The following is a 114,605-nucleotide window of genomic DNA, read 5'->3' on the forward strand; positions in this document are numbered from 1 at the left end:
GTGTGGTGGTGGTTGCGTCGGGGTGTTTGGTGGGGGTCGATGTGGGGTGGGGGGATGAACCAGGGGACGCCGGTTTCCATGTCGATCCGCCACTGTTCCTTGTGGATGAGGTGGTGGTGGTGGCTGCAGAGCAGGGTGCCGTTCTCTGTTGAGGTGGTGCCGCCGTGGGACCAGTAGGTGATGTGGTGTGCTTCGCACCAGGGTGCGGGCATGGTGCAGTCGGGGAACGCGCAGCCGCCGTCGCGGGCGGTGATGGCTTTGCGGATGTGGGGTGGGAAGATCCGGGTGGTGCGGCCGACGCCCAGGACACGGGAGTCGCTGCCGAGCAGGACGGGGATGATCTCGGCGTCGCAGGCGATTTTGCGGATGGTGTTCGTGTGCATCGGGCCCGTGAACGTCGCAGTCCCCGTCCCTGTACCGGTCCCTGTAATCCCTGGGCCTGTCCCTGTAATGGTGCCGGGCTGGGTCGGGCCCGTGAACGTGCCGGTGCCGGTGCCGGTGCCAGTCCCTGGGCCGGTGCCGGTGCTGTGCTGGTTGTGGTGGTTTTGGAGTCGGTTGAAGAGGTCGCGTTCGTCGATGGTGACGGTGAGTTGGGGTGGGAGGCCGCCGTTGGAGGGTAGTTTCCCTGTGCGCATGGCGAGGCTGCAGGCGCCGGTGAGGCCGTTGAGGAGTTTCTGTGGCCGGGTGCGCCGGTCCAGGTCCGGGCCGGCGGGGACCGTCTGATCAGCCCCGGCTCCGGCCGGGCCGGCAGTTCCGGCGGCGGCATCGGTTCTGGTGGTGGTGAGGCGTGGGTTGGTGGCGACGTTCATGGTGGTGGTGAGGATTTCGTATTGTTCGTCGGTGGCGAAGATTTCGAGGTGGTGSAGTCCGTGGCGGCGTCGGCGGCGCAGGAACACGCCTTGGAGTTGGCGGAGGRTTTCTTCGGAAGGTTCGGGGCCGTCGTGGTCGATGAGGTCGGTCCAGCGTTTGGCCATTTTGGTGACGAAGTCCGGGTCGGTTTCGATCGCGGTGGTGGTCAGGGCGTGTTCCATCCGGGTCAGGGTGTCCTCGTCGGTGAGGTTCCGGACTTTGTCCAGGGCGGTGCTGATGATTGTCGCGGACCGGGAGGGCACCAGCGCCGAACCAACCGCGTGTGCCAGTATGTCGCGGCGGGCCGGGATCTCCTGCCCGGCGATCCCTGTCTGGGGGAGGACCTCGGGTGCGAGGGCGAGCCTGCGTTTGGCTTCTCCGATGCCGATCCTCAACCGTGCCCGCAAGAACTCGGCCGCGTTCCGGTACCCGTCATCCAGAACACTGGCCTTGGCCGCGGAACCCCAACTAGCTGATCCTGTTTCCGCCACGGAATCATCGCCACCCACAGAAGGGGCGGGGCGTGCTTCACCATCGGGCGCCGGAGCAATGGCAGTTCCCGTCCTATTCAGCGAAGCTGCCGCGGCGTCGGTTCCCGGCACCGGGTCCGTCCAGCCCGTCCGCCATTCTGGCGCTGCCGCCGAGGACCCCGGACCGGCCTGTAGTGCTTCGGTCCGTGTCCGTTCCACCGCGCGGGCAGCAACAACTTGGAGGTACTCCAGTACCCGTGAGACGTCCTCGACCTTGCCGGCAAAGTCAGCCGCGTCTTCGAACCCAAACAGGGAAGCCTCGCCGGGAGCGGACAGACGCGCAGTGTCCAGAAGTGCCGCGCTGTGGGTAAGAAGCGCCGTCAGGTCCCGCCCGCCAGCCGCCGTGGGGTCAGGACGCTGGGTGTCGGAACGTTGGTCTGGCTGAGCTGGCTTGGGGCCATGGACGGTCCGGGGATCCCGCCGTGGCTCAGGGATCGATCCTGTACTTTGTGCCGGAACGTCCGCCGGGGCCGGGCCGTTGAGCGATGAAGCCCGGGCGGACTTGGACTTGCCGTTGAGCAGCCCAGCGCCGTGAAATGGGATGGTGATGGTGATGGGCGCCGTCGAATCCTTGAACCCGGCCCTCAGCAAGTCCGGCATGCTCAAGAAGCGTCGTGACCGGACGGCGGACAGGGCAGCGACAGCAGGGGACCATTCCCCTTTCGGTGCTGTCAACTGCCCTTGATCTTCCATAAAAACATCATGTCAGGGGGGTCTGACATTTTTAGGCGGCCAGCTACCGGGTGATCTGCTCCCGCAAAATATCCGCGTGCCCGCAGTGCTGGGCGAGTTCGCGGAGCATGTGCAGGTACACCCAGCGGAGGGGGAGCGGGCCGCGGCGGTTCCCGAACACAAGGTCGTCGAGCCCCAAGTGGGCCGCCGCCTGCCTGGATGCGGAGCAAGCCTCTCGGTGAGCCGCCTGGATGCTGGCAACGGTGTCGTCATCGTCCAGGATGAACGACTCGTCCGGGCTCGCGGGGATGCCGATCTCGGCCCGGGTCCTGCGCGAGATCGCTCCGTCGAACCACACCTTTTCGACGAAGGTGGCGTGTTTCACCAGGCCCAAGAGCGTGGTGCGCGAGGCGACCAGCCGCCGTCGTGCTTGTTCTTCGGTAAGCCCATCGAGGCATTCGTTGAGGGCCCTGCGGTGCTCGTCCAGAAACGTGTCGAACTGGGTCCGGGCGTCCTGGTTGATGACGTCCTCAGCGAAGGTGTGGGGGAGGGCGCTCATCCGAAAACCACCGTGCCGTCGTCGTTGATTCCCCAGCCGGGGTTGTGCGCGATCTCCCAGACGATGCCGTTCGGGTCCTTGACGTGGCCGTGGAAGATGCCGCCAAACGCGCCTGCCTGCGCGGGCTTCAAGACGGTGGCGCCCGCCGCCACCAAGGCATCGATGGTGCTGGCGACTTCCTCGGGGCTGCCGACGTTGTGTGAGAGCGTCACGCCGCTGACTCCTGCCGTCGGAGCAGTGGCGCCGAGGTCCTGGTCGAACTTGTCGGCGTCGAACAGGCCGAGCATCAGCCCTGGCGCGACCTGGAAGAACAGGATCTCGCCGGGAACGTCCATGGTCGGATCCCAGCCGAGCCCGTCCTTATAGAAGGCGCGCGCGGCGTCGAGATCCTTGGTGGCGAACGTGAGGAAGTGCAGTCGCTGGTCCATAGGGGAAGCCTAGCGGGAGGGTGCGACGGCGGCACTCGCCTGGGGCGGTTGGTGCAACAGCGTTGGCAGAGCCGCCAACAATGAGGGTGTGGCCAAACCAGTGCAGCCCTCGTCCCGCAGCACGGAGTCATGCCGTCGAAGCCACTGACCATCACGAACTAGCCAATCCGGCCAGTCCTGTTGAGCCCCGGTCCAAGCCGGTGGGAGGATGGAGCAGTGGAACCCCTCTTCGACTTCCTTGGCAGTTACTGGTGGCTCATTTTCCCTATCGGCGGGATGGCTGGTGGCTGGGCGAGGTCGTGGTCGAAAGCCAGCGAGGAACGGCACCGCCGCAAGGTGGAATTGCTGAAGTTGAAGAACCAGTTGGCGGTGCACGAGGAAGCCAACCAGGCCGAGGTAGTCTCGCTGATTGACGCGCATGATTCGGTGAACCACAGATGGCTTGATTACGAGCTCGACGTCGGCAACCTCATTGATTTCCCCCTCATGACCGACGTGCGCGAGCCGCTCACGGTCGCGTTCCTGCGCGCCAAGAAAGAGGCCGACGGCCTACGGCCCGCCACCCCTGAAGAGATCTCGACGCCGGCCCGGCTGGCTGAGTACCGTGCAGCAGTCCACAGCTACGAACTCGCTTTCGATGTCGCCGAGCGGGAGGCCCGACGCATCAAGGACGGCAACTTCAGTGGCCCCGAACGCCAACGACTTGCGACGGCGAGAACGCTCCTGCGCATCGCGGAGGACACTGCCGCTACCCCCGCCGAACGACAAACTGCGTACAAGCGTGCCCGCAAGGAACTCGACGGTCTGATCGTCCTGCCGGAGGCAACCGTAGCCGCCCTCGAAAGCAAGATCATCAGCATGTTGGATTCCCGTAAGGATCCGGACCCGGACACGGACGTGCGGTTCGCTTGACGCCACGCAGAAGGCTCGCCGTCATTACAGGTGCCGGCCGCGGTCTGGGGAAGTCGCTGGTGGAGGAATTCTCCGACGCCGGTTGGGCGGTAGTCGCGATCACCCGGACACCCACCGCGTCGGCTGACCGGCGGCATGTCATCGCAGTCACCCACGACGTTCGAGAAGAGCCATCGGCCGAGTTGCTGTCAGCCATCGGAGGCAGATCCGTTGACGTACTCGTCAACAATGCTGCTCAAGGAGCTCAGCACGCCGAACTCGGTGACATTGCAGCGGAAGGCGTTATCAACGCCGTCGACGTCAATGTCGCGGGCCCTTTGCGCTTGGTTCAGGCCGTCCTGCCTCATCTTCTGACCGCGCCGGACCCCGTGATCATCAACGTTACGTCCCGGCTGGGCTCGGTGTCGGCGCAGGCCCGGGGGAGCTACTCGGATCTATCCACGAGCTACGCCTACAAAATCTCCAAGGCTGCGCAGAACATGTTGACCATTTCCCTCGCTCAAGACCTTGCGGGTCGGGTACGGTGCTGGGCGGTTCACCCGGGGAAGTTGGCCACGGAGATGGGGCAGGCCGACGCCAACAAGGATCCACGAGTTGCGGCCGGAGAGCTGAGGGAACTGGTTGATTCCGGCGACCGCATGTCGCCGCGTTTCGTCTCCCTCGGAGCCGCCGACCTCGCCTGGTAGAGGCCCAAACTCCGTGGCTTCCTGACCCTCTTTGAACTCGGTTTGGCCGATATGCAACCGAAATAGGGTGCATCACGGCCATGCCGGATCCAAAGTGGGTGGTGACGCTACACCTGACGGCACACCAGACGGCGCACCTGTTAGCCCATCTCCACGCCCATCACTGTTCGCACCACAGATCCGCCCAGATCATCCTCGAGGTGCCGCATCCCAAGCCGTTCAGCCACTCGGCGTGATGCCGCATTGTCCGGGTGGATGATGGCCACGAGCCGACTGACTCCCACCACGTCACGCGCGAATTCCAGGCACGCCAGCGCTGCTTCCGTGGCATACCCGTTGCCCTGGAGCTTACGACGCACGTGGTAGCCGGCCTCCAGCTCTGACCTCCCGTTGACGGCTTGCCACGTCAACCCGCAGTCGCCGACGAACCCGCCGTCGTGCGTTTCAACGATCCATAACCCGTACCCGTAGCGGGCATAGTTCGCTTGGTTCCATTCGATCCAGGCAGCCGCTTCATCATGGGATTTGGGAGCCGGGTAGTAGGTCATAACCACGGGATCACCCAGCAACAAGCTCATCGCATCGAGATCAGCCATCGACATCTCGCGGAAACGCAGCCGGGCTGTCGGGTGGGGGAGCATATCCGAAGCCTACYCGCCGTCGGGCTGCGCCTTCCCCACCCACTTTCAAGTCGGCGGCCCCATAAAACAACCACTATTGCTTGCATGAGTGCGCTTTGGAATTCAAAGTGGGTGGTGACGGTACAGGCCTGCAGAAGAGGCTGCCCTGTCAGGCCGAAGGCCGTACCTCCACCGGCGTCAGCATCTCCCGTTCGAACCCCACCACGCGGCGCGGCCCGTGCAGGATCAGTTCATGCGTGTGGGCATCAGCGGTGCTGGACGTCGAGACGTGCAGCTTCACCAAACCCGGCGTCACCACGCGCTGAAGGTCCAGCCCTGTGAACGAGGTCCGGTCGGCGTGTACCACAAAATCCACGACGGCGGACGCGCCGGCTTCCAGCTCGACGCGCGCGTAGCCGATCAACTCGCGGAGGGGACGGACCACTTCACCCACCGGATCTGAGAGATACAGCTGCACAACCTCTGCGCCACTACGCGGACCAGTGTTCGTGACCGTGCAGCTGACGGTGACCGAATCCGACGTCGACATGGTGGGTGCACTGCATTCGTGCCCGGACAACTCGAACGTTGTGTAGGAGAGGCCATGCCCGAAACCGAACAGCGGAGACGGGTCAAGAGCGCTGACTCCGCTGGGGCCGGCGAGCTTGGAATGCAGGTACGTGCCGGGCTGGCCGCCGGGGGATCTTGGCACCGAGACGGGCAATTTCCCGGAAGGATTAACGACGCCGGTGAGCACGTCCCACAGCGCCTCGGCTCCTTCTTCGCCTGGGAAGAAGCCCTGGACGATCGCGTCGGCGCGCTCCACGAAGTCGCCCAGCGCGTAGGGTCGCCCGCTGAGAACAACCACCACGGCACGAGTTCCGGAAGCAGCGCACTCGGCGAGAATGCGGTCCAGCATCTGGTGCTGGTCGCCGGGAAGACGGAGGTCGGCGGCGTCGTTTCCTTCGCCCGAAGTGCCCCGGCCGAACAGCCCCGCATTGTCGCCAACCACCACCACGCACGCGTCCACGGAGGACGCCACCCGGCAGGCTTCCGCGATCTGCTTCTCGGTGGCGGCCTCGCAGTTTCCAGTGACCGACGTAGCCACTGACAAGAACCGTCCAGAAGCAACGCCGGCCACGGAGGGAACCGAAATGCCCATCGGCACGTCCGGATGTGAGGCGCCAACATGCGCATCAAAGGAGTAGCAGCCCAGCATTGCGAAGGGATCGTCGGCCAAGGGCCCCACAACACCCAGCGAACCCGTCGGACTGAGCGGCAGCGCCGGAGACCCGCCGAGCTCCCGGTTGCTGAGGAGCACCAGGGACTGAGCCGCCAACTGCCGTGCCAGCGAGCGGTTCGGAGCGGGATCCAGCTCGATCCGATGAGATGGAGCCTCGGAAAGCACGGCCGGGACAGGGGAGAAGTCCGGCGACAACAAGCCAACCTCCGCCTTCTGCGTCAGGACCCGGCGCAGCGCTTCGTCCACCACGGATTCGTCCAACGCACCCTCGCGGATGCGCCGAAGCAGCGGCTCACCGAAGCAATTCACGGTAGGCAATTCCACATCAACGCCCGCGGAAAGCGCCAGCACAGCGGCGTCACCGGAATCTGCGGCCACGCCATGGGTAACGTCCAGGAACGCGACGCCGAAGTAGTCAGCCACCACGGTCCCCGTGAAACCCCATTCCTCACGAAGCAGCCCCGTCAGAAGGGCGCGGTTCGCGGCGGCCGGTACGCCGTCGACGTCGGTATAAGCGTGCATCACCGAGCGGGGACCGCCGTGGCGGATCGCCATTTCAAACGGCGGCAGCATGACGTCGGCGAGTTCGCGGGGGCCCATGGAGACGGGCGCGTGGTTGCGGCCGGCTTGGGAGGCTGAGTAGCCCACGAAGTGTTTAAGGGTGGCGACGATGCCGGCCGATTCCAGGCCTTGCACGTACGCGGTGGCTACCGTGCCCACCAGATACGGGTCTTCGCCGATGGTCTCTTCCACACGGCCCCAGCGCAGATCACGCACCACGTCCAACACGGGAGCCAGGCCCTGATGGATGCCCAAGGACCGCATGCTCGCGCCGATCCGGGCTGCCATCTCCCGCACCAGCGGCGGGTTAAAGGTGGCACCCCAGGCGAGCGGAACGGGGAAGGCCGTTGCCTTCCACGCGGCCAGGCCGGCCAAGCATTCCTCGTGAACCTGCGCCGGAATGCCGAAGCGGGACGCGGCCATGATCTGCTCCTGGGCCGCGGCCAGTCGGCGGGCGCCCTCGGCCGGTTCAACGGGAACTGTGCCGTACATGCGCGTGATTTGGCCGAGCCCATTGGCGATGATGTCGTCCCAGGAGCGGGTGTCTCCGGCCATCTGGCTTTGCAGCGGAGCCACGGAATCGCCGTCGGTGGAGGCATTGACCCACACTCCCACCAGTTGTGCGAGCTTCTCCTCCAGTGTCATTTCGCGGATGAGGTGCTCCACGACGTCCGACGCCGGAACGCGGGCAAGTGATTGCTGATCGGCGGCGCCGGTGCTCACAGGCTTCTCCTTGGATTCTGCAGATGATTTTTAGAAACTATCAGAAATATCCAATTACTTTCCATAGTGTGAAACCCTTGACTTGATCTGTGGGGTCTTCATAACGTTGAGCACTGAAGCGGAAGTAGCGAGGCCAAAGGCCATACCGGCCCTGCTCGTAAATAAGAAACTTTCGGAAATGAATCCAAGCCAATCGGAGAACCATGCACACGTACAGAGTGGCCATCGTCGGCACTGGCGGGATCGCGGCAGTCCACGCGTCCAACCTGGCCCGCACCGACAACCGGGCGGAGTTGGTGGCCGCGTGTGACGTGGATGAGGCCCGCCTGAACGCCTTTGCCGATGAACACGGGATAGCCGGCCGCTACCAGAACCTCACCGAGCTCCTGGCAGAGTCCAAACCGGACATCGTGCACCTCTGCACGCCGCCCATGATGCACATCGACCAAGCCATTGAGTGCCTCGAATCCGGCGCCCATGTCCTGTCCGAGAAGCCGCCGGCGCTCAGCCTGGCCGACTTCGACCGTCTCAACGACGCGCAGGTACAGGGCGGTGCCCAGTTCTCGTGCGTCTTCCAACACCGCTTCGGTGACGCCTCGGCCGCGGCCCGGGCCCTGATCGGCGGCAGCGATTTTGGCCGTCCGCTGGTGGCCCGCTGCGACACCCTCTGGTACCGGCCCGACGAGTACTTCGATCTCCCGTGGCGCGGAACCTGGAAGGCCGAGGGCGGCGGACCCACCATGGGGCACGGCATCCACCAGTTCGATCTTCTCCTTCACCTGCTCGGCCCGTGGGAAGAGGTCACCGCCATCGCATCACGACAAGCCCGCGCTACCTCCACCGAAGACTTCTCCGCTGCCTTGGTCACCTTCGAGAACGGCGCCGCCGCCACCGTCATCAACTCGCTGCTCTCACCGCGCGAAACCTCGGACATCCGCGTCGACTGCGAATACGCCACCATCGAACTCAGCCACCTCTACGGCTACGGCACCAAGGATTGGACCATCACCGCGGCACCCGGACATGAAGACGCCGTGTCTGCTGCATGGAGCGCAAAGACGTTGGAGCGGGGCAGCGGACACTCCGCCCAGTTCCTCGCGATGTATGACGCGCTCGACGCCGGATTGCCGCTCCCAGCGGACGCGGACTCTGCGCGGCAAACTCTGGAGTTCGCTGCCGCGATTTACGCTTCGGCCTTTACCGGCCAACCCGTGCGACGCGGGGACATCGTCCCCGGCCACGCCTTCTATGAGGGCATGGACGGCGAGGGGCGCGGCACCCGCGTCCTGGCCTCCACCGCCCGCGCCTGAATCCCACACCCGAACCGGAGATCCCACATGACCGCCACAACCCAGACCGACACAGCCCTGACCGACACAGCCCAGGCTGAGACCGTTTGCTACACAGACGACGGCCGCTCCCTGACTTTCACCGTCGGAGCCCAGGACATCGCCACCTACACGTACCGCCCCACGGATGACCAGTACGAAAGCCCCCGCCCCTTCTTCCACCCGCTCACCACGCTGGAGGGGGATGAGGTCACCATTTCCAGGCCGTGGGATCACGTGTGGCACAAGGGTCTTTCGTGGGCGCTGCCGAACGTGGGCGAGCACAATTTCTGGGGCGGAGCCACTTACACCCGCGAGACCGGCTACTCGAACCTGGACAACAACGGGGCCATGAACCACGAAGCCTTCACCAGCATCGAAGACGACGGCACCTCCATCACGGCAGTGGAGTCCCTGCTCTGGACTGCCCAGCCCGCCGTGCCCGGGCAGGCCGGCGAACCCCTCATCAAGGAGCAGCGCCGTTTCGCCATCCAACTGCTCCCCATCGGAAACGCCTGGGCCCTCCTCTTCGAAACCACCATGGAGAACGTCTCCGGGGCCGAGATTGGCATCGGCAGCCCCACCACCGAGGGTCGCGACAACGCAGGCTACGGCGGACTCTTCTGGCGCGGACCGCGGTCCTTCACCGGCGGCGGGTTCCGCTCCGAAGCAGGGGTCGGCGCCGACGAATTCATGGGCACCCGCTCACCGTGGATCGCCTTCACCGGCCAGCACGATGTCACCTGCCGGAAGTCCGGCATCCTGTTCGTCGAGGACCAGTCCAACCCGGGTGCATCCAACCAGTGGTTCGCCCGCTCGTCCATGTTCGCCTGCCTCGGCTCTGCACCGTTCTTCAGCGAAGTAGTCCCGCTCAAGGAGGGCGCGCCGCTGACGTACCGCTACGCCGTCGTGATTGCTGACGGGGCGCTGGAAGAGCAAAACGCCGCTTCGCTTGCCGACGCTGCCAAAGCTGCACTGGATGCCTGGGCCTGAGATGTGCACATCGTTCCCGGGGGCCACAGCAGTCTCCGAGGTCAGTATTTACGATTGGCCCGGACTGGATGGCGCGGCCGGCGGCTCCCCGCATCTGCATACTGCGTCCACAGAGGCGTATGTGGTGCAGCAGGGTCTCGGCCGGCTGGAGACCCTGGATTCCCGCGGTTTCACCTCCACGCCGCTGGCGCCCGGGACGGTGGTCTGGTTTACGCCGGGCACGGTGCACCGCGCCATCAACGACTCCGGGGACCTCAGGGTGCTGGTGGTCATGCAGAACGCCGGGTTGCCGGAGAATGGCGACGCCGTGATGACCTTCCCGCCCAGGCACTTGGTGGATCAGGACACTTACGCACGCGCCGCCGCACTGCCGTCAAAGAACGCCGACGGCGGTGACGCGGCTGCGGAGGCGGCCGCGCGCCGTCGTCGTGACCTGGCTTTGGAGGGTTATCTGGAGCTGAAAGCGGCAGTCCAAGAATCCGGGGCCGCTGCGCTCGCCGACTTTCACGCTGCCGCCGCGCGATTGGTCAACGGGAAAACCGAGACGTGGCGCGGGTACCTCACCGACGGCGCAGAGCGGCAGGCGGGCCTGACTGGACAACAGTTGCTGTCTCTCGAGTCCATGGAAAGTTTCTACATGCAGGACGCGAGGACTACGATGGGCGAACGGAAAACCCGCAGGATCTACGGCATGTGCGGCCGGATCCAAGCGTGGGAACTTTCCGAAACTGTCATCGCCGGGACGTGATTCCCGGCCGGGAAGGTGGGGACCATGGTAACCAAGCAGGACTCGGGTCGGGCGACGATCAGCGAGATCGCCCGGGAGGCCGGCGTGTCCGTGCCCACGGTTTCCAAGGTCCTCAACGGCCATGCCCACGTCGCGGCGGCCACCCGCGCAAGGGTTGAAGAGATCATCGCCAAGCGCGACTACGCCCGCCGCCCCGCCAAGCGCGGCAAGAAGGCCGGGCTCATCGACCTAGTGTTCCCGGGCATGGGCTCGGAATGGGCGTGCGAGATCATCGAGGGCGTGGAGCGCGTCGCCCAGGAAGCCGGGTACGGCACTGTGGTCAGCAGCCTGTCGCTGGACGGATCGAGGATCCGCCCGTGGCTGGCGAACCTTGCGGAGCGAAAGTCCGACGGCGTACTGCTCGCCGTGTACGAACTGGACTCGAAGCAGATCCAGCGCATCAAGTCGCTCGGCATTCCGGTGATCCTGATCGACCCCGTGGGGCAGCCGGGACCGGATCTCATGACCGTGGGAGCGGCCAACTGGGACGGAGCGTTCTCGGCCACCGAACATTTGCTGAAGCTTGGCCACACAAGGATCGGCATGATCGGCGGCCGTGAGGATCTGCAGTGCAGCAGTGCCCGCGAAGACGGGTACCTGGCGGCGTTGCGTCGCGGCGGCGTGGACGTTGATCCGTCATTGATGGTGCCGGGCGATTTCTCCACCGAGTCCGGGGCCCGGGGCACCGAAGCTTTGCTGGCCCTGGCAGATAAGCCCACTGCGATCTTCACCGGCAACGACGCCCAGGCTCTGGGCGCCTACCGGGCCGCGCGCTCGGCCGGCCTGCGGATTCCGGAGGACCTCTCCATCATCGGCTTCGACGACATCCCCGCCGCAGAATGGATCGAACCCGGCCTCACCACCATCCGCCAGCCCGTAGTGCAGATGGCAGAAACGGCCATGCGCGCGCTGCTCCGCCACCTGGAGGGTGATGAAGAGTTGCCGCAGCGGATCGAGTTGGGAACGGAACTGGTGGTGAGGGGCTCGACGGCTGCGCCGGCGGCTTAGCTCCGGCCCATGCTCGTGGACGGATCCGTGCCACCTTCGGAGGGGTCTGCGCGGAGGTCGTCGGGATCATTCTCCGGCAGTCCTGCCGGGCCGGAGACGTCGCCTTCGGCTTTCGGGGTGTTCCCGTTCTCCTGCTGAGCTCCGGCGTCGTCACGCTGGTCCCTGCGGTCCCATCCGCCGTCGGGTGCTCCGTCCGCGCGATGGCGGCCCGGTGCGCCGTTCTCGCCGGGCACATCCGAGTCCATGGCGTTGGATCCTTCGCTGATGGAGGAGTGGACCTGGATGTCGTCGTCCTTTTGCCCGGGCTCGGGGACGTGGCCGTTGTCCACAGGATCGGAGGTGCCGGCCAGATCTTCCATGGCATTTTCGGTGGCCTTGCGGATGCTGTCTTCTACGCCCATCAGATGACTCCTTTGCATTAAAGGCCTGGTGTGCCAGGCCGGCTCGCATAGTAAGCCTACTTACTTCTTTGGTGATCCGAAAGCCTTGCCGGGGTTGACAAAAGAGCTACTCCCGGGTTGCGTAGCTGCAGGTCAAGACCTTACGCGCCGCACTTTGTACCGTTGATCGTTGGGCGATAAGGTATTGCCAGACCGTTTTGCAGAGGGCGGCCCTTTTCGCTCCTTTGCTGTCTGCTGGGGACGCATTTCAGTCAGTAGGAACGTGCATGGTCAACCCCCGCCCTGAGCAGGAAGCTCTCCAGAATGGGTACTTTTTGGATCTAGTCCTGGGCAGCGAAGATGTCGAAGCTTTTCTCGCCGATCTTGCGGCCTTCTCGGCCCGGAGTCTCTCGCATCCTGGCTCCACCGTCTTCTGTGGCATCACCGTTCTGCGCCGCAAGAAGTCAGCCACCGCGGCCAGCAGTGATGACCGGGCCCGGGTGATGGACGAACTCCAGAATGACTTTGAAGGTCCCTGCCTCACGGCCATGGATAAACTGACCGCCGTCCTGGTGACGGACCTCCTGAGTGAACACCGCTGGCCGGAATATGTCCAAGCTGCATCACACCAAGGCTTGCGCTCCATCCTCAGCGTCCCGCTCCTGGTGGAAGGCGACACCCGGGCGGCCTTGAATCTCTATTCGGAACGCAGCAACGCGTTCAGCGAGGTCGACGTGGAGCGGGCCGAGGTGTTCGCCGCGCACGCCGCTAAGTCGTTGCGGCTCGCGTTGAAGATTGCCCAACTCAGCGATGCCAGGAACGACCTCGCCGCGGCCATGGAGTCGCGCACCGTGATCGACCTTGCGGTCGGCGCGATCATGGCGCAGAACAGTTGTAGCCAGGAAGAGGCCTTCACTATCCTGCGCACCGCCTCCAGTAACCGCAACATCAAGCTGCGGCACCTGGCGAAGTCGATCATCGCTGCGGTTTCGTCCGGGAAGATCACCACGCACTTCGATAACTAGGGCTGCCGCCGCAGCGCACCGTCCCACACCAGCTTCACGGCGTTCCGCACGCGCTCCCGGGTTTCAGCGATGGACGCGGCATCGGAACCTGCGGGACGCACCACGAATTGGTAGTAGTACAGCCCGTTGATGAGGTCGATCATCGCCTCCACATCCACGTCCGGCGAGAGCTCGCCGGACGTGATGCCGTGACGGATCTCCGCAGCGATGGGTTCACGCCGCCTGGACACGTGCCGGTTCCAGGACAACGCTCGTAGTTCATCGTTCTCCAAACCCATGGCCACGCGCTTCTTCACCAGCGCGCCCACGCGGCCTTCGACGTCGATCGCGGCTTCTTCGTACGAGGCGAGGATCGTCTCCAGCGCGGTGTCCCTGCGCCGGAAGCCGATGCTGGACCGGACACTGTCCAGGGCTGCGGCGATCAGTTCTTCGCGGCTGCTCCACCGCCGGTACAGGGCGGCCCGGCTCACGCCTGAACGCTCCGTAATCGCAGAGATGGTCACCTCACGCGTATCGCGTTCGAGCAACAGCTCTACTGTGGAGGACAGGACGGAGGACTCCAATGCGGTGTCGCGCGGCCTGCCGGGCCGGCGATCGGCAACGGCAACGGAGTCAGGCATCGGCAATCACCAAACGCTCACGCAGCTGCGCAATGGTGGCGTCCGACAACCCGGCACGCCGCACAGGCTCCAGCACACTCCCGTGCCGCTCGATCAGCAGCGCCTGCATCGTCTCCATGGACTCCACGTGGGCGCCCATCATGGCTCCCATGCCCTTGATCGCTTCCTCGTCCAGGACCCGGTCCGGCATGAGCCCGCCCATGATCGCCCGGAGTCGGGGGAACAGCTGCGGCAGGCGGGTGGCCGTCACGGCGTAGTCGGCGGAGATGGTTTCCGGGGTAGCGCCCAAAGCTGAAAGTACGACGGCGGCGAACACTCCCGTACGATCCTTGCCGGCCGCGCAATGGAAGACGGTGGCGCCGTCGGCCATGGCTACCAGCGTCACGCCGAGGGCGAGCTGCCGGGCCTGGGTTTCGAGCAGGTTGGCGTACCAGGCACCAACGTGTGCAGGAGTAGTGGCAGCCGTCATCATGTCGTGGCTGATGGTCTCCGGCGATGAAACCGATGCCGTCAACGCAAGGTGGTGATAGCTCACGCCCGGTACGGTCAACGGGCCCCGCCCGGTAAAGAGTGCCTCCTCCGGTGAGCGAAGATCGATCACCGACGTGACGCCGTCGTCGATCATTTGCTGGGCGAAAGCCGCCGGCATCACCGAGACATCATCGCTGCGCAGCAGCACGCCGGGACGGGTGGTGCCGCCGGAAACGGGCAGGCCGCCAAGATCGCGCAGGTTGACGGGGGAGAGATCCAAAGTTTCCACAAGAGTGTCCTAGCTGAGCTTGGCGCGGATGAAGGCGCTGACCCGGTCGATGATGGTGACCAGCACGACGATGCTGATGATGATGGCGCAGAGGTGTCCGTAATCGTACATGCGCATTGCGGTAGTAAGCTCCAAGCCGATGCCGCCGGCGCCCACCAAACCGAGGATCGTGGCGCCTCGGACGTTGCCTTCGAAGAGGAGCAACGTGTAGCTGACCAGCAGCGGTGCGGCCTGGGGCAGGACGGCGTAGCTGATGATCTGGCGCTTGTTGGCGCCCACGGCGGTCAGGGCTTCCACCGGCCCGGGTTGCACGGATTCCATGGCTTCGGCGTAGACCTTGCCGATCGAGCCCACCGAGCCCAGCACGATCGCGAGGATGCCGGCGAACGGGCCCAACCCAACAGCCGAGACGAACATGAGCGCGAAGATGAGCTCCGGAACGGATCTCAGCACGTTCAGCACAGCCCGGCAGGAGGTGTAGACCCAGCGCGGGGCGATGTTGCTGGCCGCACCGAAGCTCAACAACAGCGAGGCAAGCGCGCCGAGAACCGTGCCCACCAAGGCCATCTGTAAGGTCTCGACGAGCAGCTTGATGATGATGCCGAACTTGTCGAACGTCGGCGGGAAGAGGCGGCCCAGGAAGTTGCCCATATTGGGGATGCCACTGAGGAGTTTGTCGGGGTTGAACCCGGCGCCCATACCGGCCCAGACCAGCACGACGGCGACGATCACCCAGAGCGCAGCGCCGCGTGGCGTGGGGAGGCCGAAGGGGCGGGAAAGCCGGAGACGGTCAGCTTCGGGGAGGCTGGTGTTGATGGTTTTGTCTGCAGGGGCTTCAGTTTTCGAGGAGCTCAGTGTCTGTTCCATAAATCTGGTGCACCTCCTTCTCGGTGATGGTGGTGGCGGGGCCGGCGAAGACGAGTTCACCGGAGTGCAGCCCCAGGACGCGGTCGGCATAACGGCGGGCCAGGCCCACAACGTGCAGGCTCACAACGACGGGGATCTGTTCCTCGCGGGCGATGTCGCGGAGCAGCCCGAGGATGGTGCCAGCGAGCCGCGGGTCCAGCGACGCGACCGGTTCATCGGCCAGGATCAGGCGCGGCTTTTGCATCAAGGCGCGGGCAATCGCGACGCGCTGTTGCTCACCGCCGCTCAGGCTCCGGCACGGCTGCTTGGCCTTATGCGCCAGGCCCACGCGGTCCAGCAGTTCCAGCGCCATGGTCCGCTGCGTCCTGCTGAACGTGCCCAGCATGTTCAACGGCCCGGCCGAGTGGAGCCCGCCGGTCAGCACGTTGGTGAGGGCGGTCAGACGCGGCACCAGGTTGAAGTGCTGGAAGACATATCCGACGTCGGATCGCAGCTCCCGCAGGCCGGTCGCGTTCTGATGGGCTACTGGGCGGCCGGCTACGTCCAGCGCGTCAGCTGTGAAGGGTGCGATCCCGGTGAGGGTCTTCATGAGCGTCGACTTGCCTGAGCCGGAGTGGCCCAGCAGCGCTACGACTTCGCCGGGGTAGACGTCCAGGTCGATCCCGGCCAAGGCAACTTGCTCCCCGTATTGGACCCGCAAGCGACGCGCGCGGACGGTGGGCGTCCCGGCAGGGGCGAGCGCCGCCGTCGTGCTTTCCGTTGGTGACAAGAGGCTCATCGGAGGTCCTGGAGATCCACGCCGATGGACTCGGCTACGTCCACCAGCGGTGCGTAAGTGCTGAACTCGGGGTCCAAAGTGGGTTCGCCGGTGATGCCGAAGGTCTTCGACACCTTCTGGTTGCCGGTCATGAGCGCGGGGAGCTTGGCCTTGAGGGCTTCGCGGGCTTCGTCGTCCAATCCTTTGCGGACCACGATGGAGATGCCCACCGGAATGGGGTCCGATTTGGCGATGATGCCGATCTCGTCTTCCTTGATGACGCCCTTCTGCACGAACGTCGGGTACAGCTGGCGGGCGGTGCAGGCGACGTCTACGTTGCCGTTGGCGAGGGCCAGGACTGCGGAGTCGTGCGAACCGGCGAACGTGCTCTTGTAGTCGGTGCCGTCCGTGAGGCCCGCCTTGGCCAGGAGCGACTTGGGCATGAAGTATCCGGTGGTGGAGCCGGGATCGATGAAGGCAACCTGCTTGCCCTTCACATCGGCCGCGGACTGGATGCCGCTGTCCTTCCTGGCCAGGCAGAAGCTGGCCGGTTCGGTGCTGGCGGGCCAGACCAGGAGCGGATCCACGCTGTCGGTCTTGTATGCGAGGGCCGCAGAGAACTGGCTGAGGACTGCGATGTCCACGGATCCGTTGCGGACAGCTTCGACGACGCCCAGGTAGTCGGCCGGCTGGAGGTTGGTCACGGTGCGGCCTGACGCGTCGCCCACCATGGTGGCGAGGTCGGCCATGATGGCTTGCTCATCGGGATCGTCGGTCCCTGGGGGAGTGGCGAAGACGAGCTCTGTTTTTGGGCTATTGGCGCCGGCCGCGTTGGCGTCGCCGGAGCAGCCAGCGAGTGCGCCGATGGCCAACAGGCCGATGAACGAAGTTGTGATGATGCCTGCACGAGCGTGCATGGTGGTGCCTTCCGTCATGTGTTGGGGTGACGGAATTACGAAACCAGCAGTATCTGAATCGGAATTACGAGACTGCCGTACTTGAAATGGCGGGGAGGTTAACTGTTTGCGCTCGCCGGGAAAGTCCGCCCTGTGACCCCGTTTCGTGACCCGAGGCAACCATGGAGCAGACTTAGGCGGGTGACCGTCAACAAACCCCGCCCCGGCCTCGCGATCGCTGCGCTGAGCCTCGGGACGGCGCTGAATCCGCTGAACTCGTCCATGATCGCCGTCGCGCTGGTGGTCTTGAGGGAGCACTTCGAGCTCGACGTCGCCACGGTCACCTGGGTGATCACCTCGTTCTACCTCGCATCCGCCGCCGGCCAGCCGCTCATGGGCCGGCTCGCCGACCGCTTCGGCCCGCGCCGACTGTTCATGTTCGGCATGGCGCTGGTCGCGGTGACGTGCGCCATCGCACCGTTCCTGCCCAACTTTGCGCTGGTCTGCGTGGCCCGCGCACTCATGGCTGTAGGGACCGCGACGGCGTATCCGTCCGCCGTCGTCATGGTCACCGAACTGAGCCGGCTGGCTGACTTGCCGTCCACGCGGCCTTTGGGCCGGATCCAGATGGCGAACACCTCGGCCGCTGCCGTCGGACCTGTAGTGGGTGGGCTGTTGGTGAGCCTGGTGGGATGGCAGGCGCTGTTCGCGATCAACGTGCCCATCGCCTTGCTGGCCATGATCGTGGTCTACAAAGTGGCGCCGGTGGATTCCGGGCGCGAGACCGGCAAGCTCGGTCAACTGATCCGCGATTCCGATATCCCCGGCATCCTCGCCTTCGTCACCTCGCTGATGCTCGCCATGATGGCCCTGCTCAACGTCATGCCCGGCTACCGCTGGTACCTGCTGGGCGCCGCCACCGTGATCGGCGCGCTCTTCGCCTGGCGCGAGCTGCGCTTCCAGCCGTCGTTCCTGGATCTTCGCCTGCTGGGCCGGAATCGCCCGCTGCTGCTGGTCTATCTGCTGTTCATCGTTTTCAGCGGCGTCTACTACTTCGCCTTCTTCGGCCTGCCGCAACTGCTGCAGGAGGCAGGTCATTACGACGCCGGTGTGGTCGGCCTGCTGATGCTGCCCCTCGCGGCGTTGTCGGTGGTGGTGACGCCTCTGACGGTGAGGTTCATTGAGCGGTTTGGCGTGCGTCCCGTGCTGATCACCGGCGTCCTGATTCTGACCGCTGCGGCTGGGACGCTCGGATTCTTGACCATGACGCTGTGGGCTCCGCTGGTGTTCGTGCTGACGGCGCTCATGGGCGTTCCCTATGGCGTGGTGAGCACTGCCTCCAACCAGGGTCTGTACGTTTCCGCCCGTCCCGAGGAGAGAGGAGTGGCGGCCGGAATCTTCCAGACCTGCCGCTACCTCGGAGCCATCACGGCCACCGTCTTGATCGGTGTCCTCTACGGCCCGGGCGTGAACCAGGCCAACTGGGGAATCATGGTCCTGGTGATGCTGGGACTCAGCGCTGTGGTTCTGGTGCTTGCTGTCATGTGGCGGAAGCCCGCGGCTTAGGGGCTCAGTGGGATCAGCAGCGCCGCCGCGCCTGCGATCGACAGGGCTGCGCGCAGGTGGTTGGCCGGAACCCAGCCCCGAAGGAACTGGTTCCAATCCTGGCTGGAGCCTTGGGCCAAGCGGTTGTTGAGCGGCACATTGATCGCCATGGTGGAGAAGAACCCAGCCAGGCAGGCCGCAGCGCCGGCCACCCGGAGCGGCGGTTGGCTTCCGGGATCGACGACGGCGGCAATCACCACGCCAGCGGAGGCGGCGGCGGAGCCGAAGAACAAGATCATGAACGGCGGCGTCACGGCTTTGAGATTGATGGCGTTCATAGCCGCAACCGCTTCGCTCGCCGGCCGCATCCGTAGGGCGGGCATCACCAGTGCGGAGAAGGCGAAGTAGAAGCCGCCCACCAGGGCCGAACCCGTTCCGGCCGCTACGGGAAGCCAGGTGCTCAAAGTTGTCATGCTTCAAGCCTGCCCTCGCTGGAGTAGACGATGAATAGGCAAGGATCCACTTTTCATACGCTGGCGTCTAAGCTGGCCGCATGGACCCCCTCTCGCAGTTCCTCACCGGTCCTCGGGCGCAGGCGGCATTCGCCCTCCGCGTGGTGATGGATCCGCCCTTCGCCATTGACGTCCAGGACCAGGCCGCCCTGACAGTGCTCGTCGTGGTGCGCGGGGAAGCGTGGATCACTGCGGACGGCGCTGAACCTCAACTCCTCCTGCAGGGTCAGGCGGCGACAGTCCGTGGGCCGGAACCCTATATCGTGGCTGATGCTCCCGGTAGGGAACCCACGGTGGTCATCGATCCAGACCAGTCCTGCCGCACCCCCAGCGGCGAAAAGTTGGAGCTTACGTTTTCCCGAGGCGTGCTGACATGGGGCAACAGCGCCGTCGGCGAAACAGTCCTGCTGATCGGCACGTACCAGTCGCCGGCGGCCGTGGGCCAGTTGGTCACGTCAGTGCTGCCCAGGCTGGCGGTCTTCGGGGACGAAGACCTCGACGGCGGCCTGTTGGGGATGGTGGAACGCGAACTCACGCATCAACGGCCGGGACAGGAAAGCGCGCTGGACAGGCTCCTGGATCTTCTCCTGCTGAACTTGGTGCGTGCCTGCGTGGACCGGGGAGACGCACTTCAGGGAACGTGGGCAAACGCGGTCCGAGAACCCGTGGTTGCCCAGGCCCTCGAACTCCTGCACCAGGAGCCGGCGGTGCCGTGGACCGTGGCCGGGCTGGCGCAGAGGTGCCACGTCTCCAGGGCCACCATGGCCGCCCGCTTCCGGGCCGCCGTCGGGCAGTCACCTATGGCGTATCTCAGCGCATGGCGATTGGCGCTGGCTGCCGACAGCTTGGCCTCCGGCAATGCGACTACTGCAGTCATCGCGGAGGAGGTCGGCTACAGCAACGCGTTCACGTTCAGTGCCGCATTTTCGCGTGAGTACGGCGTCAGTCCGAGCGGCTACCGGCGGTCCGCACAAGCGGCAAGCAGTCGAATGGAAGGCGCGGGTAAATCATCTGCAGGGGACCGGCGCCGGTGAGCGTCGCGAAATGTAGCATCTGAAGGAGGCGGCCAATAACCGTGTACTTCGGAGAAAGCGGAACACCATGTCACCCAGTCCCGATGGAATCGCCACTACCGTCAGCAAGACGTTCAGCCGCACCACGCAGGTGTCCACCACCGTCAACGCCAGCCCAGCCGCCGTGTGGAAGTTGCTGACCACGGCCTCGGATTACCCGCGGTGGAACTCCACGATCGTTTCGTTGGAGGGCGAGATCAAACCCGGATCAACCATTCAGCTGGTCTCCACGCTGGATCCCAACCGCACGTTTAAGCTCAAGGTCAAGGAATTCGAGCCCTCCAGCCGGCTGGCCTGGGGTGATGCGATGGGAACCCGCGTCTATACGCTCACGGAAACCAATGGCGGGGGGACCCTGTTCGAGATGAACGAGCGCATCGGCGGGCCGATCTTCCCGCTGTTCGCCAATAAGATCCCGTCGTTCGACGCCAGCTTTGAACAGTTTGCCGCCGATCTGAAAGCTGCCGCCGAGAACACCGTCTGACTTCAGATGCGGGGCCTCTTGACTAAATAACTGAGTGAGCTCATAATTGAGTTAAGTCAGTTAATCAGTCATTGGAGAACCCCCATGAAAGCCTTCGTCCTCAACCAGTACAAGGAACCCCTGCAGCAGGTCGACGTCCCGGAGCCGGTGCTCGGGGACCACGATGTGCTGGTTGAGGTTCACGCAGCCGGCCTGAACCAGCTGGACGAGAAGATCCGATTGGGGGAGTTCAAGCAGATCCTCCCGTACAAGCTGCCGCAGGTTCTTGGCCATGATGTGGCCGGTGTTGTCCTGAAGGTGGGGCCGGCGGTGCGGTCCTTCACGCCCGGCGACGAGGTCTTTGCGCGCCCCGGCAAAGACAGCATCGGCACGTTTGCGGAGCGCATTGCCGTCGCCGAGGAAGACCTGGCCATCAAGCCGGCCACCATCAGCATGGAGGAAGCGGGCTCGCTTCCGCTGGTGGCTTTGACAGCGTGGGCAGGCGCTGGTGGAGCGCGGGAACGTTGGCCCAGGCCAGAAGGTCTTCATCCATGCCGGCGCCGGGGGAGTGGGCTCCATCGCCATTCAGCTGGCCAAGTACCTGGGCGCCACCGTGGCTACCACGGTCAGTGCCGGGAACAAGGACTTTGCCCGTGAGCTCGGCGCAGACGTGGTCATTGACTACCGCACCGAGGACTTCGTAGAGATCCTTCATGACTACGACCTGGTCCTGGACAGCCTTGGCGGCGAGAACCTGGAGCGGTCCCTGAAGGTCTTGAAGAAGGGTGGCAAGGCTATCGGCATCGCGGGTCCGCCGGATGCCGGCTTCGCCCGTCAGCTGGGTGGAAACCCTGTGCTGCTGGGTGCGATGACGCTGCTGAGCTCGGGTATTCGCCGCAAGGCCCGCCGTCTGGGTGTCACCTACGAATTCCTCTTTATGCGCGCCGACGGCGGCCAGCTGAGGGAAATTGCGGCACTTATCGACGCTGGTGAGATCAAGCCGGTACTGGGACGCGTAGTGCCGTTCGATCAGACGGCCGATGTCCTGGCTGCCCTGGAAAAGGGCGGCGTCCGCGGTAAGACCGTCGTCAGTCATCTCTAACCCCAAACCAACACCCCGACAGGACAAACATCATGAGCAGTGAACAACAGTCATATCTGCAGGTTCCAGCGAAGACAGTGACGACCGGCGGCGTCACGTACGCGTACCGGGAGATGGGGCCCAAGGGCGGGGTTCCAGTGGTCTTCCTGATCCACCTCGCCGGGACCATGGACAACTGGGATCCGCGCATCATTGATCCCATCGCCGAGAAGCACCACGTCATCACCTTCAGCAACCGCGGAGTGGGCGCGTCCACGGGTAGCGTTCCGGACAGTATCGAGAGCATGGCCGACGACGCTGCTACCTTCATCCAGGCCCTTGGCTATCCGCAGGTGGATCTCTTCGGATTCTCTCTCGGCGGCATGATCGCCCAGACGCTGATCCTCAAGCACCCGGGGCTTGTTCGCAAACTGGTGCTCGCCGGCACGGGCCCTGCCGGTGGGGAAGGCATTCAGAACATCATCGGAATCACCTACTACGACATTCTCCGGGCCACCCTCACCCGGCAGGACTCCAAGGAGTTCCTCTTCTTCAACAGGAACGCGGCCGGTAAGCCTGCTGCCCGGGCCTTCATCAATCGCCTCAAGGAACGCACCACCAACCGCGAGGCACCCTTCAAGCTCGGCGCATTCCAGACGCAACTGAAAGCCATCCGCCGGTGGGGATTGTCGCCGTCGGCCGATCTGGGAGTCATCACCCAACCGACGCTGATCGCCAACGGTGACAACGACCGCATGGTGCCCTCGGTGCTTTCAAGTGACATGCACCGCCGGATTCCGGGCAGCGAACTGGTCATCTACCCCGACTCAGGGCACGGTGGGATCTTCCAGTTCCATGACAGGTTTGTCCCTGTAGCGCTCGAATTCCTGGGCCGCTGATGTGGCGCCCGCTGATGCTTCGGCCCGCTGAAGCCTCAGCCCGCTGATACGGTAGCTGAATGCAGCCTGCGCCCCAGACCCTTGGCCGACGTGAGCGGAATAAGCAGGAGAAGCTTGACCGCATCACGGCGGCAGCCCGTGAGCTTTTCACCCAGTACGGAGTGGACGAGGTCACCACCCAGCAAGTAGCTGAAAAGGCCGACGTCGGTTCGGGAACCTTGTTCCTGTACGCCAAGACCAAGGCGGAGCTGCTTCTGCTGGTGCACAACGTCAAGTACGCCCAAGCGCTGACAAAAGGCGTGGACGCAGCGGCCGCTGAAACGGCTGTGCTCGACGCGGTGATGGCCATCATCCGCCCCATCATCGAGTGCAACCGCGTCCAGATCGAGAACGGCCGCACCTACCTGAAGGAAATCGTTTTCGAGGATCCCGCCGAGCCGCACCACGCAGAAGCGCTGTCCCTCACCATGCGCACGGAAGAAGCCATTGCCGACGTCCTGGGCCGCGACGAGCAACTGCTTGCCCGTGACCCCGCCAAGCTGGCACGGATCATCTCCGCGATCATGTTCATCAGCATGACGTCCTCGGCCACCAAAGAACTGACAGACGCCCAGGTTGGCGACGAGATCCGGGATCAGATCAGCGTGCTCCTGGGCGCCTGACTTCTTAGCTTTGGCGGTCCTTAGCGGTTGAGGAAGGCCTCGTGCTGGCGGTGGGCTTCGGTCACTTGCTCGCGGATCTTGTCCACGTCCTTGGCCTTGTTCCGATACTTGAGCGGCATCTGGACGATCTGCGCCTCCTCAGCGGTCAGCGCGCGGTAGATGCGTTCGCGCTCGTTGGCGTCAGCGGTGTAGTCGAGGTCCAAGTAATCGACGGCGTGGCGGCGGGCGTTGTTGATGGCCGTCTGGGCCTTGCCCGCTGGGCTGATCAGGGAGAGCACCACGGTGACGATCAGGACGCCGATGATGACGCTCAGCGAGAGGCCGGTGGTGATCTCGATGACGTTGACGTGCACGCCGTCGTTGATGAACGGCAGGTTGTTCTCGTGCAGGGCGTGGAGGATCAGCTTGACGCCGATGAACGCGAGGATGGCTGCCAGGCCGTAGGAGAGGTAGATGAGGCGGTCCAGCAGGCCGTCGATCAGGAAGTAGAGCTGGCGCAGGCCCATCAGTGAGAACGCTGTGGCGGTGAAGACGATGAACACGTTCTGCGTGAGGCCGAAGATTGCCGGGATGGAGTCAAGCGCGAACAGGATGTCCGTGCCGCCGATGGCCACCATGACCAGGAGCATGGGAGTCAGGGCACGCTTGCCATTCACGACAGTGAAGAGCTTGTCGCCGTCGTACTTATCCGTAGTGTGGAAGAGCTTTTTGGCGAGCCGGATGATGAAGTTGTTGGCTTGGCCGTCACCGTGGTCGCCGGGCTTGAGTAGGTTGCCTGCCGTGAGCAGCAGGATGAGGCCGAAGATGTAGAACACCCATGCGAACGAATTGATCAGCGCGGCGCCCAGGAAGATGAAGCCGGTGCGGGCGATCAGCGAGAACACGATGCCGAAGAGCAGGACCTTCTGCTGATCCTCACGCGGCACCCGGAAGCTCGCCATGATGATCAGGAACACGAACAGGTTGTCGACCGAGAGGGCCTTCTCCGTGATGTAGCCGGCGAAGTACTCGGACCCCATTTGGCCGCCGCCGAAAATCAAGACGAGGATGCCGAAAACTATCGCGAGTCCCACGTAGATGGAGGACCAGATGGCCGCTTCCTTGAGTGAGGGGACGTGTGCCTTGCGGATGTGGAAGAAGTAGTCGAAGGCCAGAAGCGCCAGAATGACGACGATGGTGATGCCCCAGATGAGGGGAGAGACGGTCATATGATCCTGCTTTCGTGAGGCGCGCGAGTGGTGTTGCTCACCGAGGGTCAAACTCTTTGTCTAAATTTACCGGGAGTGGTGGGGCGGGCGCTAACTAGAACGTCATGGGAAAGTACTTGACAATATGGAAAGTACTTTCCTAGAGTGGGCTTATTGATCCGCACAACTTTGGGGGAACCATGAACGAGACCACCGGCAACATGTCAGCAGCTGAAGCACGCGAACTCCTTGCGAAAGCCGACTCAGTGGGTGCTACATCCATCAACGCAGCGGCTTGGCCCGTGGCCGTCATGTTCACCAGCCTGGCCATCATGGGCTCGCTGCTGATGATCGGGATGCACATTGTGTTGGTCGCCGGCTACGGCGCCGCTCTGCTGGCATGTTCCGTTGGCGCCTGGGGTGCCATCACCGCGTGCGTCTGGCCCATGTTCCAGCGGTCCACTAAGGCCGGATTCACCAAACGGTTCGTGACATCGCTGATCGGGTACTTCGCGCTGTACGTCGTAGCCCTAGTGGTTGGTGCATACTTCTTCCGCGACGGAAACCTGTGGTTCTACATTCCGGCCGCTATCGCCTTGGCTGCCATTGGCCTGGCCGCCGCCTTCCGCGAGCTGCGCGCATGAGCACGCCGGCGGAACACCCGCGCCACCAGCTCAACGAGCTAGTGCACTCTCCGGTTCGTTTCTCCATCATGGCTGCACTGGCAAAGGCGGAGTCCTTGGACTTCAAAGACCTTCGCGACGCCATCCAGGTCAGCGACTCCGTCCTCAGCAAGCAGCTTTCCATCTTGGAGAAGGCTGAGTTCGTGAAGATCAAGAAAAGCTTCGCCGGGAAGTTTCCGAGGACTTCCGCAAGTTTGACCGTTGCGGGGCGGGACGTGTGGGCGGCGCACTTGCAGACGCTGCGGGAGATTGCGGGCGGCTGAGGGTTTGTCTTATTAGTTCACGACGGCGGCTGGTTGCGTAGGTGGGTTCAGCCTCCGGAGGCCAGCTGCCACTGGTCATCATTGTGCGGCTGGTGCCAGAACTGCCGTGGGCCCTCCGTTTCGCGGGCCACGTCCGTGAGCCAGAAGGTGCTGCCAGGATCCCACCCCGCGATGACGGTTGCGGTGTCTTCGTCTGTTTGTAGGGCACGGCCGGCAGCGCTGAGGTAGCCGGCGACAGTGAGGTGAACGRCATCCCACGTGCTGGCCGCTTGCTCCCAGTCGGGGATGACCCAGCGGCCATGGCGGCCGGTGGTGCGGAACCAATCGTGACGACGGGATGCTGTGACTTCCAACGGGAACGCCCGGCACAGGTTAATCCAGTCTTCTTCTGTGGTGATCTCCAAAATCCTGCCTGTTCCGGCGACGGGGATAACCGTGGCTTCCTCCCACCCGAGGGAATCTTCAACCAGGCTGAGCCCCTCAGGGATCCGCGCCACCGTGTGGATCAGGCCATGGGGGATCGACCACCATTCCCCACTGAAGTTGGCGCGAGGGTCTCGTGGTCGATCCTTGGCTGCACGAAACTCCTGGGCCCGTTCCTTTCGTGCCCACTCGGCCAGCGTGTGCTGCGGGTTTCGGGGGAGCTGCGTGGGATCGTCCGCTGAGCGCCAGTCGATGGCCCACTGCGCGGGTTGTGCCTTCTGGTCCCACCACTGGGTTGCGGGTTTTCCTTTGAGGCTCTTGGCGATATGCGCCAGGGACTCAGTGATTTCCTGGGTGACGGCGAGGAAGTCCTCGCCGTCGGGTTCCTGCCAGTACCTGGCGGTGTCCACTGCGCGCTGAAGTGCATAGTGAACCAGCTCGTCAGTGACACCTTTGAGGTCCAGGGACGTGATCATGCCCGCGAGCTCACCCATGGTCGACTCCGGTAGTGGAGGCGGCGCCTCGCCGGAGGGATTCATGGTCAACATCCTTCGTGACCTGCCGGCGCCAGGGTCGAGGTTGTATCCGAGGTGGAAGACGGCGATCCGGATGTCCTGGTCAATTTCCATCGCGAGTTCAAGGCAAAGGCGACGGCCACGCGGCCCATTTAGCAATTTCTCGATGTCCGGCTCCATATTCTCATCCTTGCAGCTGATAACCCTGGCACGCTGAATCACGACGCCGGAACCCGCCTTGGCTGCCTGCACCTTGAGCAGGCTTTCAACGCGTTACTGTCCGTCCAAACCCCAAGTTGTGAGACCGCCGCCAGGGCAAGAAACCAAGAGCAATCCCTCTGGCCCATTGAGCGTCCAGGCTTCGTACTGTTCATCTGGCGAAACCTCAACGGTGCTACCGTCGGCGAAGTCAACATGTAGGTTTCCGCGGTCGTCAGCGCACCCCGCCGTGACTGAGGAACGTGCGATCGAGAGTGCAGGCCCCAGCAAGGAAGGATCCCCGGCGGCATCAAGGCGATGACTTAGGCCGGAAGCTGTCGTGTAGATGAATTCATTCTCGATTCTCAGGACAATGCCGGCCTGTGTGTGGATGCTGAAGGCATAGTCGACCATGCAACGGACAATCTCGTCCGGCCCGGATGTCGTGGGCCATGCCCAAAGTACGCGTGAGGGCTTCATTGGCTCGCCGCTCATGGTCGCATCCACTTCTGAATCTCCGGTTCCGCTGCGTCCATAAAACGAATGACCACCTGCATGGCGTCGGGTTCCCCACCCCACCCGTCGTAGGCATCATATGCGTCATCTAGGTCAACCAACTCCTGCGCGATGAGGTGTCCTTCGTGACCGACAACCCGGTGTGCCCACGATGCGAGGTCCCGTAACGGCAGGATTCCTTTGATGGCTCGGCTGGCGTAATGGTAAGCCGCCACAAGCTGGGCATCGTCTTTTGTCATGTCACCCGTCGCCACGTCAAGCTCTTTGAGAGCATCGTCGATGAGGACCCCAAGCTCGAACACGTTGATGTGAAGCGAAGCGCCGGCAAGCTCGCGAAGTGCCTGGCCGTCGTGCCCTTCGACCAGCGCATTCGTCGCAGCCGAGATGGCTGCTGCTGTCGCATCCTGCCGGATAATCCACGAAGCTCGTGCGGCAATCAGGGCGAGAGTAGCTGAGCCCAACGTCTAGAACGTCTTCCGCAAGCGCATGCCACTACTCAAACCGGCCAACCGAGGCTTCGCGTAGACCCACACGACAACGCCGAACAGCGGCACCACCAAGAACAGCAGCACCCACATGATCCGGGCAATTTGATCGAGACTGTCCTGCCGTAGGACATCGAAGATCGCCCAAATGTTCGCTCCCATAACGAACACCGCGGACAGTCCCGCCAGCGACGCCAAGACCCATTCCCAAGCTTCCATGTCATCCCCCTGAACCAGCAGCTTCCGTACAAAGTAGCACCCGCGCTGCAAACGTACGACGCCGGAGCCTGCCTTGGTGCCCGCCGTTTAGTGGCCTTTCGGTTGGGTCAGATCAGCGCAGTCATGACGTTCCAGCCTTCCCCGATCTTCTTCCGTGGTTCGAGGTGGCGGCTTCCCACGCCAGGGTAGAGCCAGAGGTCTCCGGCGGCGTCGCGGGCGATGATCTGTGAGTAACCTGGGTAGTTGCCGTCGAATCTACCGGTGGAAATGATCGCCGTCATGGCGTTCCAGCCTTCGCCTACCTGCATACGCGGCAGCCAACCGCCCTTGCCGTCGCCAGGGTAGAGCCACAGCCGTCCGCCGGTGTCGCGGGCCAGGACGTCCCGCTTGCCGTCCTCGTTGAAGTCACCGCGGCCGATCAGGGCTGTCATCACGTTCCAGCCGACACCGATTTGGCTCCGGGGTTTCCAGCCGCCGGCGTGATCGCCGGGGTACAACCAGAGCCGGCCTTCAACGTCTCGGGCGATGACGTCCGCACAGTAGTCGCCGTCGAAGTCGCCAGGACCCATGATGGCGGTCATGGCGTTCCAGCCGACCCCAACTTTGGTTCGTGGTTTGAGGTACCCGGCGCCCGTTCCAGGGTAGAGCCACATGTCGCCGTTGGTATCGCGGGCAAGAATGTCGTCGTTGAACTCGCTTTGGAACTTACCCGCACCGATGATTGCGGTCATCACGTTCCAGCCCTCGCCCATCTTGAAGGGCGGCTTCTTCCAACCGCCCTTGCCGTCGCCGGGGTACACCCATAGATCACCTGCGGTGTCGCGGGCCAGGACGTCGTCAAAGTAACTGGTGTTGATGTCGACGCGGTCCCAGTTATTTGTTGGGACGCTTGACGCGCGTATTCCCGGCTGGCCTGCCTGTGCTGGAAGGGCAGTTGTGCCCAAGAGCAGGGCCGCGACGGCGGCCAGAGTTGTCCCTACGAAAAGTGGGCGCCTTCGATTGTTGGGTGTTTTATGGCAGGAATTCTTGGTCGACCTTGATTGGAACATCACTGTTACCCCCAGTAGCAACGCGGTCATCAAACGATTCACCGGAGCTTAGTCCTGTTGCGTGGCTTTTGTTAGGGGTGGAGGTTCGACCGGTCCGTCACCCATCGCCGGGTAACGCTGAAGTCCGCATGTTCATACCTGTGCATGTCGTTGCCACAAACGCACACCCCGCAAGAAACTCCTTGAGGAAACCCACTCAATGAGGAGCCCCACTTGCACCCACAACCCATAGCCAGACGTCTGGCAGCAATAGCCGCTTCAACCGCACTAACGGCAGCAGTGCTGGCAACCGGGATCGCAGCCAGTCCAAACGCAACCGCAGCCGAACTTCCCCCGCCGCCCACCGGCGTCGTCTATGCCAGCGACGTTCCGTGGTCGAGTATGACCAACGGTTGGGGACCGGCGGAACTGGACATGAGCAACGGTGGCCAAGCGGCGGGCGATGCGAATCGCCGGCCGTTGACCATCGGCGGCACTGAGTACCCGAAGGGCATTGGTACCCACGCGGCGTCGTCCATTACGTACAACCTTGGTGGGCTATGCCGGCAGTTCCTCGCCCAAGTTGGTGTGGATGACACTCAGGGTGACCGCGGTCGAGTGGACTTCAAGGTGTTGGTTGATGGCATCGAGCGCTTCGCAGGAGAGCGGAAGGGGACGGACGGAGCCCTGCCCGTCAACGTCAACCTGCAGGGCGGCAGCACGCTGCAGCTCAAGGTGGAGACCGGCCCGGAGGGGAACGGCAACGATCACGCCGACTGGGCCGATGCCAAAATCAACTGCTCGGACGCGTTCATCGCAGCACCGCTGCGGGTCGAGGGCTCAGCCGGGACCAACCTCAACGGGCTGGTCCCCGGAACGCCAGCTACCGTCGTCGTGCGTGACCTCAAACCGCTCAGCCCCGTCAGCCTGAACCTTCGCGGCGAAAAAGTGGCCGACGCCGTTGCTGACGCCGCCGGGGCGGCCACCATCACCTTTGTGGTGCCGGCCGGAGCCGCAGGCGGGGCGACGGAACTGGTCGCCACCGGGACGGGACCCTTTGATGTGGTCAGCACGGGCAAAATCGGCGTGCTCATTGTTGAGATCAGTGATGAGAAGTTCCACGTGGATTGCTCCGCCGTGGGTTCGGGTGACGGCAGCCAAGCCAGCCCCTTCAACTCGATAGCGCAGGTCAACGGTCACGGCGCGTTCAACGCCGGCGAGTCGATCCTTTTCCGCGCAGGCACCAACTGCATTGGTGCGCTGACGCCGGTAGGTACGGGTGTAGCCAACCATCCCATCACGCTCTCCAGCTACGGTGACGGCGCGAAGCCCACCATCAACGGTGGCGGTGCAGTAGCGGCCATCCAGATCACGAATGCCAGTCACTGGACCGTCAGTGGCCTGCATGTCGTGAACCCGTCGGACACTCCCGTCCGCAGGGTTGGGATCCTGTTTGAGAACAGTGGAACCGCGCAGACCGCCGGAATTGTGGTCACGGGAAACCACGTGGAGGACGTGGCAGGGTGGCGGAATAAGGCCACGAACGGCGCTGGTTTCGCCCAGTCGGCCGGCATTGTGGTGCGTACGTGGGGCAAGGGATCGGTGGACGGCATCACCATCACCGACAACGAGGTCAACGACGCCGCCGGCGGTGGAGTGAAAATCTCAGCCCCGGACACCACTGAGCTCTACAACACCAAGGTCTACGTTGCGCGCAACAAGATCCACGACGTGGGCGGCGACGCGATTGTGATCCATAACTCGGACGCGCCGCTGATTGAGTACAACAGCGGGCTCAACCTTGGCCAGGGCGCTCATCCATATGAGGGCGGCAACTTTGCCGGCATGTGGCCGTACAACTCCAAGAACCCGGTGTTCCAGTTCAACGTGGTGGGTAACAGCAGCACCTCCACGTACGACTCCACCGCCTGGGACTGCGACATGAAAATCGTGGGAACCTGCCTCTTCCAGTACAACTACTCCTACGGGAATGCCGGCGGCTTCTACCTCAACTGCGTGTCCAACTGCGGCGGCGGCGCAACGGCCGCGAACGTGGTCCTGCGCTACAACGTGGCACAGGACGACTGCCGTCTGGGCGGCAGCAGCAGCGGTACCGGCAAGCACTACATCCACAACAACACCTTCTACTGCCCGTCCCGCGTGTTTTTGGATGACATGACCGGCCCACGCGAGGTCAGAAACAACCTGTTTGTGGCACCGGGTGGTGTTCTTAGATCCGCTGCTGCTGTGTATGCGAACAACGCGTACTTCGGCGGTATTGTCCCGCCCTCTGGAGAGACGGGGTCGGTGCTGGGCGATCCTAAGTTGGTTGCCGGTGGCAGCGGCCAGACAACTCTGGATGTCCCCGGGTACCGGCTTGCTTCCGGGTCGCCGCTGATCGGCGCTGGTGTTCAGATTAACGACGACGGCGGCAGGGACTTCTTTGGTAACCCCACCACCGGTGCCGGTTCCGTCGGGGCACCGAACATCGGGGCCTACCAGGGGTCTGGTGTTGCGCCTTCAGCGTTGCCGTTTGCTTCGTTGGTGAACCAAACATCAGTTGCCAATGCAGCCAATCCACGGAATGGAGCTGTGACTTCCGATCGCCGGACATTCTCGGAAGAGGCGTTGGCGGCCGCCGGGCTTGGCTCGGGCGAGCCGTACTCGGCATTTGGGGTTTCCTCCGTGTGGCATCCGACGGCTGTGGGGACGCCGGATACGTTGAAAGCTGCTGGTCAAGAAGTGGCTCTGTCCGGCCGCGGGCGGACCTTGCTGGTGACGGGGTTCTCCACGGGCAGCATGTCCTCCGGAGTGGCGACAGTCCACTTCACAAATGGGCAAAGCATGACCGTGACGATTTCGCTGCCGAACTGGCTCTCCGGGGTTGCTACGGACACTTCGGTGGTTGCGGCCGAGTCGGCCTATCACCAACGGCACACGCAGGCTTACATCGGTGGGCCGTCCACGGTAGTGCGGGTGGATGAGCCGGCACGCGTCTTCGCCACGAAGATCGACATTCCGCCGGCGTTTGAGGTGTCCAGCGTGACGTTGCCGCAGGGGAGCGCGCTGGTTAATGAGGGGCTGAACATTATGGGTATTGCTGTGGGTAATGTGCCGCCGGGCTTGAGTTAGTCTCCTTGGTTGGTTGAGAGCCGAGTGTGGGATCCGCTGGAGGGGCGGGTCCCACATTTGTTTCATCGTGGGGTGCTAATGAAGGCGGTGCCCGGAAGAGGCCATCCCGGTTCCCTCGCGAACCCCTAGACGCGGCTATCGGCCACTCATTTTTGGGTGTTTCGGCACCTAGTTTCGCTCTGACAGCACCTAGTCAGGAGTATTTCGCCACCTAGTCGGCACATGGCGGGCGCACAATATGCGGGTCAACAAAGACCGTTCTTCACTAGGAGGAAGCATGACGTCGGAGCAGGCAAACAGACATTTCGTGGCCTTCCAGCGCAAGCATCTGGTGAAAATGGCCAATGTGTAGGGCTAAACGGTTCTCTCTATGTCTGTCCTTGATTTTCGGCGCGGGCATATCATCCGTGGGTCTGGTCCCTGCACCGCTCGTGTACTTTGTTGGCCTCCTCCTTATGTGTCTCCTCATCGCTGCCACCAAGTACTACCGGCGTTGGCGATGGGTTCCACTTGGGGTGGGGTCGGCACGTGCGGCCGCTTTGGGCGTGGGGTGCGTGGCGGCGATGAGCGCGGCATCAATTTTCAGGGGAGGCGAATGGAGTTTCGTTGTCATTCCCATACTCAGCGTCGTGGGAACCGTTGGCATGTTCCACTGGCTAAGCAGACACGGGCGCTTCGTGAGCTCAAAGGGATCGGACCTCGCCTGAGTGCGAGGCCCGGTTCAGACCGCCTTCGTCATGAATGTACCTGCCGACCACGCGGCGCCCGATCGAAAGAGGGAATGATGAGCAAGGTTCCGCATCCGCTGCAAGTGGTGATGTTCTTCGTTATGGCCGTCATTTTCGCGACCTGGCAGCCGTTCGTCTGGTGGCGGGTGGGCGCTGCGGTTCTCATGCTGGGGTTTGGTTGCTGCGGCCTTTATGTGTTGCGGCGGAGCAGGCGCAAGGAGTCCAGCCAGGAGCCGGGCGAGCTCGAGTGACCGGGAAGTTGATGATGGCCTGTGGACAGACGTCCGCGGGCCATCGCTTTGTTAGGGGGTGTTTTGGTCGGGGCGAAGGCGATTCTGCAAGTCGGGGTCACCCGAGCCGGCCACGAAGCCGAAGTCGTATTTTCCGTTCTCCGGTGGTAGCTCGCGCTCCAGTTTCATTGCCGTCGTGGGTGTGACCAGGGTTTTCGCGATTCCGCTTTCTGTATCAAAGGTGAAGGACCCAAAGATTGTCGGGTCAACGCGGTGCCTCAGCAGGAGCGTCGTGTCCGAGCCGTTGACTTCACAAGCGACCGGGTGGTAGTCGTCCAGTTGCCGGCCCCATATGGGTAGGGAGAGTGGGAACGAAAGCTGGACAGCTTCAGGGAAGGAAAACGGGATGCGGTCAATCGAAAGGCTGAAATCATCGACGCCGTCCGTCTGAAGCATGAGGGATCGGGGGTCGAATGTTCTCGTAGGCCCGTCCGGCAACTCCGTCGCAGACCATATGAAGACCCTTGGGTGCACCGAAACTGCATGCCTCAACAATTGGTTACCGCTTTGGCAGTACGAGATGCCGGTGTAGGCGCTTGCCTGTCCGCCGCCCAGCGCTTTTCCGATTGCAATCGCCAGCTGCTCAGAGGAAGTGTCCACGCCTCATCCTCGCATGGGTGACGCTACCCGCTTAGGAGGGTTCGCCGTCGTCGTTTGTCAGTAGGAACTTGCGCAGGAGATTCGCCAGCTGTGTCCGTTCGGTCTTGGATAAGCCTTCTAGCATCTTTTGTTGATTCTCGACGTGGTGCTCCACTACGTCATCCACCAGGGCGAGTCCCTCGGGTGTGATTGAGGGACAGCGGGGTTACAACGTGACCAAATGTCGCAGGGTTGGAAATCCGTGGGGGCTTGTTAGAGTCCGTCTATGACTGAACTCAGCGAAGCGGCCGTAAGACTAACTGAAGTTTGCCGTTCCATTTTCGACGACGAATCTCAGTGGATCGAAGCGGACGGTTATCCGAACAGCCTCGCACTGGGCATCATCGACTCCATATTCTCGACCGGATCGCATTACACAAGCGTCGTAAACGTCACTACCGCGTATCGCGCCATGAGGCGAGCCCAGGGAGGCGACCCAAATAATGACGGCGTCCAGGAATTGCTGGCCTCGTTCGAAGCCCTGGATGGCAGCGCCGGATGGGCCGAAGCAGTTAACAACCATAAACCGGCGCACACTGGACGCGGGGCACTCCTCAAAGCCGAGGTTGTTTATCGCGCCGCATTGACCTTGGCTTCACTTGAAGGTGGTCCAATCGAGACCGCAGCTGACGTGCGGGAGGAGTTCCAGCGGGACCCCGAGCTGAAGAGGATCAAGAAGGCATGGCTACGGCTCCCAAGCCAATCCTCCGGAGTCACCTTTAACTACCTACTGATACTCGTTGGTCTGCAATCCGTGAAGCCTGACCGTATGGTGATTCGATTCATTGAAGAACACGCTGGCCTCGAAGACCGAGCGGTCACCTCGAAAGAAGCAGCGAGCATCATCAGCCAAGTCGCGGGGCTCTATCCGACTCAGGCGCGCAAGCTTGATCACGTGATCTGGCGGCATGTCTCGGGCAGGGACGTTTTTCGTGCGGTTGACGTCACCTGAATTCGTGTATTTGGAGTGCGCACAGCTTCGGTTAGATGGACGGCCGCTATGCGGGAAGCAGCAATGCTTGCTTTATCGACGTAACGGGAGCCAGATATTAATTTGAGTTGGCCCTCAATCGGTACAGTGGGATGGATTGGCTACCTAGGCATCGCCTATTGGGTGGCGCGCGCTGTCTGATAATTCGTCGCTTGGAGCCCCGTGGAACTTGAACAAACCGCCGTTGTTGTGCCTCTCATCCCATTGCATGAGGAGCCAAGTACCGAGATGATGCTCCGAATGCTGATGAATCGGGAAGCCCTCGTCATCAGTTCTGTTTCACGGACCCCGCACAGTATTCCTACTGGGATGGTCGCGCAAACTTCAGGAGCATTTGCCAAGTCCATCAGCCAAGCGTTAGGACAAACTGGTCGAGCCGCAACGAGCGAAGGCCTCTATCGAGTTATCCTGCCATCTGGCTCGGTCGCGCGAGATCTCGTACCTGCCGTGGGTGGCGGGTTCCGCGGGATTGCAAGAGCAGCTGGATCTACAAAGATCGCTGGTCACGTTCGTCTCTTGCCAGCGGCCGCGGGTACTGGTGCTGCCATGGCGGCTGGGCCGTTGATTGCCACTGTAGGCCTCGCTGTAGCTGCGGAGATGTTGGCTCAACATCAGATGAACAAGAAGCTAGCCGGGATCAGGAACGCTGTGACCGGGATCCAGGACCGGATGGATGAAAGCGAGCGTTCCGTCTTGGTAACCGCGGACCAGCAGGCTCGCAAGGTTGCAGGGTATCTGTTGGATCAGGCGCACATACCTTCTATCTCCTCCGCTGCTCATGCATTCGGTGATTTGGACACTCTGACTAACACATACATAAGTCGCCTCGACCGATGGCTGCAGATTGCTGCGAAGTATCGAGATTCAGATCGTGTGTACGGGCCGAGTTTAATGAAGCAGCTCGTAGATAAGCGGGACAACGAAGTACAGGAATTCGAGCAGATGGTGGCCCAGACCTATCACGCTCTTGCGCTCAGGGGACGAGTAGTCGTGCTCGAAAAGATTGCGGCTGAGTTCTCCAATGGTGATCGTTCGCTTCCTCACGTCGAGAAAGTTCTCGGTGAGGAGCTCGCTTTACTCGCTGATAGACAATCCCAGCTTGTGAGTCTCCTTGACGACCTGAACGTTTTGCAGATTGATTCAAGCAAAGTGCCTGTTGCGTTCGCAGGCAAGGGAGTCATCGGGGCTCGGTCAAGTTTCGCCCGTCTCGCCCGGGCACTTCACGCGACCCCGGAAAGCCTGCCTCTCTTGACGGAGGCTGACCAGACGGTTCTGGAGTTAGCTCCAACAGACGATGGACTGTCAGTCATTGCCCCTACTGAGAAGTAGATGCGGCACAGGCGGGAATTGTCATTCGTCATAGCCCGGGGGCCAATCTAGAAGCCCGGATTTCGGGACGATCCGCTGTGCCTTAGGAGGCGAAAACGGTATCCCTTTGGTCCTGCTGTGCGATCGTCTCATCCTTGGGAGCACGCTCTAAGTGCTTTGGGTGAGCTCAAAGAACCGCGGCTTCGGTAGCAGCACTGAGTCTTGCTGGCACGATGCCGGCGCCCTTGCAGACGACGCTAACCAGGTTGTAACAGCTTCGATGTGCAACATGCTTCCGATCCGGGCAGCGAGCCTGGTCACGAAGTGTTTATTGGGGTCTAAACGCCGTCGTGGTTTGTCAGCAGGAATTTGCGCAGTAGGTTCGCCAGTTGTGTCTGCTCAGTCTTGGACAGGCCATCGAGCATTTTCTGCTGGTTCTCGACGTGGTGCTCCACCACGTCATCCACCAAGGCGAGTCCCTCTGGCGTGAGGCTGATAAGGAGTTGCCGGCGGTTCTCGGGGTTGGTCTCGCGATGAACCAAGCCGCGCGATACCAGCCTATCTACGCGGTTGGTCATGGCCGCCGAACCGATCATGGTGAGGCTGGCGAGTCGACCCGGCGTCAACGGCGCCTCGGCCGCTGACCGGCGCAGTGTTGCCAGGACGTCGAACTCCCAAGGCTCCAACCCGAACTGGTTCATGAATTTCTGCACGTCCAAGGAGGCGAGGCGACTCGCCCTGTTGAGCCGGCCCAGAACGCCCATGGAGCTGACGTCGATGTCGGGTCGCTCCTTGTTCCACTGCTCAAGAATCATGTCCACTGCGTCGCGGTCCATCGTCCTCCAATGCTTGACCTCAAACAGTACAGCACCTACATTGTCTTACATCAAATAGTTCGACATCGAAATGTATGGATGTGAAAGATGAGTTCATCTGCAGCGGTTGCCAGCAGGGCGGGAGTTGGGGCGTCCAAGGCATCTCCTCGCGACCTCTTTATCACCGCCCTTGCCCCGATGGTTTGGGGATCCACCTACCTGGTGACCACGGAGTTTCTCCCCGCGGACCGGCCGCTCCTGGCTGCCACCGTGCGGGCCCTGCCAGCGGGCATCATGCTCATGCTGGTCACTCGAACGTGGCCGCGGGGGAGTTGGTGGTTCAAAGCTGCGGCGCTGGGCGCACTCAACATCGGGCTGTTCTTTTTCCTGCTGTTTTTCACCGCGTACCAACTGCCGGGCGGGCTCGCAGCGCTGGTCATGTCCATTCAGCCACTGTTTGTTCTCTTGCTGGGTGTCCTGTTGCTGGGGGAGAGGATCCGCAAGGCGCACATCATTGCCTGCGCGGTGGGAGCCGCAGGTGTTGGCTTGCTCGTCCTGCGATCCGACGCGTCGCTGACTCTTGTGGGTGTGCTCGCCGGGATGGCGGCGGCGCTGAGCATGGCGGCAGGCATAGTTCTCACCAAACGCTGGGGAAGGCCCGACGGCGTGGGGCTGCTTGGGTTCACCGGCCTGCAGTTGGCGACGGGTGGGGTCATTCTGCTGCCCGTGACGTTGGTCGTTGAAGGGCTGCCGGGGGCGGTTACTGGGCCTAATCTGGCGGGGTTTGCTTACCTGAGCGTGATTGGTGCGTTGGCTGCCTACGCGGTGTGGTTCCGGGGAATTCAGCGGCTGCCGACGATGGTGGTGTCGTTCCTGGGATTCCTGAGCCCGCTGGTGGCGACGGTGCTGGGGTTCGTGTTTCTGGGGGAGGCGTTGTCGGGGTGGCAGCTTGTGGGTGCGGTGCTGGTGCTGGGGGCGGTGTTTTTGGTGCAGCGGCCTGGTGTTGTTGAGGGTTCAAGTCTTCCACAAACGGCGGTGCTGCCACGCTGATTGCCGCAGCAAATGGGCCCTTCAAAGTTTGTTGCAAGTGTTCTGGCGTGATGCAAGTTCATGCCGCTGTTCTGGGGGCATTGCACCATGGGATACGCGCTTCATAGTTCCGGGCGCTGATGAACCCCGGCGTGTCATTTTCCATGTGCTTGATCGCCGGCGTTGTTGGTGCTAGGCTTGCCCGGTCCAAGAGCGCGTTGCTGGCTGCTCGTGGCTGATGGTGAAGCAGTCCATGACTTCGGGGGCGTGGCTCTGCGATGGTGTTCGCACGTATTGATCAAATGTTAGGAACTACGGGCCTTGATCGTGCCTACTTCCCCGCGCCCGGATGCTGCCGCCATGTTCAACCTCCTGGACTTCTGAATCAAAGCCACTGAGGTCCTAGCCTTTGGGCAGCGCGTGGTCCGCCCCGAGGCCCTGCCGGGGGCAACTGCCCGTCCTGCGGCGTGATCAGTACGCGGGTGCATTCACACACTGGCCCCAACGCCCGCGCAACATCCCTGTGGCCGCATCTGTCGAAATGATCCGGGCCAAGCGGAGGTTCTTCTGCGATGAGTATCTGACCCGCGCCAGTCACTCACCGAGAAAACAACCGAGGTCCCATGCCGTGTGCGCTCTACCCGTCGGCTCACAACGCCCTCATCGCCGCCGTGATCGGATCCTGAAGGGCCGCCGCGGAAAACAGCCTCATGGTTCGGTGTCGCCTGGTGGCTGGTCCAGAGGGCACTAGACTCCGCGGTGCTGACGCTTGTCGTCGATACCGGGCTCTTCGCGGGGGTGGTGAAACGGGTTGCGTGTCTTGACCGGCACGACCACCACGGAAGTCGAAGCTAACAACACCGCGATCAAACACATCAAACGAACAGACCGGGGATTCACCAATGCCCGGTACTACAAAACGCGTAGCCTGTTGCGCAGTGCCGCCAGAACAACGGCATGAACATCCACCACGGCAGAACTTTCACCACGAACAGTGAAGAGCCCGATACCGATCACCCCGCTGACCAGGATGCGCGTGACAGCATCACATCAGCTTTGCATCACCGCCGGATCGGAACCGGAGGCCTATTGTGATGGCTAGCGCAACCCTCGAGGTCGCTAGTTGAACAAAGGGACTCAACTATTTGGCCAGGGCGTGGCGGGGATCGTGGGTTACACCGAGGTACTTCCAACTTCGGGAGGGCCAAGGGTCCTGCTGCTTCGTCACTCACCGGAGGAGGGTGTCGGTTCGCCAGTTGCCACACAAACGGCGACTTTCATCCCGCCGCGATCCTCGCCTCGTGATCGCTCAAACTGAAACCCTCGTCTTCTGCTGACAAAATGGCGGCAGAGGCCTTCTGCCGGCTGCGTACCGTGAATCCTATCTTGCCCTTCGGGGCCGCCGCATATGGCGCAGCGTAGGAGATCATGACCGCTATAAGAGCGGGATCGATGTCACCGGAGAGTGCTGACGGGTTACTAACGGCACGCTTGCCGCGAGGATCGTGGGCTGGTGTCAGCAGGATTGCCCCACGTGTCTGAGTGCGGAGAGTTTCCACAAGGGTCGTGACACCGTCCTGCTGACGCGGATCGGCTATCGCTTCGATCGCGACGCGTTGCCTTCTTGAACTGCCAGAAAATGCCCACTGTCGCTCCTCGCGACGCTTCCGCTTGAGAACGTTGAGCGGCACTCCCTCAACAGTGACTCTGGTGCCTTCAGCCAGTTCGGGAACAATGACAACCCAATCCTTGATTCGGCCGTCCGCTTCCGCCTTCTTTAGAAACTCAAGTTGAGGTTCAAGATCGAACGTTCCGCTGAACTTAGTTTCGTCTAAGACTCTGATGAAATCGCCGGCGGAGACGATCCCGTACTTGGCTGCATAGGATGATCCCGAATCTGTAACAAAAGTTGCGTCTTTGATTGCACTTTCAAGTAGCGGCTTAACTGCATGAAAGTTACCTCGGTTAACGGGGTCCTTTTGGGCGGGAAGTGCGTTAAGATCTTTAAGGCGCCCTCCTTCCCCCCGCTCCGTCACAACTGCGTTGTATCTCTTATTGGCAGCAGTCGGGGCCAGCCATTGGAGGTGCTGTGTGACGAGTGGTGGTACGTCCCTCGGACGAACTCGGGGCTTCCCTTCGTCATCGAGCTCGGCATAGCGAGCCAGTTCGTCGCGGAAAAGTTCTTCGTCGATAACAATGGACTCAAAGGCTTCGTAGAGGTCAAAATATTTCTGACCACTGAGCTCCGCGCGTCCAATGTACAGACGAACTAGGTCCTTGTATCCGCCTCGGAATCCGAACCACCGTCCCATCTGCATCAGAGTGTCTGCAGCCAGAGTCTTTCTGCGGTAGTAAGAGACAGTCAGGCCCTCTACTGTGAATCCTCGGCTTAACTTGGTACCGCCCACGAGGATGCGCCAAACGGAGCCACGATCAAAGTTAAGAGCTTCCTGATGCATCTGCAGATCTTTGTCACCATTTACCACAAGAACAGGGTTCTGGCTCGAGTTGATCTTGTCGAGAGCTTTGCCGATAAATGGCATTAGTTCATCAAAAGACGATGGTACGACTGATTCGCCTTCCGCCCGAGCCTGACTAACCGGATAATAATCTTCATTCCAAAGTTCTTCCAGTCGCGGTAGGCCTGAAGATGAGTATCCGCCCTTGGCCCATAATTCACGCAAGAGTTCTGCCGTGTCCCGATGTTCGATCATTTTCATTGATTCGTGAACAAGCATCGTGTGATGTCGGAATGTTAGGCCAGACTTTTCTTCTCGATACAGCTTAATAGCACCAGATAGAAGGTAAGCGTCGAGGGCACTCCTAAGGGACATTTCTACTGAATCTGGGGCATCGCCCTGAACGGACCGAACAAAAGCCGCCTCGTTGGATGTTTTGAATGACTTAGTATGATTCTCAAATTCAATCCCAAGGTCGTGAAAATCTTTAGCCCCCATATATCCGATTGGTCGCTTTAGCGCAATTATGAAATCATTGGGGAAGATGTCGGCGGCATCGTCCGGATCCACAAATACATTCGCAAAAGGAGTTGCGGTATATCCGACATATTGAGCTCGTTTAAGAATACCCAATAAGTTTGTAATTTCCAGATTGACCGCCGTGCGTTCTTTCTTCTCCGCTGCGGTGGGGCGTTTGGTGCTGATGGACGCTTGATCAGATTCATCATCAATGATTAATGTGGGGATCTCAGCAAGACTGATCTTTAATGACTTAAGGTCAGAAACGAGCTTTTTAAGAACGGTCGTATTCTTCTTTACGACAACAATTTTAGCATCTGATTTATATAAGTTATCAGGATGGTAGAGTGGCTTCGTCTTATCGCGGAGACCTGTGCGAAACTCAAGGGCATTCAGGCCCTTCTTGAGGCGCTTGTAGTCATCTGCATACCCCGAAAGGCGGACAATATCCACGAAACCAGCATCAGACGGTTGAATGCCGTGAGACAGAAAATTATCCCAGTCCGTATCGCCTAAGTAGTCTATTTCCTTGCGGTGTTCAGGATCGTCGACATCCATGCCACCAATTATATTTTCCTTACCGACAAGCTCCATGTCGAGGCGTCGTTGCGTCTGAGTCCGCAGCATGTTAAGCGTTCCGGCGAGGACGATAATCAGACGGTAGCCAGCGTCGATAGACTTGGCAATGGTTCCCGCAAACTGTGCTGTCTTACCGCTCTGAACGTAGCCCACAACCAACCCTTTTGATTGGTACAGTGCTTCTTTGGTGGGGTCACTAAGTCGACTGACGACTTCGCGCGTGCTAACGTCCAGGTCTGCTATCGCTTCTGCGGGCCATCCCTTCTTCGTGAGAACACCCCGGTAGGCTGGCCAGTAGAACGAATGCTGCTTTGCGCGCTCCTCTGTGTACCACGGGTCTGCCTCAGCGGCGATTACAATGTCTCCCTCGTCGGCCCGCACGGGCCACTGGCTATTCACGATGTCCTTGGCATCATCGGTGAAGCCTAGAAGCGTGAGGACCCGATCGCGGCGTCCGACGGTGGCAGGCTCTGAACCTCCAAACCACTCGCCCTGTGATGTGGCGTCCCAACGAGCTAAGGCGAGCTGGAATTCCATTCTGATGGGGTCGTTGACATTCTCCGCAGTGACAGCTGAGATTAAATTTTCCTCGGCCATGGTCGGCAGGTCTTCGATCTTGAGCTCGCCGTTTACCCGCACCAATAGAGCCTTCGGGCGGTCCGCCCCCATGACCTTCAACTGGGAGATAAGGGCATCTCGAATAGCGGATGACGACAACGTTTCCCCCACAGGACCCGTCCCTTCGTGATTAGACCAGTTGGTCATTGGAAGTTGCTTGATTAAGAGGAGCCGGCGCAGTTGCGGGCTCACGGCTGCTGACATCTATACGGTAGGACAAATCACTAACAGTTTCGAAATGCGGTACGACGGACATAAGTGCCGCGGTTGTAATTGCGGGAAAATCTTCGGTGACAAGATACGTCTGGATTGGGCTTCGCAGCATGAATTTCTGAGAATAGAGATCGGCGTCCTCTCGATGCCAGCCCAAACCCTTTAGATAGTTCCAAAACCGCTCGCTTTCAGTATCCAAAGAGTAAGCGACGTCGGCTACAAGTTCGTTCAGTGACTTGCCGGAGTCCAGCCCTGCCCTAGTTATCTGAACGGAGATTAGCCACAGGTCCCGGCTTGGGTTCTTTTCGAGTTGGGAAGCGGATCCGATAACGTGGATCCGTTTCTCGCTTGTAGTCGTCTTGCACTCGGCGTCGTATGCACCGAAAACGAAGTCGTGCTGTTCGCTCGCTGGTCCTAGCCAAGCGTCCACAGCACTCGCTTCGCCGATCAGGGGGATGAGCTGGCGCATGAGGAGCAGCTCACCGAACAACCCGTGCTGTTGTTCTGAGCTCAAGCCACTTTTGCCACGTAGTAGGGCCTTGTAGTTTCCCAAAGCCTCCGTTGTTGCCCGCGCAAAGCTGGAACCAGCGAATAGCTCGTCAACTATTGTAGTCAAAATGTTGTAAGCCTCAAAGTGGGCGTCGGTTGCGTCTACTCGGACCTCAAATTCGCTGGCCGGCCCATCGCCTATAACGGCGAAAGAGATCCTGCTAAATTTGCTGACGTCAGGCTCCACTCCCATGGCGGGGGCCGTCAATGCTATCTCTTCGTGGATCGGGTCGATGGTGATCTCGCATCGCGGGTTCTCGATGACTCGATGTCTGGAGATTTCACGCTCTCTAAAGAGGCGTTCCAGCGAAACAGGGTCAAAGAATCGATGCTGGATGCTACTCATCTTTACTCTCTTCACGGACTGCAGTGGCTCGACTAACGTCGTCTCTGAGTGCTTGTTCAAGCGCCAGGGAAATGCGGAAGTGATCTTGTTGTCTATTTTTTTGTAGATGGGATTTTAGAAATTCTTCTTCTAGTAGCAAAAAAAGAAGAGTCTTTATTAACTGCGCATCATTGGTTGCACCCCTTACTCCGCCATTGATGACTTCTCGATAATTTTGATTTAGATAGATTACCCGAGTTTCGAGATCTATCTCGTAGAGGCCCATGCTGAGAGCCTTCCAACTGATTTGTATGGGGTCTGAATTGGGTCGCATCATCTTTTCATTTGCTGCGATCATCGTCCTACTGGCATCAGAGAAGCCACGCCCCATAGGTGCGAAGCGTCGATGTTCTCTCGTACGTCGGTTGGACTCTTTAAAGGCGCTCCTCGCTGCGTCCAGGTACTGCCGAAAGGACACCCCCGAATTGCTGACCGCTCTGTCGATCGCAGTCGTTAGTGCAGGGGTGAATTGAACCCCAGTCTTCTCCGGATTGATTTTCACGTGTTCATCGAGGCCGGTGCCGACGTCGAAGATCACACGCGCCAATTGCAGCGCCTTCTCGTTAGCGAGGAGTTTCTGCCATCCGCCGAGATGCTGCAGTCGGTCGCGACGATAGACGAATATGCCCTGATGATGTTCTCGGTCTTTGCCCATCAGACGGGCTGAGGGGGTCGCTCCGCTGGCCGGTAAAATATGGCACTCGAGCGTGAACTCCTGATCACCTACTTGCCCTATCAGCTTCATGGGGTAGTTTTCATTCCCGCTTTGCCTGTAATCAAAGGGGTCCATTGGTTCAAGCCTGGAACTCAGACCCGCTTTTGACCTGTCAGCGTCGAACACGTCAACGTAGATATCCACTGCACCCGTCTCAAGAAGACGGTGGAAAATGACGGACAATTCCAGTTTGAGAGCCACCAGTGCGTTTTCGAACCAACGAGTCTGGTCAGCGAGATTGTCGGCCGCGGACATGCCATGCACGTCCGACCACTGCACTACTGTGCCCGTTGTGAGTTCGAAACCGTAATTGGACCCGTAGAGGTGTGCAAGAGCGGAGGATTCGCTAAGTATGTCGCAGTGAGCTCCATTCATCATGGAGTCTTTCGTCATTCTCATGCCGGTGGGCTCATTACCCGCAGCCCTGGTCCATACGCTGAGCACATCTGCTTGGCTGAGTGAGCTTGCTTTGAGGCCCATTCCGAAGTGGCCGAGTTCGTTTGGTCGGTAGTTTCGACGTCTGCCTACCGTCATTCCCTCGCGGAGCCCCAGCGGAGTCATCCCTATTCCGTTGTCCACAATCTGTACACCGATTATGGTCCCGTGACTTTGCAGGAACCGAACCAACACAGCATTGGCTTCAGCGCTAATGCTGTTGTCAATAAGGTCGGCGACCGCTGAGCTTAGAGTGTGGTGCTTTCCCAGACCCTCCATAGCTTTGGAATCGATAGGGAGTGTGACCTTTTCTACTGCCTCCTCTTGGCCAAAGAGGTCCACAGTTGTCATGACTCATCCTCAAATTCAGCTGACTCAAACCTGAGCTGCGTGGCATTCTCGCGAACCACACGCACCGTGTCGGCATCAAATCCGGCCGCGCGGTTGGCTATTACCTCGACGGAAACCTCGATATCGGCGTCAGACACGGTCGCAATATGACTCAGCACCTCGTCGTAGACCTTCTGAAGGTCGGCTCTGAGCGCTTCGGCTCGCGCATAGAACGTGCCAGTGAATCTTACGTTCTTGGCACGTTCACGTTTGCTCGGTTCCATCTGCTCCCACGGCAGCCCTGCTGTTAGCGCATCCTGCCCGTCCAAAGTTGTGCCTTCGGACGGGGCCTCGGGATCCTCACAGGTTGCGTGTGCCGTTAGCACCTCTCGCTCTCGCTGTTTCTCAGCTAGCCGCGGATCTACCAGTAGGGTTGAATCGGTGATCGTCCCGAATGAGTCGTTTGACATCGGAATGGCCAGCCCGTGGAAGTCACCTGAAACTTCGTCGTACCCTTCAGCTAGGGCAAATCCTTCGGTGCTCCACGTAGGCAAGTCCAGGACTGCCCGCACACCCGACTCTAAGACGGCGCGGTCGCGGATACGCCGCAAGTAAGCGTACTGCGTGTAATAGCCCCACAACTCGCCTACTGTAATCCGGCCGGCGTTCCAGCGTGCCCGCAACCGTCCGTCTAGTGCCTGTTTGATCGCTGCAGGCGCATTGACCACGCGAAGCGCGTCGTAACGGACTAGAGCCGAGCCTGTCCGTTCGGTGAGTGACCCACCGCCGCTGCCGATCTTCTGCTTGGACCATTGCACGCTGTGACCCTCGTGGATCTCGGGCGCAAAGACCCACATGTACGTGCCGGACAGTCGAAGATCCACGGCCTTCCGGCTATCCGCGAGCCTTGCCTTAACTTGAGTTTCTTGTTGGCGAGTCAGTCCGAGGTCATCGACTTGATTATTGATGTCACGCCATGCAATAAAGTCACGGACGGCAGTTTCAAGTGAGGTGTACTCGTTCTCGTCAGGCGCCAGGAACACAACCGTGTTACGGTGGTGCCGATTCGCGGACCCCCGATGCTCGTAGACATCGTGAGCAAACGTCAGCGCGTCGCTGGTCTCGGATTTACTTCTGTGCGTGTGCTGGGGGTGAAGGAGGACGAGACGAACGCCTTCCACATCAGGAACTTCCGATGACGAAGATGGCGCTACGACGGTACCGGTGAATGCAGAAGTCGGGCGCCCCTCGACTTTGTTGAGACGGTCCACAATTTCTTGCCAGACATCCTCTTTGTGCAGCCGCTCGGCAATGTCCTTGGCCTTACGACTCACGGAGGCTTGGACATCAAACCAGTAACGACTGGACTCGGAATAAAAGTACGTGGCCTGCTCCGACATGAGCTGAAGCGCGCTGCCAAAATTCCCCACTACATCGCCAGGGATGGCGATGCCAAGTGCAACATGCTGACGTTCAATGCCCTTGTGCGCGCTGCGGAGAGTGGGAGCCGAGCCCAGGAAAATTGTACGTGCTAAACGTCGCGACAAAAGTCGGTTTTGGAACGCTGGCCTCGACGCGTCTATCCGGGTGGGGGTAGCCGCCGAGCCGTCGACATCTGCATCGATGATGGGCTTCCATTGGTCGTCGAGGTACTGCGTGATCTCGGTAAGAACACCGTCGGTGTCTAGCGGGACGCTGCCCGGCATGATCATAGGGCTTTGGTCACCAGCCATCCATAGCTCGTGGACCACTGTGCTCATAAGCCGTAGCACGCCGCGCGTCCGCTGGAATCTCTCTAAAGTAGACCAGTCGCGGTAGAGTCGCTCGAATAGCTCAGGATGGATTGGGTAGGCCTCAGCGATGCGGCGCTCGTATTCGCGATCCATGGTTTCGACAGGGAACTCATCGCGATGGTTCTTATAGAACTCGGCGAATTGGCGTGCTGTTGATGAGATGTCGACGGAAGCGTCACCGGAAGGAGCTTCAAATAGCCGCCGGCGGACTATTTCGAATGATTCGCGGGACGTCGCTGGCCGCCACTGATCCGCTACCCGGCGGACCACGTTTTGTAGACGCTCGAGTGCAGCTTTACCGTTGGGGCCGCCGACTTCGAGGTCGGACGCGGAGTCCTGTTGGCTTTCCGAAGTGTGGTCAGATGCTGGAATCGAGACCACCAGCATCACGCCGGGGACTGATTTCGCAGCTTCCGTGAGCGTCTGTGCGAAGGTGAACTGCGTATCGAAGGTTCCGGCTGGCAAGCCATCCCGGGCATACAGCTGACGGGCATATGCAACCCATTCGTCAATGAGAATAAGCGCTGGCGAGTATCGGCTCAGGAGCGCCCTAAGGCTAGCGCCTGGATTGGTGCCGGAGACATCTGATTCTTTGACAATGTCGTAGCCATCACGGCCACCGAGCTGCCACGCGAGTTCGCCCCATAATGTGTTGACCACGGTGCCGTCGGCCTTGGCAGCATCCTTGCCTGGCATCACGGCAATGTGATTTCCCACGAGGACTGCGCGCCTGCACGTTCCGAGCGCCTGGAGGTCGGTGTCGCTAAGGAGCTCTTGAATTTCCTGAGGGTACTCTCCGAGTTCGTGGCCTGACATGATGTGCCACAGAGCGAGCATCGAATGGGTTTTGCCGCCGCCAAAGTTGGTCTGCAGGTTGATCACGGGGGGCGCGCTGCGGTCGCCACTAATGCGACGAACGGCTTTGGCCAGGAGATCTTTGAGGCCTTCCGTCAGATACGTCCGGCGAAAGAACTGTACTGGATCGATATATTCTTCGGATCCGACACCTTGCGAGACCATATGGAGGTCAGCTGCGAATTCACTGGCATTGAAAGACCCATTGATGACATCCGGATGCGGTTTGACGACGTCGCGCCAGGCTTTGATTGTAGACGACCCCGTTTCCGAGAGAACACCCGAGGAGGTGGCCTTCTTGACGTCTTTTTGGAAGTTGCTGTTGCGAAGGTCCTCGCGAGAAACTCGGATCTGATCGGCACCAAGGGGCGACCCAACTACTCGCAAAAGGCGTTCGAGAGTGTCCAGGGCACGATAGGCATCGTCAAAATTGATCGGTTTACGGTGCGCCCAGTTGTTACGGATATCCCGAGCCTCGCCAGCCAAATTCTGCTCGGCTCGGGAGAGTTTTCCGCCAAAGGGGAACCATCCGGGGATTAGTTTTTCCGTGAGTGCCCTGAGTTGATCATTGGGATCAAATCGGTTGTACTGTTTTACCGCCCCGCCCTGTGCATCCTTGGCCGCGAGAATGATGGTCCAATCTTTGCCGGGCGGGACTCTGGACTCGAGTGCTTCGGCGACGAACGGCTCCAGTCCCAGCGCCAAAATATCAAGTGCCTTACCGATTCGGTCGAGATTGCTCATTGCCATATTGCCCCCGAATGCCTTTCTAGAACTCGTCGAGGGATTCGAAATCGAATCCCAACTGTGTGGTGGATGTGCCTGATTCGGAGGATCGCAGTATATCTGGCCACGCGGTGGCAAGATTGTTGAACGTTTGGCCGATGGCAGACCAATTCTTCCGTTCAGCTATCGAATACAGGAGGTACGCGAGTTCCTTCACTGCGTCCAAGTCGATCCGCGAACCGGTCGCCTGCCTGAGCCTACCCACCATCTGGCCAGCATCCTCGATGCCCTTGGACTCCAATACACGTGCCGTGTGAAGCGCGGCCTCCCAGACACTGAGACGATGGTCGCGGCGGGGATCATAGTTGTCAGAGAGTGCGGCCGGGGCAAAGAGCTGCACCTTGCCTGCGCGGCTAGTGAGGATTCCGCCGCGCTCCATTCCGGGAACGGAGGTGTTCAACGCTGTTGCTTGGTTCTCGGCATCGCCGAAGAGCCCTTCATTAAACGCGTTCTGCTGGAACCATTTGAGCGCCCACCTGGTGTCCGAATCAAAGTCGCCTTCCAACTCATTGAGTACCTCCGCCAAGACCTGATTGATGAGCTCAAGCGCTGTGCGGACACGCATCGCCGACCCGTCGGCTTCCGTAACCTTGGAATAGCGAGTGAATACTGCCATACCCGGTCCGATGGTCGACTGGGCTAAATCAACTGGCGCAACTGTGGCCTCCTGCAGCTGCCGCAGCTGTTTCGGAAGCTCGGAGCGGAGGACGGCCAGGAACCCGCCGCGGTCCGTAGACGTCGCTGATTCGCTCCGTGGGCGGCAGGCCAAAACGATCGACGAAGCCAAGGCGTTTGTACTCTGCCCGGTTTGCCGATTCATCAATTCTGTCCGTAGGGGCCACGTCGCCGTTATCGACCATCCTGCGCGGACGATGCCTTCGAGGATCGTCGCCCATCCCGTAGATGATTCTCCACTTGTACTCGTCTCCGACTGCTTAAAGGCGTAATAGACGGTTATCGGGTAGTCCGCTACGGCGTTCTCACGCATGCGTTGGAAAACCGACTCAAAGCCGGTCTCGAAGAACCTCTCTGCACCGGATTTCCCATTGTGCCGATACGGATTCGCGACGAGCTCGTCCGCTTTTGGGACCAGCATTGTGCCCATGAGGCGGGGGTGAACTTCGCGAAGCGCGCGTCTCTGCCAGACATAGAAGAAATCCGACAGGTCTGAATACCCGATGTTGTCGTAGTAAGGCGGATCTGTTGAAACGACTACACCGGTGTAGTTCAACTCAGCGGCGTTGGCGGCGGTCACCTTCGATGCAGCTCGAGATGGTGAACGACGAACTACTTTTTCGATCCATTCGAGTTGCCCCAAGAAGTTGCCAGAAGATGACGAGAACGGATTGGATTCTGCGAAATCCCATGACATAGGGATTGCCTGTCGACCGAAGACGTTTCGCACCGACTCCCGAGAGCTGTCCCAGCCACACAGAGAGGAGGAACGATCTGATGTGCGACTCACAGCTAGCCCTAGGTAGGTGGCAATAGCGTCGGCGTAGGCGGCAGCTCCTGTCCCTCCGGCCTCTAGGCGCTCTCCTTCAGGTAAGCCAGCGGCAATAGCATCGGTAAGCGCTGTTTTACGAATTTCGCCCACGAGGTCGCTCAACGTAGCGAGGGTCACAAGCTGGCGGTTACTGAAAAGATCGGAAAATTTTGTTAGCCCATATACAGGCGGCGAGAACCACCTTGCGTTAGTAGCTATCAATGCTCCATCTAAGTCTTCGCTCGACATTGCGGATGCCTCCGCTTCTATATGGTCGCGAGTCGGCGGCAGGTAAACCCGTCCGCGATTACTTTCAGCGACCACAGCTAGCAGTTGCTTACCAGCATGGCCGTTCTTCTGTGCATCACGAACATATGCTATCGGGACCGCCGAACCGCATGCGATGCATTTCGCCCCTGTCCGTCCGGAGATGGTGCCTTCCGGAATCGGACTACTGCCTGTGCCGTTTGCAATAGCGTAAGTGACTTTACCGCTGGTGACCTGGGGAACGATGTAAACTTCCCGGCCTTTCTTTTTAACCAGCCACCAGGAATTCACCAACGGCATCGCGATCCCACACGCAGGGTTTGGGCAGGTAACCGTGCGCGCCCACTTCCAGACGATGACATCCGCCAACTTTCCGGCCCCGAGCTCGGCCCTAGGGTACAAATGGCCGATCCGGTGCTCCGCCGCCTGGCGCATCAACTTGCCATACGCACGGATGTCGTCGGCGAGGCCCTCAGATCCGGCCCACTCTGTCGTTTGCCCTTCAGCGAGCCCAGGGTATACCGGATGGGCGTCTCTAAATCTGGGGGGTATCTCAATGAGCGCCTTATTGATCAGCACGGCAACAGGGTTAAGGTCCGATGCATGTGATTCGAGGCCCAACCGCTGAGCTTCGAGTGGGATGGAGCCGCCGCCGGCGAAGGGGTCGAGGATGACGGGAGGCCCATCCGGGCCGGAGGACTTCACGATCTCTTCGTGTGCTTCACGCAGGAGTGCTGCGTTGTTCGAATTTTCCCACACGACTAGTCGTTCGATTATGCCGTGGAGCCGAGCCCGCTCTGCAGCTTGCGCCTCTTCACTAGGAAACGCGTCCGGGTGGGAAGATGGATCATCGACGAGCTGCGCAAAAAGGACCGCACGGGCCGTCGCTAAGGGCTTCCGAGACCACCACAGGTGAAGGGTCGATGGGTGCCCATGGCGGATCGACTTCTCCCGCGCCGACTCCCGGTTGATGACCTCGAGAGGCATCGCGACCTCAATGAGTTTGCGCTTCTCCGCGTGCATAAGTGCTTTGTCCATTCATATTGTGCTGCCAGATCCAGGGCACCCCGTTTCCACAACCAAATCTATACTCCACTGGCTGCCGGGACGGCATCGCGCGCGTGATCAGCCGAGGGTTTCCGATTCGATGGCTGAGGTCGGGGCAGCAGCCGTTGTTACCCAAAGTGTCCCTGCAGCCGGCTAAGCTAGTGCTCATGTCACAACGTCTACGCCTCATTGACCTTTTCGCCGGCGCAGGCGGAATGACTCAGGGCTTCAAGTCCACCAGGCGGTACGAGACTGTCGTTGCTGTCGAGCTCGACAGGTATGCTTCGGCAACTTTTGCGCAGAATCACAAAGCGGCGCGAGTCTATGCCGGGGGGATCGAGGACTGGCTGGACGGAGATCTCGTACCGGAAGCCGACGTGATCATCGGGGGGCCCCCCTGCCAGGGATTCTCGGCGCTAGGAAAGCAGGAGGTGCTCGATGAAAGGAACTTCCTATGGCGGAAGTATGCGGAGACTATCATCAAGGCCCAGCCTCGGTACTTCGTTCTTGAGAATGTGCGCCAGTTTCTGACCTCCCCTCAATTCGCTGAGCTCGAGTCGTGGACTCTGCCTGGCGGGCCGCTGCAGAACTATGAACTTCAGCCGCTCTTGCTGAACGCAGCGGATTTTGGAGCCTACCAGGCTAGGGTGCGAACAATCGTGATAGGGAGGCGTCGAGGGCTGCCAGAAGTTGCAGTGCCTGTTGAAGGACCGTTCAAGGGCAAACACCGCACCGTTGAGGACGCATTTGCCGGTGTGCGCAACGAACGTTTGATACCTAAGGTCACGTCAGTAAGTGATTTTCCAGACACGAGGACTGAAGTCGACGGGGTGACCATGCCCGGCCCGTTCACGACCCCTGAACTGCACGTGACGCGCAATTACACGGATCTTTCACTAAGGCGCTTCGCGACGATTCCCGCTGGTGGCAATCGTTTTGATATTCCCTTTGACCTTCTCGCCGATTGCTGGAAGAAGCACAAGAACGGGTCAGGCGATGTTATGGGACGCCTTCACTGGACTAAGCCTTCAGTGACGATTCGAACGGAGTTCTTCAAGCCCGAGAAGGGCCGCTACCTGCATCCTGACCCCACGGTCCACCGGGCCATCACGCATTTTGAGGCAGCACGGCTCCAGGGCTTCCCCGACACATACAAATGGATGGGGTCGAAGACCGCCATCGCCCGTCAGATCGGTAACGCTGTTCCCATTCAGTTGGCCGCTTTTTTGGGCCAACTTATCGCTGATGCGTGGGACGAATCGACGTAGCTGAGCCGACCCGACTGGGTCGTCGGTCTGAGATGTTACGAGGCGGCCATGGCAGCCATCATCATGGAGTTTGCTGACCCTTCGGCGGAAGATTGCCGACAGGCAGAGTTCTTTACCGTAAGTGTTGGACCACCAATGTGCGCACTTTTAGGAATTTCCAGGTAAATACTCGTGGTCGATAGACAAGAGATCGACGAAACAGCAAGGTGGGAGGAGTAACGAGCTGCACATCCTGACACTTTCAGTTCGGCAAATGGACTAGGCTTGTGGCGTGAACCAACCGACGCCATCAGCTGCGACTCCGAGAAACTTTCAAATCACTGTTTTAGGCCGAACTCTCGAGCATCTCGGCACTCAAATGTATAAGAGGAGGGATGTTGCAATAGCGGAGCTTGTTGCTAATGCCTGGGATGCCGGGGCGTCCGTAGTTGAGATTGCCATTCCGCTACCTTCTACCTATCAACCATCCGAGTCCAAAGTGACTGTTTTTGATGATGGTAGTGGAATGTCTGACGATGAGGTTCAAGACAATTATCTTGTCATTGGCAGAAATCGCCGGGCCTCGGGTCAAGCTTTGCCGCAAGGCCGCCGGCCGATGGGTCGCAAAGGTGTTGGTAAGCTTGCAGGATTTGGTCTGGGAAAGAAGATGTGTGTTATTACCCGCCAGAACGGATTTGAAACAGAAGTCATATTGGATGGTGAGAGCCTAACTGCCAGCAACGGTAACTCAAAGGTGCTGGACCTTCCAGGTATTGTTCGACCAATCGCAGCGGGAAGTGTCCGGACCACCGGGACGGAAATAGAACTCTCATTGCTGAAGCACAAGACTCCTCCCGACATTGACGCACTCCATCAATCGCTCGCAAGACGATTCAGTCGGTCCGTTTTAGGTTCGATGGAGATACGTATTAACAATGAAGTTCTTCGCGAACCTCTGTTGACACTTTCAAAACGCGAGCCAGTTTCGGATCTAGCAACTGAGACTTTGCCGTGTGGCAACATTATATCTTGGTGGGCGGGTTTTAGCGATAAAGTCCTCTCCGCAGAAATGCAGGGATTTACCATTCTTGTAAATGGGAAAACTGCCCAAGCTCCCGCATTCTTCTTCAATGTGGAAGCCACCGCGAGTGGCCAGCATGGTACAAAGTATCTGACTGGTGTCATCGAGGCTGACTATCTGGATGAAGGCACCGATGATGCTTCTGACCTGGTTTCCACTGATCGCCAGGACCTTGATTGGGATGCAGAAGCTACGCAGACTTTGAGGGCTTGGGGCGAGGCGACAACTAGGCGGTTGCTTAGAGAGCGACTCGGCGAGCGGGAGGACCAGGCGGAGAGGTCTGCGCTAGACAACAAGAGTCTCGCGGAACGCATAACTCGCTTGGATCCCATGTCAAAGAAGCAGGCTACGAAATTTATCCKGGCCTTGGGTCGCACCGACGCCGACGTGGAGCGGGTTCAGGAGCTGGCAAACACTATTATTCGTGCCTTCGAGTACAGGCAATTTCATGATTATATCGAAGAACTAGATAAAGTCGGCGATGACCCCGAAGGCCTCGTGGAAGCTGTCGGTTATCTACATGGGTGGCGAGTGCTCGAGAGTCGCGCCGTCCTGGAAGTAATTCAGGGCCGAATGGAAATTGTCAATAAGTTCTTCAAGATGATAGTGAATGACAGTCCTGAAACGGCATCGAAGCTTAGTGATGATAACATGCACGACTTGCTCGCGCGCTATCCATGGCTCATTAATCCCGATTGGCAAGTGCTTTCCGAAGAGAAGACCATAACCAAGCAGCTCCGCGAGTGGAATGCTGCCGACCTGCCTGAAGATGACCGGACGCGATATGACTTCCTAGCCTTGACCGGTGATGGGGAAACCATAATCATCGAAATAAAGAGGAGCGGTCATCCCGTGGACCTGGGTGACTTGCAGCAGTTGGAGAAATATGTGGAGAAACTGGGTCAGGCCCGAAGCAACATAAGTGGGGTCTTCATAACTGGGGAGTCCTATGCTGTTCGAGATGCTACTCTCAATAGTTGGAAAGATCGGGCAGACATGGAGCTTCTTACATGGTCTGAAGTGCATAAGAGAACATACAACCACTATGCACACTATGCGGCCCTTTTGAATAGTGATATAGATGATGACTCTTTTGGTCGCAAGCAGAATGAAGTTGTAGCCACGAGGTCGGTCCTGCGGACGTCGGTCCGTCGTAGTGCGGCAGAACGGGCGGCGGGCGTAGCCCCGGGTGACATCGTCGTTGATGATGCGAAAAGCCAATCCGACGCGAATTAGCAAAGGTCTATCGGCAATACCACTGGACCGCTGCAGTACGACGTCAGGAGCTTTCTCGCCAGTTCCCACCCGCCCGCGGTGACCATGCTTCCAGATCGAGAAGCTTTTGTAGTTTAGAACCGAGATTGGCAGGATGCCCGACCACCGGCTCCTCCATTAAATGAAGCTATCTGACGTTTTCCCTAGGGGTTCCCACTGGCGTCGATACCCGCAGCTGCAATATAAGCGTCGATAGCCGTGTGCGTTCGCTGGTAGAACCCCCAATCGACTCTTGTAAGACGCTGGGGAGGTCATCGCTGAAGGTGATGTCGCCGTCGTCGATTGATTCCAGGTGGCCGTACAGGTGCATGCCGCGGCGGCCGAGCTCGCGGAGGTGAATGGCGTGACCGCCGTCGCTACCCGAGAGCAGTGGGTTCGGCGCGAAGCGGGCAGCGGGGGAGGGGAGCGCTTCCCGGGTGAGGGCGTTGACGCCGAACTCGGGACCGTGCTTGCCGGTCTTGAGCAACCAGTAGATGAGGTCCTGGCTGCGGTATCTGCGGGGCGCTTCGGGGACGATTGAGACACAGAGGTGGACTTCGCGGCCGGCGGCGTGGAGTTCCTCGGCGATTTGCCCGCCTGACTGACCGGTGCCGACTATCAGCACGGCGCCTTCCGGCAATTGCTCAGGATTGCGGTACTCGTGGGTGTGAAGTTGTGTCACGCCGGCGGGGAGCATGGCGGGCAGGGCGGGGATCTTAGGGACTTGGTACGCGCCCGTCGCGAGGACCACGTTCTTGGCCCGCAGGTTTCCGAGCGATGTTTCAAGATTGAAGGCGCCTTCCGAGGCATGGGATAGCCGGGTCACGTCCACGCCCGTGTGGACCGGAGCGGCAATGAGCTCCGCGTACCGGCGGAAGAGGTTGACGACAGCAATGCGTGAGATGAACGCGTCCCGGTCGTCGCCGTCGTACGGCATGCCGGGGAGGTCCAGCGCAAGGTTGGGGGTATTCATGTAGAAGCTGTCCCAGCGGTCCTGGAAGGCGCCGCCGAGGGAATCGCGTCGTTCCAGCAGCTGATGCTCGACGCCGAATTGCGTGAGCCAGTAGCTCGTCGTGAGGCCGGCTTGGCCTGCGCCGATGATGACCGTATCGAGGGTCGGTCCCATGGGGTGAACTGTACGCTTCGGAGGCCTGTAAGGGATGGACGAAGACGGATTTCTACAGGCTGAGCACCTGAAACGGCTGCCGCTGGAACGTCCCCGATGCGAGGTCGCAGGATGCCGCGTGTGTCCAAAAGACATAGGCTTTCGGAACGTATCTAGGGGGACGATTCGCGCATGTCTACTACCAGCGTGGTTCGGCTACTCGACATCACATCGTGGGTGGTGATTGCGGGTAGCCTGTTTCTGCTCGTCAGCGGCCTATTGGACAACTTCTGGGCGACGGCGTGCCTTATAGCGACCGCCGCTCCGTCAATTGCCAGTTGGGTGATCAAGGACAGGCTCAATGCCACGACCAATGGTGACGAGCCGCGGCAGCGATAGCTAGCTGTCTGCCCGGACCGTGGGATTTGTTGACGTGGACTCCGATGCCCCGTAAAAGGCGGGCCTTGAAGGCCTGGTTTTGGGCCTGCGATCAACATCCGATGGATAAATATTTCCCAGCACTAGCTATCTGCTCAGAACTCTGTAGACTTGACGGTGTTGTTGTGTTTGGCATTTGGTAGTTCAGGCAGTCCCCACGGTCCCTCTGGATCGTGACCTTCTGAAGTAACGGTGGAGAACACCCCACACCGGAGACCCGAAAGTCGGGAGCATCTCCACCTTCAGTAAGGACTGAAAAAATGGCTACAGGTACCGTGAAATGGTTCAACTCCGAAAAGGGCTTCGGCTTCATCTCTCCTGAAGATGGCAGCCAGGACGTTTTCGCTCACTACTCTGCGATCAACTCCTCGGGCTACCGCTCCCTCGAAGAGAATCAGAAGGTTTCCTTCGACGTCGAGCAGGGCCCCAAGGGTCCCCAGGCAGTAAACATCCAGGCTATCTAGTCTTCGGATAACAAAGAAGCAGGGCCGGTCATTGACCGGCCCTGTTTTTGTTTGCCCACCCTCTAGTGTTTCGGGCTAGACGAACTTCGACATCCGCGACCAGATCGCCGTCGAGACGACGGACACCACGGCCAAGGACACTACGGACAGCAAGACTCCCAGTTCCGTCCACACCGGAAATGGCGGGCGTGGGTTAAATCCACCCCAATAGTTGAAGACGCCTTCCGCCGTGGCTGTGAGAATATTGCGGGGATCATAGGGTCCGGCGAACGGCAGCAGCAGGAGCAATGCGCCGGCGGCCAAGCAGGGGATCAGCATGCTCCTGGCTACGAGCCCAATAAAGAGTCCCAACAGACCAAATGCGACGGCTACAGCAGTGGCGAACGCGATGTGAACAACGGGGTTGCCTGCACCGGCGTCGTCGACTGGATAGATGAAGTCGCGGCGATCGCTCTGTAGGAAAAGTGCCCTCAGGATTGGCGCGGCACCCAGGCTCAGCATCGCGGTGAGGATGACCGCCGCCATCGAAACAAGGGTGATGGTGGCGACCTTCCCAGCCACATACGGCGCTGCGCCCTGCGCGACGATTCGATCCTTCAAAATCCGCCGGCGAACATCGCCTACGGCTGTTGCGCATCCATAAATGAAGAAGAGCAGCGGGATCACCAGGAATGTGATCATCTCCAACCCTGTGCCGATGGCATGAGGTCCCTCGAAAGCGCGGTCGGCGAAGTAGGCGGCTTCGTAGTCGAAGCGGAGGGGGTTGTCTACAATCCGTTGGCCACCTTGGATGACGACGGTGTTGGGTTGTTCCATGGCCGCGGCCAAGGAGTTTCCGTTGGCCAGCGCGTAGGCCTCTGTGATCTGAAGTCTCGACAATGTCGCGGTGACATTGCTGATGCTCCCAGAAAAAGCGAACACCAGTGACGCCGCCAGGCCGCCGATGGGCAAGAGCAGTGCTTTGCTCCAGAATTGATATCGCAGTTCTGTTCTCAGGGATCGCAGATACCAACTCATCGGCGAAGCGCTATTGCTTCGCCGTCGGCGCGGATTCTTCCGCGCCGGATGGTGAATGTCGTTGAGGCAAGATCCCCGTATGGGGCGTGGTCATGATCGGAAACGATGACGCATGTGGTGGCTTCAATGGACTCCAGCGCCTGCCGTAGGGCATGCCGACCGTGATCGTCGAGGCCTGAGTTCGGCTCGTCGAGCAGGATGCATGGCCGGCCAATTGCCAACGCCGATGCCAGCTTGAGCTTCTTTCGCTGCCCCAACGAGTACGAGGATGATCTTCGGCTCAACAATTCACGGCTGAGGAATGTCCTGATGATGGGATGGGTGATGGCCTGGCGGGGCGGGATATCCAGGAGTGCGCTGAGATTCTGCAGACCAGTCAGGCGCTCATGAACGGCTGAGTCGTCGAAGGCCGCAGATACGTGGTCTCGAACCGCGCTTTTGTACCAGGTTGCCTCACCACTGAAGCGGACCAGCCCCGCGAGGCACTTGAGGAGAGTGGTTTTGCCGCTTCCATTCCCACCCTGGATGACGTGGATGCCCGTCGATGGAACTACGAGGTTGACGCTATTGATGACTCGATTGCGGCCGTAGCTCTTGGATAGGTTCGTGATGCGCAGCATTGATCCTCATTTGTCCCCCCACAATGAAATGCCCGAAAACCACCGTTCACGCTTTCGGCTGCGGGTGATTGAGCAACACTCTCGACCTGGAAGCGTCCCCTTGTCAAATGCGTGGGTGACTACGGCCCCGCCTCCAGACAACCCTTGGAAACACCTGCTTAGAATCTGTGTACTAGTGCCGTTTATATGATTAGAACATATATCCACATAGCGAATTACACCCATGTAACTCTTGCTCAGCCCTCCGTAGCGTGGGAGGTAATCCACCCACAGAGCTGAGGGAGCATCCCATGGATCACCTGATTTCCGAACAGCCCCACCACCTAGACGAGTCCCGCCACCACCTAGATTTGCCCAAATCACCACCTAGATGGACCCAAAACGGCCTGTGCAAGGCCGTTTTGGCACCTAGTCCCGTTTTCTCGATCTAGCCTGCGAAGTGAGCCGCATGTCGGGCATCCACAGAAACAGAAGGTTGGGTCGAGTGTTCGATTCTGAGGTTCAGCGAATCCTCGACTTTGTCGCGCGCGGTATCGGTGTGCGGGTCGTCGGTGCTCCGGGCAGCGGAAAGACGTCCGTGGTCCGCAGTGTCATGAGCAATCTGGAAAAGACCGGAGTGGCCGTTCACTACATCACCGGACTGCGCACGCACCGCACCATCCCGTACGCGGCCATCAAAGGACTTGGCCTGGACTTGAGGCCTGGCCGCAGCGGCGTCTTCGACATCGCGGATGTGCTGACCAGCCAACTGGCCACCAACGGGAAGCACCTGCTCGTCGTCGACGACCTCCATCTGGTGGACAGCGAATCACTCGCGGTCCTGGAGGCTGTTCGGCGCCGATCGAATTGCCCGATGGTGGCCACGGCGCCCGAAACCTGGGCATTCTCGAAAGGCCAGCTGGCCATCCTCAACAACGGCCGCGAGGCACATCTGCAACTGGACCCGCTTCATTACGAGCAGGTTCACATGCTGATCGCCCAAGTCCTCGGTGCTCCGGCAGACGCAGACACCACAGCCCGGATACTCACCAAGTCCGCCGGCAACCCGCGCCTCATCGTACGGATCGCGGAGACGGCATCCCTGAGCAACCTCCTGGTCATGAAGGACAAGCAATGGGGGATGACCACCAACACCCTCTGGAACGAGCACCTGCGGGGGACACTTGAGTCTCTCCTGGCCGAGCTCAGCGCCGACGAGTTCACAGCACTGCACACCATGGCAATCCTCGGCACAGCCCGCGTGGACGTCCTGCAGAAGGTCATCAAACCCGACGCCCTGGAGGGTCTCGAACGCAGGGGATTCCTCTCCGTCATGGACGACCACCACAACGGTTCCATCGCCGCCATCAGCCCACCCGTCATCGCTGACTACTTCCGCGGCAACAAGAACCTGAGGGACCGGAAACTGCTGCGCAGAAAGATCGCCGGCGTCCTGGAGGCTGTGCCGAGAGCGGAGCAGGAGAATCAAACAACAGCAGACTGCCTCGTTCGGGTCCTGGCTACCCTGCGTCTGGAAAAGGGCGACGGCGACGCCGTCACCGCCCGCCACTTCCACGACCACAGTTCCGATCGTGAACGAATCCATTTCGAGCGATGGGAAGCCAACAAAACCGCCGCCAACGCTTCGTCCCTGCTTCGGATCTATTGGGGTGCTTCCGTGGATGTCCACCGGGCAGCTCGCGTCTGCAGGGAAACAACAACGTTCGACGCCGACCCCAAGGACGTCCTGTTTGTCACCATTACCCGGGCCATGCTCGCGGTCCACACCGGGCAAGGCCCAGGTGCCGCCGTCGAAATTCTCCAAAAGTTCGCGGACGATAACCCGCACCATGCCGCGGAAGCCGCCCACGCAATCACCTTCCTGACCGCCTCCCACGGCAGGGTCCCTGTAGACACGTCAACAAGCGTGCCCGAAAGCAAGCCGTCAGGGATGGGCGGCCTGGTCCACGGGCTGCTGGAGCTCTACCGCTTCAGGCCAGCTGCAGCCTTCGACGTCGTCGACGGTCAGAACGATGACGACGCCTTCTCCCACCTGCGGCCATTTATCCGGGGTTTCGCGCTGTTCGCAGCCGGCCGCATCGAGGAATCCCTCGTCTTCGCTCTGGACTGGCGGACCGAAGCACGCAAGAACCTGGACCAGTTCGGCGTGGTTACCAGCAGCTACATCGCTGCTCACGGACTGCTGTACCGCGGGCACTTTGAAGAAGCTGAATACCTCATGAGCAGTGTCTTCGCCATGGGTCGGCCGGGCTTCGTGGTGGACGCCCTTTACGACGCGATGTTGCGCCTCGCGGGCCTCCGCCATGCAACCACTGCCACGCCGCCGGCCCTTTCGATTGCCGCGCAAGCGCGGACTGAAGTGCCCGACGTCGGGCCTTTACCTGGCATTGGAAAGGGAGCCTATGAGCTGGTTGCCCACAACAGTGCGCAGCCATCTACGTTCGATCGCAAGGCAGCGAAACTCATCAGACGCCAGCTGAAAAGCGGCTATGTTCTGGAAGCCATGATGACGGCGCTCCTCTGCACGTGCTTGAGCCCGGGGCGTCCGGTCTTGGACCTGTTGCAGAAGATCCTGCGGGACAGTGGCGTCACGGTTCACGATCAACTCATCGGCATTGCTACCGCCGTGGTTGAAGGGGACCACCAGCTCCTTGGTCTGCTGCTGAAGCATTACGAACCGGACATCGACACCTACCAGGTGGGGATGCTTCTCCGCGGTGCACTCAAGCGGCACGTTATAGAAGGGGATACTGCCGCAGCCGACGCCATGGCTCAGGCCTCGTCCATGTTCGCGGTCCGGTTCCCATCGGCCAATGAGCAACTCTCCTTCAACTCGTTCAGGACCACGCCACTCACTGAACGGGAGATCGAGGTTGCCGTCCTGGCGGGCCATCGCACCAACGTGGAGATTGCGGAGCACCTGGGCATCAGTGCCAGGACCGTGGAAAACCACATCTCCAACGCGCTGCGCAAGACCGGCGCCACGTCCCGCAACGGACTCTTCATGCTCGTCGGGAATTCACTTCCGCCGCGAGGAGCCGGGATAAGCTGAAGCCAATTCTCCCAACGCCGGTCTCCGACGCCATGCATTGAGCCCGGTCCCTCAGCGTGAAGGGTATCAGTGAACAACTCCCCGGCTTTGGCCCGCCGACTCGGCACGTTCGATGCTTCGCTTATCGGACTAGGCTCCATGATCGGTGCTGGGGTGTTCGCAGCTTTCACCCCGGCCGCTGCCGCCGCGGGTTCCGGGCTGCTGATCGGCTTGGTAGTGGCCGCATTCGTCGCCTTCTGCAACGCGACGTCATCTGCTCAACTCGCGGCCAGATACCCGACCTCCGGCGGTACCTACGTTTACGGACGGGAACGGCTGGGACCGTGGGCCGGGTTCCTTGCCGGCTGGGGTTTCATCATTGGCAAGACCGCCAGTGCGGCTGCCATGGCGATGACCTTCGCCGCTTATGCCGCACCGCAAGGGTGGGAACGCCCGGTGGCGATTGCCGCCGTCGTACTTCTGACAGCGGTGAACTATCACGGGGTGACCCGGACAGCAGGGCTGACCCGTGTGTTGGTGATTGCCGTGCTGGCTGCCCTGGCCATTGCTATCACCGCAGTGTGGGGTGGGTCCGGCCCCGACTTTGGCAACTTTGAGGGGGAGGGGCTGCTGGCAGAGGGCTGGTACGGGATTCTGCAGTCCGCTGGGCTGTTGTTCTTCGCGTTCGCTGGGTATGCGCGGATCGCGACCATGGGCGAGGAAGTCCGTGAGCCCAAGCGCACGATTCCCCGGGCGATCAGTATTGCCTTGGGAATCACGATCGTCATCTACGCCGTCGTTGCGGTGACGCTGCTCGCGGCACTTGGCCCCGAGGGGGTTGCCGGTACGCCCACTCCGCTGGCCGATGCCGTGGGCACAGGAGCGTTGGCGCGGGCCTCGCCTGTTGTCCGTATTGGGGCTGCCGTCGCGTCGTTGGGAGCACTGTTGGCGCTGGTCGCCGGACTCGGCCGCACCAGCCTGGCGATGGCCCGCGAACACGACCTCCCGCACTGGCTCTCGGCCGTGCACCCGAAGTACAAGGTGCCGCATAGGGCCGAGGTGACTCTTGCCGTGGTGATCTGCCTGATCATTGCCGTGGCCGATCTTCGTGGGGCCATCGGCTTCTCGTCATTCGGCGTGCTGCTCTATTACTTGGTGGCGAACGTCGCTGCTTTCACCCAGCCAACCGAGGATCGTCGCTACCCGAAGTTCCTGCAGGTGGCCGGCGCGGTTGCATGCGTTGTTCTTGTGGTGACGCTGCCGCCGCTGTCCGTGGGGCTGGGTGTGCTGATGTTCGCGGTGGGTATCGCTTACAGGCTGATCCGGCTGAGGATGAGCCGCTAGACCAATGCGCGGGCCGGCCTTGGAACGAACCGGCGGATCGCAACAGCCGAGACCACAGCGATGACGCCAGTGAACAGCCACGGCGAGGCGGCCGCCGTCGACGTTTGGTCAGCAAACTCGTAAAGCGGTGCCATGGCCGTGTTGCCGATCAGCACCATGGCGCCGCCGCAACTGGCGAGGAGTCCGTAATAGGCGCCGGTTGGGCGGCCGCTGGCGAAGTCCAGGACGAGCCGCATTGCCGTCGGAGTCGCGCACATGTTGCCCAGGCACAGGCCGGTGACGAGAGCCAGCGCCGGTAGAGCCGGCAACGATGCGAGTGGTGGCTGGGTAGCGAGAACAGCGACGGCGGTGAATCCTGCGGCTTTCAAACTGAGGCCCAACGTCAGGGCGTTGCGCTCGCCGAATCGACGCATGAGCTTGGCAATGGGCCACTGGAGAGTGACCGTTAGCAACGAGGCGTACGCGAACACGAAGCCGAGTGCGCCGGCGTCGAGACCGCTGCGTCGCAGCTCCACGGGCAGGCCGAAGTACAACTGGTTGTGCGCCAGGAGGCTGACACTGAAGAAGCAGGCGAACGCCACGAATCGCTTGTCCCGCAGGCAGGCCAGGAGCTGGTGTTTGGGGACTGCCACGTCTGTTGGTTGTCCGAGGCGGTCGGCGCGTGGCAGGAACCGCCAGAAGACGAAAGCCATGACCGCGAAGATGGCTGAGGCCACGTAGAGGGAGACTTCGAAGCCGAAACCCAGGAGCAGGCTGCCGAGCAGTGGGCCCGCCACGGCTCCGAATTCGCCCACGATGACCAGCGAAGCGAAGAGGGTTGGCCGGTGTTTCCCGGATGGTTCGCGCCGTTCTTCGGCGGAGGCGACCAGGCTTTCGAGAGCGGGCGAGAACAACGCACCACCGATGCCGGTGACGATCGCGCCTGCGAGGAAGAGACTGAAATTGTCGGCCGCCGCCAACAGCAAGTAGCCACTGACCCGGACGATGCACCCAGCGACCATCGTGTAGCGGGCACCCCAGCGATCGGAGATGGCGCCGCCCACCAGGAACATCCCTTGCTGGGCGAAGGTCCGCGCTCCCAGAACGACGCCGATGGCTACTGCACTCATGGCGAAGTCGTTGGCCATGGTGAGGGCGATGAACGGCACCACAGAGTAGAACCCGATGTTGAAAATCAGCTGGCTCGAGAGCAGGAGCTTCGGGTTGGGGCTGGCTGGCCGTTCCACAGTCTGGAGGGGTGTCTGGGTGGAGGTGGTGGCGGGTTTCATGAACGGCTTTCCTTAGTGGCAGGCACGTTCAAACTTATCAAGAATCGTTCTCGTTTACTTCTGTGACGACTCGCGGCGTCTCTGGCTTGGGCACGACTCCACCTGGGGGTAGACGGGTGGAGCCGTGCCGCAGTGCCTCCTACGCCAAAGCGGGTGGGGCTCCCGCCGGACACCGGGACTCCCGCTTCGAAGGCACACAAGGAGACTATGGCCGGGTTCGTGGCTCTAGGTGGCAAATCTGGGAGACTAGGTGCCGTATTCGGAGTAATTAGGTGTTGGTGCGGAAAAAATAGGTGGTGACGGTGCCCGCCTAGGTGGTGGCTGCCCGGCCGCTTGGCTTAGCCGCCCGACTCACCCGCGTCAGCCGGTTCACCACCAAGCCGATCACCCACTGCACCGCGAAGCGAATGATGACGGTGAAGCTGACGACGATGAGGGAGATGGCGAACCCACGCGCCATGGCCGGTGCCCAGATGCTCAGCAGCACGTCCCACGGCACTGAATCCGTGCTGGCCAACCAAAAAACAGCAACACCCATGGCACAGAGCGATGACGTCAGAGGTCCGGCGATGAATGTGGTGGCAGGGCCAGTAGCGGGACTAACCAAGCAGAGCACGGCTGACACTGACGTCCAGCAAAGCACCGTGGTGCTTACCCAGAGGAAGTCGGCTTGGGAAGCGGCTTCCGCGGTCCTGATGGGACTGATCAGCAAGAGCTGCGACACGAGGAAAATGCTCCCTGCGATGCCTGCCACCAAGCCGAGGATCAAGGGCAACCAGAACGAACTGCCGGGAGCCCTAAGGTGAGGACGACGCTGGGAGTCGAGGCCGCCGTCGTCGTTGTTAAAGTACATCCAGTCCCTGGCTTCACGTCCACGGAAGAACTGTCCATAGAAAGCCGCGATGGTGGCTGCAATGCCCAGCATCAGGGCAACGCCGATCCCCGGCCATTCGTCATAGCCGTACTGGATCCACAGTGCGGCGCCCAACCATCCGAAATTTGTGAGGGCAAGATCCAAGCTGTCGGCCATCCAGGTGGTGACCACAAAAGTTGCGGTGCTGAGCAGCGCAACAGGCAGCCAGAAATGCCAGGGACGCCTGGCCAAGAGCGCCAGGGGGAGGCCTATGCTGGCGAAGGCCGCGCAAATGAACACTGTTCCGAGCCCGGCAATCATGGGGGCGATCAACGTGAGGAGATCTACCGGCGCGGAAACGTCTTGCCCTATCCCCGCGAACGACAGGACCTGCCCCAGCGCCAAGCCAACGGCAACACCGGCGGCGACCGTAAAGACGCCCGGCAACCCCCGCGCCGTCTGTGGATCCCGCGCACTCCGCAGTGGATGAGCGGTATCCACTGCATAGCCGTGAGCTAACGCAGCAGCGAACCGTGATCGCCAAAGATCAAGGCCGACGGTAAAACCCAGGAGCGATCCCGTCACTACCGCTGAAGCCCAGATGCCACCCAGTACGACGCCGGATCCAGTCAGCAGGGCGGTGGCGGTGGCCACAATCAAGGGACCAACAATCCCGGCGAGGGCACCGGCGCTCAACGAGCGGAGGAAGTCGCTGGTGGCGGCTTTACTGGGAGCGTCGAGGACAGTGACCCTCGCTTCGCGTGTCGGGTGGCGCAGGCGCATGCGCCGAATCCACGTGGCGGGTGCGCCGGGTCCGAGGAGTCCCAAGCTGGCTCTGACCTTCTCGTATGACCCCTGCCCGGCCCGCAGATCGGCATCATGCTCGCGTGAGCGGAGCAAGGCAGCTGTCACAATTTCCACTACTACAGCCAGCAGGGCCGCACGCCAGAGATAGTAGGGAAGCAGCGAAGGTCCTTCCCATATGGCGCCGGCGACGGGAATGAGAAGCACCACCAGAGTCACGTACCACGAGCTCCGCGCCAGCCAGGCCAGTTCCACGTCGCGGTGTCGGATATGCGCGAACTCATGGAGAACGACGCCGTCGGCCGGTCCGGGCCGTACAAGCAGGCCGACAATCTTTGGCGGCAGGGCAACCGCAGCTGAGCCGGGCCTGCCGAAGGAGAAGGCATCTCCCATTCGTGCCGGCCCGATGAAGAGCTTCGGTACACGACGCAGGCCGGCCTCGGACGCCAATTGGCCGAAGCGTTCCACCACCGCCCTGTGCTTTGGCGCGGGCACTTGCAGTGCGCGCCGCCGTCGAATCACCAATGGCACAACAAACATGACGGCCACGGCGACCACTGCCATGACACCCGCTCCGGCCAAGGACCACAGACCCCGCCTGATCTCCAGCGGCGCCGTGCATTGCTGTTGCTGGGCGAAATCCAGAGCCAAACACTTGCCCAACTCTTGGACCCATTCCCGTCCAAGAACCACGTTGTGCATCCATGAGCCAACAAACAAGCCGACCGCCAGAAGTGCAGCAATGAAGAGAAGGTACAGGCCAGTGGTGGGTGCGGGGAGGGCGAGTACGTTGACCCGACGACGATCAACTGCTGGCGCCAACGGCTTCTGGCCCATGCTGACCGCCTTCTAAGGATTGGAACTCGAAGGAAGAATCACCTGCTGAGGACCCCGAGGATTGCGTTTCCCAGCAGATCTGCCTTGGTTTCGTCGAGGCCCAGGCGCTTGGACTGCTCTTTGGCGGCAGCGAAGACGCGGTCGCGCTGTTCCGCGGTGAGTTCGATCGCTGCGCTGGTGGAATCCTGTGGGGAGCCCAGCCGCAACACTCTGCGAACGGCTCCCGTCACTGCAGGTTTGGCGGCATCCTTCACCGCGTCCTTGGCCACATCACGGAGCAAGTCACCGAGGAAACCGATGATGAACTGGGCCACGGCGAGAGCAAAGGGTGCCAGCAACGCCAACTCCAGACCGAAGCCGACGGCCTCATCATTCTTGGCCGGGTTCAGAGTGGATTCGGGATCCGCGTAATACTCGTCGGCGACTTCGTCGAAGGTGAGCAATTCATCCGGGGCAGCCCGCTCGATCATCAGCCGGGCCAGTTCAGTGCTCACATCACGTGTCTCGCCCAGTGGGATGTCCGTGCCAAGCTCTCCCATGGTGCCCCCTTGGTGAGAATCGAACAGACTCGGAGGTCCGCCGTGGGACACATTGTCCGCCTGACGGTGGGGGGACCACAAGGTCATTGACCTCAAGCTGGCAGACTTGTTTCATGGATTCGCCCGAGACTGTTCCGGCCGTCGAGCTTCGCCTTTCAATCAGCGATACGGAGCCGCTGATCTGGCGTCAGCTGGTCCTTCCCGAAAGTGCCACCGTTGCCGAGCTGCACGGCGCCATCCAGTGCGCGTTCGGGTGGAAGAACTCCCACTTGTATGCCGTCGCGGGCAATGACCGGTCGGGCACGAAGCGCATCTTCATGAATGTCGACGACGGCGACGGTCCCGAGGGTGCCGAAGACCCGGCAGCCGTGCGACTGCTGGAGTTGTTTGACCCTCAGAAGCCAGGAGTTTCAGACCTCCTGTACGAGTACGACTTCGGCGACAGCTGGACACACGACATCGAGGTTGTGGGCCCGGCCGAGCTGCACGAGAACACCATCGCCTGCCTTGACGGTGCGATGCGGGGACCTATCGAGGATTCCGGGGGAGTGGGTGGCTATGCCAACGTGGTGACCGTCGTGTCCAACCCCAAGCATCCCGAGCACAGGGAAGCCGTTGGATGGCTTGAGTACGTAACACAGGAGCCAATCTCGAAGTTCGATCCCACGGCTTGTGATCTGGTCGCGATCAACGGGCAGCTGCGCAGTTTGGCGCAGCGGTTCTGGCCTGGCGAGGTGACGGTTGCGGACTACGAAGACGTTCTGGGTCCGATCCTCTGGTTTCTCCAGGAAGCCCAGCACGACGGTCTGCCGTTGACCTCTGCCGGATACTTGAAGCCGGCCTTCGTCAAGCGTGCCATGACCGAGCTTGGCTGGGACGATGAATGGATGTCGGCTGGACGGGTCGAGGTGAGCACGTTGCCCATCCGGAATCTTCGGGAGCAGTTGCAGGAGTGGAAGCTTCTGCGGAAGCTCAAGGACAGGCTGCTCCTGACGCCAAGGGGACGGAAACTGGCCGAGGATCCAGAAGCCCTGTGGGATTTCCTGGCCGACCAGTTCGCGAACCCAGGCACAGATGCAGAGCGAATGGCAACGCCCCTCTTCGTTCATTGGGTGCTGATTGGAGACGAGCCACCCTACGGACTTAGAGACCAAGTGATCCAGGCCGCACTTCATCACGGAGGTTTGAGAACCAGAACCGGCGGTGAGATTCCGCTGTCTTGGGCGAGCGATCTCTACTACGACGTCACACGGAACCTGCACCGACTGGAGCTATGGGAACGCCCAGGTTGGGTCCGCGTCAATGAGAGGTTGTCCGACGCCGGCGTTAAGTTCCTCTTGGAGGTTCAGAGCCGCATGGACTGACACGCCGAGCCGACTTTGAGCGCCGCTAACGCTGCACGGAGAGACCCGCACCAAAGGCGGCTAACAGGTTGCGTCCTTCCTGCCACGCACCCAATCCACTTGAGGAATTGATGTGACCACGGGGTCCGATGTCGATCCGGGTCGCCCCCCACCTGTCGGCAAAATGCTGTGACCGCTCGAGTGTGCAATAGGGGTCGTCGCTGCTGGTGACCAACAGTGTTGGAAACGGAATTCGCCCGTATACGTCGTCGCCGAAACGAGGACCATCGTCAGAGTAATTCGGGCCAAACGGATCCGGGACGGCAACCAAAAACATGCCCGCTACACGGCCTGCATTCGCGAAGCTCCACTTCGCAGCGACAAGGCACCCGAGGCTGTGGGTGACGAGGATCGGTTTTCCGTCTCCCACCTCTGCATCCAAGGCCGCTATCCAGTCGTCCACTTCCGGCTCATCCCACGACGCCGGAGAAATGCGTTTCCAGCCGGCGCTGGAACGCTCCCAGAGCGACTGCCAATGGTCCGCATCCGAGCCGTTGATACCAGGGACTACTACCGCATGCATGTGAGCCTCCGAACTATCCGTCGGCATCATCGTCCTCCCGGAAGAGCGACGACGCCAGCCCTTGAAGCAGCTCCAGCCGCTTACGCCCGCGCGTGCTTCTTCCCGCCGGCACGCGTCGCAGCGGCACCCTCGCCCCGCTCCGCACCAACAACCGAAGCCCCCGTCCCCAGCCCGCGGACCGTCCACCCCGCACTCCGCCAGGCCTCAGCGTCCAGGACGTTGCGAGCGTCCAGCACCATCCGGCGTCGTACGAGCGACCCCACAACGGAAGGGGACAGCAAGACGTATTCGTCCCATTCGGTGAGCAGCAGCACCAGTTCGGCGCCTTCGAGGGCGCGTTTGGTGTCGGCTTCGAAGCGGATTTGCGGGTAGCGGATCCAGGCGTTGTTGATGGCCTTGGGGTCGGTAACGGTGACGTGTGCGCCCGCGGCGGCGAGTTGCTGGGCGACGTCCAGGGCGGGGGAGTCGCGGATGTCGTCGGTGTCGGGTTTGAAGGCTGCGCCGAGGATGGTCACCGTGCGGCCGGACAGGAAGCCGCGGCACATCTCGCGGGCCACCTCCACCGCGCGGGAACGCTGGTCCAGATTCACCGAATCAACCAGGGCCATCCACTCATCCACGGACGGGACTGAAAGTTCGCGTGCCTGTGCGCGGAACGACCGGATGTCCTTGGGCAGGCAGCCGCCGCCAAACCCCAGCCCGGCGTGCAGGTATCGGTTGCCGATGCGCGGGTCCAGGCCCATCGCTTCGCTGAGTTCGCTCACGTCAGCGCCCGACGCGTCGCACAGCTCGGCCATCGCGTTGATGAAGCTGACCTTGGTGGCCAGGAACGCGTTCGACGCCGACTTGATCAGTTCCGCCGTCGCGAAGTTGCAGACGAGCCGCGGGATGCCGGCGCTGATCAGCGGCTCGTACACGGCATCCAGCACCGCGGTGATCGGTGCGCCGGCAGCGGCGCCCTTGCCGCCGGGGACGCCGTAAACAAGCCGGTCGGGAACCAGAGAATCCTTCACTGCCGTGCCCTGGCGCAGGAATTCAGGGTTCCAGCCGAGTAACACGTCCGAGCGTCGGGCCAGAACCGCGCGGAGCGTTTCCACCGTGCCTACCGGCACTGTCGATTTACCCACGACGGCGGCACCCTTGGCCAAGTGCGGGAGGAGGCTCTTCGTAGCGCCCATCAGGTAGGAGAGGTCGGCCGTGTCGGAGGTCTTGGACTGCGGGGTACCCACGCAGAGGAAGTGCACCTGGGCCTCGGCGGCGGCGGAGAAATCGGTGGTGAACACAAGGCGTCCAGTGGTGCGACCGTCCTGGAGGAGCTCGTCCAAACCGGGCTCATGGAAGGGCGCTACGGCTTTGTTGAGCTGTTCAACCTTGGAGGAATCGACGTCGATGCCCACCACACTGTGGCCCATCGAAGCGAGCGTTGCTGCATGGACTGCGCCGAGGTAGCCGCAGCCGATCACGGAAATCTTCATGAGGAGGGTCCTTTGCTTGAAGTGAGTTCTGTGGGCCCGCTTTCGCGGGAGAAGGAGGCGATGACTTCGGTGTAATGCCGGACCAGGTCGGCGCTGAGCACAGGCCACGTCCGCCCCTGGACCGAGGCGGTTGCTGCCGTTGCGAACGCGCGGCGCTTTGCGTCGTCGCCCATCAAGTCCTGTACATAGCTACGCAACTGGGGGAGGTTTCCGGGCTCGTAGAGCCAGCCGGTGCGGGAGTTTTCGACCAAGTCCAAGGGCCCGCCGCGGCCGGTCGCCACCACGGGAACGCCCGATGCCATGGCTTCCTGGATGGTCTGGCAGAAGGTCTCGAACTCTCCGGGATGAACAAAAAGGTCAAAGCCCGCGACCGCCTCGGCCAGTGCATCCCCGCCGAGGAAACCCGTAAATACAGCGTCCGGCAGCGCAGCTTCAAGGGCCGCGCGCTGCGGGCCGTCACCGACGATCACCAGCTTCGTGTTGGGCAGATCTGCCAGCACGGCAAGATCCTCCACCTGTTTCTCCACGGCGAGCCGGCCGACGTAGCCGATGATCCGGTGACCGTCGGGCGCCACTGAGCTGCGCCACGCCGTCGAACGTTTAGCGGGGTTGAAGCGCGCGGTATCCACACCCCGACGCCACATGTCCACGCGCAGGATGCCGCGTCCGCGCAACTGATTCAGCGCGAACGTGGACGGCACAAGCGTTCGGGTGGCCAGGAGGTGGATGTTGTCCACGCGGTTCCAAGCCCAGTTCTCCAGGAAGGGCACGCCATAGCGGGCGGCGTAGCTGGGGACCTCGGTTTGGTAGATCGCCACGGTCGGGATGCCGAGTTGGTGGGCGGCCTGCACGGCGCGCCAGCCGAGGACGAATGGGGAAGCGAGATGAACGACGTCGGGGGAGAAATCGGCAAGGATTCGCTTGACCCGATTCACACCACCCAACGCAACCCGCACATTCGTGTAACCGGCCAGGGGCACCGAAGGAAGCCGGTGCACATAGGCACCCTTCTCGACGCTCGAAACATCAGTGTCCGACGTCGACGGCGCGATCACCATCACCTCATCCCCGCGCTCCTGCAGATGCTCCAGCACCCGCAGGATGGAGTGGGTTACCCCATTCATCAATGGCAGGAATGATTCGGCGACGATTGCGATCCTCACGCCTTCCACGGTGGTCGCGGCGGTTGGCGGGGCGGGTTAGAACGGGTGGCCTGTAGAGGAAGAGTTGGTTAACAGGTGGTTCTCTGTTTTGTCTGAGCGCCCGCGTAGACTTCCGGTATCCGACGTGCTGGGCGTCGAAAGTTCTGGGGGTTTTGCCATGGTTGCTGCTGGGGATAGTTCGCGCGCGCTTGGGGGAGTAAACGTACGACGACGGCGTCGGGCAGCGGCGGGGTCAGTCGCCGTCGGCTTGGGCCTGGCTCTGTTGCTGGGAACCGTTGGTTCGCCACTCTCGCCGGCCGCGGCTGATGCTGTTACGGACATCGTGCCCGTCGGTGAACGCCCGGGGCGAATCGCTGTGAACCCCCTGACGAACAAGGCCTACGTGGTCTCATCCGACGGAGTTCAGGTGCTGGCAGGCGGAAGCTCCGACGGTCAGCTCTACACAGGTGACATGCCCGTGGACGTCGCCGTGAACCCAACAACCAACAAGGTTTACGTCAGCGAGATCGGCGGAGCTGTGGCCGTGGTTGACGGCGCCACCAGAGCAGTGACATCGGTGCCTGTAGGCGCTTCCCCAGGGGTAGTGGCAGTGAACCCGGTGACCAACAAGACGTACGTCGGCGTCAAAAGCGGCGTGACAGTGATCGACGGCGCGGCCCTGACAACTTCATCGGTGGCACTCGCTGCGGGTGCGCAGGACATCGCTGTGAACACGACCACCGGCAAGGTCTACATCCTGTCCGGTGGAACCATCCGTGTCCTGGGGACGGGCGGGGTGGTGACCTCGACCATCACCATCGGAGCCGGCGGCATCCTTGACCTGGCAATCAATGAGGCTACCAACAAGATCTACTTCACCACGCTCGGGAGATACGGTGCGGGCGTTCGCGTGATCGATGGTGTGACCGACACCGTTACGGCAGCGATTCCCACCGACAACTTTGTTGGCAAGCTGGCCGTGAATCCTGTGACCAACACCGTCTATGTTGCTGGAGACAGCGATGGCGTTGACGGGTTTGTGCACGTCATCAGCGGGGCCACGCAAACTCAAGTAGCTGAGCTCAGAACGCCGTCCCGGATCAAGGACATTGTGGTCAACGCAGCCGGGAACAAGGCTTACGCGTTGCTAAGCGGCCGGGGCGTCACCGTGGTTGATGGTGACAACTCCGCATCAGCAGTGTTCACGGGGCAAGATCCATTGGGTGCCGCGGTCAACCCCGCGACGGGCAAGGTCTATGTCGCCAACAACAGCAGCGCCTCCGTCGCCGTCATCGACGGCACTGTACCGGCCCCGCTCAAGAATGACTTCAACGGTGATGGCGCCGCGGACGTGCTGGCTCGCGATGCTGCCGGTGTCCTGTGGCTGTACCCCGGCAATGGGTCCGGCGGATGGCTCCAGCGGGTCCAAGCGGGGCAGGGCTGGAACGTCATGAACGCTCTTGTTGCCCCCGGCGACTTCAACGGCGACGGCACCGCCGACGTCATGGCCCGCGACGGCGGTGGACTGCTGTGGTTCTACCCCGGCAACGGTGCCGGCGGGTTCGGAACCCGTGTGCTGGTGGGCAGCGGCTGGGAAGGAATGAGCGCCATCGAGCCCATCAACTTCTTCGGCGATGGCTTTGGTGACGTCGTGGCCCGCGACCGCGGTGGCGCTCTGTGGGTCTACCGTGGCGACGGCCACGGCGGCTGGCTGCCTCGGATGTGGGTCGGGTCCGGATGGTCGGGCATGTCTGAGATCACCGGCGCTGATGACTTCAACGGCGACGGCGTTACGGACCTGGTGGCCCGGGACAGCGCGGGAACCCTGTGGCTCTACCCGCCCACTGGAATCAGCGGATGGCTGCCCCGACAAGCCACCGGCCAAGGGTGGAACGGCATGAACTCCCTGGTGGGCCCGGGCGATTTCGACGGCGACGGGCGAGCCGACATCCTCGCGCGGAACGCGGCCGGCGAGCTGTGGCTGTATTCCGGTGCCGGTGGTTCGGCGTGGCCTTCTGCTTCCCGCGTTGGCACGGGGTGGGGCGGGATGACGGCGATTCTTTAGGGGTGCATAACAATCGGCGGTCAGCGTTGTCATCATAACTAGGCGGCCCGTCATCCTTCTACATCTCTTAGTGACCTGCTGCACCTATCCAGACGATATGACGCATTGTCACCTCTAGGTGTTAATACACGTAGGCGGCAATCTTTTGGCGCATTGTCGCCCCTATATACCGGGCACCGTACCAACGATCGGATTTCGTCACATTCACGCGGCCTGTCATTTGCCAGTCGTCTCCCATGAGAATATCGAGACATCATTCGCATCATGCACCATATGGGGTTTATAAAAATGAATACAAGATCTATGTCAGTCCTGGTTGTGACCGCTGCATTGGGACTGAGCCTTTCTGCTTGCGCTGGAGCAAGCACAAGCCCTGCCGCCAGCGTTTCAGTCGAACCTTTGGTTCCAACTACGCCGAGTGCCACGGCCGCTGCAGATAAGTCGCCTCGGGGCAACTTCATCAAAGAAGTCGGTAAGTCGGCCGGAATTACTAACAAAGACACAGAGCGCATTGTCAACTTCACCGTCAATTCGATTACGCCGGATGCTCCCTGCACCGGCCCATACCCGCAACCAGTGGTGAACGGTCACGTTGTAGTCCTAGACGTCTCGATTGAGACTTTCCCTGCTTTAGCTGACCCCAGCGGGGGTTACTCCGAGTTCGACATGAACGCCGGAATGTTCAAATTCGTCGGCACAAACGGGACGACCTTCAACGGGGACCTCAACACGCAAGGGGCTTACATGTGCTTGGCCGACGAAGAGAGCATTAGCCAGAACGGCCGGGGTATTGGCCCCGCAGAGAAGGTGACCGGAAAAATTGCGCTGGACGTGCCTGAGTCTCACGGAACACTGATCTTTAAGAGTCACCTCACGTCCGGTAGCACCGGTTGGGAATGGACCTTCTAGCACGAGGTTGCAACAAAAGAATCCCAAGTTGACTCGCACTAGAACGTGGCCGCACTTCGGGGGACGGCCACGTTCTAGTGCGCGAATGGCCACTGTGCAGGCGCCTTATTAGAGTTCCCCACCCCGGGCCCGCTTCAGATCCTTCCGCAGCCCCTTGTTGTCAGCCCGCAACTCCCGGTTGTGGTCAACCAGCCCGCGGTTGTCCTCCGTCAGCCCCCGGTTCTCCACCTCCAACTCGAGCACCAGCTTCACCCCGGCCAGGTTCAGCCCCTCATGCAGGAGCACCCCGATCCTGCGAAGGGTCGTGAGGTCGTCCTCGCTGTAGCGCCGGGTACCGCCGTCGGTCCTTTCCGGGGTGACCAGCCCTTTGCGCTCGTACTGCCTGATGTTCTGCTGCCCCGTGCCAACGAGTTCCGCCGCCACCGAGATTGCATAGACTCCGCGAGCGTCCCGGCCACTGTCGGAGGTGCCGTCCGCCGGGGAAGCAGCCAGTCCGCCGTCGTACTCTTCAGCAGCAATCGCGCTATCCGAAGCTGCCATCAAAGCCCTCCAAAAATCTTCCGAAAAAATACTTGCATCCACTCTCTCACTGGTGTTATAAAAAATCTATACCAGCCACCACAGATCGGAAGGACTGGTACGAACAACAGAATCAGCATCTAGATCAAAGGAGTGAGAACCACATGCTGATGCGCACTGACCCGTTCCGCGAATTCGACAGGCTCGCCCAACAGGTTTTTGGCACAACAGCACGCCCGGCCGGAATGCCGATGGATGCATGGCAGGAGGACGGACAATTCGTTGTAGCCTTCGACTTGCCAGGGGTCGATCCAGAGACTGTGGATCTGGATGTTGAACGGAACGTCCTCACGGTCAAGGCCGAGCGCAAGTCGCCCGCGGGCGAGAACACCGAGATGATCGCCGCCGAACGCCCTCAAGGCGTCTTCAGCCGGCAACTCATCCTGGGCGACACCCTCGATACCGATGGCATCCAGGCCCACTACGACGCCGGTGTCCTGACTCTCCGGATCCCCGTCGCCGAGAAGGCCAAGCCACGCCGCATCGAAATCACCTCCAACGGGCAGAGGCAGGAAATTAACGCCTGATCCCGTCCGTCCGCTGGAAGGCTCACCCGGGGGTGGCTGACCAGCGGACGCCGGACCGGGAACGACGGAGCGGCCGCAGCGGATAGTTGGGCGCAGGCTTCGCGCCACGTCACAGCGTTTATTAGCGCACATAAAAGCGGCCCCCGACGTCGTCTCCCGAGTGATGGCCCCCGGTTCAGCCGGGGGCCATCTCCAAATCCGCAGCAGAAACCGGAACCAGCAGTGAGCACCCAACCTGACCACTACGCCACTCTCCACGTCTCGCCGGACGCGACGACCCGCGAGATCACGCGCGCCTACCGCACGCTGCTTCGGACCCACCACCCGGACACACGCCAAAAGGTCGACGACGGCGACACCACCTCCGTGGCCGACCTCCAGGAACTGCACGCCATCATGCAGGCGTACGTCGTTTTGTCGGACCCAGCGAAGCGGGCGGCTTACGATCGTGCGCGCTCGGGCATACCCGTCCGGGTGCCCGGAACGCCGGTGAAGGTAAGGGTTCACCGGAGCGAACGTGCCCCTTCGGCTGCGTCTGCCGAGGGGGACCGGGTGCAGCCGCCGTTGTCGTTTAGTCCAACCCGTTGGGAACCTTCGTCGCGAATCCCCAGAACACCAAGGAGCCATTCATGAGTGCCTGGCGTCCCTACGACGGCCACATCATTCCCGCGTTCTACGAACGGTTGGAGAAACGCTGGGGGAGGGGAACAGCCCCATTCCTGGACCCCGAGGTCCACGAACAGCCGATGCCCCGAGCCCAGTGGATCAACCCGGACACCGGCGCTGCGGTTGCCGTGGTGCCCATCTGGACCGACGACCCCGAGCATCGCTCCTTCGGCGTGTTTTACCTGCCGCCAGCTGGGGACATCTGGATGCTCCGGCCCGGCCCCACCACGTTTATGGAACCCAGTACCGGGGCCAGAGGGGAGCAGGTGACGCTCAGGAACGACGCCTTCAAGAAGGCTGTCAACCACGCGAAGGAGTTCATCTACGGACCCCAGATCTAGCGGGCGCGCACTTGAGGGGTTGGCTTTCGGCAGTAAGAACGCCTCAAAGTGCCGGACGTCGCCCCTCGGCGCGGATGGAGTCACAATTGCGGACGGTTCCTGACCTCAATGAGTCGTAGCCTGAAAGTACTGAACTCCCGACGAAGAGGACACAGTCATGACCGCGACAAGCCCGAGCATCAGCACAGTCCCTACCGGCTATTCCAGCGTCAGTCCTTGGCTCATCACCCGCGACACAAACGCATTGTTCGAGTTCCTCACAGCGGCGTTCGGCGCGGAGGAGATCGACCGCGTTGTCGGCGAGGACGGGACAATCGGGCATGCGGAGACCCGGATCGGCGATTCAGTAGTCCTCGCTTTCGACAGCCGACCGCACTGGCCCGTCACGCCGTCGTACCTTCGCCTTTACACGCACGACGCCGATGCCGCCTTCCACGCCGCCCTCGCCGCGGGTGCCACCGCGGTTTCGGTCCTCGACAACAGCGCCTGGGGTGACCGTGGCGCCCGGATCCAGGACCCGCTGGGGAACGTCTGGTGGATCATGTCGCACATGGAGGACGTCTCTGACGACGAAGCAGCCCGCCGCTGGGATGCCCCGGAATACGATGCAGGAATGGAATACGCGGTCGAATCCCTCCGACGGCATATGACCGGTCAGCCGGATGCGCCGGTCCCGGATGAGGTCAAGGCGATGACTGCGGTGACACGCTCCGAAGGAGTCCTTGCCATCCCGGCAGGATATCGATCCGTTGAGCCCTGGATCATCTCGCGCAGCACCCCGGAACTCCTCGATTTCATCACGGCCGCGTTCGGCGCCAAGGAGGCGTTCCGTGTCCCGATGGAGGATGGGTCGATCGGGCACGCTGAAGCGAAGATCGGTGACTCGAACATCCTCGCCTTCGACTCCCGCCCCGATTGGCCTCCGACTCCGGCTTTCCTCCGCGTTTACGTCGACGACGGCGACGCCTCCTTCGCCGCCTCACTCGCCGCCGGTGCCACAGCGGTTACGAACATGACGGAGATGTTCTGGGGAGAAAAAGTGGGCCGCGTTCGGGATCCGTTTGGGAATCTATGGTGGATCCACTGCCGGGTCGCCGAGCTCAACGAAGAGGAGGCTTACGCGCGGATGGGCGATCCGAAGTTCGTGGAGGCCATGGAATATGTGTCGGGTGTGGACTTCTTCGCGAGGGGTTAGCTCTCGGCAGTATGAGAGCTCCAAAGTGCCGAGAGCTAACCCTAGGGGTTATTGCCAGAAGTCCCTGTGAGGTTCAGCAGCTTCGTCCTCAAGGAGAGGGCCCACTACGGAGATGTGGCGCTGACCGCGGCTGAAGACTTCGCGACAGGGAAGGGAGAGCGTGGGGTTTTCGGGGTTGTCGCCTGTAATGCCCAGCAGTGATTCCTCGCTGAGGCCGTAGACCACCCGCCCGATTCCTGTCCAATAGACGGCTCCGGCGCACATTGCACACGGTTCCGCGCTCGAGTAGAGCGTTGATCGCGCCAGTTGGTCGGGGCTGAGCTTCCGAAATGCTTCCGCCGCAGCCCGGAGTTCGGCGTGCTGGGTCGGGTCGCCTTCCGGCGGCATGGAGTTGTTTCCCTTGGAGCTGACCACCGTGCCACGTTCGTCCACCACCACGGCGCCGAATGGATGCCGGCCCTCAGCCTTGACTTGCTGGGAAAGGGCTATGGCCTGGCGCAGGAAGTCCAGGTCCCGTTCGGAGCTGACCGGGCCGGACGTGCCGGTGTATTCAGTGCTTATCACTTCTAAACCTTTTTCTCTTGGTGTGGATTAGACGAAGAGGCCGTGGGGCTCGCCGACGCGGTCGAGATACTCACGACGCCGCGCGAACAGTCCCGGCACGGTCGCCGCAGCTCGGTCAATAATTTCGCTGAGGTCAGCGTTGCACAAGCGGCCATCACGAACCACCACTTCGCCGGCCACCACGGTGGTGGTGACGTCGCTGCCGCGGACCGCATGGACGAGGTTGTGATGGACGTTGGCATACGGGCCCTCGGTAATGAAGGGCGTCGTTCGGGGAGTTCCAGTGCGCACCGCAATGAAGTCTGCTTGTTTGCCGGGTTCAAGGGAGCCGATGTGCTCGGCCTGCCCGATCGCCCGAGCACCCCCAGTCGTGGCCATTTCGAGAACAGTCCAGGAGTCCATGGCGGCAGCATCCATGGCACGCAGTTTGCCCAGGAGTGATGCCACCTTCATTTCCTCGAACATGTCCAGATTGTTGTTCTCCTTCTCACCGTCCGTGCCGATACCCACATTGACGCCGGCCGCGAGCATCTCTGCCACCGGCGCCATCCCGCTGGCGAGCTTCATGTTGCTGACGGGGTTGTGGGAGACACCCACACCTCTGTCCGCGATCAGACTGACTTCCTCGTTGTCGAGCCACACAGCGTGGGCGATCATGGTCCGCGGAACGTCGAAGAATCCAAGTTTCTCCAAGGCCATCATGGGGCGCAAGCCAAACTCGCGGTCCCACTGCTGCAGTTCCACCTGCGACTCGGAGCAGTGCATGTAAATGCCGGTGTCATACTCGCGGGCAAGATCCATGGCACGCGATCGGCCCGCCGTGTCAGCGTAGAACAGGTGCTCAAGACCCACCCACGGCGTGATTCGTCCACCGGCGGCGCCCGTCCATTCGCGCAGCATGCGCTCGTTGTCATCCAACGTGTCGAAGTAATCGTGGTCGGGATGCGCGCCCACGTAGTTGACACTGACCAGACGGTTGCCGAGGGCGGATGCGGCGCGAGCGCTGCCATCCATGTATCGCCACATGTCGATGACGGTGGTGGTCCCGGAGAGGAGGCCCTCGGCATAACAGAGCCAGGCAGCGGCCTCAGCCTCATCAGGCCGGAGTACACGATGCATCGGGTCGATGTGAAGCCGCAGCCATTCCCAGACCGGAAGGTGCTCAGCAGTGCCGCGGAGGACGCCGGAATGGTGGTGGGAATTTACGAGGCCGGGCATCAGCACGTGCCCGGTCAGGTTCACGACATTCGCCTCCGGATTGGCAGCGACAAGATCGAGGCCGGCTCCCACCTTGATAATTCTTTGGCCCTGAACAGCGATGGCACCCGAAGGAACGACTTCGCGGGCCGAATTCATGGTCAGAACGAGGTCCGCCAGGTAGATGGTGGTCTTCATGATTTCTCCGATTTCTTGTCAGTGAGTTCATTGTTGTGGTCCATCGCCAAGTGCTCGGTGCCCCGGGCAGACACGGACGGGTTCGGCGGCGTCCCGATTTTGACGTGATTGAAAAGGATGTTGAGAGCGATCGCCAGAATCGCGGCCGAGCTGATGCCAGAGCCGAAGATGATGGCAAACCAGCCTGGGAACTGGTCGTAAAACCCGGGAGACACGATGGGGATCATGCCAAAGCCGATCGAAGCGGACATCACGATGAAGTTCATCGAATTCGAATAGTCCACCTTTGAGAGCGTGCGGATGCCAGCGGCCACGATGGTGCCGAAGAGAACCACAGCGGCACCGCCGATGACCGGCGTCGGGACTGCTGCCACCACCCGACCGAGGATGGGCAGCAGACCGAGGACCACTAGAAGGCCGCCGCTGGCGGCGACTGCGTACCGGGATTTAATGCCCGTGATGGCCACGAGTCCAACATTCTGCGCAAATGCAGTCTGCGTAAATGAACCAAAGATCGGCGAGATGATGGAGGAGGCCATATCCGCTCGCAGGCCATCAGCAATGCGCTTGCGATCGATCTTGGTATCGACGATCTGTCCTACGGCGAGGATGTCTGCTGTGGTTTCGGTCAGGGTAACCAAAACGACGATGAGCATGGCGATGATGCCTGCGACTTCGAAAACGGGTGCACCGAAGGCGAAGGGCATGGGAAAGGCGAAAATCGGTCCATCGCCAACCCCGGAGAAGTCGGTTTTACCCAGGATCAACGCGACGATGGTGCCGAGGACCATCGCCAGCAGTATGGACAGGCGCGAGACGATTCCGGCTCCTGCTTTAGACAGCAGCAGCACAATCAGGAGCGTGAACCCAGCCAGGCCGATGTTGTCTACAGAGCCGTAATCGGTGCTTACTGCGTTGCCGCCCATGGCCCAGTTCGCCGCGACCGGCATGAGGGTGAGGCCAATGGTGGTAATGACCGTGCCCGTCACCACTGGCGGAAAGAAGCGGACAACCTGGGCGAAGAACGGTGCCACCACCAGGCCGATCGCGGAGGCCGCTATGACGGCACCGAATATCTCTGGAAGCCCTCCACCTCCATTGATGATGACGATCATGGTGGCCACTCCGGCAAATGAAACACCTTGAACGAGCGGCAGCTGTGAACCGAAGAAGGGGATGCCCAGCGATTGAATGAGGGTGGCGATGCCGCCCATGAGCAGGGATGCCGTGATCAGAGAGCCGCTTTCGGCCGGTGAAAGCCCGGCGGCGCCTGCGATGACCAAAGGTGTGGCGATGAGGCTGCCGTACATAGTGAGCATGTGTTGCAGACCGTAGAGCAGTGTTCGTCCGAAGCTGAGCTTTTCGTCCTCCGGACGGCGGTGGGGGATTGTCTTTGACGACATGGAAACTCCATCAGTGGGGAGTGCATTGCAGCTGAAGTGCGTGACTGTTTGGGGAATGGTCGCAGCTTGTAGCCCGAGGTCACCGGGTGTGGTCTGCGTCATAATGGGGAGCGTAGTTGCGATATTCCCGATGCGCCAAGCTGGTTATCATCGGTTTTTCCGATAGAAGAGGTGGACGTGAATATCTCCCTGGACCGCTTGGAAGCGTTTGTCACCGTCTGCGAGGCTGGGACTTTTTCTGCGGCGGCCCGCCGGCTCGGCAGGTCGCAGTCAGCCCTGTCGGGGGCAATCGCCCAACTGGAGATCGAGATTGGAGTGGAACTCTTTGACCGATCGACCCGGATCCCCACCGTCACGGAAGCTGGGCAGCGCCTGGCGCTGGATGCCCGAACAGTGATTGAACGTGCCAAGGCGTTTGAACTGCAAGCGGACGCTTTCGCCGCGGGAACGGCCCTCACGATGACCATCAGCGTCAACGTTCCCTTGCGAATGATTTCGCAGCCGCTGCAGGAGTTCGGGGCCCAGTTCCCCCACGTCAATCTGGTGGTGCAGAACCCGGCCGATCAACGTCCGATCAGCGACTACGTACTGGCCGGGTCCACAGCCATGGGTGTGTGCTTCACGCTCCCCAACTACCCCAGGTCCCTTGCCTTTCGGCGTTTGGGCAACCTGATCTTGGTGCATGTGGCACACCGGGAGCACCCCTTGGCGCGACGCGATCTGGTGAGCTTCGAGGATCTGCGGGAGCATCGGCGCTTGGTCTACGCCGATCAGGCCAATGTCCATCCAACGGGTGAGTACCTGCGAAACGCGCAGATGTGGCAGATCTTTGACTACGGCCCGCTGGTAGAACTCACCCGGGCCGGTCTTGGGTGGGCGACCGTTCCAAGGCAGTTCATCGTTCAAGAGCTGGCCAGCGGGGAATTGGTGGAACTCCGCCTAGAGGCATACCAGCACACGGACTGGCTGGTAGGTGTGGACCTGCTCTACTCCCTTGAGCACAAGCCAACCGAACCGGAGCTGTGGCTGCGTAACCGCTTGGCATCGCACATCGTGTCGGAGCGGCCGGCCTAGGTCTGCGCAACACCCGAGCTGCTGCCGCCTTGGTGACGTGCCCGCCGTCGTACTTTCTTCGCGAGGGGTTAGCTCTCGGGACTAAGCGAGCTCCAAAGTGCCGAGACGTCGCCCCTCGGCGGGGGTGGGCATGCACGGAACCCGGCCGCCCGCCGTCGTACTTATCTTTCCGAGGGGTTAGCTTTCGGGAACAAGCGAGCCCCAAAGTGCCGAGATGTCGCCCCTCGGCGGTGGTGGTGGGGTGGGCATGCGCGGAACCGGGCCGCCCGCCGTCGTACTTTTCTTCGCGAGGGGTTAGCTGTCGGGACTAAGCGAGCCCCAAAGTGCCGAGATGTCGCTCCTCGGCGGGAGAGGGAGGCGCTAAGCAGGCCCAAAGTGCCGAGATGTCGCCCCTCGGCGGTGGTGGTGGGGTGGGCATGCGCGGAACCCGGCCGCCCGCCGTCGTACTTTTCTTGGCGAGGGTTAGCTGTCGGGACTAAGCGAGCCCCAAAGTGCCGAGATGTCGCCCCTCGGCGCAAGGTGGGACGCACAGGGTGGGCGGCAAAAGAAGGCTGGTGCAGCCTATGGAGAGAATCCGATGGCGGCTGCACCAGCTGCTAGTACGACTTTCTGTTATGAGTTGTGACACCTATCCATTGGCCGCTCCTAGTTCCCGGCTTCGATTGTTTCCGGGCCTTTCAAAGTCTGTGCAGGTGAGGCGGAGCTGAGGTGGTCGCTGAGGGCTCCGTGCCCCGGGAGAACACCTCCCATTTTACGGCGGCTTCGTGGAAAAAGCGCTGGAATTCGCGGTATTTCAGGGGCGCCTGCAGGGTGGGAGCGGCCTGCCGTGGCACGATAGATCACGATGAAACTGCGCGCTGATCAGACCGGAAACCGTGGCCTCCCGATGCCCCTTTGGCTGCAGGGTGGTTTGGAAGCGGCGCAGGCAGCGTTCATTTCGGCCATCATTGTGGTGTTGCCGCTGGTGGGGGTGTGGGCCACTGATGGTTTCCAGGACCGGAATATCGACTCTTTGGCCCGGCTGGGTGGACAGGCTTGGCTGCTGATCCACGGTGTGCCGTTGGAGCTGGCGCACGTCAATATCGGTACTGCAGCCCAGCCCGGCTCGGGTCTGCTGTCCCTCATTCCGCTGGGTCTGACGCTCATTCCGTTCCTGCTTGCGTGGCGCGCGGGTCGTCGGCTTGCCCGGGCCTCCTACACCGACCAGCTGTGGCAGGCGTTCCTCGGCGCCTTCGTTGTGTACGCAGCGTTCGGGGCCGCCACCGGCTTCGTGTGCCGCACCCCTGAAGTGGTCATCAACCTTTGGTTCGCCATGACCATCCCGCTGGTTTCGTTCGGCCTGGGCATGATCGTGGGCGCCAGACGAGAGGCCGGCTCGTGGAGCCGGCTGATCGGCGTCGACGCCGTTGCCTGGCTCGCGAAGACCAGCCAGCATTCGCGCTGGGCGGGCTCGTACGTGGGCTCAGCGCTGAAGGCCGGTTTCGTCGCGGCCATGGCTTCGGTCTCGTTGGCCGCGGTGCTGCTGGCCGTCACCATCGTGTGGCACTGGACGGACATCATCGCCGTTTACGAAGGCATCCAAGCCGGCGCCCTCGGCGGAGCGGTGCTCACCATCGCACAGCTGGGCTTCCTGCCGAACCTCGTCATTTTCGCGCTTTCATGGTCCACCGGCGCGGGTTTCTCGCTCGGCGTCGGATCGACCGCGGGTCCGCTGGGCACGGCGGTCGGACCGCTCCCGGCCGTCCCGGTCCTCGGCGCCCTCCCCGCAGGACAGCTCGACGCCGGCGCGATGGCACTCGCGCTGCCCGTCGTGGCCGGCATCCTGGCGGGTTGGTGGTTCCTCCGCGAGGGCGAGAACCACTTTGACGAGTGGCTCTCCATCAAGATCAAAGCCCGATGGTTCACAGCCGCCGTCTCAACCCTGTTCCTGGGTGCATTCATTGGCGCAGTTGCGGGACTCCTTGGCGGTGCCTTGGCGTGGATCGCCCGCGGTTCGGCCGGTATTGGGCGGCTCACGGAAATCGGACCCCACCCTCTGTGGACGGCAGTCTGGCTGGCCGCGGAAGTGGGTATCGGCGTCGTGATTGGCTACGCAGTGGGGCCCTGGCTGGAACGCAGCCAGAAGCAGCGCGAGGCGAACCTCGACGAAGCAGCGTACGACGACGAACACGCCTGAGCGGGTCCTCTTGCTCTAACGCTGGGTTGCTCCAGCGAACGGGTTACCGCAGCGGGCCCGGCATGGAGTTCTCGAGCTGCGTCAAGCACTGGGTCTTGGCGGATTCCGTCAGCGCACCGCGTGAGCAATCCTGGTACGTGCTGACCTGGCTGAAGAAGAGCACCGACGTCAGGATGAGCAGGCACATCACGGCCGTGACTACCAGGCCCGAGATTGTCCCGAAGAGAATCAGGCGCGGGTGCTTGTACTTCAGCGTGCGAACCAAGACGACGATCCCCAACACCAAACCCGCGAGCGTCAGAATGGCGCTCAACCACACGTAGTTCACGTTCAGGGAGAACACGAAGAACGCACCCAACGCCGTCAAAAGGAAGGCACGGAAGAGGATCTGGGTCTTGCCGAGGGCGGACTTTTCGGCCTCGGAGCGGGGTTGCTGGCTCGGCTTGGGACCGACGTCGGGATTCATGTTTTCCAGCCTACGCGAGCCGCCCATAAGCTAGTGCAATGCGCATTGTTGTCCTCGTCTCCGGTACCGGTTCCAATCTCCAGGCAGTCATCGACGCCGTGACGTCGGGCGAACTGGAGGTCGAGATCGCCGCTGTGGGCGCCGACCGCCCCGATACGTACGGGGTGGAGCGCTCCGACGAAGCCGGCATTGAGACCTTCGTGGTCAACTTCAACTCGTTCGAAACCCGTGCTGAATGGGACACCGCACTGCGCGACAAGGTGCTGTCCTACTCGCCGGACGTCGTGGTGTCCTCGGGGTTCATGAGGATCGTCAGTGAAGACTTCATCAACGCTTTCGACGGCAAGTACGTCAACACACACCCCGCGCTGCTCCCGTCCTTCCCGGGCGCCCACGGAGTTCGCGATGCCATTGCGTACGGCGTGAAAGTCACGGGCTGCACCGTTCACTGGGCCGACGCAGGTGTGGACACCGGGCCCATCATTGCGCAGGAAGCCGTTGTTATCGAGCCGACCGACTCCGAGGAAACCCTGCACGAGCGCATCAAGGTAGTGGAGCGCCGCCTGCTGGTCCAGACCTTGAGGGACCTCGCCGCAGCCGCCTCACCCAAGTAGCGCGCCCCCGCGCCCGCGCCCGCGCCCGCGCCCAACTAGGGGACAGCAAACGTCGCAGTGAGGGCTCAATAGGACATGTGCTGTCCCGCAGTATCCGCATGCTATTGACGGCCTGTGGATAACGGAGCACGGCTGCGGCAAATTTGTCAGCATGGGGGATGAAGACTCCTCGGCAGTTGCCTACACCTTTGTCCTCGACATCGTTCACCAGGCAGGAAGCGCTCGACGCCGGTGTAGCAGTTGGGCGTCTACGCTACAGAGATCTGGACTCGCCAAGCCGTCAAATCTTCGTCCCTGGTTCTATTGACGATCTCTCTCTTGTGGATCGTGTTCGCCCTCTGACTCGCGTCACGCCGTTTTCAGCGGCATCCCACGCCACAGCCTTCCTTCTGTGGGAGTTTCCGGGATTTCTCCCTGGGCGCCATGAGCCTGGGATCCACATTTCAAGGCCGGACAGCATGGGCAGGTCAAGAAGACGGGGAGTCATTGGGCATAAGGGCCAGTTTTTCGACGACGAGATTGTGGTTCACGAGGGCCTGTTTATCACCAGCCGGGCTCGGACATGGCTGGACTGCGCCCGGAAAATGGACATCGACGAGATCACAGTCGTGGCCGACCATTTAATCCGCATTCCCAGACCGGAATTCGAGGGACGCAGTTCTCCATACTGCACCATGGATGAGCTCGAAGAAATGCTCGACCGGCACTGGGGGACACCTGGAATCCGCAAGGCCCGGTTAGCTTTGGAACAAGCCTGCGTGGGTTCCGACTCCGCACCCGAAACGCGACTCAGGCTGGCGCTGAAGAGGGCTGGGCTGCCGACAGCGGAAGTCAACGTGCCCACGGAACTGAGTCCCGGCGTCGTACGTCAACCGGACCTGGCCTTTCGGGAACAGCGAGTTGCCGTGGAATATGAGGGCGTGGGCCACTCGGATCCGGAGCAGATCGTGAGGGATATCGCTCGGGAAGAGGACTTCAGCCGTGCCGGATGGATTCTTGTGAGAATCTCCAAGCGCCACATGTCCACCGGCGCGACGACAGCGGTCGCCAAGGTTCGGCGGGCGCTCGAACAACGCGGCTGGTCACCCAAGTAGGGGACAGCAAGCGTCGCAATGAGGGCTCATTGGAGCATGTGCTGTCCCCTAGTTGGGTACGGGAGGGGGTTAGGAGAGGACGCGCTGCTTCGTCTCCGGGGCAAAGAACGCCATCCACAGCACGGACAGCAGCACCAGCCCACCAGCCATCGCAAACGACTGCGCCAACCCGAACTCGGGCCAGAAGAACGAGGCAAACACCAAGGGGCCGAAGCCGGCGCCGAGGCGGGAGAAGGTCGAAGCCCAGCCGAAGCCCGAGCCGCGAAGTTCGGTCGGGTACAGCTCGGACACATATGCGTAAAGCACCGGGATGGCCACCTGCACAACGAAGCCGAACACCAGCAGCCAGAACACGGTAGCCGAGGGCACGTCCACCACGAACGCCACGATCACCAAGGTCAGCGCGGACAACGGACCAGTGATGGCAAGGATCCACTTGCGGCCCACCCGCTCCACCAGCAGCGCCGCGACCACCACGCCCAGAAGTCCGACGGCGGCCATGCTCGCCGTCGTGACGAACGCCTTGTACTCCTCGAATCCGGCACCGATGAGAATGCGCGGCATCCACGTGAGCGACAAGTAATAGACCAACAGGATGCTGAAGAAAAGAGCCCAGGCCGCGGTCGTGATCTTCCAATTGAACTGCCAGATCCCACGCAGCTGCGCCCACGCGCTGCCGGGGGAGAGGCGCGGCGCGGCCTGCGGTTCGGGCAAGCTGTACGCCCTCGGCGTGGCGCCAGTAGCCTCCACCAAACCGTCAATCACCGCCGCAGCCTCCTGTCGGCGCCCCGCTCGAATCAGGAACAAGGGCGACTCGGGAACGGAACGCCGAACCCAGAAAACGAGCAGCGCGGGCAACACCATGATCAGCATCGTGAGCCGCCAATCGCCGAAGGCAGCAACCAGACCGGCGGAGACGAAACCACAGAGCGCAGCACCGATCGGCCACCACCCGTCCATGGCTGTCAGCACTTTGCCCCGTTGTTTGCGCGGCGTGAACTCACCCACCAGCGCGTAGTCCACAGGGATGCAGCCGCCCAAGCCGAAGCCGGCCATGAAGCGGAAGATGCAGAACCACACGATGTCCGGCGCAAAAGCACCCAGGACCGTGAAGATGCTGAAAATCAGGAGGGTCGCCGTGAAGGCTTTCTTGCGTCCAATGGTGTCAGCAATGGTGCCCCACGCGAACGCACCCACAGCCATGCCGATCAGGTTGGCCGTGCCGATCCACGCAGCGTCAGTCGGTTGCAGCGACCAGTGCTTGGACAGCAGCGGAATCAGGATGCCGTTGAGGGTGACATCCCAAGCGTCGAACATGAACCCGAGCCCGCCGATCACGAAAATCCGTCCTTGGACCTTCCACCGCCACGGCAGTTCCTGCACAACTTGTTCGCCGCTGGGCACGGCTGTGTATGTATTCATTGGGCCTCCTGCATGCAACTTTATTCGCTGTGCACGGAGCGGAAGTCCGCGTTACTTCTGGTTCTCGATGGCCCTCCGCAGGAAACCGCCGGCTTCCTCCAAAGCGCCCTTGGCCTGACCAGCCTCGATGCCCGTCAGGAGCACCAAAATGGCGGCCTTCACGGAACCGCCAACAGAGTCCAAAGCAGTGGCAGCTTCCTGGGCCGACACACCGGTGGCGTGCTGGACCGTTCGTTGCGATCGGGCCAACAGCTTCTCGTTCGTGGCACGCAGGTCCACCATGAGGTTCCCGTAGGTCTTGCCGAGCTTCACCATCACCAACGTGCTGATCATGTTGAGGACAAGTTTCTGGGCGGTGCCCGAGTTCAGCCTGGTGGAGCCCGCAATAAACTCCGGACCCACGACAACCTCAATCGCGGCGTCCGCCAGATGGCTCACGGCAGAGCCCTTGTTGCACGCCAGTGACGCCGTAAACGCACCCCGCTTCCGGGCTTCCTCCAACGCACCGATCACGTACGGCGTCCTTCCGGAGGCGGTAATACCCACGACGGCGTCCGCTTGGGTCACGTTGATGTCGTGAAGGTCGCGCGCGCCGGCCGTTGCGTTGTCCTCGGCATACTCAACGGGTTTCTGGAACGCCTGAACTCCGCCCGCAATAAGTCCGACGACGAGTCCCGGCGGGGTGCCGAACGTCGGCGGGCACTCGCTCGCGTCAAGCACACCCAACCGTCCGGCTGTTCCCGCTCCCACGTACAAAAGGCGCCCGCCACGCTGGAGTCGCTCCGCAACGGCGTCGACCGTTTGAACAATCGCGGGACTCGCAGTCTCAACGGCTGCATGTACTCCTGCACTGTGGGCAAGCATCGCGGAGACGAGTTCTTCAGTGCCCAGGATGTCCAGGTTGTCCAAGCCGTCGGCCGTGGCCTCGGTCGCCAACCCGGCGAGTTCCGTGCGCAGGCCCGCAAGTTTGTCGGCGTCAGTCGGGCCAGTTTGTTCCGTCACGGTGGATGTACCTTTCCTGGATGAGCCCGCGGCGCGTCGCAGCGAGGGCAGCACCGTCCAAGCCATCGCCGAGCGGCGCCACCACCTCAATCCCAGCCGAAGCGAGGGACTTCCGCAAGAGCGCCGCGAAGAACTCCGATCCCACCACTCCGCCGAGCATCGCCACGCGCGGCGTGCTGCCGCTGTCACCGCCCGACGCGAGCTTCACCGTGCGGGTCAGAATGCGGCACGCCTCGCCGATGATGTCATGTGCGACGGCGTCACCCGCCTCCGCGGCGTGCAGAACCAGCGGCGCGAATCGGGCCATGGCCCGGTAAGGGTTTTCGTTGGCAGCGAGCCAGCCCGGGAGCATGTCCGGCGACTCGACCAGAGCGCCGGCCGCAGCCGACAACGTCGTGGCCGGGCCGCCGTCGTGCGCTTCAAGAACTGCCTGCAGACCCTGCTGGCCGATCCATCGTCCGCTGCCGCGATCGCCAAGGTAGGGTCCCCAGCCGTCGGCCCGGTGCAGGATGCCGGCTTCGTCGAAACGGAAAGCCACGGCGCCGGTGCCCACGATGAGCGTGGTCCCCGGTGCTCCCTGGAGAGCACCGAGCTGGGCGGCCGTGGCGTCGGAAAGGACCGCCGCGGGAACGCTGAATCTCCGAGCCAACATGGTGGCGAGTTGCTGGGACTTTTCGGCGGATGCTTCGACGCCGGCCACTGCGGCGCCAATTCCTGTCAACGTGCTGACGGGGAGGCCCGGTGGTAAAAGGCTGACCGTTTCGAGGAGGAGCTCGAACGCCAGGGTGGGTCCGTTGTCCACGTGCACCCCGGGGAAGCCGTGCTGGTCGGCCGCGCCCAGCAACTCCGAACCGCTGCGCAACTCCACGCGGCAACGGCTCTTCCCTACATCGGCAACAAGAACGACCTCGGTGGCTTCCATGGATCAACCCTATGTTGTGAGGCCTGTTCTGCGTGGTTGGTGTGGGTTTTGGGGCGCAGAGTGGGCCCCGCAACGCCTGTGGAGGAATGGTCAGGAGCGCCTCAGCTGGCGATCTCTGTGGATAACCGAATGTGGGCCATCGTTTCCGGCAAGCATGGGCCCATGCGGAATCTCACTCCTTTGCCTCCGAATGTAGACCCTCAAGGCTTCCTCGTCGCCGACGCTTACGCTTCCGGCGTGCCACGGTGGCGACTCCAGACGAAAGAACTTGTGACGCCGAGTCGTGGCATCCGTATCGCCAGGGCAAACGAACGCGACCTCGAACTGCTCGGGCGGCTGCACACTGCTGTCACTCCGCGCTGTGCAGTCAGCCATGTCACCGCAGCGTTGTTGTGGTCCATGCCGCTTCCCATCTACCTCGAGGAAGAGGGAACAACGGACTGATCCACGTAACACGCAGGCAAGAGATCGGGAGGGTCAAGCGTCGGGGAGTGATAGGACATCGGGCTCCGCTGCTTGCCCGGGACGTTCGTGTGTCTAACGGAGTTCAACTGACGTCGCCGGAATGGACATGGGTGGATCTGACGAGGCGCATGGGGAGGTCGTCGCTTGTAGCAGCAGGCGATTCATTGCTGGCCAGAGAAAATCCGTTGTCCTCAATCGAAGCCATCCAGGAAGTTATTGACCGTCGCCCTAAGGTCAAGGGGATCCGGATGGCCCGGGAAATTCTGCCATTGTTGCGCGCGGGCGTCGATTCGCCCCAGGAGTCGAGGCTACGTCTGAAAATCGTCGACGCCGGGCTGCCGGAGCCAGCTGTCACCCAGCCAATTTATGACGATCACGGCCGCTACATCTCAACGCCGGACCTCCAGTACAAGGGGTACAAAATTGCCATGGAATACGAGGGTGATCATCACCGCTCCGACCCAGTGCAGTGGGGCAAGGACATCGAACGCGACGATCGGCTTCGCGCGTTGGGGTGGATTGTCCTGAAATTTTCCGAAGTCCAGATGAAGGGCGGGTGGGCCAATGCCGAACGCAAGATACGCGATGCGTTGGTGTCGCGCGGGTGGCGAGGGCCGTCGTCGTAATGTCTTGTTTGCCCCGAGCTGTGGGGCCTGGTGTGCGCTTTTCGTGCTCCGGTTGGGGTGCAGAGTGGGCCTCGCAACGTAGGGGGTTTGCTTGTGGGGCCTGGTGTGCGCCTTTCGTGCTCCGGTTGGGGTGCAGAGTGGGCCCCACAACGTAGGGGGTTTGCTTGTGGGGCCTGGTGTGCGTTCCTGGGGCCGGGGTTGGGATGCAGAGTGGGCCTCGCAACGCAGGGGCTTTGCTTGTGGGGCCTGGTGTGCGTTCCTGGGGCCGGGGTTGGGATGCAGAGTGGGCCTCGCAACGCAGGGGGCTTGCTTGTGGGGCCTGGTGTGCGCCTTTCGTGCCCCGGTTGGGATGCAGAGCGGGCCTCGCAACGCAGCGGGGGCGTTAAAGACGCAAAACGGGACCAACAACGAAACGCGATAAACTCTCCGTATCCCACACCCGCGACACCACCCGCGATATCTACGCGAACTAAGACGGAGACTTTTGTGAGCTTGACGCAGCTTGACCGTGTTCCCATCCGCCGTGCACTGATCTCGGTTTACGACAAAACGGGACTGGAGGAGCTCGCGAAGGGCCTGCACGCAGCCGGCGTCGCCATTGTTTCCACCGGCTCCACCGCCAAGAAGATCGCCGCCGCAGGCATCCCGGTCAAGGAAGTCGAAGAAGTCACCGGCTCCCCGGAAATGCTGGACGGCCGCGTCAAGACCCTGCACCCGCGCGTGCACGGCGGCATCCTGGCTGACCGCCGCGTCCCGGCCCACATGGACACCCTCGCGGGCATGGAGATCGAAACCTTCGACCTCGTTGTGGTGAACCTGTACCCGTTCGTGGAGACCGTGAAGTCCGGCGCAGCGCAGGACGATGTGGTGGAGCAGATCGACATCGGAGGCCCCGCCATGGTGCGTTCGGCCGCGAAGAACCACGCCGCAGTCGCCATCGTCACGGACCCGCACTTCTACGGTGCAGTAGTCGACGCCGCTGCACACGGTGGCTTCGACCTGAACACCCGCCGCCGCCTGGCTGCCAAGGCCTTCGCGCACACGGCCAGCTACGACAACGCTGTTGCCTCCTGGACTGCCAGCCAGTTCCTGGACGAAGACGGCGACGGCATCATCGACTGGCCCGCCTACGCCGGCCTGTCCCTGGAACGCTCCGAGGTCCTGCGCTACGGCGAGAACCCGCACCAGCAGGCAGCTCTCTACGTGGACAAGGCTGCTCCGGCGGGCATCGCCCAGGCCGACCAGCTGCACGGCAAGGCCATGAGCTACAACAACTTCGTCGACGCCGATGCCGCCCTCCGCGCTGCCTTCGACTTCGCCGAGCCGGCCGTTGCGATTATCAAGCACGCCAACCCGTGTGGCGTAGCCGTTGGCTCAGCCGACGCTGCCGACCCGATCGCCGACGCCCACGCCAAGGCCCACGCCTGCGACCCCGTCTCCGCTTTCGGTGGCGTCATCGCTGCGAACCGCACCGTCACCGCAGGCATGGCCCGCACGGTTGCCGACATCTTCACCGAGGTTGTCATCGCCCCGGACTTCGAGCCCGAAGCTGTGGAGATCCTCTCCAAGAAGAAGAACATCCGCCTCCTCGCCTTGCCCGAGGGCTACGGCCGCTACCCCTCCGAGATGCGCCAGGTTTCCGGCGGCGTCCTGGTCCAGATGAGCGACAAGGTAGACGCCGACGGCGACAACCCCGCCAACTGGACCCTCGCTGCCGGCGAAGCCGCCGACGAAGCAACGCTCGCGGACCTTGCCTTCGCCTGGACCGCTTGCCGTGCTGCCAAGTCCAACGCCATCCTGATCGCCAACCACGGTGCAGCCGTGGGTATCGGCATGGGCCAGGTCAACCGCCTGGACTCCTGCCGCCTGGCCGTCGAGCGCGCCAACACGCTCGGCGTGCAGGTAGAGTCCGACGTCGAAGGTGCCGGCGGCGCGTCCAACACCAGCGGTGCCAACGCACCTGAGCGCGCACGCGGTGCCGTTGCATCCTCCGACGCGTTCTTCCCGTTCGCTGACGGCCTGCAGATCCTGATCGACGCCGGTGTCCGCGCCGTCGTCCAGCCGGGCGGTTCCGTCCGTGACGAGGAAGTCATCGCCGCAGCCAACGCTGCCGGCATCACGATGTACTTCACCGGCGCACGCCACTTCTTCCACTAGAAGAGGAGCCCGGCAGGGTCCAAGCACCTCAACGCAACGGCGGCCGCCCCCGGTAGGGGACGGCCGCCGTCGTGCTTTATCTGCACGTTCTTAACAGGGACGTGCCGTCAAAACAGAGTTCGTTACGAAGCCGCTGCTGCGGTGTTGTAGGTGGACTGGATCACGGTGCCCCAGTACGGGCCGTACATGGTGGTGGAGTTGCTGCCGTATCCGTAGCTGTTCACGGAGTTCTGGTAGCCGGAGGAGCTGGTGCCGATGAACCACGGACCGCCCGAGGAACCACCGGTCATGTTGCAGGGGATACCCTGCGTGGCGAACTGCGGGTTGTAGGGATCGTTGGCGGCCTTTCCGGAGCAGCTCTTGAGCGATTCGCCGTTGAAGGGCGAGCCGGCCGGGTAGCCGAAGGCCTTGTAGCTCAGGGCGCGGGCGGCGTTGAACTGGACACCGGAGGACCCGACGACGTCGGCGAGCTTCCGGCCGTTGAGGGTGTTCATGACGGCGAACGCTGTGTCGTACTGCATGTTGCCGTTGGAAGCCCACTGGGTGGGGGCGTACAGCGCCTTTGCCGTCCACTTCCCGTAGGGTGCTGAGCCGTTGAGGTAGGCCGGAACGAAGGTGAAGTTGGTGGCGTAGGCGCCGGGGCCTTCGTTGAGGCAGTGGCCTGCGGTGGAGACGGTGCTCTTGTTGGCTGCCGTGACGGAGTTGCCGGAGCAGACGTAGTTGGAGCCGCCCAGGGTGAAGAAGATCTTGCCGATGTGCTTGACCGGCGTCTCGCTCTGGTTGACCTTGCGGTCGATGGTCTTGGATTCGGTGGTGGCCTGCTGGCCGGCGATGCTGCTGATGGCGCCCGGGGCTTCAGTGACCGGGGCCTTGCCGAAGTTGAGGAGCTTGCCACGGTCAAGTGCTTTGGCCGCGAGGATTTCGCCGGACTTGGCATTCTTCATGCGCTCTGGCGTCCAGTAATCTGCAGCGCCGGTGTCCGACACTACATGGCTGCTGACCGCAGCGCCGCTGGAGTCTGCGTTCTGAGCCGGTGCCGCGTTGGCGCTGGTGGTTCCAACCAGCGCCAGGATTGCGGCAGCGGACAGACTCAGCAGGCTTGTGGCCAGGGTCTTGGTTTTTGTCACGTTGTTCCTACCTATCGAGGGAGTGAGGCGGCCAGTGATGGCGACCGCCGACTGACGGAATTGAAGGTATCGAACGTATGACAACTTTGTAAAGAGATGTTTCATAGTTTGTGATAATTTGCTGTCACTTCCTTGTTAAGCAACGAGGTCCCTTTGGCGTGGGCTCAAGCGTGGCAGATGTCAGCCAACCTTGGCCGTGACATTGTCCGGGAGGGGCTTGGGAGTGACGCCGGGCCAAGGGCCGTCCTTGGTAAGCAGCGAGATATTTCGGGCGCCGTCGGGATCATCGGCGCTGAGCGGGATGATGATGGTGCTGTGCTGCGAAGGGGCCGACGCCGGTCCGCCCGTCCATGCCGAGCCGACCCCAGCGGCCGAAAGGTCGATGAGCGGCTCACCGTCGGCGGTGCTCGAACTGATCTGGATCTGCGTGTTTGGCATGTACCCCTCGCCCACGGACCAAACGTTCCGGACGATGTAGTCCACCAGCACGTCACCTGCCTGGAGCGTGTAGCCGGGGTCCACCCTGAACCAGATGGAATAGCCGGTGTTGCCCTTGATGTTGGGATCGTTCCCGCCGGTGAAGTTGGTGACGGAAATTCCGGGGATGGCCTCGATTGCCTCGCGTGCTTCGGCGAGTTTCTGGCCTGATGCTGCGTCATGCGGAATGGTCTGCGCTGGTGTGGGCTCCAGAATCGGCGGTGTGCACGCAGCGAGGCTGAGGAGGATTCCGGCAGCCAAAGCAGCCCGTTTGAAGGTTCGATTCGTGCGGGTCATGCTTTCACTATGTGCGGTTTTGTGTGATTGCGGAGGCTGACTCGCCCGGAAACCGGAGATTTGATCACGGCAACAGCGTACGACGCCGGGAGGCAGCGGCGGCGGTCAGGCCGCCGTCGGGCGTTCATCACCATGGCGGTAACGAACACGTGATCCCGGACACGAAGGGCCGCCTTATCCGTCTACTCGGGTAAGTTAGGAGATGTTGAAATCTGCAGACTTTCAGGGAGAACCCCGCCAATGGCCAAGATTATCTATACCCACACAGACGAAGCGCCGATGCTGGCAACTTACTCTTTCCTGCCGATTGTTGAAGCGTATGCCTCGACCGCAGGAGTAGAGGTGGAGACCCGCGATATTTCGCTGGCCGGCCGCATCATCGCCGTCTTCGGTGATTTCCTGACAGAAGAACAGCGCACGGGCAATGCCCTTGCTGAACTTGGTGAACTGGCAAAGCAGCCGGAAGCCAACATCATCAAGCTGCCCAACATCAGCGCCTCCGTGCCGCAGCTCAAGGCTGCCATCGCCGAGCTCCAGGCCCAGGGCTACGCCCTCCCGGACTACCCGGACAACCCCTCCTCGGACACCGAGACGGACATCCGCTCGCGCTACGACAAGATCAAGGGCTCCGCTGTGAACCCGGTGCTGCGAGAAGGCAACTCGGACCGCCGCGCACCCCTGTCGGTGAAGAACTACGCCCGCCAGAACCCGCACTCCATGGGTGCCTGGTCCGCTGATTCGAAGACCAACGTTGCCACCATGGGTGAGAACGACTTCCGCTCCAACGAGAAGTCCGTTGTCCTGGCGGCTGACGATTCCCTGACCATCCAGTTGGTCCGCGAAGACGGCACCACCAAGGTCCTCAAGAAGGACTTCCCCGTCCTGGCGGGCGAAGTCGTGGACGCCACCGCGCTCCGTGCCGACGCCCTGGATGAGTTCCTCAAGGCACAGGTTGCCCGCGCCAAGGAAGAGGGCGTTCTCTTCTCCGCGCACCTCAAGGCCACCATGATGAAGGTCTCGGACCCCATCATCTTCGGCCACGTGGTCAAGGCCTACTTCTCCGAGCTGTTCGATACCTACGGCAAGCAGCTCGCAGCCGCAGGCATCAGCCCGAACAACGGCCTCGCAGCAATCCTCAGCGGCCTCGACGACCTGCCGGAGGACGTCCGCGAGGGCGTCAAGGCAGCCATCACCAAGGGCCTCGAAGACGGTCCCGCGCTGGCCATGGTCGATTCCGACAAGGGCATCACCAGCCTGCACGTTCCGTCGGACATCATTGTTGACGCCTCCATGCCGGCCATGATCCGTTCCTCCGGCCACATGTGGGGCCCGGATGGCAAGGAAGCCGACACCCTGGCCGTCATCCCGGACAGCTCTTACGCCGGCATCTACCAGGTTGTCCTGGACGACTGCCGCGCCAACGGTGCGTTCGATCCCACCACCATGGGCACCGTTCCCAACGTGGGCCTCATGGCCCAGGCAGCCGAAGAATACGGCAGCCACGACAAGACCTTCGAGATCCAGGCAGCCGGCACCGTCCAGCTCGTGGACAGCAAGGGCACCGTCCTCACCGAGCACCAGGTCTTCCCGGGTGACATCTGGCGCGCCTGCCAGACCAAGGACATCCCGGTCCGCGACTGGGTCAAGCTGGCCGTCACCCGCGCCCGCGCTTCCCAGACTCCGGCCGTTTTCTGGCTGGACGAGACCCGTGCGCACGACGCCAACCTGATCGCCAAGGTCAACGAGTACCTCAAGGAACACGACACCGAGGGCCTCGAGATCAAGATCCTCTCCCCGGTTGAGGCCACGGCCTTCACCCTGGAGCGCATCCGCAAGGGTGAGGACACCATCTCCGTCACCGGCAACGTCCTCCGCGACTACCTCACGGACCTGTTCCCGATCCTCGAGCTCGGCACCAGCGCCAAGATGCTCTCCATCGTTCCCCTGATTAACGGTGGCGGCCTGTTCGAGACCGGCGCCGGTGGCTCCGCTCCCAAGCACGTCCAGCAGCTGGTCAAGGAAAACCACCTCCGTTGGGACAGCCTGGGCGAATTCCTTGCCCTGGCCGTCAGCTTCGAGCACCTTGCCACCACCACAGGCAACGCCCGCGCCCAGGTTCTGGCCGACACTCTGGACCGCGCAACGGGTACGTTCCTGCTGGAAAACAAGTCCCCGCGCCGCAGCGTCGGCGAGCTGGATAACCGCGGAAGCCACTTCTACCTGGCCACCTACTGGGCCCAGGAACTGGCCAAGCAGACCGAAGACGCCGAGTTGGCCCAGGACTTCGCAGCAATCGCTGACGCCCTGACCTCCAACGAAGAGGCAATCGTCGGCGAGCTGGCCGCAGTCCAGGGTCCCGCCGTCGAGCTGGGCGGTTACTACCGTCCGGACGCCGCCAAGGCCGCTGAGATCATGCGCCCGTCGGCTACGTTCAACAAGGTCCTCGCGACCCTGAAGTAGTCCCTCGAGCTCGGGTGCCTTTCACGGGCGCCCGAGCTCCGAGTTTTTGTACAGATAATGCCCCCAAGACGCGGTCTTGGGGGCATTATCTGTACAAAAACTCCTAGCGCTCGGCGTGGAACCGCTCAGGTGCCACGCCGCCGTCGACGATGTCCTTCAGCACCCGGCCAATAGCCGGCGTGAACTTGAACCCGTGTCCGGAGAAACCGGCGCCCACCACCAGCGGACCGAAACGGTCCAGCACGAAGTCCTCGTTGGGCGTGGTGGTGTAGGTGCAGCTGATGGGAACCGCGGTGGAAGGGTCGACGCCGGGAAGCCACTCTTCTGCGTACCGCACCAACGCTTCGAGCTGCTGGGGGATGGGCTCGAAGGTGCGATGGTCGGGGTCCATCACGGGACCGACGCCGTGCCAGCCTGCTTTGACGCCTTCGCCGGGAGTGAGCATGCCGTAGACGGGGCTGAACCAGTATTCGTAGAGTTCGTTGTTCGGATCAGGGTCCGGGTTGTGGTTGAAGCCGGGCCACACCAGCGTGTTGTCTGTCGCCGTGAAGTGGGCGGGTTGCTCCTGGGTCACCACCAACGCGGGGAGTTTGGCGAGGCCGTTCAGCACCTTCGTCGTCCAGGCGCCCGCTGTCACCACCACTCGGGTTGCCGTGTATTCGGTCTCTTCCGTCACCACCACTACCGATTCGGCGCCATCGACGCGGATGTCGCGGACCGGCGTCGAGTACTTGAAGACGGCACCATGGGCCTCAGCTGATTCCCGCAGCGCCACCAAGGCATCCGCCGAACGGATTCGACCGGACCCCGGCACGAACAGGACATCGGTGGCGAAGTTCATTCCCCGCCAGCGGTTGGCGGCCTCGTCGGCTGAAATGAAGTAGCTCTCGATGCCGCGCTCCTGGTGGGCGTCGCGGACCTGCTGCAAACGGGGCATGTTGCCGTGGTTCGCCAATCCCACCATGTCCAGCAGGGGAGCGCCGTGCTCGGCCGCGAGTTCGTCCCAGAGAGTCTTGGATTCGGCCAGGAGATCCAGGTAGTCGGCCTCGGCGTACGCGGTATTGAAGTTGCGGGTGGCGCCGTGGGAAGCGCCAATGTGGTGTCCGGCCTCGAACTGCTCCAACAGAACCACCGAGCGGCCCGCCCGGGCGAGTTGCCATGCGGCCGCCGATCCCATGGCTCCTCCGCCAACAACTACAACGTCAACCTGCATGCCTGCTCCATCCACCGTTGGCCCTCATGAAAATCGCACCCCCCGAAGAGGGCCACCTCCCATTCTGCCCCCACTCACCCAACTGAGGGACAGCAAGCGTCGTAATGAGGGCTCATTGGAGCATGTGCTGTCCCCCAGTTGGGTCAACCATGCAGCGTTAGGCGGCCAGGCGCCTGCGGATCCACGCGGAGAACTGGTCCACCACGATGATCAGCACCAACACGATCAGGATGTGGGTGAGCATGGAGTCGAACTGGAACGACTTGATGGACTGGTTGATCAGCAGCCCGATGCCGCCGGCTCCCACCAGCCCAAGGACCAGCGAGGACCGCACATTGACGTCGAAGCGGTAGAGCAGCAGGCCCACAAACTGGGGGACCACCATGGGCAGCGTGGCGTTTGCTACCTGCTGGATCCGGTTGGCGCCGGCCGTGCGGAGTGCTTCCTGCGGCCCGGCGTCGATTTCCTCCATGGACTCGGCCCACAGTTTGCCCATGACACCGGTGTTGTGGCAGATCAAGGCGAGCACGCCGGCGAAGGGACCGAGCCCCACAGCGGTGACGAAGATCAGCGCGAACACGATGTCCGGTACAGCCCGGAAGAACGACAAGACAGCGCGCGCTGCCTGATAAACGAGCCGATGCGGGCTGGTGTTCTCAGCAGCCAGCGCCGCGAGCAGCAGGGCGAACGGCACAGACAATGTAGTGCCGAGTAGGCCAATCCACAGCGTCACCAGCGTCGCTTCGAGGCCGGGCTTGAGCGTCTTCTCCCAGCTCAGGTCCGGCGGGAACGCATCGCCAATGAAGGCTGCCATGCCTTTCCAGCCGTCAACCAGGAGTTCCGGTTTGAAGTCCGTCCCCTCGATGGCCACGGCGTGAAGTCCGACGACGGCGGCCGCCACCGCCGCCGTCGTGATCCACCGCAGCGGCTTCTTCGGGCGGACCAGTGCCACGCGGGTTTTGCTGGTGGAGTTCTGTCGGGCGACGGCCGGGGTCAAAGTATGGGGAGTCATGCTGCCTGGGTCCTGTCTGAAACGGCACTGTCTGAAACGTCCCGGTCCGGGGCGTACAACGTGTCGAGGTGGTCGGCCGTGACCTCTGCGGAGGGGAGGTCGAACGTCATGGAGCCCTGGAGCAGCCCGATGGACCGGTCAGCGTATCGCAGCGCGAGATCGGGCTGATGAAGAACCGCGGCCACCGCCAACCCTTCGGAGTGGGCGAGTTCGCGCAGCAGAGCCATCACCTGCTCGGCAGCGTGCGGGTCCAGTGCGGAGACAGGCTCGTCGGCGAGTACGACGTCGGCCCGCTGGCAGAGTGCCCGGGCTACGGCCACGCGCTGCTGCTGTCCGCCGGAAAGCCGGCCCACCCGGTCGAAGGCGCGATCGGCCAAGCCCACGCGGTCCAGGCAGTCGAGGGCTTCCTGCTGGACGTCGGCCGGAAACAGCAGAGGACTCAGTGAGCGAACCGTGGGGATGCGGGCCAAGGCGCCGGCGCAGACGTTATCCAACGCAGTGCGCCGGGGGACCAGATGGATCTTCTGGAAAATCATGGCCATGCGCTGGCGGGCTTGCTGCAGTTCACGGCCCTGGAGGGTTTCCAGCCCAGCCCCATCGATGCTGATGCTCCCCGAGTCCGGGGACGTGATGCCCATGACGCAGCGCAGGGTGGTGGACTTGCCCGAGCCATTGGCGCCGAGGAACGCTACAAGTTCTCCGGCGGCTACGGAGAACTCCACACCTTGAAGGACGGTCCTGCCACTGAACGACTTTCGCAAGCCGTGGACGGAGAGAGTCATTACAGATCCTTCTCCGTGAGGCCCATGGTCTCGGCAAGCTCGAACAGCGGCGTGTAGTTGTCCTTGGTGACCTCAAGGAGCGGGCCTGGCGGGGTGACGTCCAGGAACTCGCCCACCTTGGCCACGTCGGCGGGATCCAGGCTGAGGAACGCGTCCTTCACGGCGGCTTTGAACGCGGGATCGGCGTCGCCGCGCACGGTGATGGGGTCGTTCGGGATGGGGTTGGACGTCCACACCTGGCGGAAGTTATCCGGAGTGAAGGTGCCTGCGGCAATGGCCGTAGCAAGGGTCTGGGAGTTGATCTCCGCTGCATCGACTTTTCCGTTGGTCAGTGCGAGCAGGGCTTCAGGATGGCCGCCGGTGTAGTCCATCTTGATGTCGGCGTCGGCGATTCCGGCTTCGCGGAGTCCGAAGCGGGGCAGGACGTCGCCCGAGGTGGATCCGACGCTGCCCAGGGCGAGAGACTTACCCTTCAAATCCCCGATGGCCTGGATGGGGCTGTCCTTGGGAACCCAGATCCCGGCCGTGTATGTGCTGAGTTCCTTCCCGGCCGTGCCAAAGGAAACCAGCGGTTCGGCGCCGGCCTTGGCATCGGCAAAGACGTAGCCCAGCGGCCCGAACTGGCCCAGGTCCAGCTTGCCGTTGCGCATGGCCAGGACCTCGGCGGCGTAGTCCTCAACCACCTGGACGCTGACGGGGCATTCGAGCTTCTTGGACAGTGCGGCCGCCAGGACGTCGTAGGCGGGCTTCAGCTTGGCCGGGTCCTCGTAGGGCTCGATGCCGAACTTGATCTCACCGTTGGGGCAGGTGGCGGTGGTGGCTTCGGGGGAGGACTGGGCCGAGCCGCCGCAGGCAGTGAGCGCCAGAACGGTAGCGAGGGCAAGCGCGGAACCGGTGAAGAGCGAGGTTTTCATGGGAATCCTTAGGCGAAGGGGATGGGAGAGAACGGGAAATTTCAGTACAGGCGCGACACGTTGCGGTGTGCCAGGCCGAAGGACAGCGTCATGCCCACGCCGGAGGTCACTGACACCACCGTGACGCCGGGCTGGACCTCGCGGACCAGGATGGGCGCTACGTCGGAGGAAGCGTAGATGCCTTGCCAGCGCTGGATGATCTCCAGTGGTTCGCCGATCCGGCCCGTGATTTCGGCGTTGAGCGTGGTGGTGACGGATTCGTCCAGGAACGGATCGGCGGTGCGGTGGTAGTGGTGCGAATCGCCCAGGATGATGGTGCCGTCGGGGCGTTGGGTGAACATGACGTTGGCGCCGATCTCCAGCAGTTCGGGCTGGTTCTCCAATACCTCGGAGCGGAGGGCTGCAGCGGTGGGCATGTCCGTGAACGCCGGGTACCGGAGCATGGAGGTCGCGGTCAGGACTGCAGGCGCGAACTCGACGGCGGATGGCTTGGCTGCCAGCGACATCTGCAGCGCACACCGCTGGATCCGGTGCTCCTCGGCAAGGACCGGGAACAGGTAGTCGACGTCGTGGCCAACACAGACAAAGACCTGCTTCGCACGAAGCTCGCCGCGCGACGTCTGGACAGTGACGCCCTCCGCGGACTCCCTGAAGCCCAGCGCGGCAGTGTTCCAGTAAAGCTCGACGCCGGGCTGCCGGCTGAGCCACTCGGCCAACGTTGCGACCGTGGTGCGGGGGTCGACGCGGAGGTCGTCCCGAAGGAAGGCGCCGCCAACGAGTCCGGGCCATGCCGCGCCGGAAGTACCACCGCCGTCGGGCGCTTCCTCAGGAGCCGAAACATTTAGCCGTTTCCGCGTCTCTGCAGGGGAGAGCAGCTCAACTTGTCCAGGCTCGCGGACCGCGGAGAGTTCGCGCAGGACGTTCATCTCGGCTTCGGTGCGGGCGAGTACTACGGCGCCGGCCTCGGAGGCCCAGAAGCCTGCCTGCTCGGCGAACTCGAGCCAGTACTTCCGCGAGGTCTGCGCGAGTTCGTACAGTTCCCCGGACTGGGCAGTGATGCAGCAGTGGCCGAAGTTGCGGACGGAGGCGCCCGCAGCGTGGTGGTCGCGGTCAATGATGGTGACGGTCAGGCCGTTGGCAACAGCGTGCGCGGCGTGCGCCAGGCCCACGATTCCCGCACCGACAATGACGACGTCGGTGGGCTGGCTCGCGCTGTTGTTGAAGGGGGTGGGGGAGGTGCTTGGGTTGTTCACACCACTGACATTGGCGGCTCCGGGAAGGGGAATCAAGCCAGAATGGCACTTGTATATACAAGTTAATCTGATTTTAACTTCTGTTCATTTGAGTTCACCCCAAATTCACCTGAGGCCGCTCAAATCCGGTGTTATTGCCGAAGCAGACTTGTATTATCAACTTGTGAGCACACAGCAGAACGCACCCCTCCACGTCAGGCTGAGCGAGGAATTCATGCGCCGCATCACCGACGGTGAGTGGCCTCCGGGTTACCAGTTGCCCAGCGAAGCGGAGCTATGCCGGGAATTCGGGACCTCGCGCGGACCGATCCGCCAGGCGCTCGCGTTTCTCCGGTCGGAAGGCGCCGTGACCGGAGGGCGGGGCCGCCCTCCCATGGTTCGTTCGTCCGTGCCGTCGCAGTCGTTTTCCACGTTCAACTCGTTCACCGAATGGGCCAGCGGCATCGGCAAGAAGCCCGGCCAGCGGACGCTGGAGGTCGCGCGCCGCGAGGCCAGTCCGGAAGCTGCCGAGGCACTCGGTCTGGTGCCGGGAACCACGGTGGTGGAGGTCCTGCGTGTCCGCTACCTGGACGAGTCCCCGGCCATGATTGAGCGCACCACGTTCATCCTGGAGGTGGGCCGGAAACTGTTCGACTTCGACACCGACTCCGGGTCCATCTTCGCGTTCCTCAAGGAGCAAGGCGTGGACCTGCACAGTGCACGGCACACCATCGACGCCGTTGCCGCCAGCGATGAGGACGCCGAGCTGTTGGAGCAGCCCGAAGGTATTCCGCTCCTACGCGAACGCCGCATCACCCGTTCCGGCGATGGCCAGCCCCTGGAATATTCGGAGGACCGCTACCTGCCGGCACTGACCAACTTCACCATCGACAACACCGTGGAACGCAGGGCCGCCCTGATCCGCATCCACACTGAAGGAGCCACCCCATGATCACCCTTGTTGCCTGCGATATGGCCGGAACCACCATCGACGAACACGGCGACGTGTACGTAGCCCTTGCCCGCTGCGTTGAAGAAACCGGGGTGACAACCACACCCGAGGCTGTGCAGGAATGGATGGGCGCGGACAAAGTTGAGGCCATCACAGCGCTCATCGAAGCCGGTGGGGGAGCGGCCACGCCGGAAGTGGTGGCAGCCGCGTTCGATCGCTTCAAGGAATTGCTCGTGGAGTTCTACGACGCCAACCCCCCGGTCGCCCTGGAGGGAGTGGAAGACGCGTTCCGCGAACTGCGCCGCCAGGGCATCAAGGTGGCGCTGACCACCGGCTTCTCACGCGACGTTGCCGAGCCCCTGCTCCAGCGGCTGGGATGGGGCGTCGGCGACGACAACTTGCTGGACGCCGTCGTCTGCTCCGATGAAGTAGCCGCGGGCCGCCCGGCGCCGCACATGATCCACCGTGCCATGGAACTGACCGGAGTCCAGGACGTCCGCGCCGTGATGGCCGCGGGCGACACCGTGAATGACCTCGCCGCTGCCAACAACGCCGGCGTCACGGCCGTGGGCGTCCTGACCGGGAAACTGGGCCGCGAAGACCTCGCCGCGCACCCGCACCACCACATCCTGGCGGGCGTCAAGGACATCCCCGCCCTGCTGTCCTAGCGTCCGGCGTTGGCGCCGCCCGTTTGGCTGGGGGCGCCCGTTTGGCTGGGGGCGCCCGGCATGGAAGATTGGGACGGGTGAAATTCCTTCACCCCTCTCCCAAGTCCTCCGCCCGTGGCGTCACCATCCTGCGCGTGGTGTTTGGCGCACTCATCATGGTGCACGGCTTCCAGAAGCTCATGGCCGGGCACGCTGCCTTTGCTGCGTCGGTTGCCGCCATGGGCGTGCAGAAGCCGGAGATCGTGGCGTGGCTGGTGATCGCCGGTGAGTTGGGACTTGGCCTGCTGCTGGTCCTCGGAGCCCTGACCCGAGTGGCCGGGTTCCTCGCGGCGATCATGTTCGCGGGCATCTGGTTCGTGACTGAAGCGGGCAAGCCCCTGCTCACGGACAGGGCAGGGGTGACCGCCGAGCTCCTGATCATCTACGCGGCCATCTCGGTGGCGTTCATCTTCCTGGGGCCCGGAGCTTTGTCCTTGGACCGCAAGCTGGCCCGGCAATCAACCGGAACGCGGCGTTAGTCCGTTGAAGTTAACGCGACTGAGTTAACTTACGACGGCGGCACCCGCCGCCGGGAACAGCTCACCACCGGGGACCTCACCGTGCGTCGTTCGGGTACCTGATCCCCAGCTGGGAGCGCACGCCGTCGAAGAGGCGCATGACGTTGATGGAGTCTTCCAGCGGCATGACCGGACTTTCGGTGAGGCCCTGCTGGACGCAACGCGTTACCTCACGGAGTTCGTAGGTGTAGCCAATGCCCACCACATCGAAGCGCTCGTGGCGCGGCTCGTCCCAACCAACCCGGATCATCAATTCGCGCGGATTGTTGACGGACCCAACGGTCTGCAGGAACCCAAGCCCGCCAGCAACGGTGGCGGTCCGTGGCCCGTGCGCCATGAGGGAAGAGGTCAGCTGCGCCTGGGCACCGTTGGCATACCCCAGCGTCAGTGCGTTCTGCGTGTCCACGCCGTCTTCGTTCAGCGTGCCGATCGCCGTCACCGACTGGGGGAATCCCAGCGTGCCCAAGGCCCAAAGCAGCGGGTAAACGGTGATGTCCAGGAGTGCGCCACCACCATCATTGAGGGCCCAGATGCGCGCCGAAGGGTCGTAGGGCGCCGGGAAGCCAAGATCTGCGCTGACCCACTGGATTTCTCCGAGCTCCCCGGATGCGGCGATCGCGAAGGCCCGCTGCATACTCGGAAGGAAGCGGCTCCAGACGGCCTCCATGAAGAACACCTTGTTGTCCCGGGCCAGTTTCACCAGCTCAGAGGCTTCGCGGGCGTTGATGGTGAGCGCCTTCTCGCAAAGTACGTGCTTGCCGGCACGCAACGCGGCCGATGCGATCTGGAAGTGCTGGGCATGCGGAGTGGCCACATAGACTACGTCCACTGCGGGATCGTCGAACAGCCGCTGGTAGCCGGGAACACCGCCGTCGTCCCCGTATCCTTTGGCGAACCCCAGCGTGTGCGCGAAGGCATCAGCGGCGGCCTGCGTCCTGGAGCTAACAGCGTAGAGTTCTGCGTCGTCCAGCAGGGCCAGGTCCTTTGAGACACTGTTGGCAATGTTGCCTGTAGACACGACACCCCACTTCAAGCGCCGGCCGGTAGCTGCCCGGGGATCCTGGTTGGGTTGGGAGGACAGCCACGGTTTGGCGATAGGGAGGGTCATGACTGACATCCTCTCATTCCGGGCAAGCGTTGCCTCTGCGAGAACACGGTGCCGCACCCTTTTACGCCGCTCGCTCCGGTAACCTCTGGTGCGCCGGGCGGGTAAGGGTGCGCCCGCAGGGAACGAGGTGAGCGCCCGGCGGGTACGGGTGCGTCCGCAGGGAACGAGGGCGGGGCCGGCCCTGAGGCGTGCGGGGTTTTGAGTGGGCATGGTGCCGCACCCTTTTACGCCGCTCGCTCCGGTAACCTCTGGTGCGCCCGGCGGGTACGGGTGCGTCCGCAGGGAACGAGGGGAGCGCCCGGCGGGTACGGGTGCGCCGTTCCCAACGAGGGCGGGGCCGGCCCCGAAGCGTGCGGGGTTTTGAGTGGGTATGGTGCCGCACCCTTTTACGCCGCTCGCTCCGGTAACCTCTGGTGCGCCCGGCGGGTACGGGTGCAGCCGCAGGGAACGAGGGGAGCGCCGGGCGGGTACGGGTGCGCCCGCCCACACGGTGCGCAGCCGTTCCGGTCATGCTGGTAGCCTCGGCTGGGAAATGCAGTTGTTGGGGGAGTATGGAAACGAAAATTGTAAGGCCTTCAGCGGGCCCGCGAATTGCCTTAATAGTGGTCTCGCTGATCGGTGCCATTGTTTCCGTGCCCGCTGCTGCATTCCTCGGATTTGCGTTGGGATTCTACCCATCGCGGATGGAATGCACACAGGACACCTTGGGATCCGGATGTTCTGAAGGCGAACTCCTGATGGCGGTGCTGGCATTCGGCGTCTTTTTTCTGCCGTTCTTCCTACCGTGCCTCATGATGTCGCGTAGCGCGCACCGCGGCCCCCGCCCCCTGTCATTTTGGTGGCCTCTCATCGTATTGTGCGCCGTCCCGCTCACCGTGGCGGTGGTGGGAGCTCTTTCGGCGCTTGCGGATCCAAACGCTTATTTCTGATTTCCCGGCACACTTAGCATTCTGTCAAGTCACACGAATGTCCGGACCGAAGATTTTCCTCGCTTAGGCTTAGCCCATCATCCCTCGCAGAGGTTCTGTGGGGAGTTACCGAAATGGAGCAGGGATGGGTACTTTTCGGCGCGTCATTTTGCCGGTTGCCTGGTTGTTGGTTTTCGCGATAATCGCGGTGGCATTAGTCAAGATCGCCTTTGTGGATGGTCTTGAAGCGACAGGATCCGAGCCGGCGCCGTTGGCCCAGGTGGATATCCCGGTGGTCCCCGCCACCCGCGCCACCGTCACCAACACCGTGGAGATCAAGGGCGCCGTCCAGAGCAACGCCGCCGATACCATCCGCAGCACTTCCGCGGGCAAGGTCATCAAGATCTTCGTGGACCAAGGTGCCACGGTGGCCAAGGGCGATGCCCTCTTCCAGGTGAAGGCCGAGCGTGCAGTCCAGGCCCCGCAAGTTTCCAAGGACGGGACCCCCACCACAGCCAAGCCTGTCTACGACTACTTCGACATCCCCGCTCCCAGCGCTGGAACCCTGCAGTCCTTGTCAACGCTTATTGACCAGCAGGTCACCGTGGGCGAGGCAGTGGGCAAGATCGATCCCGGAACCTACACGGTGGCCGGCTCGGTGACGGCCGCCCAGCAGTACCGTCTGCTCGGCAAGCCCGGCCCCGCGGAGATCGCTTTGGTGGGTGGACCGGCGCCGTTCCAGTGCGCCGAAGTGACGCTTAAGAACAACGCGTCCGACGACGGCGGCGGCGCCTCGGGTGGTTTGGCCGCCACCGGCGGAGGTGCCGGCATGGGCGTGGGCGCAGCGATCCCGGGTCCCGGGGCCGGCGGGAGCCAGCCTGAAGAAGGCGGCAATCCCACAGGTACGTTGAGCTGCGCGATCCCTGCGGACCAGCAGGTCTTCGCGGGCCTCGGAGCCACCATGACGGTCAGCGCCGGAGTGGCCCCTGACGTGGTGACGGTTCCTTTGACCTCGGTGAAGGGCAGCGTCAAGGACGGGATCGTCTGGATTGCCGGACCGGGCGGGGCAGGGGCGGCTCCTGAGCAGCGCACCGTCCAGTTGGGCCTCAATGATGGCTCCGTGGTTGAAGTGACCTCCGGGCTGGCCGAAGGTGAACAGGTCCTGGAATTCGTTCCCGGTGCACCGGCTGCCCCGAACCCCATGATGGGGCCGGGCCAGATCGCCTACGCCCCGGCAGGCTAGGGCCATGGAAGACTCACGCGAGGAAACACCCAAGGAACCGCAGAAGGAAACTTCCAAGGAAACGCTGGTCAGCCTCCGCTCGGTGACCCGCTCCGTCACGCTTCCCGATGACCAGCGGTTGCACATCCTCAAGGGCATCGACCTTGAGGTGTACAGCGGCGATCACACGGCAATCGTAGGCCGTTCGGGTTGCGGCAAGTCCACGCTCCTGAATTTGCTGGGCTTGCTCGATGTTCCGACATCGGGGGAGTTGGAGTTCCTTGGCCAACCCGCGGACCGGCTGGGCAACAATGCCCGTGCCCGCCTCCGTGGTTCCACCGTGGGTTTCGTTTTCCAGCAGTTCAACTTGTTGCCCGGACGCAGCGCCTTGGACAACGTGATCACGCCATTGTTCTATGCCAAGGGCAAGGAGTTCTGGCGCCGCCGCGAGATCGCCATGGACATGCTGGACCGGGTTGGCCTTGCCGCCCGCGCCACCACCATGCCCAACATGCTCTCCGGCGGTGAACAACAGCGTGTGGCCATCGCCCGGGCCCTGGTCCGCAGGCCCAGGCTGATCCTGGCCGATGAACCAACCGGAGCACTTGACGTCGAGACAGGCCAGTCCGTCATGGCCTTGTTGGACACCGTCGCGACGGAAACCGCAGCGGCCTTGGTCACCATCACCCACGACACCAACGTGGCCGCACTGGCCCGTGCCTGCTACCGATTGGACTCGGGCGTGCTCAGCCCACTATCAGTGCCTGCAGCGGCGGGAGTCAGCGCATGACCGGTGTGATTTCCACCATCGTCGAAGCGTGGCAGGAACTTCGGATCAACAAAGTCCGGATTCTCTTGGCTCTCCTTGGAGTGGCCTTGTCAGTGGCCGCGCTGACCTCCGTGGTGGGCGTCGGAGATCTGGCCCGCGAAGGCTACAAATATCAATCTGAACGAAACGGCGGCCGGGTAGCGACGCTCTCCTTGAACGTCGGCGGACCCACCCCGCCGGATCCAGCGAAGCTCGAAAAGGCCTATCAAGGGATCCAGCAGCGCTACGGCATCACCACGTCAACGCATGTGGGCCAAACCCAGGCAGGCTTTCAATTTCCGCGCGGTGTGACCGGCGTGAACGTCACCATCGTGGACGTCGGCTACGGCATCATCCACCGGGTCCCGCTCCAGCAGGGCAGCTGGTTCGCGGCCGACGACGGCCAAAGGCTTGCGCCCGCCGTCGTGGTTTCCGAAGCTTTCTACAACCAAGCCGGCCGGCCCAACCTGTCCGCCAATCCCACGGTGAGGATCCCGGGTGACCAGCCGGCCACGGCGGTGATCATCGGCGTCGTGCCTGATTCCTACCCGGACACCCCGCCTGCCGCGTTCATCCTGTCCGAGGGGGCTGCGATGACTGGGATGCAGTCCCAGATGTCTCAGTTCAAAATGTGGGTAGGCGAGGAGCAGGCCGAGGCCCTCAAGGGAGCGATTACTGCCGATCTCCAAGGGCAGTTCCCCGGCTACTACGCCCAGGCAGACCGCATGGATTACGCCGCTTGGGGTGACCCTTTGGCTCCCGTGCAGCTGGTGGTGGGTGGAGTAGCCGGGCTGGTCCTGCTGCTTGGCGCCGTGGGAATGCTCAACATCTCCATGGTCACCGTCCGCTACCGGGTCCGGGAAATCGGCATCCGTCGAAGCTTCGGGGCTACCTCCGGCCGGATCTTCGTGGGCGTCATGATGGAATCCGTGGTGGCCACCGCGGTCGCCGGCCTGGCGGGCGTCATGCTGGCAGTCGCGGTAGTCAAGCACCCGTGGATCGAGTCGAAGGTGGCCCCGGGGCTCACCGAATACCCGGCATTCCCCATCGACGCCGCGTTCTTGGGATTCGGTGCGGCAGTCCTTGTTGGCGCAATCGCCGGAGCCATCCCCGCGCTCGTGGCGGTGCGCGTCAAGGTCATCGACGCGATCCGGTTCTGACCTCCTCGGTGAGCCGGCCCTGCTGAAGCCGGAAGCAGCGTTCGGTCTTCTGGGCCAGGCTGCGGTCATGCGTGACCACCAGGATGGTGGTGTTGTGGTCGCGGCTCAGTGAGCTGAGCAGCTCGATGATGTGCTCACCAGTTTGCTCGTCCAGGTTGCCGGTGGGCTCATCAGCGAGGATCAGCTTGGGCTCGTTGGCCAGCGCACGGGCGATCGCCACGCGCTGCTGCTCGCCGCCGGACAGCCGGTTGGTCCTGCGTGAGTGTTTCTCCGGATCCAATTGCACCTGTTCCAGCAACTCCTTGGCGCGCTGCAGTCGGGCCGCCTTCCGGACCCCGGCGAACTCCATGGGCAGCATGACGTTGTCCACGGCGCTGAGGTTGGGAATCAGGTTGAACTGCTGGAACACGAAGCCGATGTCCCGGCGACGGTACTCGGTCAGCTTGCCGTCCGGGAGTCCCGCCAGGCTGACGCCATCCACGACGACGTCCCCTGAGGTGGGCTTGTCCAGCGCACCCAAGAGGGACAACAGCGTGCTTTTGCCGCTGCCGCTCTTGCCCACGATGGATGCCAGCGAACCCTTTTCGAGCTCGAAGCTCACGCCATTGACCGGCTTGATGGTCCGGTCACCGGACTTGAACTGACGGACCAGGTCCTTGACTACGATCACGGCTATTCTCCTCGGAGTACTTCGATGGGACGGATACGGGCGGTCAGCAAGGCCGGGACCAGCGCGCCGATGATGGCCACCGCGAACACCGCTGCGATGCCTGCAGCGAGGACACCGGGGGAGACGCTCGCGGTGACAGAGGTCAGTAACTGTGAGGCACCGCCGAAGGGAACACCCTGGCCACCGCCCATACCGCCACCCGGGACCGCGCCGTTGGGCATGGCCCCAGCGAGTCCGCCACCGCGCTGGGTGGTGGTGGCCGCCGTCGTGGTGGTGTTCGAGCTGATGAGGGTGGAGGCGATGCCGCCGCTGGCCAGCGAAGCAATCACGGCGCCCACCACACTGCCAAGGGCTACCAGGACCAGCGACTCCAGGACGAACTGCAGGCCGATGGTACGGTTGCGGGCGCCAATGGCTTTCAGGACGCCGATCTCACGGCGGCGCTCGCGGACCAGCATGACCATGATGAGCAGGATGATGATTCCGGCGGTGGCCAAAGCCGCGATGAAGGCGATTAGGGAAATGTTCTTGACGCTGTCCAGTGAGCTGACAGCTGTTTCGAGGTTGCGCTGGCCCTGGGTGACGTCGGCCTTGTCCGTGCCCAGTGCGTCCTGGACGGCAGTTTTGGTGCTGTCCACGTTCTCCATGCTGTTGACCGTGACGATCATGCTGGAGAGTTCGTCAGGGGTTTCGGCCAGCGTCTGGGCTTCCGGGAGGGTCACGTAGACGGCGTTGTTGCCGAAGGTGGTTCCGGCATCGAAGATGCCCGCCACGGTGAAGGTCTTTTCCTGGATGGTGAAGGTTGAGCCGGCTGTCAGGCTGTTCTTTTCAGCCAGTGACGCGCCCACCAAGGCCTTGGCATCGGCAGTGGTGTAGTCGCCCAGGCCTGTGCCGCTGGTGATGTCCAAGGCCTTGCCGGTGCTGTCCACCTCGGCGCCGATGCCCGTCGCCGTGATCGGGAGCGTGCGTGCAGGCTGGGTGGTGGTGCCGGTGGCGCCGGTTGTTCCCGCGGAGCCGTTGCGGTTGCCCAGCGTACCGGCGTCGACGGCGGCCGTCAGGTTGGTACTGACTGTCGCCTGCTGCCCGCCGGGACCGAATCCACCCCCGGGTCCGGCCTGCTGGGTTGTGCCCGTAGTTGAACCGGTGGTTGCCGTGGTGGATGTCTGAAGACGCAAAGCCTTGGTCCCCACTACCGCCGTCACGTTGGCCACCGAAGCCGCAGTCTCAGCCTCCGCCGTCGTCAGTGGTTCGCCGCCGCCCTCAAAGCCTTGGCCGCCTGCCGGATTCACTGTCAGGGTGGTGCCCACGGAGGCGTTGAGCTCCTGGACCTTGGCGCCCACTGCTTGATTGGCCACGAGCATGGCCAGTGCCAGGCCGATGGCTACGGCCAGGACGGCGACAACGGCCGCCGTTCTGATTTTATTGCGGAAGGCATTGCCTACGCTTCGGGCAAGGACGCTCACGTTTCTCCTCTTGACCTGCAGGTTTGTTCGGCCCGCTGAACGCGGGCTGCAACTCCTACCTTGCTGAGCGCTGCTGTGCGGCAAGCCTGCCGAAGCTATGCGTGGGCTGTGAAATGTTGCGGCAAAGCGGCGGGTACGTCTTCCGAACAACCCTTGACAGCGTGGCGAGCGGCACAGGCATAATAGGAAAGCCCCGGAGAAAGCGCTTTCTCGCCGGTGGGGCAAGGTTCCTCAGCTAGTCGAATTGCCCATCCCTACAAGGCATGTGCTCTCTTTGGCATGCCGGAAAACAGGCCAATGACGTCCACAGCACCACAAAATCCGCGCACCAAACCATTACACCTCGCGGCAGTGTCCACCATCCTCGGCATCACCCTTGCAGTTTCGCTGGCGACGGCTCCTGCCAGTCAGGCCGAGCCGGTCACTGTGCACGGTTCCCCCACAGTCTCAGTCCACGACTCCGCTCCCACGGGCTGGGCATCGGTAGGGCCGGGGACCAATGGTGGTTCCGACGCCCCGCCGGGAAACATTCACGTGGTCAGCACGTTGGCCGAGCTGAAAGCGGCAACGTTGAACAACGGAGACCCCAAGGCACCGAAAATCATCTACGTCAGGGGAACCATCAACGGCAATGAGGCTGCCGACGGCTCGGTCATGGGAGAGCAGGACTACGCGCCTGGCTACGACATCCAGAAGTACATGAGCTGCTTCCTGGACAACGGCAAGACCTGGAGCGATCAAGCTTTCCCTTATTGCAAGCAGATGCGGCAGTTACGCCAGCAGGGAAGTAATGCCATGAAGCGGCAGATTGAGGTAAACCTCCCGAGCAACACCACGTTGCTGGGGTTGGACGATGCTGCGGGACTGGTGGGCGCAAACGTGATCATGCATGTCGCGAGCAACGTGGTCATCCGGAACCTCAGCATCGAATCACCCGTGGACTGGTTCACCACCTGGTCACCGGACGACGGGGACGGCGCCTGGAACGCCCGCTTTGACTGCCTGTCTGCCGTGACGTCCGACCACATCTGGATTGACCACGTCCTCCTGACCGACGGACGCTACCCCGACAGCGAAGCGCCGAAGGACTTCAAAAACGAACCCGTGATCCGGCACGACGGCCTCCTGGACCTGAAGGACGGTACGGACTTCGTCACCATTTCCAACAGCCAGCTCCGCGACCATGACAAGACCAGCCTCCTGGGCTCCGGTGATGAGCACGTGGACAAGGACGGCGGGAAACTGCGCGTCAGCTTCATCTCCAACCTGTTCGAGAACACGCAGCAACGAGGACCCCGCGTCCGATTTGGGCAGGTTCACGTCCTTAACAACTACTTCGTGGGCAGCGTCGATGACCCGGATTACCCCATGATCAGCGAAGCTCAGGGCGGAACCAGCTATTTCTTGGGAGCGGGGTATGACTCAAGGATCTTTTCCGAATACAACGCCTTCGACTACGACGGCGCCGATGCGGACAAATCCATCACAGTAAGCAGCTACAACGGCAACATGTTCAGCGACACGGGGTCCTGGTTCAATGGCGAGTCCGTTGACCTGAACGCCGTCGCTGAAGGTTCCTTCGCGAAGCGGAAAGCTGAAGCGATCGCGGCCGCAGCTGAGTCAGGGACCGCGGTGCCTGAGTGGGCCAATCGTGACTTCACGTCCGACGTCGGGTGGTCACCCTCGGACGTCTACGGATACAAGACGCTGAAATCGCCAGCAGCAGTCCGGAACGCCGTGCTCAACTTCTCAGGCCCCGGGGTGATCAAGGTCCGCGAGGGGAAGTAGCAGACGGCGCGGTTCAAAGCGGCAAAGCGAAAGCCCCGGCCCGCCTGCTGGCGGACCGGGGCTTGCTTGTAAAAGGTGTTACTTGGTGACCAATTACTTGGTGATCGGGCCGAGTACCGGATCGTCGACGTAAGCCGTCTTGACGTTCTCTGCCGTAACGATCTGCGGCGGGAGGAGGTAAGCCGGGACGGTCTTGACGCCGTTCTTGTAGGAGTCCTTGTCGTTGATTTCCAGTTCCTTACCGGCCTGGAGGTCCTTCACCATGGTGATGGCGTGCTCAACGAGCTTGCGGGTGTCCTTGTTGATGGTGGAGTACTGCTCGCCGGCGATGATCGACTTCACAGACTCAACTTCGGAGTCCTGGCCGGTGACAACCGGGAGCGGCTTGCCGGCGGCCTTGACGGACGTCAGTACTGCGCGGGCCAGGGTGTCGTTCGGGGACAGGACGCCGTCCAGGGAAGCGGTGCCGTAGCTGCCGGTAAGCAGCGTGTCAGCGCGACGCTGGGCGTTTTCTGCCTTCCAGCCCTGGGTCACAGCCTGCTCGAACGAGGTCTGGCCGGAGACTACCTTGAGGGTGCCGTCGTCGATCTTCGGCTTCAGGACGCTCATGGCGCCGTCGAAGAAGACCTTTGCGTTGGCATCATCCGGGGAGCCTGCGAACAGTTCGATGTTGTACGGGCCGGAAGCCTTCTTGGCCTTCATACCGTCCAACAGGGCCTGGCCCTGCAGTTCACCCACCTTGAAGTTGTCGTAGGC

Annotated in this window: 100 protein-coding genes and 2 pseudogenes (1 of these 102 running past the window's edge); 48 read left to right on the forward strand and 54 right to left on the reverse strand. The window is 62.0% G+C overall.

What is annotated here, in order from left to right:
- The 3 genes from AB4Y77_RS05580 to AB4Y77_RS05590 form a co-directional block, all read right to left on the reverse strand.
- Positions 1-2,072 (reverse strand): DUF222 domain-containing protein (locus tag AB4Y77_RS05580; protein WP_442013206.1); only part of this gene is annotated, 2,072 nt, incomplete at its 3' end.
- Positions 2,073-2,115: 43 nt separating this feature from the next.
- Complete coding sequence (locus AB4Y77_RS05585) at positions 2,116-2,610, reverse strand: DinB family protein (RefSeq protein WP_442013207.1); 495 nt, start codon at positions 2,608-2,610, stop codon at positions 2,116-2,118.
- Positions 2,607-3,038, reverse strand: coding sequence for a VOC family protein (locus AB4Y77_RS05590; RefSeq protein ID WP_442013208.1), 432 nt, complete (start codon positions 3,036-3,038; stop codon positions 2,607-2,609). Before AB4Y77_RS05590 ends, AB4Y77_RS05585 begins: the two co-directional genes overlap by 4 nt.
- A gap of 216 nt (positions 3,039-3,254) precedes the next feature.
- Between AB4Y77_RS05590 and AB4Y77_RS05595 the strand changes: the two genes are divergently transcribed.
- Together AB4Y77_RS05595 and AB4Y77_RS05600 are read left to right on the forward strand one after the other, a co-directional pair.
- Positions 3,255-3,950, forward strand: a complete 696-nt coding sequence (locus AB4Y77_RS05595; RefSeq protein ID WP_442013209.1) for a hypothetical protein — start codon at positions 3,255-3,257, stop codon at positions 3,948-3,950.
- Entirely contained in the window at positions 3,947-4,636 is a 690-nt protein-coding gene (locus AB4Y77_RS05600; protein WP_442013210.1) for an SDR family NAD(P)-dependent oxidoreductase, read from the forward strand. The genes AB4Y77_RS05595 and AB4Y77_RS05600 overlap by 4 nt, the downstream gene beginning before the upstream one ends.
- Before the next feature lie 140 nt (positions 4,637-4,776).
- Here AB4Y77_RS05600 and AB4Y77_RS05605 read toward each other — a convergent pair whose 3' ends face one another.
- Positions 4,777-5,277 carry a GNAT family N-acetyltransferase gene (locus AB4Y77_RS05605; protein WP_442013211.1) on the reverse strand — a complete coding sequence of 167 codons (501 nt, stop codon included), beginning with the start codon at positions 5,275-5,277 and terminating at the stop codon, positions 4,777-4,779.
- Between the two features lie 148 nt (positions 5,278-5,425).
- Positions 5,426-7,783, reverse strand: a complete 2,358-nt coding sequence (locus AB4Y77_RS05610; protein WP_442013212.1) for a glycoside hydrolase family 3 N-terminal domain-containing protein — start codon at positions 7,781-7,783, stop codon at positions 5,426-5,428.
- Between the two features lie 203 nt (positions 7,784-7,986).
- Between AB4Y77_RS05610 and AB4Y77_RS05615 the strand changes: the two genes are divergently transcribed.
- Genes AB4Y77_RS05615 through AB4Y77_RS05630 form a run of 4 tightly spaced genes read left to right on the forward strand, consistent with a single transcriptional unit; the run spans position 7,987 to position 11,899 of the window.
- Positions 7,987-9,093 (forward strand): Gfo/Idh/MocA family protein, encoded by a 1,107-nt coding sequence (locus AB4Y77_RS05615; protein ID WP_442013213.1) that lies wholly within the window; start codon positions 7,987-7,989, stop codon positions 9,091-9,093.
- A gap of 57 nt (positions 9,094-9,150) precedes the next feature.
- Entirely contained in the window at positions 9,151-10,104 is a 954-nt protein-coding gene (locus AB4Y77_RS05620) for a PmoA family protein (RefSeq protein WP_442013448.1), read from the forward strand.
- Positions 10,091-10,852, forward strand: coding sequence for a cupin domain-containing protein (locus tag AB4Y77_RS05625; RefSeq protein ID WP_442013214.1), 762 nt, complete (start codon positions 10,091-10,093; stop codon positions 10,850-10,852). The genes AB4Y77_RS05620 and AB4Y77_RS05625 overlap by 14 nt, the downstream gene beginning before the upstream one ends.
- 24 nt (positions 10,853-10,876) lie before the next feature.
- Positions 10,877-11,899 (forward strand): LacI family DNA-binding transcriptional regulator, encoded by a 1,023-nt coding sequence (locus tag AB4Y77_RS05630; RefSeq protein ID WP_442013215.1) that lies wholly within the window; start codon positions 10,877-10,879, stop codon positions 11,897-11,899.
- Here the strand turns inward: AB4Y77_RS05630 and AB4Y77_RS05635 are convergent.
- Positions 11,896-12,300 (reverse strand): hypothetical protein, encoded by a 405-nt coding sequence (locus AB4Y77_RS05635; RefSeq protein ID WP_311214460.1) that lies wholly within the window; start codon positions 12,298-12,300, stop codon positions 11,896-11,898. The two genes, AB4Y77_RS05630 and AB4Y77_RS05635, sit on opposite strands and share 4 nt — an antisense overlap.
- Positions 12,301-12,566: 266 nt before the next feature.
- Between AB4Y77_RS05635 and AB4Y77_RS05640 the strand changes: the two genes are divergently transcribed.
- Complete coding sequence (locus AB4Y77_RS05640) at positions 12,567-13,304, forward strand: ANTAR domain-containing protein (RefSeq protein ID WP_442013216.1); 738 nt, start codon at positions 12,567-12,569, stop codon at positions 13,302-13,304.
- On the opposite strand, the gene AB4Y77_RS05645 is transcribed toward AB4Y77_RS05640, so the two are convergent.
- The 5 genes from AB4Y77_RS05645 to phnD are packed head-to-tail and all read right to left on the reverse strand — an operon-like array spanning position 13,301 to position 17,225.
- On the reverse strand, positions 13,301-13,924 hold the full coding sequence (locus AB4Y77_RS05645; RefSeq protein ID WP_442013217.1) for a TetR/AcrR family transcriptional regulator: 624 nt from the start codon (positions 13,922-13,924) through the stop codon (positions 13,301-13,303). The two genes, AB4Y77_RS05640 and AB4Y77_RS05645, sit on opposite strands and share 4 nt — an antisense overlap.
- Entirely contained in the window at positions 13,917-14,684 is a 768-nt protein-coding gene (locus AB4Y77_RS05650) for a tyrosine-protein phosphatase (protein ID WP_442013218.1), read from the reverse strand. Before AB4Y77_RS05650 ends, AB4Y77_RS05645 begins: the two co-directional genes overlap by 8 nt.
- A gap of 9 nt (positions 14,685-14,693) precedes the next feature.
- Positions 14,694-15,551 carry a phosphonate ABC transporter, permease protein PhnE gene (gene phnE / locus AB4Y77_RS05655; RefSeq protein ID WP_442013219.1) on the reverse strand — a complete coding sequence of 286 codons (858 nt, stop codon included), beginning with the start codon at positions 15,549-15,551 and terminating at the stop codon, positions 14,694-14,696.
- Positions 15,520-16,329, reverse strand: a complete 810-nt coding sequence (phnC, locus tag AB4Y77_RS05660) for a phosphonate ABC transporter ATP-binding protein (protein WP_442013220.1) — start codon at positions 16,327-16,329, stop codon at positions 15,520-15,522. Before phnC ends, phnE (AB4Y77_RS05655) begins: the two co-directional genes overlap by 32 nt.
- Positions 16,326-17,225, reverse strand: a complete 900-nt coding sequence (gene phnD, locus AB4Y77_RS05665; RefSeq protein ID WP_442013221.1) for a phosphate/phosphite/phosphonate ABC transporter substrate-binding protein — start codon at positions 17,223-17,225, stop codon at positions 16,326-16,328. The genes phnC and phnD overlap by 4 nt, the downstream gene beginning before the upstream one ends.
- A gap of 180 nt (positions 17,226-17,405) precedes the next feature.
- Between phnD and AB4Y77_RS05670 the strand changes: the two genes are divergently transcribed.
- Complete coding sequence (locus AB4Y77_RS05670; RefSeq protein ID WP_442013222.1) at positions 17,406-18,770, forward strand: MFS transporter; 1,365 nt, start codon at positions 17,406-17,408, stop codon at positions 18,768-18,770.
- Here AB4Y77_RS05670 and AB4Y77_RS05675 read toward each other — a convergent pair.
- Positions 18,767-19,222, reverse strand: a complete 456-nt coding sequence (locus AB4Y77_RS05675) for an anthrone oxygenase family protein (RefSeq protein WP_442013223.1) — start codon at positions 19,220-19,222, stop codon at positions 18,767-18,769. The genes AB4Y77_RS05670 and AB4Y77_RS05675 overlap by 4 nt on opposite strands.
- Positions 19,223-19,302: 80 nt before the next feature.
- Between AB4Y77_RS05675 and AB4Y77_RS05680 the strand changes: the two genes are divergently transcribed.
- From AB4Y77_RS05680 to AB4Y77_RS05700, 5 genes and pseudogenes are all read left to right on the forward strand, one after another.
- Positions 19,303-20,295 carry an AraC family transcriptional regulator gene (locus AB4Y77_RS05680; protein ID WP_442013224.1) on the forward strand — a complete coding sequence of 331 codons (993 nt, stop codon included), beginning with the start codon at positions 19,303-19,305 and terminating at the stop codon, positions 20,293-20,295.
- Between the two features lie 67 nt (positions 20,296-20,362).
- Positions 20,363-20,818: an SRPBCC domain-containing protein gene (locus AB4Y77_RS05685; protein WP_442013225.1), complete on the forward strand. Its 456-nt coding sequence runs from the start codon at positions 20,363-20,365 to the stop codon at positions 20,816-20,818.
- A gap of 84 nt (positions 20,819-20,902) precedes the next feature.
- Positions 20,903-21,899 (forward strand): annotated as a pseudogene (locus AB4Y77_RS05690) (NADP-dependent oxidoreductase).
- Between the two features lie 32 nt (positions 21,900-21,931).
- The gene (locus AB4Y77_RS05695) at positions 21,932-22,777 is read left to right on the forward strand and encodes an alpha/beta fold hydrolase (RefSeq protein ID WP_442013226.1); all 846 of its coding nucleotides are present in this window, start codon (positions 21,932-21,934) and stop codon (positions 22,775-22,777) included.
- Between the two features lie 59 nt (positions 22,778-22,836).
- Positions 22,837-23,439 carry a TetR/AcrR family transcriptional regulator gene (locus AB4Y77_RS05700; RefSeq protein ID WP_442013227.1) on the forward strand — a complete coding sequence of 201 codons (603 nt, stop codon included), beginning with the start codon at positions 22,837-22,839 and terminating at the stop codon, positions 23,437-23,439.
- Between the two features lie 20 nt (positions 23,440-23,459).
- Here the strand turns inward: AB4Y77_RS05700 and AB4Y77_RS05705 are convergent, their stop codons facing one another.
- Positions 23,460-24,647 (reverse strand): TerC family protein, encoded by a 1,188-nt coding sequence (locus AB4Y77_RS05705; protein ID WP_442013228.1) that lies wholly within the window; start codon positions 24,645-24,647, stop codon positions 23,460-23,462.
- Between the two features lie 179 nt (positions 24,648-24,826).
- On the opposite strand from AB4Y77_RS05705, the gene AB4Y77_RS05710 reads away from it, so the two are divergent.
- Positions 24,827-25,270, forward strand: a complete 444-nt coding sequence (locus tag AB4Y77_RS05710; protein WP_442013229.1) for a hypothetical protein — start codon at positions 24,827-24,829, stop codon at positions 25,268-25,270.
- Positions 25,267-25,572, forward strand: coding sequence for a winged helix-turn-helix domain-containing protein (locus tag AB4Y77_RS05715; protein WP_442013230.1), 306 nt, complete (start codon positions 25,267-25,269; stop codon positions 25,570-25,572). Before AB4Y77_RS05710 ends, AB4Y77_RS05715 begins: the two co-directional genes overlap by 4 nt.
- A 47-nt stretch (positions 25,573-25,619) precedes the next feature.
- Here AB4Y77_RS05715 and AB4Y77_RS05720 read toward each other — a convergent pair whose 3' ends face one another.
- From AB4Y77_RS05720 to AB4Y77_RS05740, 5 genes are all read right to left on the reverse strand, one after another.
- On the reverse strand, positions 25,620-26,690 hold the full coding sequence (locus tag AB4Y77_RS05720; RefSeq protein ID WP_442013231.1) for a hypothetical protein: 1,071 nt from the start codon (positions 26,688-26,690) through the stop codon (positions 25,620-25,622).
- A 93-nt stretch (positions 26,691-26,783) separates the two neighbouring features.
- Entirely contained in the window at positions 26,784-27,203 is a 420-nt protein-coding gene (locus tag AB4Y77_RS05725) for a DUF6188 family protein (RefSeq protein WP_442013232.1), read from the reverse strand.
- Positions 27,200-27,685 carry a hypothetical protein gene (locus AB4Y77_RS05730; protein ID WP_442013233.1) on the reverse strand — a complete coding sequence of 162 codons (486 nt, stop codon included), beginning with the start codon at positions 27,683-27,685 and terminating at the stop codon, positions 27,200-27,202. Before AB4Y77_RS05730 ends, AB4Y77_RS05725 begins: the two co-directional genes overlap by 4 nt.
- Positions 27,686-27,688: 3 nt before the next feature.
- Positions 27,689-27,928 (reverse strand): PLDc N-terminal domain-containing protein, encoded by a 240-nt coding sequence (locus AB4Y77_RS05735; protein ID WP_442013234.1) that lies wholly within the window; start codon positions 27,926-27,928, stop codon positions 27,689-27,691.
- A gap of 107 nt (positions 27,929-28,035) precedes the next feature.
- Entirely contained in the window at positions 28,036-28,872 is an 837-nt protein-coding gene (locus AB4Y77_RS05740) for an FG-GAP repeat domain-containing protein (protein ID WP_442013235.1), read from the reverse strand.
- 318 nt (positions 28,873-29,190) lie between these two features.
- Between AB4Y77_RS05740 and AB4Y77_RS05745 the strand changes: the two genes are divergently transcribed.
- A complete protein-coding gene (locus AB4Y77_RS05745; RefSeq protein WP_442013236.1) occupies positions 29,191-32,088 on the forward strand; it encodes an NPCBM/NEW2 domain-containing protein in 2,898 nt (965 codons plus the stop codon).
- Positions 32,089-32,572: 484 nt separating this feature from the next.
- Here AB4Y77_RS05745 and AB4Y77_RS05750 read toward each other — a convergent pair whose 3' ends face one another.
- A complete protein-coding gene (locus tag AB4Y77_RS05750) occupies positions 32,573-32,701 on the reverse strand; it encodes a hypothetical protein (protein WP_311214480.1) in 129 nt (42 codons plus the stop codon).
- Positions 32,702-32,872: 171 nt separating this feature from the next.
- Here AB4Y77_RS05750 and AB4Y77_RS05755 point away from each other — a divergent pair, with 171 nt between their 5' ends.
- Positions 32,873-33,067, forward strand: a complete 195-nt coding sequence (locus AB4Y77_RS05755; RefSeq protein ID WP_442013237.1) for a hypothetical protein — start codon at positions 32,873-32,875, stop codon at positions 33,065-33,067.
- 51 nt (positions 33,068-33,118) lie between these two features.
- Here AB4Y77_RS05755 and AB4Y77_RS05760 read toward each other — a convergent pair whose 3' ends face one another.
- Positions 33,119-33,706, reverse strand: a complete 588-nt coding sequence (locus AB4Y77_RS05760; protein ID WP_442013238.1) for a hypothetical protein — start codon at positions 33,704-33,706, stop codon at positions 33,119-33,121.
- Positions 33,707-33,971: 265 nt separating this feature from the next.
- On the opposite strand from AB4Y77_RS05760, the gene AB4Y77_RS05765 reads away from it, so the two are divergent.
- Positions 33,972-34,697: a hypothetical protein gene (locus AB4Y77_RS05765; protein ID WP_442013239.1), complete on the forward strand. Its 726-nt coding sequence runs from the start codon at positions 33,972-33,974 to the stop codon at positions 34,695-34,697.
- A 201-nt stretch (positions 34,698-34,898) separates the two neighbouring features.
- Entirely contained in the window at positions 34,899-36,065 is a 1,167-nt protein-coding gene (locus AB4Y77_RS05770; RefSeq protein WP_442013240.1) for a hypothetical protein, read from the forward strand.
- A gap of 317 nt (positions 36,066-36,382) precedes the next feature.
- On the opposite strand, the gene AB4Y77_RS05775 is transcribed toward AB4Y77_RS05770, so the two are convergent.
- Positions 36,383-36,880: a MarR family winged helix-turn-helix transcriptional regulator gene (locus AB4Y77_RS05775; protein WP_442013241.1), complete on the reverse strand. Its 498-nt coding sequence runs from the start codon at positions 36,878-36,880 to the stop codon at positions 36,383-36,385.
- Between the two features lie 87 nt (positions 36,881-36,967).
- Between AB4Y77_RS05775 and AB4Y77_RS05780 the strand changes: the two genes are divergently transcribed.
- A complete protein-coding gene (locus AB4Y77_RS05780; RefSeq protein ID WP_442013242.1) occupies positions 36,968-37,909 on the forward strand; it encodes an EamA family transporter in 942 nt (313 codons plus the stop codon).
- Positions 37,910-39,165: 1,256 nt separating this feature from the next.
- On the opposite strand, the gene AB4Y77_RS05785 is transcribed toward AB4Y77_RS05780, so the two are convergent.
- The 5 genes from AB4Y77_RS05785 to AB4Y77_RS05805 are packed head-to-tail and all read right to left on the reverse strand — an operon-like array spanning position 39,166 to position 50,915.
- Entirely contained in the window at positions 39,166-42,210 is a 3,045-nt protein-coding gene (locus tag AB4Y77_RS05785) for a Z1 domain-containing protein (protein ID WP_442013243.1), read from the reverse strand.
- Positions 42,194-43,171 carry a PD-(D/E)XK motif protein gene (locus AB4Y77_RS05790; RefSeq protein ID WP_442013244.1) on the reverse strand — a complete coding sequence of 326 codons (978 nt, stop codon included), beginning with the start codon at positions 43,169-43,171 and terminating at the stop codon, positions 42,194-42,196. Before AB4Y77_RS05790 ends, AB4Y77_RS05785 begins: the two co-directional genes overlap by 17 nt.
- Positions 43,164-44,711, reverse strand: coding sequence for an ATP-binding protein (locus AB4Y77_RS05795; RefSeq protein WP_442013245.1), 1,548 nt, complete (start codon positions 44,709-44,711; stop codon positions 43,164-43,166). Before AB4Y77_RS05795 ends, AB4Y77_RS05790 begins: the two co-directional genes overlap by 8 nt.
- Positions 44,708-48,082, reverse strand: a complete 3,375-nt coding sequence (locus AB4Y77_RS05800) for a DUF499 domain-containing protein (RefSeq protein ID WP_442013246.1) — start codon at positions 48,080-48,082, stop codon at positions 44,708-44,710. Before AB4Y77_RS05800 ends, AB4Y77_RS05795 begins: the two co-directional genes overlap by 4 nt.
- Positions 48,083-48,107: 25 nt before the next feature.
- The gene (locus AB4Y77_RS05805) at positions 48,108-50,915 is read right to left on the reverse strand and encodes a DUF1156 domain-containing protein (RefSeq protein WP_442013247.1); all 2,808 of its coding nucleotides are present in this window, start codon (positions 50,913-50,915) and stop codon (positions 48,108-48,110) included.
- A gap of 176 nt (positions 50,916-51,091) precedes the next feature.
- On the opposite strand from AB4Y77_RS05805, the gene AB4Y77_RS05810 reads away from it, so the two are divergent.
- Positions 51,092-52,192: a DNA cytosine methyltransferase gene (locus AB4Y77_RS05810; RefSeq protein WP_442013248.1), complete on the forward strand. Its 1,101-nt coding sequence runs from the start codon at positions 51,092-51,094 to the stop codon at positions 52,190-52,192.
- Between the two features lie 271 nt (positions 52,193-52,463).
- Positions 52,464-54,488, forward strand: a complete 2,025-nt coding sequence (locus tag AB4Y77_RS05815) for an ATP-binding protein (RefSeq protein WP_442013249.1) — start codon at positions 52,464-52,466, stop codon at positions 54,486-54,488.
- A gap of 185 nt (positions 54,489-54,673) precedes the next feature.
- Here AB4Y77_RS05815 and AB4Y77_RS05820 read toward each other — a convergent pair.
- Positions 54,674-55,632: pseudogene (locus AB4Y77_RS05820) on the reverse strand (flavin-containing monooxygenase); the annotation flags it as partial.
- 171 nt (positions 55,633-55,803) lie between these two features.
- Here AB4Y77_RS05820 and AB4Y77_RS05825 point away from each other — a divergent pair.
- The gene (locus AB4Y77_RS05825) at positions 55,804-56,010 is read left to right on the forward strand and encodes a hypothetical protein (protein WP_442013250.1); all 207 of its coding nucleotides are present in this window, start codon (positions 55,804-55,806) and stop codon (positions 56,008-56,010) included.
- A gap of 299 nt (positions 56,011-56,309) precedes the next feature.
- The gene (cspE, locus tag AB4Y77_RS05830) at positions 56,310-56,513 is read left to right on the forward strand and encodes a transcription antiterminator/RNA stability regulator CspE (protein ID WP_011773907.1); all 204 of its coding nucleotides are present in this window, start codon (positions 56,310-56,312) and stop codon (positions 56,511-56,513) included.
- A 75-nt stretch (positions 56,514-56,588) separates the two neighbouring features.
- Here cspE and AB4Y77_RS05835 read toward each other — a convergent pair whose 3' ends face one another.
- Positions 56,589-57,464, reverse strand: coding sequence for a hypothetical protein (locus tag AB4Y77_RS05835; protein ID WP_442013251.1), 876 nt, complete (start codon positions 57,462-57,464; stop codon positions 56,589-56,591).
- A 62-nt stretch (positions 57,465-57,526) separates the two neighbouring features.
- On the reverse strand, positions 57,527-58,150 hold the full coding sequence (locus tag AB4Y77_RS05840; protein WP_442013252.1) for an ATP-binding cassette domain-containing protein: 624 nt from the start codon (positions 58,148-58,150) through the stop codon (positions 57,527-57,529).
- 484 nt (positions 58,151-58,634) lie between these two features.
- On the opposite strand from AB4Y77_RS05840, the gene AB4Y77_RS05845 reads away from it, so the two are divergent.
- Both AB4Y77_RS05845 and AB4Y77_RS05850 read left to right on the forward strand, forming a co-directional pair.
- Positions 58,635-61,202 carry a LuxR C-terminal-related transcriptional regulator gene (locus tag AB4Y77_RS05845; protein ID WP_442013253.1) on the forward strand — a complete coding sequence of 856 codons (2,568 nt, stop codon included), beginning with the start codon at positions 58,635-58,637 and terminating at the stop codon, positions 61,200-61,202.
- Between the two features lie 69 nt (positions 61,203-61,271).
- A complete protein-coding gene (locus tag AB4Y77_RS05850) occupies positions 61,272-62,525 on the forward strand; it encodes an APC family permease (protein WP_442013254.1) in 1,254 nt (417 codons plus the stop codon).
- On the opposite strand, the gene AB4Y77_RS05855 is transcribed toward AB4Y77_RS05850, so the two are convergent.
- From AB4Y77_RS05855 to AB4Y77_RS05865, 3 genes are all read right to left on the reverse strand, one after another.
- The gene (locus AB4Y77_RS05855; RefSeq protein ID WP_442013255.1) at positions 62,522-63,793 is read right to left on the reverse strand and encodes an MFS transporter; all 1,272 of its coding nucleotides are present in this window, start codon (positions 63,791-63,793) and stop codon (positions 62,522-62,524) included. The genes AB4Y77_RS05850 and AB4Y77_RS05855 overlap by 4 nt on opposite strands.
- 310 nt (positions 63,794-64,103) lie before the next feature.
- Positions 64,104-66,287, reverse strand: coding sequence for a M48 family metalloprotease (locus tag AB4Y77_RS05860; protein ID WP_442013256.1), 2,184 nt, complete (start codon positions 66,285-66,287; stop codon positions 64,104-64,106).
- A 38-nt stretch (positions 66,288-66,325) separates the two neighbouring features.
- Positions 66,326-66,826: a hypothetical protein gene (locus AB4Y77_RS05865; protein ID WP_442013257.1), complete on the reverse strand. Its 501-nt coding sequence runs from the start codon at positions 66,824-66,826 to the stop codon at positions 66,326-66,328.
- Positions 66,827-66,939: 113 nt separating this feature from the next.
- Between AB4Y77_RS05865 and AB4Y77_RS05870 the strand changes: the two genes are divergently transcribed.
- A complete protein-coding gene (locus tag AB4Y77_RS05870; protein ID WP_442013258.1) occupies positions 66,940-68,190 on the forward strand; it encodes a plasmid pRiA4b ORF-3 family protein in 1,251 nt (416 codons plus the stop codon).
- Positions 68,191-68,215: 25 nt separating this feature from the next.
- Here the strand turns inward: AB4Y77_RS05870 and AB4Y77_RS05875 are convergent, their stop codons facing one another.
- The 3 genes from AB4Y77_RS05875 to AB4Y77_RS05885 form a co-directional block, all read right to left on the reverse strand.
- On the reverse strand, positions 68,216-68,752 hold the full coding sequence (locus AB4Y77_RS05875; RefSeq protein ID WP_442013259.1) for an RBBP9/YdeN family alpha/beta hydrolase: 537 nt from the start codon (positions 68,750-68,752) through the stop codon (positions 68,216-68,218).
- Between the two features lie 80 nt (positions 68,753-68,832).
- Positions 68,833-70,227: a UDP-glucose dehydrogenase family protein gene (locus AB4Y77_RS05880; protein ID WP_442013260.1), complete on the reverse strand. Its 1,395-nt coding sequence runs from the start codon at positions 70,225-70,227 to the stop codon at positions 68,833-68,835.
- Positions 70,224-71,390: a glycosyltransferase family 4 protein gene (locus tag AB4Y77_RS05885; RefSeq protein ID WP_442013261.1), complete on the reverse strand. Its 1,167-nt coding sequence runs from the start codon at positions 71,388-71,390 to the stop codon at positions 70,224-70,226. The genes AB4Y77_RS05880 and AB4Y77_RS05885 overlap by 4 nt, the downstream gene beginning before the upstream one ends.
- A 157-nt stretch (positions 71,391-71,547) precedes the next feature.
- On the opposite strand from AB4Y77_RS05885, the gene AB4Y77_RS05890 reads away from it, so the two are divergent.
- Both AB4Y77_RS05890 and AB4Y77_RS05895 read left to right on the forward strand, forming a co-directional pair.
- Positions 71,548-73,434 (forward strand): FG-GAP-like repeat-containing protein, encoded by a 1,887-nt coding sequence (locus AB4Y77_RS05890; RefSeq protein WP_442013262.1) that lies wholly within the window; start codon positions 71,548-71,550, stop codon positions 73,432-73,434.
- A 303-nt stretch (positions 73,435-73,737) separates the two neighbouring features.
- Positions 73,738-74,343 carry a hypothetical protein gene (locus tag AB4Y77_RS05895; RefSeq protein ID WP_442013263.1) on the forward strand — a complete coding sequence of 202 codons (606 nt, stop codon included), beginning with the start codon at positions 73,738-73,740 and terminating at the stop codon, positions 74,341-74,343.
- A 108-nt stretch (positions 74,344-74,451) separates the two neighbouring features.
- Here the strand turns inward: AB4Y77_RS05895 and AB4Y77_RS05900 are convergent, their stop codons facing one another.
- A complete protein-coding gene (locus tag AB4Y77_RS05900) occupies positions 74,452-74,883 on the reverse strand; it encodes a MerR family transcriptional regulator (RefSeq protein WP_442013264.1) in 432 nt (143 codons plus the stop codon).
- A gap of 143 nt (positions 74,884-75,026) precedes the next feature.
- Between AB4Y77_RS05900 and AB4Y77_RS05905 the strand changes: the two genes are divergently transcribed.
- The 4 genes from AB4Y77_RS05905 (at position 75,027) to AB4Y77_RS05920 (ending at position 77,651) form a co-directional block, all read left to right on the forward strand.
- Positions 75,027-75,449: an Hsp20/alpha crystallin family protein gene (locus AB4Y77_RS05905; RefSeq protein WP_311214512.1), complete on the forward strand. Its 423-nt coding sequence runs from the start codon at positions 75,027-75,029 to the stop codon at positions 75,447-75,449.
- A 222-nt stretch (positions 75,450-75,671) separates the two neighbouring features.
- Positions 75,672-76,082, forward strand: a complete 411-nt coding sequence (locus AB4Y77_RS05910) for a J domain-containing protein (protein ID WP_442013265.1) — start codon at positions 75,672-75,674, stop codon at positions 76,080-76,082.
- Entirely contained in the window at positions 76,079-76,456 is a 378-nt protein-coding gene (locus AB4Y77_RS05915; RefSeq protein ID WP_442013266.1) for a hypothetical protein, read from the forward strand. Before AB4Y77_RS05910 ends, AB4Y77_RS05915 begins: the two co-directional genes overlap by 4 nt.
- 157 nt (positions 76,457-76,613) lie before the next feature.
- Positions 76,614-77,651, forward strand: coding sequence for a VOC family protein (locus AB4Y77_RS05920; RefSeq protein WP_442013267.1), 1,038 nt, complete (start codon positions 76,614-76,616; stop codon positions 77,649-77,651).
- 48 nt (positions 77,652-77,699) lie between these two features.
- Here AB4Y77_RS05920 and AB4Y77_RS05925 read toward each other — a convergent pair whose 3' ends face one another.
- The 3 genes from AB4Y77_RS05925 to AB4Y77_RS05935 are packed head-to-tail and all read right to left on the reverse strand — an operon-like array spanning position 77,700 to position 81,013.
- Positions 77,700-78,215, reverse strand: coding sequence for a nucleoside deaminase (locus tag AB4Y77_RS05925; RefSeq protein WP_442013268.1), 516 nt, complete (start codon positions 78,213-78,215; stop codon positions 77,700-77,702).
- Positions 78,216-78,242: 27 nt separating this feature from the next.
- The gene (locus AB4Y77_RS05930) at positions 78,243-79,610 is read right to left on the reverse strand and encodes an amidohydrolase family protein (protein WP_442013269.1); all 1,368 of its coding nucleotides are present in this window, start codon (positions 79,608-79,610) and stop codon (positions 78,243-78,245) included.
- Positions 79,607-81,013, reverse strand: a complete 1,407-nt coding sequence (locus AB4Y77_RS05935) for a nucleobase:cation symporter-2 family protein (protein WP_442013270.1) — start codon at positions 81,011-81,013, stop codon at positions 79,607-79,609. Before AB4Y77_RS05935 ends, AB4Y77_RS05930 begins: the two co-directional genes overlap by 4 nt.
- A gap of 177 nt (positions 81,014-81,190) precedes the next feature.
- Between AB4Y77_RS05935 and AB4Y77_RS05940 the strand changes: the two genes are divergently transcribed.
- Together AB4Y77_RS05940 and AB4Y77_RS05945 are read left to right on the forward strand one after the other, a co-directional pair.
- On the forward strand, positions 81,191-82,087 hold the full coding sequence (locus AB4Y77_RS05940; protein ID WP_442013271.1) for a LysR family transcriptional regulator: 897 nt from the start codon (positions 81,191-81,193) through the stop codon (positions 82,085-82,087).
- Between the two features lie 844 nt (positions 82,088-82,931).
- The gene (locus AB4Y77_RS05945; RefSeq protein WP_442013272.1) at positions 82,932-84,263 is read left to right on the forward strand and encodes a cell division protein PerM; all 1,332 of its coding nucleotides are present in this window, start codon (positions 82,932-82,934) and stop codon (positions 84,261-84,263) included.
- A 43-nt stretch (positions 84,264-84,306) separates the two neighbouring features.
- On the opposite strand, the gene AB4Y77_RS05950 is transcribed toward AB4Y77_RS05945, so the two are convergent.
- Positions 84,307-84,756 (reverse strand): hypothetical protein, encoded by a 450-nt coding sequence (locus AB4Y77_RS05950; RefSeq protein WP_442013273.1) that lies wholly within the window; start codon positions 84,754-84,756, stop codon positions 84,307-84,309.
- An 11-nt stretch (positions 84,757-84,767) separates the two neighbouring features.
- Between AB4Y77_RS05950 and purN the strand changes: the two genes are divergently transcribed.
- Together purN and AB4Y77_RS05960 are read left to right on the forward strand one after the other, a co-directional pair.
- Positions 84,768-85,343 (forward strand): phosphoribosylglycinamide formyltransferase, encoded by a 576-nt coding sequence (gene purN, locus AB4Y77_RS05955; protein WP_442013274.1) that lies wholly within the window; start codon positions 84,768-84,770, stop codon positions 85,341-85,343.
- Positions 85,344-85,927: 584 nt separating this feature from the next.
- Positions 85,928-86,437 carry an endonuclease domain-containing protein gene (locus AB4Y77_RS05960; RefSeq protein WP_442013275.1) on the forward strand — a complete coding sequence of 170 codons (510 nt, stop codon included), beginning with the start codon at positions 85,928-85,930 and terminating at the stop codon, positions 86,435-86,437.
- A gap of 69 nt (positions 86,438-86,506) precedes the next feature.
- Here the strand turns inward: AB4Y77_RS05960 and AB4Y77_RS05965 are convergent, their stop codons facing one another.
- The 3 genes from AB4Y77_RS05965 to AB4Y77_RS05975 are packed head-to-tail and all read right to left on the reverse strand — an operon-like array spanning position 86,507 to position 89,783.
- Complete coding sequence (locus tag AB4Y77_RS05965; RefSeq protein WP_442013276.1) at positions 86,507-87,859, reverse strand: MFS transporter; 1,353 nt, start codon at positions 87,857-87,859, stop codon at positions 86,507-86,509.
- 51 nt (positions 87,860-87,910) lie between these two features.
- Positions 87,911-88,861 (reverse strand): N-acetylmuramic acid 6-phosphate etherase, encoded by a 951-nt coding sequence (gene murQ / locus AB4Y77_RS05970; RefSeq protein WP_442013277.1) that lies wholly within the window; start codon positions 88,859-88,861, stop codon positions 87,911-87,913.
- Positions 88,836-89,783, reverse strand: a complete 948-nt coding sequence (locus AB4Y77_RS05975; protein ID WP_442013278.1) for an N-acetylglucosamine kinase — start codon at positions 89,781-89,783, stop codon at positions 88,836-88,838. The genes murQ and AB4Y77_RS05975 overlap by 26 nt, the downstream gene beginning before the upstream one ends.
- A 162-nt stretch (positions 89,784-89,945) precedes the next feature.
- Here AB4Y77_RS05975 and AB4Y77_RS05980 point away from each other — a divergent pair, with 162 nt between their 5' ends.
- The 3 genes from AB4Y77_RS05980 (at position 89,946) to purH (ending at position 93,031) form a co-directional block, all read left to right on the forward strand.
- Positions 89,946-90,227 carry a hypothetical protein gene (locus AB4Y77_RS05980; RefSeq protein WP_442013279.1) on the forward strand — a complete coding sequence of 94 codons (282 nt, stop codon included), beginning with the start codon at positions 89,946-89,948 and terminating at the stop codon, positions 90,225-90,227.
- 206 nt (positions 90,228-90,433) lie between these two features.
- Positions 90,434-90,874 (forward strand): endonuclease domain-containing protein, encoded by a 441-nt coding sequence (locus tag AB4Y77_RS05985; protein WP_442013280.1) that lies wholly within the window; start codon positions 90,434-90,436, stop codon positions 90,872-90,874.
- 486 nt (positions 90,875-91,360) lie between these two features.
- The gene (gene purH / locus AB4Y77_RS05990) at positions 91,361-93,031 is read left to right on the forward strand and encodes a bifunctional phosphoribosylaminoimidazolecarboxamide formyltransferase/IMP cyclohydrolase (RefSeq protein ID WP_442013281.1); all 1,671 of its coding nucleotides are present in this window, start codon (positions 91,361-91,363) and stop codon (positions 93,029-93,031) included.
- Between the two features lie 122 nt (positions 93,032-93,153).
- Here the strand turns inward: purH and AB4Y77_RS05995 are convergent, their stop codons facing one another.
- Together AB4Y77_RS05995 and AB4Y77_RS06000 are read right to left on the reverse strand one after the other, a co-directional pair.
- Complete coding sequence (locus AB4Y77_RS05995; RefSeq protein WP_442013282.1) at positions 93,154-94,263, reverse strand: trypsin-like serine peptidase; 1,110 nt, start codon at positions 94,261-94,263, stop codon at positions 93,154-93,156.
- A gap of 75 nt (positions 94,264-94,338) precedes the next feature.
- Positions 94,339-94,932 carry a hypothetical protein gene (locus AB4Y77_RS06000; RefSeq protein WP_442013283.1) on the reverse strand — a complete coding sequence of 198 codons (594 nt, stop codon included), beginning with the start codon at positions 94,930-94,932 and terminating at the stop codon, positions 94,339-94,341.
- Positions 94,933-95,172: 240 nt separating this feature from the next.
- On the opposite strand from AB4Y77_RS06000, the gene AB4Y77_RS06005 reads away from it, so the two are divergent.
- On the forward strand, positions 95,173-97,392 hold the full coding sequence (locus AB4Y77_RS06005; protein WP_442013284.1) for an NADP-dependent isocitrate dehydrogenase: 2,220 nt from the start codon (positions 95,173-95,175) through the stop codon (positions 97,390-97,392).
- A gap of 103 nt (positions 97,393-97,495) precedes the next feature.
- Here AB4Y77_RS06005 and AB4Y77_RS06010 read toward each other — a convergent pair whose 3' ends face one another.
- The 5 genes from AB4Y77_RS06010 to AB4Y77_RS06030 form a co-directional block, all read right to left on the reverse strand.
- A complete protein-coding gene (locus AB4Y77_RS06010) occupies positions 97,496-98,605 on the reverse strand; it encodes an FAD-dependent oxidoreductase (protein WP_311214528.1) in 1,110 nt (369 codons plus the stop codon).
- A gap of 157 nt (positions 98,606-98,762) precedes the next feature.
- Complete coding sequence (phnE, locus tag AB4Y77_RS06015) at positions 98,763-99,617, reverse strand: phosphonate ABC transporter, permease protein PhnE (protein ID WP_442013285.1); 855 nt, start codon at positions 99,615-99,617, stop codon at positions 98,763-98,765.
- Entirely contained in the window at positions 99,614-100,399 is a 786-nt protein-coding gene (locus tag AB4Y77_RS06020; RefSeq protein WP_442013286.1) for a phosphonate ABC transporter ATP-binding protein, read from the reverse strand. Before AB4Y77_RS06020 ends, phnE (AB4Y77_RS06015) begins: the two co-directional genes overlap by 4 nt.
- A complete protein-coding gene (locus tag AB4Y77_RS06025; protein ID WP_442013287.1) occupies positions 100,399-101,313 on the reverse strand; it encodes a phosphate/phosphite/phosphonate ABC transporter substrate-binding protein in 915 nt (304 codons plus the stop codon). Before AB4Y77_RS06025 ends, AB4Y77_RS06020 begins: the two co-directional genes overlap by 1 nt.
- Before the next feature lie 41 nt (positions 101,314-101,354).
- Positions 101,355-102,566 (reverse strand): TIGR03364 family FAD-dependent oxidoreductase, encoded by a 1,212-nt coding sequence (locus AB4Y77_RS06030; RefSeq protein ID WP_442013288.1) that lies wholly within the window; start codon positions 102,564-102,566, stop codon positions 101,355-101,357.
- Between the two features lie 163 nt (positions 102,567-102,729).
- Between AB4Y77_RS06030 and AB4Y77_RS06035 the strand changes: the two genes are divergently transcribed.
- The 3 genes from AB4Y77_RS06035 to AB4Y77_RS06045 all read left to right on the forward strand — a co-directional run bounded on the left by AB4Y77_RS06035 (position 102,730) and on the right by AB4Y77_RS06045 (position 104,683).
- Positions 102,730-103,497, forward strand: a complete 768-nt coding sequence (locus AB4Y77_RS06035; protein WP_442013289.1) for a GntR family transcriptional regulator — start codon at positions 102,730-102,732, stop codon at positions 103,495-103,497.
- Complete coding sequence (locus AB4Y77_RS06040) at positions 103,494-104,165, forward strand: phosphonatase-like hydrolase (protein WP_442013290.1); 672 nt, start codon at positions 103,494-103,496, stop codon at positions 104,163-104,165. The genes AB4Y77_RS06035 and AB4Y77_RS06040 overlap by 4 nt, the downstream gene beginning before the upstream one ends.
- A gap of 77 nt (positions 104,166-104,242) precedes the next feature.
- Positions 104,243-104,683 (forward strand): DoxX family protein, encoded by a 441-nt coding sequence (locus AB4Y77_RS06045; protein WP_442013291.1) that lies wholly within the window; start codon positions 104,243-104,245, stop codon positions 104,681-104,683.
- Positions 104,684-104,759: 76 nt separating this feature from the next.
- Here AB4Y77_RS06045 and AB4Y77_RS06050 read toward each other — a convergent pair whose 3' ends face one another.
- Positions 104,760-105,830: a Gfo/Idh/MocA family protein gene (locus tag AB4Y77_RS06050; protein WP_442013292.1), complete on the reverse strand. Its 1,071-nt coding sequence runs from the start codon at positions 105,828-105,830 to the stop codon at positions 104,760-104,762.
- A gap of 1,053 nt (positions 105,831-106,883) precedes the next feature.
- On the opposite strand from AB4Y77_RS06050, the gene AB4Y77_RS06055 reads away from it, so the two are divergent.
- Genes AB4Y77_RS06055 through AB4Y77_RS06065 form a run of 3 tightly spaced genes read left to right on the forward strand, consistent with a single transcriptional unit; the run spans position 106,884 to position 109,928 of the window.
- Positions 106,884-107,981 (forward strand): hypothetical protein, encoded by a 1,098-nt coding sequence (locus AB4Y77_RS06055; protein ID WP_442013293.1) that lies wholly within the window; start codon positions 106,884-106,886, stop codon positions 107,979-107,981.
- A gap of 4 nt (positions 107,982-107,985) precedes the next feature.
- On the forward strand, positions 107,986-108,750 hold the full coding sequence (locus tag AB4Y77_RS06060; RefSeq protein ID WP_442013294.1) for an ABC transporter ATP-binding protein: 765 nt from the start codon (positions 107,986-107,988) through the stop codon (positions 108,748-108,750).
- Positions 108,747-109,928: an ABC transporter permease gene (locus AB4Y77_RS06065; RefSeq protein WP_442013295.1), complete on the forward strand. Its 1,182-nt coding sequence runs from the start codon at positions 108,747-108,749 to the stop codon at positions 109,926-109,928. The genes AB4Y77_RS06060 and AB4Y77_RS06065 overlap by 4 nt, the downstream gene beginning before the upstream one ends.
- Here AB4Y77_RS06065 and AB4Y77_RS06070 read toward each other — a convergent pair.
- Positions 109,906-110,598 (reverse strand): ABC transporter ATP-binding protein, encoded by a 693-nt coding sequence (locus AB4Y77_RS06070; protein ID WP_024820032.1) that lies wholly within the window; start codon positions 110,596-110,598, stop codon positions 109,906-109,908. The genes AB4Y77_RS06065 and AB4Y77_RS06070 overlap by 23 nt on opposite strands.
- 2 nt (positions 110,599-110,600) lie before the next feature.
- Positions 110,601-112,061, reverse strand: coding sequence for an ABC transporter permease (locus AB4Y77_RS06075; protein ID WP_442013296.1), 1,461 nt, complete (start codon positions 112,059-112,061; stop codon positions 110,601-110,603).
- 297 nt (positions 112,062-112,358) lie between these two features.
- Between AB4Y77_RS06075 and AB4Y77_RS06080 the strand changes: the two genes are divergently transcribed.
- Positions 112,359-113,849 carry a pectate lyase family protein gene (locus tag AB4Y77_RS06080; RefSeq protein ID WP_442013297.1) on the forward strand — a complete coding sequence of 497 codons (1,491 nt, stop codon included), beginning with the start codon at positions 112,359-112,361 and terminating at the stop codon, positions 113,847-113,849.
- Between the two features lie 93 nt (positions 113,850-113,942).
- Here AB4Y77_RS06080 and AB4Y77_RS06085 read toward each other — a convergent pair whose 3' ends face one another.
- Positions 113,943-114,605: the 3' portion of a substrate-binding domain-containing protein gene (locus tag AB4Y77_RS06085; RefSeq protein WP_311213081.1), read on the reverse strand. It continues 435 nt past the right edge of the window; only the last 663 of its 1,098 coding nucleotides appear in the window; the start codon falls outside the window, past its right edge — the gene reads right to left on this strand; it ends in the stop codon at positions 113,943-113,945.

The sequence above is a fragment of the Paenarthrobacter sp. YAF11_1 genome (assembly GCF_052113445.1).
Taxonomy (GTDB): Bacteria; Actinomycetota; Actinomycetes; order Actinomycetales; family Micrococcaceae; genus Arthrobacter.

What these genes read in the sequence shown, in the direction of transcription:
- AB4Y77_RS05880 (WP_442013260.1), bottom strand. Translation starts at nt 70,227, where the DNA reads ATGAAGATTTCCGTGATCGGCTGCGGCTACCTCGGCGCAGTCCATGCA.
- AB4Y77_RS05890 (WP_442013262.1), top strand. Translation starts at nt 71,548, where the DNA reads ATGGTTGCTGCTGGGGATAGTTCGCGCGCGCTTGGGGGAGTAAACGTA.
- AB4Y77_RS05635 (WP_311214460.1), bottom strand. Translation starts at nt 12,300, where the DNA reads ATGGGCGTAGAAGACAGCATCCGCAAGGCCACCGAAAATGCCATGGAA.
- AB4Y77_RS05800 (WP_442013246.1), bottom strand. Translation starts at nt 48,082, where the DNA reads ATGAGCAATCTCGACCGAATCGGTAAGGCACTTGATATTTTGGCGCTG.
- AB4Y77_RS05920 (WP_442013267.1), top strand. Translation starts at nt 76,614, where the DNA reads ATGACCGCGACAAGCCCGAGCATCAGCACAGTCCCTACCGGCTATTCC.
- AB4Y77_RS05585 (WP_442013207.1), bottom strand. Translation starts at nt 2,610, where the DNA reads ATGAGCGCCCTCCCCCACACCTTCGCTGAGGACGTCATCAACCAGGAC.
- AB4Y77_RS05630 (WP_442013215.1), top strand. Translation starts at nt 10,877, where the DNA reads ATGGTAACCAAGCAGGACTCGGGTCGGGCGACGATCAGCGAGATCGCC.
- AB4Y77_RS06040 (WP_442013290.1), top strand. Translation starts at nt 103,494, where the DNA reads ATGATCACCCTTGTTGCCTGCGATATGGCCGGAACCACCATCGACGAA.
- AB4Y77_RS05590 (WP_442013208.1), bottom strand. Translation starts at nt 3,038, where the DNA reads ATGGACCAGCGACTGCACTTCCTCACGTTCGCCACCAAGGATCTCGAC.
- AB4Y77_RS06060 (WP_442013294.1), top strand. Translation starts at nt 107,986, where the DNA reads ATGGAAGACTCACGCGAGGAAACACCCAAGGAACCGCAGAAGGAAACT.
- phnC (WP_442013220.1), bottom strand. Translation starts at nt 16,329, where the DNA reads ATGAGCCTCTTGTCACCAACGGAAAGCACGACGGCGGCGCTCGCCCCT.
- purN (WP_442013274.1), top strand. Translation starts at nt 84,768, where the DNA reads ATGCGCATTGTTGTCCTCGTCTCCGGTACCGGTTCCAATCTCCAGGCA.
- AB4Y77_RS05960 (WP_442013275.1), top strand. Translation starts at nt 85,928, where the DNA reads ATGGACATCGACGAGATCACAGTCGTGGCCGACCATTTAATCCGCATT.
- AB4Y77_RS05705 (WP_442013228.1), bottom strand. Translation starts at nt 24,647, where the DNA reads ATGACCGTCTCTCCCCTCATCTGGGGCATCACCATCGTCGTCATTCTG.
- AB4Y77_RS06000 (WP_442013283.1), bottom strand. Translation starts at nt 94,932, where the DNA reads ATGACCCGCACGAATCGAACCTTCAAACGGGCTGCTTTGGCTGCCGGA.
- AB4Y77_RS05780 (WP_442013242.1), top strand. Translation starts at nt 36,968, where the DNA reads ATGAGTTCATCTGCAGCGGTTGCCAGCAGGGCGGGAGTTGGGGCGTCC.
- AB4Y77_RS06020 (WP_442013286.1), bottom strand. Translation starts at nt 100,399, where the DNA reads ATGACTCTCTCCGTCCACGGCTTGCGAAAGTCGTTCAGTGGCAGGACC.
- AB4Y77_RS06005 (WP_442013284.1), top strand. Translation starts at nt 95,173, where the DNA reads ATGGCCAAGATTATCTATACCCACACAGACGAAGCGCCGATGCTGGCA.
- AB4Y77_RS05825 (WP_442013250.1), top strand. Translation starts at nt 55,804, where the DNA reads ATGTCTACTACCAGCGTGGTTCGGCTACTCGACATCACATCGTGGGTG.
- AB4Y77_RS05790 (WP_442013244.1), bottom strand. Translation starts at nt 43,171, where the DNA reads ATGAGTAGCATCCAGCATCGATTCTTTGACCCTGTTTCGCTGGAACGC.
- phnD (WP_442013221.1), bottom strand. Translation starts at nt 17,225, where the DNA reads ATGCACGCTCGTGCAGGCATCATCACAACTTCGTTCATCGGCCTGTTG.
- AB4Y77_RS05695 (WP_442013226.1), top strand. Translation starts at nt 21,932, where the DNA reads ATGAGCAGTGAACAACAGTCATATCTGCAGGTTCCAGCGAAGACAGTG.
- AB4Y77_RS05755 (WP_442013237.1), top strand. Translation starts at nt 32,873, where the DNA reads ATGAGCAAGGTTCCGCATCCGCTGCAAGTGGTGATGTTCTTCGTTATG.
- phnE (WP_442013285.1), bottom strand. Translation starts at nt 99,617, where the DNA reads ATGACTCCCCATACTTTGACCCCGGCCGTCGCCCGACAGAACTCCACC.
- AB4Y77_RS05680 (WP_442013224.1), top strand. Translation starts at nt 19,303, where the DNA reads ATGGACCCCCTCTCGCAGTTCCTCACCGGTCCTCGGGCGCAGGCGGCA.
- AB4Y77_RS06025 (WP_442013287.1), bottom strand. Translation starts at nt 101,313, where the DNA reads ATGAAAACCTCGCTCTTCACCGGTTCCGCGCTTGCCCTCGCTACCGTT.
- AB4Y77_RS05805 (WP_442013247.1), bottom strand. Translation starts at nt 50,915, where the DNA reads ATGGACAAAGCACTTATGCACGCGGAGAAGCGCAAACTCATTGAGGTC.
- AB4Y77_RS05640 (WP_442013216.1), top strand. Translation starts at nt 12,567, where the DNA reads ATGGTCAACCCCCGCCCTGAGCAGGAAGCTCTCCAGAATGGGTACTTT.
- AB4Y77_RS06055 (WP_442013293.1), top strand. Translation starts at nt 106,884, where the DNA reads ATGGGTACTTTTCGGCGCGTCATTTTGCCGGTTGCCTGGTTGTTGGTT.
- AB4Y77_RS05870 (WP_442013258.1), top strand. Translation starts at nt 66,940, where the DNA reads ATGGATTCGCCCGAGACTGTTCCGGCCGTCGAGCTTCGCCTTTCAATC.
- AB4Y77_RS05710 (WP_442013229.1), top strand. Translation starts at nt 24,827, where the DNA reads ATGAACGAGACCACCGGCAACATGTCAGCAGCTGAAGCACGCGAACTC.
- AB4Y77_RS05905 (WP_311214512.1), top strand. Translation starts at nt 75,027, where the DNA reads ATGCTGATGCGCACTGACCCGTTCCGCGAATTCGACAGGCTCGCCCAA.
- phnE (WP_442013219.1), bottom strand. Translation starts at nt 15,551, where the DNA reads ATGGAACAGACACTGAGCTCCTCGAAAACTGAAGCCCCTGCAGACAAA.
- AB4Y77_RS05995 (WP_442013282.1), bottom strand. Translation starts at nt 94,263, where the DNA reads ATGAAACATCTCTTTACAAAGTTGTCATACGTTCGATACCTTCAATTC.
- cspE (WP_011773907.1), top strand. Translation starts at nt 56,310, where the DNA reads ATGGCTACAGGTACCGTGAAATGGTTCAACTCCGAAAAGGGCTTCGGC.
- AB4Y77_RS05935 (WP_442013270.1), bottom strand. Translation starts at nt 81,013, where the DNA reads ATGTCGTCAAAGACAATCCCCCACCGCCGTCCGGAGGACGAAAAGCTC.
- AB4Y77_RS05840 (WP_442013252.1), bottom strand. Translation starts at nt 58,150, where the DNA reads ATGCTGCGCATCACGAACCTATCCAAGAGCTACGGCCGCAATCGAGTC.
- AB4Y77_RS05725 (WP_442013232.1), bottom strand. Translation starts at nt 27,203, where the DNA reads ATGAGCGGCGAGCCAATGAAGCCCTCACGCGTACTTTGGGCATGGCCC.
- AB4Y77_RS05700 (WP_442013227.1), top strand. Translation starts at nt 22,837, where the DNA reads ATGCAGCCTGCGCCCCAGACCCTTGGCCGACGTGAGCGGAATAAGCAG.
- AB4Y77_RS05930 (WP_442013269.1), bottom strand. Translation starts at nt 79,610, where the DNA reads ATGAAGACCACCATCTACCTGGCGGACCTCGTTCTGACCATGAATTCG.
- AB4Y77_RS05605 (WP_442013211.1), bottom strand. Translation starts at nt 5,277, where the DNA reads ATGCTCCCCCACCCGACAGCCCGGCTGCGTTTCCGCGAGATGTCGATG.
- AB4Y77_RS05950 (WP_442013273.1), bottom strand. Translation starts at nt 84,756, where the DNA reads ATGGGCGGCTCGCGTAGGCTGGAAAACATGAATCCCGACGTCGGTCCC.
- AB4Y77_RS05875 (WP_442013259.1), bottom strand. Translation starts at nt 68,752, where the DNA reads ATGCATGCGGTAGTAGTCCCTGGTATCAACGGCTCGGATGCGGACCAT.
- AB4Y77_RS05615 (WP_442013213.1), top strand. Translation starts at nt 7,987, where the DNA reads ATGCACACGTACAGAGTGGCCATCGTCGGCACTGGCGGGATCGCGGCA.
- AB4Y77_RS05685 (WP_442013225.1), top strand. Translation starts at nt 20,363, where the DNA reads ATGTCACCCAGTCCCGATGGAATCGCCACTACCGTCAGCAAGACGTTC.
- AB4Y77_RS05900 (WP_442013264.1), bottom strand. Translation starts at nt 74,883, where the DNA reads ATGGCAGCTTCGGATAGCGCGATTGCTGCTGAAGAGTACGACGGCGGA.
- AB4Y77_RS05645 (WP_442013217.1), bottom strand. Translation starts at nt 13,924, where the DNA reads ATGCCTGACTCCGTTGCCGTTGCCGATCGCCGGCCCGGCAGGCCGCGC.
- AB4Y77_RS05860 (WP_442013256.1), bottom strand. Translation starts at nt 66,287, where the DNA reads ATGGGCCAGAAGCCGTTGGCGCCAGCAGTTGATCGTCGTCGGGTCAAC.
- AB4Y77_RS05625 (WP_442013214.1), top strand. Translation starts at nt 10,091, where the DNA reads ATGCCTGGGCCTGAGATGTGCACATCGTTCCCGGGGGCCACAGCAGTC.
- AB4Y77_RS05895 (WP_442013263.1), top strand. Translation starts at nt 73,738, where the DNA reads ATGTCAGTCCTGGTTGTGACCGCTGCATTGGGACTGAGCCTTTCTGCT.
- AB4Y77_RS05750 (WP_311214480.1), bottom strand. Translation starts at nt 32,701, where the DNA reads ATGACAACGAAACTCCATTCGCCTCCCCTGAAAATTGATGCCGCGCTC.
- AB4Y77_RS05945 (WP_442013272.1), top strand. Translation starts at nt 82,932, where the DNA reads ATGAAACTGCGCGCTGATCAGACCGGAAACCGTGGCCTCCCGATGCCC.
- AB4Y77_RS06050 (WP_442013292.1), bottom strand. Translation starts at nt 105,830, where the DNA reads ATGACCCTCCCTATCGCCAAACCGTGGCTGTCCTCCCAACCCAACCAG.
- AB4Y77_RS05785 (WP_442013243.1), bottom strand. Translation starts at nt 42,210, where the DNA reads ATGACCAACTGGTCTAATCACGAAGGGACGGGTCCTGTGGGGGAAACG.
- AB4Y77_RS05765 (WP_442013239.1), top strand. Translation starts at nt 33,972, where the DNA reads ATGACTGAACTCAGCGAAGCGGCCGTAAGACTAACTGAAGTTTGCCGT.
- AB4Y77_RS05975 (WP_442013278.1), bottom strand. Translation starts at nt 89,783, where the DNA reads ATGGAAGCCACCGAGGTCGTTCTTGTTGCCGATGTAGGGAAGAGCCGT.
- AB4Y77_RS06065 (WP_442013295.1), top strand. Translation starts at nt 108,747, where the DNA reads ATGACCGGTGTGATTTCCACCATCGTCGAAGCGTGGCAGGAACTTCGG.
- AB4Y77_RS05715 (WP_442013230.1), top strand. Translation starts at nt 25,267, where the DNA reads ATGAGCACGCCGGCGGAACACCCGCGCCACCAGCTCAACGAGCTAGTG.
- AB4Y77_RS05795 (WP_442013245.1), bottom strand. Translation starts at nt 44,711, where the DNA reads ATGACAACTGTGGACCTCTTTGGCCAAGAGGAGGCAGTAGAAAAGGTC.
- AB4Y77_RS06080 (WP_442013297.1), top strand. Translation starts at nt 112,359, where the DNA reads ATGACGTCCACAGCACCACAAAATCCGCGCACCAAACCATTACACCTC.
- AB4Y77_RS05675 (WP_442013223.1), bottom strand. Translation starts at nt 19,222, where the DNA reads ATGACAACTTTGAGCACCTGGCTTCCCGTAGCGGCCGGAACGGGTTCG.
- AB4Y77_RS05915 (WP_442013266.1), top strand. Translation starts at nt 76,079, where the DNA reads ATGAGTGCCTGGCGTCCCTACGACGGCCACATCATTCCCGCGTTCTAC.
- AB4Y77_RS05865 (WP_442013257.1), bottom strand. Translation starts at nt 66,826, where the DNA reads ATGGGAGAGCTTGGCACGGACATCCCACTGGGCGAGACACGTGATGTG.
- AB4Y77_RS05980 (WP_442013279.1), top strand. Translation starts at nt 89,946, where the DNA reads ATGCGGAATCTCACTCCTTTGCCTCCGAATGTAGACCCTCAAGGCTTC.
- AB4Y77_RS05810 (WP_442013248.1), top strand. Translation starts at nt 51,092, where the DNA reads ATGTCACAACGTCTACGCCTCATTGACCTTTTCGCCGGCGCAGGCGGA.
- AB4Y77_RS05965 (WP_442013276.1), bottom strand. Translation starts at nt 87,859, where the DNA reads ATGAATACATACACAGCCGTGCCCAGCGGCGAACAAGTTGTGCAGGAA.
- AB4Y77_RS05855 (WP_442013255.1), bottom strand. Translation starts at nt 63,793, where the DNA reads ATGAAACCCGCCACCACCTCCACCCAGACACCCCTCCAGACTGTGGAA.
- AB4Y77_RS05735 (WP_442013234.1), bottom strand. Translation starts at nt 27,928, where the DNA reads ATGGAAGCTTGGGAATGGGTCTTGGCGTCGCTGGCGGGACTGTCCGCG.
- AB4Y77_RS05775 (WP_442013241.1), bottom strand. Translation starts at nt 36,880, where the DNA reads ATGGACCGCGACGCAGTGGACATGATTCTTGAGCAGTGGAACAAGGAG.
- AB4Y77_RS06010 (WP_311214528.1), bottom strand. Translation starts at nt 98,605, where the DNA reads ATGCAGGTTGACGTTGTAGTTGTTGGCGGAGGAGCCATGGGATCGGCG.